The following is a 110,860-nucleotide window of genomic DNA, read 5'->3' on the forward strand; positions in this document are numbered from 1 at the left end:
CCTGGTATGACAATGAATGGGGTTACAGCTGTCGTATGGCAGACCTAACTTCTTATGTCGTGAATCTAGATAGCAAAGGTTAAAAGATAACCAAATGAAATTGTCGTCTCTGCAGCAATACGGGATCGTCACAGCCAACTATTGGGCGTTCACTCTTACTGATGGCGCTCTGCGTATGTTGGTGGTCTTTCATTTCCATCAGCTTGGATATACAGCTTTAGAAATTGCTTTTCTTTTTCTCTTTTATGAGTTCTTTGGCATCATTACCAATTTGTATGGCGGCTGGATTGGTGCTCGCTATGGCTTACGACTAACCCTATGGGCAGGAACTCTTCTGCAGATAGGTGCTCTACTGATGTTGGTTCCTGTTGCTGCTAGTTGGCCAAAGTTGTTAAGCGTTAGTTATGTCATGGTTGCGCAAGCAATCAGTGGCATCGCCAAAGACCTCAACAAAATGAGTGCAAAGAGTGCAATCAAAACAGTTGTTTCTGAAACGCCGGAAGAAGAACAGAAAGGTAAAAAGCAATTATTTAAATGGGTTGCGGTTCTAACAGGTTCCAAAAATGCTCTCAAGGGTGTGGGATTTTTTCTGGGTGGAGTTTTGCTGATTGGTTTTGGTTTCAATAAGGCCGTTGAGCTAATGGCATTTGGCCTGGCTCTGTCTTTTGTTTTGACTCTGGTCTTGCCTGGTGATATGGGGCGTATGAAGAAGAAGCCGATGTTTAAAGATCTATTTTCAAAATCCAAAGGGATCAACGCACTTTCTATGGCACGTTTTTTTCTCTTTGGAGCTAGAGATGTGTGGTTTGTCGTTGCATTACCTGTTTTTCTAGAGACATCTCTTAACTGGAACTTTTCAGAGATTGGAGCTTTTCTAGGACTATGGGTGATTGGTTACGGCTTTGTGCAGGCGTTAGCGCCTACTTTAAGGAATGTCTGGGGCAAAAAATCTAGCCCAGGAGTTTCCACAGTTAAGTTTTGGAGTGCTGTTCTTACTGCAATTCCTGGACTCATCGCTATTGCGTTGTGGAGGCAGAGTGATCCAGGCATTGCTATTACCGCTGGCTTAATTGCTTTTGGAGTGGTTTTTGCAATGAACTCATCTATCCATTCCTACATGGTGTTGGCTTATACCGATGCAGATAGCGTGAGCCTGAATGTTGGTTTCTATTACATGGCGAATGCAGCCGGCAGGCTTCTAGGAACATTACTTTCAGGAGCTTTATTTATGCTTGGAGAGAATGCAACTATAGGGATGCAACTTTGTTTATGGTGCTCCAGTGTACTCGTGCTCTTCTCATGGTTAAGTAGCTTACGTTTACCATCATTAATTAACCCTGTATCCCTTAAAGGAAGTTCGCTATAAGTCCATAATTAAATGATTCCAAATCTTTATATAGCCAATAAAAAGAGGGGTTAAAAAATACCCCTCTTAGAAATTTTGGAGTTGATCAAAGCTCCTATTAAATTGACCCTAAAGCTCAGTTTCCAATCCTATTTACGGCAGCGCGTGCCTTATTAAGGATGTCACCCTTCAGAGGAACAAAGCCAAGTGAAGGGGCTTTGTTTTGAGCCTTATCGCTTAATAGGTAGTTTAAAGCTTCTTTAATGGCTTCCGTCTTAGAGCCATTACCTGTCTCATAGGTTAAGACCCAGGTCAACGTAGCAATTGGATAAGCACCTTTTGCAGTTGGATTGGGATTTTGACCAGCCAAGTTTTGGTCTAGTCGAATGCCGTTGACTGTGCCAAACATAAAGTAGGAAGTTATTCCTGTTTTATGTAAGAGTTCTGCCATATATATCGACCATTGTGTCTCTCTGGCTCAACAGCAATGCAATTACAAGCAATATTCCAGAGCGCCTTATGGATTGGGACTGGATTGAAAAGATAGGTCTTAGGGAAAGATTTTTTAATTGCAATAGTTGCCTCTCTGGCATGGTAATGAGGAATTGTTGGAAAAATGTGGTGAACTACGTGAGTTGATCCAATTTGATGATGTAGAAAATTAAGAATTTTCCCATAAGGCCGATCAATTGAAAGGAAGGCACCTCTTATAAAAGAGAAGCCTGAGTCAGAAAGGTGGGGAACATCTGTATCCGTATGGTGAAGCCAGGTGTATATCACTAGCCAGCAGTTGACTACTAATAATGGACCTATATACATTGCTATTAAAGGTGCTATTCCATACTTAAGTCCTGATATGAAAAGTCCCGCTAATACCACAACTACCCCAAGATCTGAGATCCAAACCTTCTTTACCCAATTGGAAGACCAAAGTGTTTTAGAGAAGGGTTCTCTTGGCCAAAAGTGGTTCGAAGTCCCGTATTTAGGTCCCCCTGTGCTGCCAGCCAACAAATATGCAGGCCAACCAAAAATAAGGTGCAATATAAGTTGCATTAGCCCGTATCTATTTTTGCCTAGAGCAGTTGCGAGAGCTAATTCTTTTTCTCCTCCGATTTTTTCGTTAATTCCATTGCCACCTACCACTATTGGCACGTGAGTCTCGCCATCACTTATGTGATTAGTAAAACGATGATGAATGGAATGTGACCTTTGCCAAGAAAAATATGGAACGAGCAAGAACGAGTGCAATAGATAACCAACAACTGTTTGCAGTGTTTTGTTATCTGAGAAGGCTCCATGCCCACATTCGTGAGCGATCACCCAGAAGCCCATGGCTGTAGTCCCTGAAATAAAGGCATAAAGAATCCAAACCGGAATCATCGCTTGAGTGAAAGGAATTGCTAGTCCTATCGCGACAATTAATGCCTGGATAGCGACTGATTGAAAAAGGTAGGCCAAGGAAGTTGATGTCTTACGTGCGAAACAATGCTTAGGAATGACTTCCGCAATAGCTTTTATGCTTGGAATATCACTCATCTGTATGGCAAGAGCCTTTCCGTTGAGACCAGAAAACCGAAAATTCCGAATTATTTTTTGGTTTGTGATAGAACGTTGTGTTTTATTCAAGCTGATCAAAAGCTTTGTTAAACAAAAGGGTCTTCTCCCAAAGGAGGTAGAACACCCTTCTTTTAAAAATAAAATTATTCGTGGATGATGCACTTTGCCTACTATTTGTTTTGAGAGCAGGATCCAGAGAGCCGAAATGGCCTGCTATTTTTTGCTTGTATGGCTTTTAGCGATTCTTTGAGATTGATTGCTATCAAAGCTGTTAGCCATGGCTGGTGGCGAATGAACTGAAGCGGCTTACTGTGAAACCATTACTTCAATGCATCTTCTTTAGTCCATAGAGACAAAGGGCTTAAAGGGTCAAAGTGCTACTAGTTAGCTGAGAGGGAAAAGATTATGACTAGATCTCGAGTCTGCTTGATTTAATCAGCAAACATTCCATCTACTGATAGCTCTCTCCTTGTCTCTGGTGATGGATATTGCCTGTAATAGAAGGCCATTCCACCGCTCAGAGTTATTGCAATCAGTAGCCAACCAATCAACGATTTCTTTTTACTAGGAGTCTTTGGTTTCATTGTCCTTGGCCTGGCTTGCATTTCGGGGAAACAGCTAGTTACTTGTATTAGACCCCAGATCTCATTCCGGTCATATGAAGACAAGGTTTTCCCTGGGACTCCACTCCCCTCTTCTAATCCTTCGACTTTCATCTTTGCTCTTATTAATGCTTTCCTCTGAGCACTAGACATCGCCTTGAAGCGTTCTTTCCTTTTTTCATTGCTCTCTTGAATTGCCATATCGCCTTTCTATTCCGAATTTTTCAATAAATCTGGTTTCCACAAATACTTGCGTAGTTGAATTGTTAATTCATGATCTATAAAAATACCTTCGCTTTTCAATAAACCTAGTTGGACCCAGTCAGTTTCCTCTCGACCAATACTCATTGACATTTCCCCTTTGGCATTTATGACTCGATGCCAAGGGACTTTTGAAGGCAAGCGCAATCTCTTTGAGGACCATCTAATTTGCCGTGCACACCCATATGGACCAATTAATTCAGCTATTTGACCATAGGTAGCAACTTGACCAAATGGTATGTGTGAAACAGCTTCATATGCCCGCAAATCAAAAGACTCTTTCACGTTCATCTGATTAGTTCTCCCGATCGACACCATCGTCATCTGCGTCGGATTGATCATTCAGTCATCTGATGAAGGTTTGCTTTGTCGCTTTTGCTTCAGGGCACCTCGATGCTTCTTGGTGTTAATTCGACGTTTTTGTGATGCACGAGTTGGCTTAGTTCCTTTTCTGGCTTTTGGAGATGGCTTTAAACCCTCTTGCAAAAGGTCTGCCAAACGACTCAATGCTAATTGCCGGTTCTGATATTGCGAGCGTTCTTCTGATACCACGATGTTTAGGCAGCCATTTATACATCGCTTCTTAAGCCGTTCAAGCAATCTCTGTTTGTGAAAAGGGCCAATTACAGAGGAACGATTTATATCGAACATAAGCTCAACTCTGCTCTCAGTTTTATTGACGCTTTGCCCTCCAGGGCCTGAAGATCTAGAAAAGTGCCATTTCAGTTCACTAGATGGAATAACAAAATTAGAATTGATAGTTAAATCCATTGTGCTCAAAACACTTAACTCTTCGGCTTAAACCTTTTTAGGTAGACATGGTGATGAAGGAATTTAGGCTTTCGATTCACGAGTATTACTGCTACGAAGCAATAGAGAGATTCATAAGAGCAGTGAGGTCAATTTTGGCACCCCTTAGGTCAGACTTTTTGTAATCACTGCGTTTAGGAAAGCCTTGTTTAACTCTTCTAAAGGATCATTGGACCATTGCACTAAAGCAGTCCTCATTGCACACGAGCCATGTCTATATGCTTTTGTCATTTCTAAACCTGTTAATTTATGATTGCCTAATAGGATTTGGAATACTAGTTCAGGAGAGCTATAAGGGAGTTTCTCCAGATAATAAGCTAACTCATTCAAGCCATCTTCTATAGAAATCCCCTTCTTGCTAAGGTGCAGATCAAATAATTTCTTCGCAACTTGACCATACTTTTCTGCTCCGTGATCAGTGAAAATCTTTCCTATGCTTTCCTCTTGATTTGATGCATCGGTATCTATTTTAAGATGTCTTTCTATTCTTAGTAGCCTTTCTTCAAGTGGATTGTTCTCATCCAAAGTTTGGATAGAGGATAGCTTTTCAGTTACAAATGCTGTTAATGTTTTCCCTTCCTTAATTGCTTGAGACTTAAGCCTTATAAGCAACTCTGGATTAATATTGATATTTAACTGAGTCCTTTCAGGGTTCATCTCTCTCCTTTTTGTTGTATCAATATTAGCTTTTCAGCGCAACTCTGTTAACCCTCAACTGACTAGGTACCTAGATCGACTAGCTCAGGTTTGCGTTTTCGCCTTCCTCTGTGCCTTCATTTTGAGAACTTAGAATTATATAAGTGATTATTCCTGTCTAGGGTCCACTGATTAAGTGGTTTTCACGAAAGGTAGATCTTATTTAGTAGAGGGTGTATTTGCGATCTGAGCATTTAAGCCCTTTGGGCTTGCCTTTTCTCCAATGAATATATTGAGATCCTCTGGTGGTAGCCAGCTTCTATTGGCCCCATTTTTAAAAGCAAAGCGTAGAAATTCTGCTGCGTATTGGATTCGGAGTCGTCGACTTGCTGACCCAGGTTCTCCCCCATGACGTTCAATAAGAGCTTCTAAAACCTTGTAGCCACTGGATAAAGAAGGTTCGCTGGCGAGAATAAGCAATGTGCGGTTAATAGGAGTTCGGTAGTTTCGGTTCCAAACGCGTGTTCCTTTCTTGCTATTACTTATTTTACGTGACTTGAATTTTCTAGCTAGTTGTTCCCAGTCATTGGTCTCATTTAAACCAAACCCCTTTTTTTGCTTCACTTGCTCATATGCTTCAGCCAAACCCTTCTCTCGCGATTTCATTATGAGCGAAATCTCTGTGGAGGTTTTCAATATCCAAGCAGCACTTGTGCTGATCCAGGGAATAAAATCTGGGTCGCTCTTTGCCTTTGGCCCAAGAACAATGCTGGTTCGATTCCCATCCTTAAAACGAACTGTTAGCTGAACCTTTTGAACCAGACCTTTCCCTATGCCGCGAACCATCCATCCCTCGCCACATTCTTGTCGAATTTCTTCTCGGAGGGAGGTAATCCATTTCGAGGTCTTATTGGGCATTGTTCTTTATCAATAAAGAAAGTGGTAGTTGTATGTCTTTGACCAGTTATCCAACTTGTCTGCATAGTTGCTTAAAATTCCCATTCTTTTGTACGGTGATTTTTGTAAGTCTTTGATCTAAGTTGATTAGGCATTTTCAACCTTTTATTTCACTTGATATACCTTTGAACGTCCATTGCACTTTCTAACACCCCAGGAAATAGGAGCTTTAGATTTGGTTATTTCTTGTTCAACGCAGATATTCTGATTATTAGCCCATTGAGCCATTGGGCGCAAATTGACAGCAATAAAGGCGAGACACAATGCGCATAACAATAGAGCAACTCCATTGAGAATCTTTATCCAATCAAAGCTTCTTATGTCTGGGGTGTTAGTCATCTAGTGGAATGGGTGATTAATAATCAGACTATTTTCCCCAAAGTCGTTTTGCAACTTTCTTGAGTTGACTTTGAGCAAATACTGCTCCCACCTCCTATTGCCTCACTTATTTGGAGTGGCTTTATGGAACGAATCCTCAATTTGCGATCTTGATTATTCAACCCGTCAAGAGAGAGACTTGGATATGTCGCTTAAACCCTTTCAATGACTTCTTTGGTGACTTTATTGGTATACCTGCTTGGTGGAGCAGCCTTGGGTTCCCTAATGCTGATCAGTGGTATACCTGCGGCTCCTCTTTTAGGGGCCATGTTAGGTGCAGGCTTATTAAGCATTAGTGGTCAGTTTGATGTTGCGATTTGGCCTTTGGGTACAAAAACAGTGCTTGGGATAGGGATAGGGACAGTGATTGGGACTGGAATTAATCCAGAGACAATTGAGGAATTGCAATTGCTTTGGAAGCCAGCATTAGTTATCACCTTCAGCCTTTTGATTACAGGAATTTTTGTTGGATTATTGATTAATAGATTTTTTGGAGTAGACAAGATCGTAGCCCTATTAGGAGCAGCACCTGGAGGGACTATAGGAATGAGTCTAGTAGGAGCCGAGTTTGGGGTTGGTGCAGCTGTAGCAGCTTTGCATGCAGTCAGATTAATAACAGTTCTTTTCTTGATCCCCGCAATAGTCAATTTTCTTGCGCCTATTCAAGGTATTGATCTTCCAAAATAATAATCAGCCCCCACACTCCTTTATCTTAATAGGAGTAAATAGGAGCTGGAATACGTTTGAGTTAAATCCCTGGTACTAGACCAGAGTGGCTGGCAACACTAGACTCACATCTGATTGTGAGTAGTTAATTTAACTTATATAAAAAGGTTTTGCAAAAACGTATTGTTTGGATAGAGTTTAAATAGGCTTTCGGTATTAGGCATCTCCTGATTCGATTATTTCCATTTAATCGCGACAAGACACTTTATGTTTACAGAAACGATTTCAATTCAGACGAGCTCATCATTCTCTTGTCATGCAATCACCAATCAAATTCAGAGCATTATTGAGTGTGGGACTCAATTAGAAGGTGTTGTATGTGCTTCTGGCATGCATACGACTACTGCTTTAATTGTCAATGAGATGGAAGAGAGATTGATTTTGGACTTGGAGAAATGGTTGAAGGAAATGGCGCCTCCATTGCAGGGCTATAAACATGATGATTTACACCTACGGGTTAATATCCCGGAAGATGAACCTAAGAATGCCCATTCACATATGCAAGCTTTATTGCTTGGCAATGATGTGAGCGTGCCTTTTAAGGATGGGAAGCTACAACTAGGCCCTTATCAAGATGTCATCCTTGTAGAACTAGATGGCCCAAAAGAAAGAAAGGTTGTAATTAGCGTTCAATAGGAGGAAGCAAAAGTAACTTATTAAATTCTTTTTATTGAGCTCCTTGCATTACTGGAATCATCTTCCCGCCATCTTGATCATCGTCATCATCAATTTTTCTTGATAGAAATTCTAGTATAAGGAGAATACTCATTGGGTAAAAGCACCACAGTATTGCTTTCCATGCTGGAAAACTATCTACAGATAGTTGGAGTTCGCCTAAGGACATTGTAGTAAATAAAAATTTAGCAAAGTTTTGATGGCTAAAATAATGATAGCTAATTACTGGACTTTTTCCTGGAAAGATCTCTCCAAAAAAAAGCCCCGATGTAAAACAAAGCAGCGCCAGTAGTCAAAAAGATTATTGAGAAAAAGTTCACAATAAACCAACCGAGCCAGCAGCTAATCCGATGAAACAGAAGAAAGAAAATTCAGCCAACTCACGGAATGGAGAGTTTAGGACAATGGAAATTTGTTTAGCCATTTCAAATCTTTAATAGATGATTAATAATGAGGGCTAAAAGAATTGGACGCGATAATTCATTCTTAAATCCTGCATCCAAGTTGAAGCTCGCCTGAATCTATTAGTTGACCAAGCTTTATAGCCTTGGCTTGTTCACACCTAGAGAAATTTAATTGGTTTCTTGTTACCCATACCAGTTCATCCTGGGTGATAATTCCAGTAGATATGGAGGTGAGAAATAATTTTCCGAGTCCCATTGTGATGACCTTGATTGTAAAGATTTAGCGGGATCTCCTATAGATCCCTTTAAGAAATTGTTTGAAAGGTTTGAAAGGGTTTAATTCCATGGCTTAAAAAATCCCTGGAATGATCTGACCTGTGAATGCATAAGTTCCAAGAGCGGCAAACATACCGATCATTGCCCACCTGCCATTTTGGATTTCAGCATTTTCGTTCATTGGTTTTTAAAAATCTAGTGATTAAGTTAAACAAGGCCAGGAACAATTTGTCCTGTTGATACGTATGCACCGACTAAAGCCCAAAATCCCATCATTGCGGCCCAGCCATTAATACGCTCGGCGAGACGAGGGTTGGCAATAGCGTCAAGTTGTTCAGAGTTTTTCATTGGCTAAGGAGAGAGTCAAAGACCGCTTAGATGCGATACGTAAAGAACTATAACAGAAATATTACGGAGTGTGACGGTGCGGTTAGCGGAAGAGCGCAATTGGTTAGTAAAAAGCCTTTTAGACTGCTTTGAATACTGGATTTAATGGGCTCTGTAAAAAATAAATTTAATAGAGATCTCCCTATTAATGTATTTCCTGGATGCTCATAATTGAATTCTTGATATAGACAGCGTTTCTATTTGTCTTGTTAAATGATATTGGTAACCCTATTAACTTAGGACTGGGTGTTAATTATTTAGACTTTTTGATATCATCAAATCTTCGATCTGTAGACTAATCACTGTAGGGGGGGATTAAGTTTTGTCCTCGAGTGGGAGGACTGTTCTGTGTATTGGCAATGTTTGGTTTGTTGCCTCATTGATGAATAGCTGAAGAAGTTGAAACAGGTTTTTGTTGATTCTTTGAGTTGTCAGCAACAAAAGCCTTGAGCCTTTAATTAGTAAGTGGCTTATTGCGTCTACCTCTCGCAGTTGATCTTGGTGGCTCGGCCATTCGAAGACAGTGCTATTAATGGTTCTGGTGGCAAGCGCAACAATCCAGACAGGCGCAGGTCGACATGTTGATTTTAATTAGGAATTTTTTATTAGAGCCAATATTTGGTATCTGTTGCTACCGTTTTGATACGTTCGTCCCTTGAGTGGGATGCATGTTTTGGCAGCAGGGAACGGGGCTGCCATTTCGGAGGAACCTCATGAACACTCTTCCATTAATTCGCTCACACATTAAAAGGGCTGACCGCCTTCACAAGGCTCAGTTGATTGCAACTTCCCATGGGAGTCAATATCATGATCAGTCGACCCTAAATGCAAATTCTGCTTCAAGAAAGGCGAAGGCCAAGCGTCTGCATGATGCTCAATTAATGGCGTTTTAAAAGTTTGATGAGAGATTGAAATGGTTTAGGTCTACACTAGACTTTTCCTTCCAAATAGTTTAACAGGATAACTGACTACTTTTTGTTGAATAAATCAATTAGTTCCTTGCAAGCCCCATTGATTAATGGGGCTTGCAAGGTGTTTTGTTTAATATTTTAACCATTTGATTCTTGTTCATTGGATTTATCTTGCCTTCTAACATGATGCTACTTTGTTAACACATAAAAAAAGGGGCCTTTTCTGGCCCCTAAAGATTGCTTGGGAGACTCTGCATCACTCAGCCAGTGAAAGCCTTAGGCTTTATCAGTAGACGTTTGAGCTTTTTCAGCAGAGAGTTCAGTTTTTTTTTCTGCTTGTGCTAGCCCTTTAAGCTCTTCTTGAAGCTCATGCTCACGTTCATCAATGATTTTGATACGTGATTGATAGGTCTCTTCCAACCTCTTGCGCGAAGCTTCAAGATTCTCGAGCTCCTCTTGTCGCTGCTTACGCTTGATCTGCTCTAGTTGACTTTCAGAGACAACATAAACAGTCCTCATCGGCGGAAATAATGAGTCAGCAAGGACAGTGCTGAATAATGATGTGTACATGATGTTCTGTGCGGGAACATTCTTATTTTGCTCTAAGCCTTTAGAAGCAGTAATGCAGTAAACCGAAGTAATGTATACGGTAAATATCACCTTATTCGGTTAGTATCACTTTAGTTAGTAATAACCGAATAAGGCAAAATGCTTGCGTAATAACCCTATATAAAATCCACGGAAATAAGTTCAAATTGAATTAGTTGCGGAGGAGGAGCATGAAGTTAAGACCACCTGTCAGGACTATTCCCAATTCACTTAGAGATATTAATTGTATGCATCACGTCTCTTACAAGTTACCGAATAAAAGGCAAGATGACTCTTGGGAAGAGGAATGTAAGCTTAATCCCACGAAATCTCCCTGCAAGATCTACGAAGTGTAGACAAGATGATCCTGTGTCGCTATTTGTGAAACCTGCATGTAGAGGCTCAACACGAGCTTTCTGGTAAAAAGATTAGAACCGATGCACCTGTTGATCATGCAGGTAAAGGAGAGGATTTTGCTCCTACTGATTTATTGGCTGCCGCTGTAGGGACTTGTTCCCTGACAATGATGGGAATTACTGTTAAAGAAAAAGGGTGGAGATTAGAGGAGATAACAGTTGCAATTGATAAGAAGATAACACTTAAGGGCCCTCGAAAAATTGAATTTTTGTCTCTTCAAATTCAAATGCCTTTTAATTTGAAGGCTTATCAATTAAAGGTACTTAAAAAGGCCACCAATGATTGCCCTGTTTTGAGGAATTTAAATGACTCAATAAAAATCAAAGTTAAGTGGAATTGATTAAAAAAGAAAAATTGCCTAGATGCCACGAATAATTCTTCATCGCATTAGGCCTACATTTTCATTTTTTGGGGGGATAACGTTCCCATACGTAGAAACCTGCTAGGCAGAAACTGAGCCATAAATAACCGACCACCGCACCCGCCAAAATGTCGCTTGGCCAATGGGCTCTTACATAGATTGTGCTCAACCAGACTAAAGCAACCCAGAGGCTCGAGATCATAAATAACGGTCGGCGTAGTTGCGGGTAGTGGCCGGCCAGAAGGGTGCAACTCATGAAATAAAAGACTACCGAGCCTGCTGCATGCCCACTGGGGAAGCTGGGGCCACCTAGGGCTAGAAGTTTCTCGTCAGGACGATCGCGATCAAACCAGGGCTTCAAAATTCCATCGATAATTACCAAAATGCCAGCTGTTCCCAACATCAGGCAAATTAGATCTCGCCAGAACCGTTTCAAGGCTAAAAAACATAACACTGCCAGCACTAACACTGCAGTTACGTGCATACCACTTAATTGGTAAACGCTAAGTAGCAGAGATCCCAACCCGTCCGGAATGTGCTGCTGCAAGCTGTCTAGCAGATGACTTTCGAATGAATCGACATTGGCAGGGTTTTTGAAAAAGCTTGGACCAGCCAAAATCGACAGTAGAAATAGAACTGTCGAGAAGGCGAGTCGGGGCAGCCCTAAAGCCTGAAACCACTCACGAATCACACGAGTCATTGATATGAAGAGCCAAGTTGCACCTTATGGGAAAAGGTGGGATTTAATTTGATCAGTTTTTTATCCGTTCCTCTTATTTGTTTATATCGCATAGGTTAAGGACAGTCATGCATAGAAGTGTGTTCAATCTAAGGTGCCATGGTCTTAAGAAGGTATTCATCATTTAGTTAGAGAGAAAAGCTCCGAATAAACCTTGAAAGTCTGAATTCAAAACAATGCATCAGTTAGCAGAGATATGGCTGCTGTGGCTTTGTTTATTAACAGAATGTAGGGGGCAATAGCACATTGCATTTGCTTTTTTCGACAACACCAGCCTTTTCAATATGACCAGTATCACCTATTTGCCCTGTACTGATAAGGTTGTTAGAATTACTTTAATGGTTAGATGATGGAGAAATAGTGTAAAAAGATCAATGAATGTAGATTAAAGTTTTGATTGGTCTTTCGGCTATGGGCACAAGAACAAGTTTTGGGCCTGTACCTAATTCTCCTATGTGCAGTTTTGCCTTTAATAGCAATATAAATCATCGAAAATACTTTACTCCTAGACCAGTTAATTGGCTCTTAGGAATATAATTATTTTGTGTCTGTTGTTATTCATGGGTGATTAGTGCACTGCTTTGGAGCATTTTGCTAAGCTTTTCGTAGGAGAGGGATGGGTAGGAGGCCGGATTGCCTTGGTGGCGTCGTCTTTGATCTTGCTCTCGAACAGCTAAAAAATTCTTATATTCCTCTCCTTCGCCAATCAAATGACTTTTACTCCTGCTTTGGTTTCCCAAGCTTTATTGGAATGTGATAAATATGACACCCTTGTCTCTGACTGGTTTTATGTAGAAGACCCGGCACTCAATGTGCTATTGTGGCAAGGCTTTTATCATCTGATTACTTAATAGCTATTTCTTTCTGACTGATCTAAAGTTTATTATGACTAGCACAAACCCAACTAAAAGTATTAACGAAGGCGGCGAAGATAAGATTTCATGCAAGTTAGTTTCTGAAATAATTCGCTCAAGAATTCAAGCCGAAAATGCAAGATTTCATGCTAATGACAATATTTCTGACTTCATCTTCCCAGGTGAATTAGAAACTCTTGAAAAGGAGGTTGCTACACGGGTTAGGGACTTGTTAAAAACGCTTTTAATTGATATTGACAATGATCATAATACCCAAGAAACGGCAGAAAGAGTTTCTAGGATGTATATCAATGAGGTCTTTAAGGGTAGATATCATAAACAGCCAAAAGTTACTAGTTTCCCAAATGATAAAAACCTAGACGAGATTTACACTGTTGGACCAATAACTGTTCGCTCTGCTTGCTCGCACCATTTAGTTCCCATCCTTGGTGATTGTTGGATAGGCATTAAGCCTGGAGACAAAGTAATAGGCTTGTCTAAGTTTGCAAGAGTGGCAGACTGGGTTTTCTCTAGGCCTCATATTCAGGAAGAAGCAGTAATGATACTTGCTGATGAGATTGAGAGTCTATGCAACCCTAAGGGCTTGGGGATAATCATCAAGGCACAACATTATTGTATGAAATGGCGTGGAGTTAAAGAGCCAGATACCAGCATGATTAATTCAGTGGTGAGAGGGGATTTCCGCCATGACCCCAATCTTAAACAGGAATTTTTTGAGTTAGTAAGACAACAATCTACTGTTGGAAAGAATTATTAAAAGATTCTTCGCAGTAGGCCCCTTATTACTCTGGGTCTTTATATAGATTAAGCATATAAGTAGAACTTGAAGACTTGATTTTTTATATCTTATTAGCTTTCAGTAGAGCTACTTTAATTTAGATCAAGCTTTGCGCAATTTTTTCCATCAACAAAAAACTAGCATTTTCCCATTCAAGAAACTTCTATATATTGCTTGAACTATTGATTAAAAGGCAGGACAAGAAAACTTTGTTTTTTATTGAAAGCTATTGGTAAATCTGCTATATAAAGCGTTCTATTAATAAAGAGGTTTTAGGATTCTTTTTCGGCTGGCTTTACTTTTTCTTTTCGATGAATCGCTTGTTGGAACTTAAGTGCTGAATTTACTCCGCAACCTTATTGAAAAACATGTATATCGTAAATTCCTTTTTTGATCTTTTTGCTCGTCAATTTTATGGGATGAGAGCAACCCACGAGAATGCAAGACCTATCCCTATCCAAATACCAGCAAATATATTCCTTGTGTTTACATTAACCCTCTTGATTAGGCTTAGAGATGTTGTTGTAACTAGCAGCAGTAGTGAGCCTTGTGCAAGAAGAAGACCCACAAAATAACCTATTAGAGGTGAAGGCTCAGCGCCAACAATAGTGTTCCCTAGCAGGTAGCCGTGGAAAGCAAATAATGGTAAGAGCCATTTTGGATTAAGGAAATTCAGAATAATTAAGCCTTCTATTCCTAAAGATAAAGAGACAAGTGCTTCTGCCCAAGGGGCTAAAAGTTCCGGCAAGGGTTGAATTTGTACGAATGTACTGCCTGCTAAACCAGTTATCAAAAGAGGGATAACCCATTTCTTGGTTTTTTTTATACCTACGAGAGCGATCCCTAGCATGAAAAGTAGATGATCTGGCCCAAGTAATGGATGCCCAAGACCGCTAAGCAAAGCTTGCCAAGTTGAGAGCTCAGCACTCTCACCCATACCAAAAGGATGATGAGCTAAAACTGGATTTGAAAAAAGAGAGAATAAGAGGAACAATGGTGCCAAACTCCCAAGAAATTGCCTGGGCATGGTGAACGGAAACTTCATAGATCGATCCTCGTCGAGTAATTGATAAAAGGCGGGCATTCTGACTTGTATCGAGAATGTCGATACTTCACAGCTGCGGGACAGTAGTGGATTCTCACCACTTTTCCCCGTTACCTCCAATGGCTGATCTCCATTGGAACCTCATGTATTTAGTTTAGTTGTTGATTGAGTTGAGAGTGACCAGGAACAACACTTTTAACTCCAAGGCGATCAAATTGTGACTGGCAATATTCGCAACTTTAAATTAATGAGATCTCTTTAATGGTCTGGCAAGAAGTGGAAGAGGAGGCAAGTTCTCCAAAAGGATAGGCATTAAGACGGGTTCCAATTATGTAGCGGTTGCTACATAATTGGAACCCGTCTCCCCCTCCCGATTCTCTCGAAAGACAGCCCTACTGAGCAGGATTGATTCCAATAGTGGCCTAGTTTCTGCTGGTTTTGGCAAAGGTTTAATAGAGAAGAATATGTGCCGTATTCTTGAGGCGCTCGTCCGCAACTTCTTGCTTCCCTTCTCTAAGTGCGTGATTAGTTGTTGCTTGAGCTGTTCTTTTTTGTGAAAAAGCTAGAAGCTTTTTCGGAGATTTAGAATAACTGGACTTTTTTGGGAGATTAGTAAGGCTTATTTCGTTGGGCATTAAGCACATTAGCTAATAATTTTGCTGGTTATAAGTTTTTTTTGTAGAGAACATTACGATCCAATTTTTCTAGTAGTAATCACTTAGGTAGTTTATATTTTGTGATTTAACTGAAAGAATATGATATTTCATGTTAATTTATTTTCGATTCTAAGAGAGGTGCAAATTATGCCCGAAAGGAACTCCATCTCTATTCAAGAAATTGATGTTAACCATGATGCAATTGATGAGTACTTTGAATGTATTACTGCATGCTCTATAGGGGATGAAGGTATGCAATGTATAACCCAATGCATTGAGGTTCACCTTAAAGAGGAATCACAATGAATGGGCAAACCCCTTTTTTTATAAGTTCTAAAGGCGGATCAATTACTTGCTTTAGAGGTGATACTGGACGTGTTTTTCGTTCGTGCTCACGAACCTCTTGTGTTTACTCAAGTGATTTACATGCTGCTAAAGCATATTTAGATATTTTAGAGGGCAAGAAAAATTTACTTCTTGGAGAAAAGAACAAGTTTACGGCTCAACGGAAAACCACATTGAAGTGGAATGCTGATGGAGAGCTCTCTCAAATTGACATGGCAAGGATTCTTGACCGTCTTGCTAATCCACAGCTGACTTCATGTGACCTGGCCTGTGGTTTAAAGGATTAGTCTTCTGATAATCAAGGGAGGTCATATTGCATAATTTTTTCAAGCTTTCTTGGCAACTAATACACTCGAAATCTATAAATGAACAAATATGAGCTTTTAATAAAGACTCTAAGCGTAAATACTTTAGTAATTACACCATAGACATTTTTACCATTACCAGTTAAAACGTAATTAGAGCCTCGATGGGCCGCTATACAAGGTAAATGCTCTGATTGGCTCTAGGGCTTTTGGTCGGAAGCCCTAATCAAACCTTTTTGAAGAGGCCAACGATGAACCATCAAGAAGGATTGACTCTGTTTGAGTTGATTCTCCCAATCTGCGTAGGTCTAGCTCTTGGCAGCTTTGCGCTTATAGGCATGCAGGAGTTATTGCATGAATTCTCAGTTGCATTCAAAGGAGGTTTCGAATGAAACTCACTTCACCATTTAGTGCCCTGAGGGGTGCACTAAGCAAAACAATTGAATATAGCCCAACGTGTTTTATTGACGAAACTGAAGTGGCACTAAAAGAGTGTGGTGTCTCTACAGAAGAAAAAGCGGAAGACTCAAGGTTGGTTTTTTGGGATGAGGAATGTCAGAAGCATCCAACTAATTCACATTGCAGGGTTTTTGATAATTGAAGTGATCAAGGATTAACTTCTCTAGTTTGATGGCTCCTATTGGTAGCTCAGAGTTGTTTGCCTTATAGAGATTTGTAGGGAATTGGTTTTTCTAGATAGGGAAAACCATAGTTAGTGAAGGGCCAGTCCTATAAAACTTGTGAGTGTCCTTGATGGGATGCCAGTAATTTTCTAGTTGCCAAATTGATAGTGCTTGCGAACTGCTTCATGTACCTCCCAGCTGCAAGACATGCCTTGCGGAAAAACAACTAGATCTCCGGCACCAAAATTTACAGGCTTTCCCCCATGGGGAGTAACGGTGACATTCCCTTCCAAAATTAAACATGTTTCTTTTTCGCTATAAGTCCAGAGAAATTTACTTGGTTCACATGTCCAGGTTGGCCAATGCTTTATCCCTAGCTCATTGATTGTGCTTGCAGGACATGGGGAGGTGATTGAGATTGTCAAATGATTTCTACAGTTCAATCTCTTTTTAGCAGTTGATAGCCATATGATTACTATCCAAGCTTTTTGGAAAATGGATCTTTCTGGACCTGATGCAATTGATAAAGCTATTGAGGCAGGATTAGATCTTGACGGCAGCCCAATACCTTTAGAGATGCTCAAGCTTTATAGAGAAGTGATGGCTAAAGAAGGGGCAAGAAAAAGAAGTGGGGTCAAAAAATCCATGCGGAATCGAATTGTTCGTTCTGGAGCCAAGCATTTCGATCGAGAAATATTAAATAAGCGTCTTATAGATGCTGGTTGGGAAGGTTTAAATCCGCGTGAGATTGAATTCTTCTTTGGCTAATTGATACAAGCTTCCCCTGGGGAATAGGTATTGACCTATATATTTCTCTTGGCTTGGCTCACTATTTAATGAGTTAAGGACTAACAGTGTTAGAAAGGGTTTATTTCTTTTCCCATTATTGAAAGGTGTACCTTTGAACTTGATTGCTTGTTATCGCAACCCTGGACTTGATTCTGTTGCGGATGGGGTTATTTCATTTTTCGATAGGCGTCCTGATCTTCATCGTAGTGGAGTCGTATTCGGTAATGATTCATCTTTGGTAGAGGCGAAACCGGCGAAGGTTTCTACTGACATCAGTTTGGTTGCTATTGATCGCTCAGACCCTGAGGCATTTGCTCTTGCAGATGTAATTGTTCGAGGTGTTACCAGTGCACTCAACAAATATCTCAAAGACCGTCCTTTATTTAGAGAGTGTTCTCCAGAGCAGTCTATGTTTGTAATGCCGATTTTTAATATTCAGCATTATGGACATGGAGAAGGTTTCAAACGGTGGCATTGTGATTGGACTATAAGTGATGAGGCAACAGAACCTGTAAATAGAGTGCTTGCCTGGATTCTTTATTGCAATGATATTGATTCAGCTGGGACAGAGTTTTATTGGCAGGAACATCATGAATCTGCAGAAAGAGGTAAATTAGTTATTTTTCCTGCTGGTCCATCTCATATTCATCGTGGGCGAGTAAATGATCAAGGGACTAAAACGATAGCCACAGGTTGGATTAATGCAGGTAGTAGAGATGCTTATCTTTCTCGTTTAGCAGCCTCTTGAAGAATTCGATGACATGGTGGTTGTTTGACAAAAACGATCAGCTTTAGCTGAACTTGTTAAATGCTGATACTTCAACTATTTAGTCAATTGTTGCCATTACTTGCAGCTGGCTATTTGACCGCGCGCTTTAAGCCAGGCCTTTCATCTCACATAGCACCATTACTTATTAATTTTGGAATACCTATTAGCTTGATGGGGCTTCTCCTGAAGAGTGGATTTGATTGGATGCTTTTTCAGGCTTTGGCGATGGCTTGTCTTGCGATTGGATCGCTTATAGCAGTAATTAGAATTTCCCCCAATCTTAGAAGCCATATTGGTACTAGAAGCTTATTGTTAGGAAGTGCTTTTGGAAATACGGGTTATTTCGGCATACCTGTTTCAGTGGCTCTTTTGCCAAGTGAAGCATTAAATTTCAGTATTGGTTATGACCTTGGCGCAACGTTAATTGTATGGAGCTTAGGCCCAATACTCTTCACAAAATCCTCATCCGAATTGAAAGGAATTTCTGCTTGGAAATATCTTTTAGCTCTTTTGACTAGTAGCCCCGCTAGTAAGGGATTAATTGGTGCAGTGTTGATTCAGTTAACTCCTTGGAGCCATCAGATTACTGCAGCCCTTAGTTTTCCATCGCAAGTTGTGATTACTTTAGCTTTGATGATTGTTGGTATGCGTTTGGGCCAACTGGACTTTATAGGGAATCTATCTTGTATAAATTTTCGTACATTAGTTAAACCTAGTTTACTGCTAAAGCTAGTAATTTTTCCTGCCTTAATGTTAGCTCTTTCCATGGTCTTTAGCTTGCCTACGTTGATGTGTAAGGCACTTGTATTGCAGGCTGCTACACCTACTGCTATTTCAGTTTTTTTATTGGCTGAAGCAAGTGGACAAGAACAAGAAATTGCGGCTTCTTTAGTGGCTTTTAGTACTTTGATTGCTTTATTTACAGTTCCAATTTGGTTTTTTATCCTTTAGTAATTCACTTTGCATTAGATTTAATTTTTTAAGAAAGTTCATTGAAGCACTTTGAAAAACTTTTATTTATCTGGAAATCTGTTGTTCTGGTTAAGGAGACCTTTCATTAAACCTCAGGTTTTTTGATGTTTGATTTCAGTATTGTTATTAATTTCCTAGACAGCGTTTAGTTTGAAAGTGTTTTTGACCAGGAACCAGCTCAAAAAACCTCGTGTAAGAACTAACAGCATCGATAAAAAAGCGAGTGCAACACATAAAGGGCAGTGTGCTAATCCCATTTTATAAGCTCCAGAAGACTTTCCCCTTCATAACTGTTTTTGGCACCTTTTTTGCGAAAAGTTGCTTAGCTGTTTTGATACGAAACGGAAGAACTGAGCAGGGAATTTGAGGGGATTGAGATGAGACTTCAGTATTTAGAAGCAATGCTGCGATTTCAGATAGCAAAAAGCAAATGACCTTTTGCTATCTGCTTTCGATTTATTCAGGGTTATGTCAGCATTGACCTATCGCTTGAATTAGCAGAAATTGGCTTTGGAACTTGGTCTTAGGGGAACAAAGCTCTTTGGGGATACCAGTCTGAAAAAGACGATGATCTCTTAGAGCAAACATTCAATGATGCAGTTGATGAGGGACTGACCTTTATTGATACAGCAGATTCGTATGGAACTGGGCAGCTAAATGGACGCAGTGAGGAGCTTTTGGGCAAATATTTAAAAAGGCTGCCACCCTCAAAAAGAAGGGTTTGAAATTTCTACAAAACTCTGCAATATCACCAGGAGTAGTAAGACTCATTGCAATGACTGGCTTTATTTGCTTGTGGCTCAAGCCCACCTCCTCAGTCAGATAAGTCTTTGTCCCTTGAGGTAGCGACTCCCATAAGTTGACACCCCTAAGCCCGTTTGCTTCTCCTTATTCAGTTTTCAAGGCTGAAGACTGGATGGTTCAACCTGCTCCTATCGGAATAGGACAATGCGTAAGGGACAGGCCAAAAAGCGTTACCAGTCAAACGGTTCAATCAAGAAGAGGAATGGGACTGCCTTGAACACGGAGTCCTCAAGAAGTCACGTTCAGCTTGCGCTTGCATAACCTGCCAACACTTGAACTATTGCTGTGACAAAAACTGCAGAACTCTCCTTGCTTGTCACGTCCAACAACGATTAATTCCACACGGAGAACACCTCACTAGTAGATGTCTACTGTGGCAACGGCGATTAGAGAAGGAGGTTGGATGGGGTCCTGAAGCTGCATGAGGAGTTTCGGATCCCGGTATGGGGGTTAAAGAAATCCGCCTATAGCGGAATATGGCCTCGTACTTTCTTAGAAAAAGTATGATATTTACTTTGATTTTTCTCTTAAAAAAGCTAATGAAAGTAAGCAAAGAACTCCTATTAGAGGGCCAGGTGAAAGGTTGAAACCAATCGAAAGCAAAAAGCCTATAAATGTCAATAGAGTTCCATACTGAGCAGAACGCACCATTGCAGAATGCAAACTAGTGGCATGATTTAATCCAAAAATAGCTGGTGCTGAGAGCAAACCTATAACCAAAATGACACCTACAGCTGCCATAGAACTCACCACAACGAGAGCAGTTACAAGGCCAAGCGCTAAACGCAATGTAGAAATATTTAACCCACTAGCAGCGGCACCTTCAGCGTCTAGGCCAAGATATACCAATTTCTGATATGAAGTTCTTAATAGTAGGAGTAATGCAATTGCAGCGACTAAGGTTCTAATTAGATCATCTGTGCCCACTGCAAGGAGGTCGCCAAATAAAATAGATTCCAGATCAACTCTTATCTCTAAAAGAGGAATCAATAAAACTCCTAAGCCAAGTGTGCCTGCGAGAACAGTATTAATGACCCCTTCATTGTTTCCTTTACTTTTTGAGGTAAGTCTTTCTGCAACAAGAGCCCCGACTAATCCACTAAGCACCCCGCCTAATGAAGGATCAACTCCTATAGCCAGAGCTAAGACTATCCCTGGAACTACTGCATGCGAAATTAAATTTGCTTGGAGAAGACGATGATGCGTGATCAAGACAGCACCAGTTGCAGGACAAAGCATTCCGACTAAAAGTGCCATCAGGAATGGTAAAGCCCACCAATTGGTAAAAAATGCTTCTAACAATGCACTAAAAGATTAATCTTGGCAAAGGTATGAGAGTCACACCTCAGAGAATGGTCGAACAAAGCACTGGTTTGACGTCCCGTCAACAAAATATATTGGAGCAGTTGAATAATTGTTCCGATGAGATCAGCGGCCAACAAATTCATCGCAAATTGATCGATGCTTCTTACAATATTGGTTTGACTACTGTTTATCGACATCTTCGAGTTCTTCAGCAAAAAGGATTGGTGCGATGTCGAAACCTTCCAACAGGTGAAGCACTTTATAGCCCTGTGAATAGGGATCATCATCATTTGACTTGTGTTGACTGTGGTCAAACTCTTGTTTTGAAGTCCTGCCCAATTAAAAATATTGAATTGCCTAAGGCACAAACAAAAGACTTTGAGTTGTTGTTTCACACCCTTGAATTCTTTGGCCTTTGTAAGAGTTGTCACCAGCGTCAGAAAGTAGCTAAAACCTGAGTATTGATTAGCCATAACAGTGGTTACCCATACTGCTAATTGACTGAAGCTTGCTTCTCACTTCTTCTGGAGTTCCAAAGGCCAAAACAGTTCGATCAAGTGTGATTACTTTGTCGTATGCATTTAAAGCTTGACCCCAGTCATGGCTACTGACAAATATCGTTAACCCCGCTTCGGCAAGCTGACGAATAATGCTTAGAAACTGCTCCCTGGATGGAGGGTCAAGTGCCGCACAGGGTTCATCCAAAAGAAAAACAGATGCATTTTGTGCCAGCGTTTTTGCAAGTAAGGCTCTTTGTTGCTGCCCTCCAGAAAGTGAATCAAGTCGTTTCTTGGCTAAAGCAGCAAGACCAACCCGTTGAAGTGATGCTTCTGTCTTGCAACATGATTGATTGTCAGTATTCACTTGACCCAGTGCTACCAATCCTTCAGTAGTGATAGGGAAATTCCAATTGATAGAGCTCCTTTGAGGCATTAATGCAACTTGATTTCGGTTTGCTCCTAAAGGATGCTCATCTAAAAAGATTTTCCCTTCATGCGGCATGACTTGACCTTGCAATAGGCGCAGCAAGGTTGATTTTCCTGCTCCATTTGGACCAACAAGAGCTGTAAGAGTTCCTGTTTTTAGCTCTAGAGAAATGTCCTTTAGAACAGATTCTTTGCCATAGGAAAATGACAGGCCTTTTGCAAAGAGATTAGTCAATCAAGAATGCGTGAATAGCGTGAATAGCGTGAAAATCTCACCTTCTCATGCTAGCTCATGCTTAAAATGAAAATCGTTTTCATTTGAAGACAGTTTTCTCTCGAGTTGGGTCTAAATGCTTATGATCCGGTGACCTTCTTTTCATTATTGCGTGAGAGTTAGATCCGTTCTCGCTGGTTGTTCGGTCGTTTGTAGTCTTTTCTTTGGCTCAAGTCTTGCAAAAGCTTCTGAGGTTAAACCCGGTGTAGTTGCTTTTGATGGTGTCCTTTGTGATGTTGTGCGGACTATTGCTGCCAAATCTGCTGATGTTTACTGTGTGATTCCACCAACTGGAGATCCACACTTTTATCGTCTGAAGCCCAAAGACTTACAAGCTATAGCAAAGGCAGATATTGTTTTTCACAATGGTTTTTATTTAACCCCTTCTGCCCTAAAACTATCTACAAAAGCTTCTGTAATAGCAGTCGCAGAGAAAGCGATGCCTAGATATAAGGGCAAAGATCCACATGTTTGGCATGATCCAAACAATATCTCTGCAATGTCGACGATTATTGAACAAAGCCTCAAAAAGTTGTTGCCTCAATCTGAGGTTTCGGCACTAAAATCACGTACTAAAAGCGCCAAGGCTGTTTTAAAGGACTTAAGTAACTGGACTTCCGCTCAAGTTGGATCGATACCTACTAAAAATCGAATACTCGTGACTCAACATCGTGCTTTTAGTCATTTGACTAAAAGATTCAAACTACGTGAACTTCCTGTTATTGACTCCTTCGCTACGGGTGGAAGCCTCCGTCCTTCCAGCCTTGGAAAGATTGTGTCTGAGGTGCAAAAGTCTGGTAGCCGGGTGTTGTTCACCGAATCTCTTCCAGTAAACAAGACACTTAGGCGCATAAGTCGTGCTGCCGGTATTCCGGTAATGAATACTCCTCTATATCCTGATGGACTTGCACCTGGTGGCCTTTCAACAATTGAGACTGCAACCTCGAATATTTGTGTAATTACAAAAGGTCAGGGAAGCACTTGTGATCAAAAAACAGCAGATCAGATTGCTCAAAAATGGGCGGACATTCGTTAATTGCCCTATCACTTCATTTTCTAAATCAACTACCTAATCAATTTGATGTCTACCAATTTCATTAAAAGACTAAATCCTTTGAAAGCTTCATTGCTCTTAGGCGTTGCATTGACGAGCGTTGATGCTTCATTCTTACCTCGTATGGGGCATGCCCACGGGGGAGGAGGAACTGAGCCTTTAGAAGCAGGTGAATTTAGGTTGACGCCTCAAATAACCTTCGAAGCTCATGGTGGTTTTGAAAACAATATTGAAGGAAAACCAGAACATTATGGACTTGATGGACTCTTTGGAGGTTTGATGGAATGGGGGTTGAAGAACGGTGGGAAATTCTCTATTGAAGGTGCTTTTGGACCTGTCGGTGTATGGGGTGAAGCAGAACATTTTTATGGTGCCGTACATTCTGATCATGACGATCATGACGATCATGACGATCATGAAGAAGAGCATGCTGAGCACGACACTGATTACAAACGAGAAGATTTCCGTGGTTACTTAAAAGCTACATATGCTCCCAATGATCGACTTAGTGTGGCAGTAGATACCAAGCCTTACATAGTTACAAAAAATCAGGGAGAAGAAAAGAAAGGAACCAAAAATTCAATTGGCGCAAAAGTACTATATGCTTTGGGTGAAGGGGATGTTAATTTTGCACTCGGAGATAACTTTAAAGATCTCACTGATGGAGCTTATGTAAGTGTGGAGCACCGTCAAGGTTGGAATTCAGTTGGGGAATGGCAAGGCAATTACACAGACCCTAGAGTAGGAGTCGAATTTAATTACGATTTAATTGCTCTCAAAATAGAAGGTGGCCCTCGTTTCTTTGTCCCATCATCTGAGGCAAGTACAAGCGAACGTACAGATTTCGCTGGTGAAATAGAGATTGGTCGTCCTGTAGGAGAAAACTCATACGTATTTATTCATTGGCAACCTACCCGTAGTGATAAGGATGGTTCTGACTGGGGAGAGGGCTGGCAACATCATGTTGGAACAGGAGTAACATTTACTTTCTGAGAATTAAACATCTTAAAAACTAATTTAATCTAAATAGAAAACTGCCTCGTAGGAATTCCTATTCGGCAGTTTTCTATTTAGATTAAAGAGTAGATTATATTCTTATACTTTGTCGGTATTTATTGGCAGTTATTTATTTCACGACCATTGTGGCCTTTTGGGATGGATAGTGATTTTGAAAAAGTTTGAATATACTCATTACGTTAGAGTTAGCTGAAAAGAATCATTTTGACTCAAGCAATAAAGCTAACTTTGCTTTTTGATGGAGGTTGTCCTCTTTGCCAACGAGAGGTTTCTTTCCTTCGCGCGAGAGATAGTTTGAAATGCATTTCATTTGTAGATATTGATTCCCCTGATTACAACCCGAAACTATTTAAGGGAATTAGTTATCGAGAAGCAATGGGTAGAATTCATGCAATAAGCTCTTCTGGCGAGGTCTTAAAGGATGTTCGAGTGTTTCGAGAGGCATATAGATTGGTTGGCCTAGGTTGGGTCTATGAGCCAACTACTTGGCCATTAATAGGAACTTTTGTGGATGCGGCCTATCGATTCTGGTCTCGACGACGTCTTTCTTTTACCCGCAGACCATCAATAGACCAACTTTGCAAGTTACATGAGCAGATTGACCATTAATCCACCTAAGCCCGTAAGGTTGCATATACATTTTAATGAGGAACGCTTGCTAAAATAGTGCAATTGCCACACCTGAAAATGTTGTAATTGCAAGAATTATGCTAGTAAAATTTATATTATCCTCTTCTGCTTTGGAGAAAATTAGTGAGACTATTGGTGAAATACTTAATATGGTCCAGCCTAGCCCTATAGGGAGTGCCTGAAAAACTATTTGCTGCAAGAGAATACCTAAATTGGTTCCTAGTAATGTTGCAAATACCAACTTCAATTTATTTTCTGTAGAGATTTTAAAGAAGATACGCTTTAAGTTATGTCTTGCAATTGGCAGTAAAAATACTATTGCTCCTAAGAGTCTTATTTCTGTTGTTTGTAACGGCGATAAATCAGAGGTAGTTAATACTACCCTTGACAATATTCCAGCCATGACAGCAAATAAGACTGACAACAAGCCAAATATCAATCCAATACTTGTGGCATTAAAGGAATGTGGTTCTGTTTTTATTGTATTTGTTTTTTGCCTTATAATTCCAACTAAAGATACTGTTACTATGGTGCTACCCACCCAGGCTTTTGTTGGAAGGGTTTCATTGATTAGAAAAGTTCCTAAAATAGTAGCTAAGATTGGAGACAATGCTTCAATCGATAAAGTTCTTCTAGTCCCTAATCTTTTAAGAGCGTTGATATAAAGGCTATCACCTATCGCAATGCCAAGTAGGCCACTCGCAAAAAGGATTATGATTTCTCTTGGATATGAGGGCCAGTGAAATGTAAAAACGATAGGAGAGAAGATTAATAGGGCGATAAGATTTTTTATTAAATTAAGTTGTATCGCTGGAATGGTCTTGCTCTGCTCCCGCCATAGGAAACAGGCAAATGTCCATGCAAAAGCTGCACCTATACCGGCAAATACTACAAGCATTATTTAATCTATATAACGTAGATTGTTAGGATACACCTTCATTTAATTCATCAATGGGTAACTTACAATTATGTTCGATAATTTCTCCATTAGGTATTCGTTGAGCAAACCTTGGATTTTGTTCATGTAAACCTAGTTCATTGTCTTGATAGCTCCACAGCCATTTTTTATCTGTAAAGCTGATTTCTCCACGTTGGAATGAAATTGGCAGCATCAACTTAATATTCTTCCAGTCAAGAACTACAAAGGCCCCTTCATCAACTTTCTCTAAATCAGTTACAATCATGAAGTCACCATTCAAATTATTTCTGATAGTAGCGCCGAGCACTTCGCCATCGCAAATAAAGGTTGATGAAGGCGTAACTGTTATCAAAATACTAAATAATAAAGAAAAAATTCCCATGTTTTGTGACTAAAATCCTGCTAATTGTATGGTGTATTTTAGAAAGTGCTATTGATTCTAAACTTCCAGATCAATTTTAGCCTCCTTTTGGTAAGGTGAGCCAGGCTTTATCTAACTCTTCTCCGTAGATGTTTTGCATTATAGATGCATTAAGTAATTGAACAATAGGCTCAAGGTAGGTATTGAGTCCCCTGTGGACCATTGACAGCTGTGTTAAACATAAGAAAAAATTAAACTGAACTTTATGTATGAGTCTATAGATGGAAAAACCTTCCATACCAGCTGGCGTTCTAAGCTTCATAATCAAATGGTTAGACGCAATGGTCAGATTGCAATTCAAAAGAACATAAAGTTGCTTAAGGAAAACCCTGAGAAAGTTGGCGGTGACAAGGACACTGCCAAAGAATTAATTGAACTACTAGAAAATATTTCGGCCGATCAAGCATGGATTGCGGCTCATGCTATGGCGGGACTTTCTATTCAAAAAGCTTTAGAGACCTTAAACTCTATGCGATTATGAACTTATCTCCTTATGCTTCATAGGGGCCGTGACATAAAAATGGATTGTTCACTATAATTAAGTCTAATTGATTTAAAGTATTTAGTATTTTGAGAATGTAATGGCTACTGTTTTGGTCACAGGGTCCAACCGTGGAATCGGACTTGAGTATTGTAAACAATTGAAGCAAAGAGGCGATGATGTTATCGCTACATGTCGTACATCCTCTTCTGAGCTAGACGCTCTTGGGGTAAAGGTTGAGACCAACGTTGATGTCAGTTCAGGAGAATCGGTGCTAAACCTCAAGCAGAAGTTAGAGGGAACCAATATAGACGTGCTGATACAAAATGCTGGAATAGCAGAATACAATTCTCTATTAGGGCTTGATCCAGAAAGTGTTATTAGACAATTTCAGGTTAATGCATTAAGTCCTTTATGCTTTACGCAAGCGTTTCTTGGCCAAATGCGAAAAGGTTCGAAAATAGCTCTTATGACAAGCCGTATGGGCTCTATAGATGACAACACATCAGGGGGTTCCTATGGATATAGAATGTCTAAGGTGGCTCTATGTATGGCTGGAAAGTCTTTGTCAATTGACTTAAAAACTAATGAAATCTCTGTGGCTATTTTGCACCCTGGATTGGTGGCTACGCGGATGACTGGATTTACTTCGAGCGGGATTAGCCCTGAGGAATCTGTTAAAGGCTTGATTGCTCGAATTGACTCTTTGAACCTTACTAATTCAGGTACATTTTGGCATGCTAATGGAAATATTCTTCCTTGGTAATAGTTATTAGTTCTTCCAAGTAATTGTTATTAGCTTATTTGAATACATGTAATTCAATTAAAGTATCAAAATAACTTTAAGCTAATATTTTTTTCGCCTATTAGGGTGCTTTTTGAATCAGCGCCATATTCTTAAAAACTTAAAAAATTTAATGGTCCATGGATCCCAGCGAGTTTTGCCGGAACTATCTTTTTGGTATCGGAGATTGTTATCTCCCAAATTCACCAAAGCTTCTTTGTTTTTCCACCAAATCCAATCACGAATTGGTGGATTTTGGCTCAAGTCCTCACGAGTAAGCTCTAGTGCAAGATCGGATGAGGCTTCAAGAAGGATCTCTAACATTTCCTCAGAGCTCTTACAATTAGAGAGCCTCTCATTAGTTTTTTCAGCTCCGTCTAGTGAGTCAACAAGTAATTGCAGCCTCTCTTTGACAGCTAATTTTTTATTGTCCATTTAATCAGCTTAGGCAGATTTAGGCTGTTTAACAAAATAGGTTTAATTAGGTAAACAGATCAGACAGTTTCTGGTTAGGAGCTTCCTTAGGGATAGATTGTAGATCTTTTGTTAGGTCCAATCGTAAAACAATGTCTAATATAGTTCCGATTGTTGATGAACCACTGATATCTGTTGGTAAACTTGCTAAAGCTAGTTGCGGCAAGAAAGTACGCTTTAAACTGATTTACCCAATCCCGGGCATATCAAAAGGTAACTTGCCTTCAACTGCCACTAAGTATTTTTGAACTGCTGGAATACGTAATATTGCTAGCGGAATGAAAATGTTCAGGCCAATCCAAATTGATCCAATGATTACTCCCCATTCACCACTTTTTTTAAAAGGCTTTCGGTCTGTTTGTCTTCGGTCATTGGATAAATACTGATCAAGATGACTCTACTTCTATTAATTGGTTGTAGCAGAGTTTTTTAGAGCAAGTCAATTCCCTGAGAATTTAAATCTTATGTTGCTAGAAACCTTGTAGACTTTGGACAATAGTTTTAGCTAAACTGGTTATGCAGATTGGCAAGTCGTATTAGATGTTCCATCTTGCATGGAATTAGACTAACTATACTTATTTGGTTTAAAATAATCAATATTTGAATAACCATAATTGTTGAATGCATTTAATTAAAAATGTAAATAATGCAAGCTTGGCATCATTTGAGTCTGTGATAGCTAGAGTGAGATTTTTAGCCCCTAGCTCAGTAACAACAAGTATATTTCTTGCCAACCTTAGCGTTGCTCTGGCTTGATTGAAATTAGTTTTGAGGCCAAGTATCTTTTATTTCGCTTGAAGCCTCATTGCATTGAGGACTCCGATAGAAATTAAAAATAGTCCTATATATGCGCCTGAATATAGGCTAAATGGTGGCAGCATTCGCTAGGGAATTTAGAATTATGAATATTTTAAAAAAAATTTAGGTCAACTGTGGGTATTAGAAAGTTCTGAGAACTTCTTTATTTTTGAGCCTAAAAGAGATGTTTTGATCTCCAAGGTCAGCTACTGAGAAAATTTTTACCATTAATCTATTGGCATGGCCTAGAAGCTGCTTAGCTTGGAGTCTTTTCACCCTAGAGGTGAGTAATCACAAAAAACAACGGTGAGCTATAAGTTTGACCACCCTAAAAGTGAAACCGTTTTTGCTTAACTAGATCGACGCAGGGTTTACTGATTGGAGCCTTTTTATTAATGTATATTAAAAGGCTGCATATATGTGAGAAAGGTTACATCTTTTTGGAAGAAGTTTTCAAGACTGCAGTAACAATTAGTTCGTTAGGATGTAGGTAAATAGCCTTAGTCTCTAAAAAGTTTTCCAATAAGATGTCCCAATATATTGCTTGGAATTAGATGGGCAAAGCTTCTGTAGGGGGTAAAACCCTTTCTGGTGATATACAGCCTGATCAGGCGCTGGGACCTGTATTAAAAAGCTTAGAAGCAGATTCGATTCCTTTGAATCTTCCTTCAATCACTATTTCCACTGTCTATGGTTTGATCGTCGAGGCTTCTGTTAAATGCCCAAATCAGAGGTTTTTGAAGGTGTTCAATTTATTGCTGTTTGTTATTTGGTGGTTCCCAATTGTTGTTCTTGCCAGAACCTTCTTCTATGCAAGAAGTCAGGTTTCTTTTGTTGATAAGAAGAGTGTGACGTTTTTGGTTGTTGGTCCAGAAACTATATGGACTGCAGTACATAGGGCTTTTGAAGGGACTAGTCCTATGAGATTCTTTGGCATAAGGTTTTTGGCAGTTTGGGTGTTCCCTACGGCACTTACTGGATTTGTGATTGAGCTTTTATTGGTGAATCCATTAAATGGGCTAAAACCTTGGGGATAAACCTGGAGCCCAAATATTGATATACGAGTTTGTACTCGTATATCCCTGAAGGATTCAGAGTCGCTTTGATGCTCGGATTGGATATTTAGTTGACGACATTAGATGCCTTTGAAAGGTTGAACCCATTTATGCCACTAAAGAGTCAATAGATGCAGCCCCAGCGAGTCGAATGATTCTTGAGGGCTGAGACATCAGCACAGAGCACCTAAATAAGTACAGCTTTCTATTGGGAGGCTTTGGCTAGAGAGATTCAAGGCTGCATGCAGGCGGTATTCCTTAGGAGAAACTCAGCCTTTGACTGGAGCTTCCTAATACCCATTTGCAGATTGATTTGTCTTCCGAGGCTTATAGCTTTTGGAGGAAGTGCTTCCAAGAAGTATTTGGCAAATTTTCTTAAGCCAATTTGCTACTCAGACTCAATTTTAACTTTGTCCTAGCAGCCCAAAAGGAAAATATGGGACGAATCCTCCTTTCTGCTTTGCTTCATCTTTTTAAGTCCTTGGATGTCTTTTCAGGGGCGTTGAACTCTGATCATCCTCGCTTAATTAGCTTGTAGAGGGGCATTGAACACGGAAAAAGAAGGGTTATTCCTTTCCCTCCTCACGGAGAGTTCTTCTAGCTGACTATTTAAAGATCCATACACATTTAGCCGGATATGTGGACGGCTTCTAATATATAAGTTAATCTGAAATGTCGATAAATTATTTACCATGCTCACTGGTAAGGAACTATTAGCCAAGGTCAAAGACTTAGGCGATGTCTCCAAGTCTGATCTTGTCAAGGCATGTGGATATGTATCCACAAAGAAGGGAGGCGGGGAACGCCTTAACTTCACAGCTTTTTATGAGGCACTGCTTGAAGCGAAAGGAGTAAATCTTGCCGCTGAAAGCTCTGCTGGAATTGGCAAAGGTGGAAGAAAACTGAGCTACGTTGCTACTGTTCAAGGCAATGGCAACCTCTTGATTGGTAAGGCCTACACAGCTCTTCTGGACCTTAAGCCTGGAGATAATTTTGAAATCAAAATGGGCCGCAAAGGTTTCCGTTTGATTCCAGAAGGCGAAAGCTAGAGGTTTACTTCTCTCCAGCAACCCTTTAATTAGAAGCGGATTTACGGTCCATACAATATTGGCCAACAAGCATTTTTGCTTGTTGGCCTTTTTTATTAGTGGAACCGACTTTTTGTTTTGAATAGGGATGGGGAGTTCGGGTAATTTTTGCTTGTGAAGCATTCACCCCTTGTATTCAGCTTGTCGAGGTAGTTTGCGAATATGAACGGACCTTGAACATTTGCATCCCATCAATTAGTGCAAGCGTATCAATGCGACTGTCGAACAGAGAAAAAGCTGCTCTCTATCTCATCTGAAATCCGATTTTTCAATCCCAACGTTTAGATCTTGTTACGTGGTTCATATGCATGTGGTTAGGTATCACTCAATTTCGTGGATCAGAAAGGTTGTTTAGCAAAAACTATTTTGAAAACCTTTGACCAAGCTTTTCAAAAACTCTCTGTTCTGACATACATCGATATCAAGGGTGCTTGAATAAATTGATATTGGTTGTTCAAAAAGTGGCAGAGAAGAAAGCAGCGGCAGACCGGAAGCTAGCGGCTGATAAGAAAGCCGCGGCAGATAAGAAGGCTGCGGCAGACCGGAAGCTAGCGGCTGAGAAGAAGGCTGCGACTGAGAAGAAGGCTGCGGCTGAGAAGAAGGCTGCGGCTGAGAAGAAGGCAGCGGCAGATAAGAAGGCTGCGGCAGATAAGAAGGCAGCGGCAGATAAGAAGGCTGCGGCGGATAAGAAGGCTGCGGCAGATAAGAAGGCAGCGGCAGACCGGAAGCTAGCGGCTGAGAAGAAGGCTGCGACTGAGAAGAAGGCTGCGGCTGAGAAGAAGGCAGCGGCTGAGAAGAAGGCTGCGGCGGAGAAGAAGGCTGCGACTGAGAAGAAAGCAGCGGCGGAGAAGAAGGCTGCGGCGGAGAAGAAGGCTGCGACTGAGAAGAAAGCAGCGGCGGAGAAGAAGGCAGCGGCAGATAAGAAGGCTGCGGCAGATAAGAAGGCTGCGGCGGAGAAGAAAGCAGCGGCGGATAAGAAGGCTGCGACTGAGAAGAAAGCAGCGGCTGAGAAGAAGGCTGCGGCTGAGAAGAAGTCTGCGGCGGAGAAGAAAGCTGCGGCGGATAAGAAGGCTGCGACTGAGAAGAAAGCAGCGGCGGAGAAGAAGGCAGCGGCAGATAAGAAGGCTGCGGCAGATAAGAAAGCTGCGGCTGATCAGAAAGCAGCGGCGGAGAAGAAGGCAGTTGCAGACCGGAAGCTAGCGGCTGAGAAGAAAGCTGCGGCGGATAAGAAGGCTGCGACTGAGAAGAAAGCAGCGGCTGAGAAGAAGGCTGCGGCTGAGAAGAAGGCTGCGGCAGATAAGAAAGCTGCGGCTGATCAGAAAGCAGCGGCGGAGAAGAAGGCAGTTGCAGACCGGAAGCTAGCGGCTGAGAAGAAAGCAGTTGCAGACCGGAAGCTAGCGGCTGAGAAGAAAGCAGTGGGACAAAAAAATGTCAGAAGAAGTGCAGGCCAGTTAATGCAGAAGCCAAAAACAGTTTCTGAAAAGAAGAGAGAAGGAAGACAAGAGTTGTTAAAGGTTTCTGTTTATCTAGATACAGGCAAAATTTTAACTATTGCTTTGATGGGAGTGCTTGCTGCGATTTTATTGATCACGACCTCGGCTTTCCTCGTGAAGTAATTCTATGGCGGTCCCTCGGGGAATAATTTTTCTTGGCTAACTATTCTGGATTCAATTTCAAGTTACCTTTTGGTGCTTGAATAGAAAGAGTTTGTAAGGTGATGCAGTGCCCAGCGAAAGGATCCAAGAGATTGTAGATTTTGCTACTACTGAATCCCCATACCGCTCTGCAAATAAAGGGTGGCTTACTAATGACATATTTATAGATTGGAGTTCAGACTCTGATTTGTCCACGAATACATCTCGATCTGCACAGATTGCTAAAGTATCTTTATTTTGGAAGCCAATAACTGATTTGCTTACAGGCATAGTATTGATACTTTTTGTTAGTATAATTCTTGGCCTTGCTCCGTTATATATCATTCATGCAAAACACTTACCAATTATATCTTCTTCAAGCTTAAGCCCTGACGTCTCATCAACTCAAAAGGAAGTGGCGCCTGATGTTCTCTCAGAAGTGAGTGAAGTGAACGGCCCTGCCCCCATGTCGATTGACCAACAGAGTATCTCTAAAGATGCCCAGATGGGTAGATCTCTTGCAAGCAATAAAATTAAGTCATCTCCAGAAAATAAGAAAATTGATATCAGGCCTATTAACAGAACCACCTCTGAAGTCTCTTCGCCGAAAGCTTCTTCAAGGAGAAAGGTGGTTACTGCAACTGACCTTTTTCAAACAAAACGGGGCTAGCAAGCTTGAGCCTGATTCGTATTTTTGCTCATAAGCACTTATACTAAGTACAATTGCCTAGCGCTTGGGTTTCTTCGCTGAGGTTAGCCTTCGTTTTCACTAGTCCGTGAGTTTGAGAAAATGTTCGAGCCAATTAATTTAAAAATTGGAACTACGGTAAGAATCCTGCCTGAGGAAGTTGGAGATCGATTGCCTGCGAAGTTATTAAAACTGCTTTCTGACGATCCCTTGGGGATTTGCTTGAACTACAAGATTACTGATGGGCAAGGTATTGGATATGTTGTTCAGTTAGGTGATGGCTCTATTAGTTGGTTTTTTGCCCATGAATTGCAAAGCCTTGATTCCTTGGAGATAACCTTTCCCCCTAATGTTCAGAGATTAAAGCAAGAAGTCCCAAGCGGGCTGAGAATCACTAGTAACACAGTTATTGAACTGTTAAACCCATTAAATTTTTTGCGATGGCTAAATTATTCCCTTAAGGATATTTTCTAGTCTTTGCGAGTATGAATTGCGCTGAAAAGCTTCTCGAGGCGAAGTTGAATAGCATAAAGTCGAGTTTTGTTGAAGAAAAGTCTCTCGCCTCTGTTGTTTTTTATCATTGAGCTTAAGAAATATAATTGAAGCAAAATAATAAGAATAGTCGCTGGAACTAGTACTAGCACTGTTGAAAAGGGGATTTGATTAGTTTTAAGCGACAGGTTTAAAGCCTGGACAAATAATTTCTTTTCATCATCTTAACAGATAAAATGCTTGTTCTTTGGGCCAATTTGCCGCAAGTCACCTTGTGGCAATTCATTTATCTTTTTTTTTGCCTTGAGTAATTAGTAAAAGAGGTAAACCGATTGTGAATACCAGTCCAATCACAATTATGAATATTCCTAGTGGTGATGATGGGTCAACCCCACCCTTGGGTTCTGCAATGAAAGTAAGTAGTGTCATTTGCCTTGCTTTTGAGAAAGAATTGTAATCAAACCTTCATTGTGCTTACTATTAGTTGGTAATGATTCAGACAATTCAATGGTTAAGCAGGTTTGGCAAGCCAAGGACGGCGCGCTTTTTGAAACCGAAGAAGAGTGCCTAAGGCATGAAAGAGCAAGTTTCTTTTTTTCAGAGATGAACAATACAGAGCAATATAGAAGGAATGAGGAGCGTTGGTCGTTGCAAGCAAATTTCAGCAGATTTTTTCTTGATGGGTTTAAGGCTATAGAGGATTTTTGGTGTTATGCAGAAAGTTTTCGTACTTTGGGAGATATTTTGGATGGGAAGCGACCTGATCTCCCAAAGGAAATACCCTCTAATTCAAAAAAGAAGGCGAAATTGCTACCTGCTTCAAAAAGACGACTAGCTAACTAGTTGACAAAGCTCAATTTGGCTTGTCATTAGGATCGAATAAAAGGAAAAGCCAACAATTACTTTTTTATATTTCACTGTTTGCTATATCACTATTGTACTTGGGCCAAGACTTATGGCCAGAAAATTAAGCTCTCATGCCTCTAAGAGGTTCCTGAACACTTCCTATCGACGGCCTAAGAGGGAAGTTTTTGTTGAGGGAGACTGGGTAAATATTAAGGAAAACTTGAAATTAAGTGGTTGGGACTATAGCCAGCAAGAATTGATACATTTTTATTTGAGAAGTGGTATTCCACTGTCTTTTGCAATAAAACAGCTTACAAACAATATTGGCTTTTGCCCTATTCGCTCCAGGAGTTTTTTTAATTATTAGGTGAATTAGACTCCAATTACCTATGTAATTTTAATAACTTTTTATCTGAAAAGAATTATTTTCTCCAATTCAGATAAAAGTATACTTTTCATAGAATCTTAGCTAATGTCGCTTAACCTTCCTTTGCTTTCAATGGCTGTTGCTCCTATTACCTCTCCTAATTTAATTACAAGTGCAGGAGTTGCTTATATACATTATGTCAGCTTCATGCTTTGTTTTGGGGCTTTAGTCTTTGAGAGAATACGTCTAAAGGCCGCTCCTAACCGTGAGGAGGCTATTTCAATGGTTTTTGCTGATGTTATTTATGGCCTTGCTGGGATAGCGCTTTTGGTTAGTGGGATTTTGAGGGTAAAGTATTTTGGTCAAGGTGGAGATTTTTATACACATAATCCACTCTTTTGGTTTAAGGTCGGACTTTTCATTGTCGTTGGCTTGCTATCACTTTATCCAACTATCACTTATATACTTTGGGCACTCCCATTAAGCAAGGGCAAGTTACCTGAGGTTAGTGAAAAACTTGCTTCAAGACTAAGAATAATAATTAATATAGAGCTTGTAGGTTTTGCATCCATTCCCTTTTTGGCTACCTTAATGACTAGAGGAATTGGCCTATAGATTTGAGAGTAAGATAATCTGATGGATTGAAATTACTATTGATAATGGCCTTTCGGGTAGCTTTGATTTATTGACACAAAAAGGCCCCTCATACTTAGTATGAGGGGCCTTTTTGTGTCAATAACCTTGTTAGAAAATACCAGGAATGATTTGACCAGTGAAGGCGTAGGTTCCAATCGCGGCAAAAATGCCAATCATTGCCCAGCGGCCATTCTGAAGTTCAGCGTTTTCGTTCATTGATTTAGTGAGTGATGTGTTTGTTTAAAAGAAGCCCGGAATAATCCAACCAAAAAAACCATAATTTATGGTTAAAGCTACTAGGCCAATCATGGCTAGACGAGCATTAATTAGTTCAGCATTCTTCCAATAGTTGTTGTTCATTAGAAGATTCCAGGGACTATGTTCCCAGTGGTTACATAGGCTCCGATTAGTGCAATAAAACCAATCATTGCCCAGCGACCATTGGCGAGTTCTGCTTCTTTGGAATAGCCCTTGTAGTTTTCTACTGGCTGAAGTCTGACTTCAGAAGCAAACATGTTTTGACGGTTGCCGTCTTCCGTCGTTGTATAAGAAGAAGATGTCATAATTCAGATTTATACAACACCAGGAATGATTTGCCCTGTGGTCAAGTAGGCGCCAATAGCTGCAAAGAAGCCAAGCATTGCGGCCCATCCATTGATGCGTTCTGCTATGAGCTTTTCAGGCTCGACAACAGTTTTAGTTTTTTGAGGTTGCTTCATCAGAAGAGCCTTTAATAGAGACTGATAAATATGTGAGAAGCCGACTGGGCCGGCTTGTTAAGAAGTATAACGCAGATTGTTGCGAAGTGTGACGCCAGGCGGCTCTTTGCTATTTGGCTTCGGATAAACCTGATTGGTTTCCAATTGAGAATAGCTTTAGTACAAGTCTTTTAAGTCATATTTTCTAGATGAAACTGAATTTTGAAAAGGTAGTTGATCTTTATATGATCTCGAGGACTTGGCAAGATGCCCAGCAAGACTATTGGCTAATATTTTGTTTATTAATTACTAATCTAGTAATGGTTATTTTAAACAGTATAAGAATGCTAATAGTATATTCTACTTGTAAAAATAAAGCGTAGTTTATTGATTGCTATTAGGACGCTATTATTGGTTTAAGTACTTTTTGAGAGTTAGGTATAGTTTTATTTACTTGAGGTGGTATTAGGCTAACGTTACCCTCTAGCCATTGCTCTAGTGAGGTCATTCTTATGCCCAATTCTGTTGAAAGTGTCTTTATTTTAGCCATGTCTACTCCGTAACCTGTTCTCTCTATCCAATCTGCCATTATTGCTATATCATGTTCCAGTAAATTAATAAAAGGGCGTGGAATCATGAAGTAATTAACTGTTTTATCTTTTAACCTTAGTATGTTATCTAACAAGCTTGCCATTTGTTCACCTGTCATTTCTTCTCCAGCTATATTTAGTGATTTGCCCAATAACCTTTCAGGGTTTTTGATGGCAGCCAATGCCCAAAGTCCAATATCTTTTACTGCGATTGTCTGCCATGGAGTCTTGGCATTTAATATACCTGGAAAAATATTTTTGGAGATTTGAATACCAGGTAAATTAGTATTAAAGTTCTCAAAATAGCTTACTGGCCTAAGAATAGTAGTTATTCCTTGTAGCTCTTTAAGGCCAATATATTCTTCTATAGCCCACTTTGTTGCGAAATGCCCTGGAGCAGGATTGTTTTTTAATGGGTCTTTTGGTTTACATATAGAGCTAAAAATAAAGTGCTTGAGGAATCCATAAGATTCGATTTCTTTTATTGCATCAATTAAATTTCTTCCTTGAGCCAGTTCATAATTGCTAACCATGCTGCCGCGGCCAAGTATCCAGCCTTTAGTAGGAGTTGTGTTGCCAAAAATTCCGTATGCCCCATGAAAAGCTTCTAACAGACTTTTTTTATCCAGCAAATCTCCTTGAACAATTTCTACGTTTGGCAAAACAGACATTTCTAATGCAGTTTTGCTAAATGGGTTTCTTGTAATTGCTCGAATTTGGAATTCACCATTTTTAGAAAGATGTTGAACAACACCTTGACCTTGTCGACTTGTTGCCATCGTTACGGCAATAATCGGCTTGAAATGAGTTGGAGGGATTGATTTGAACTGCTGAAACCTTGTTTCTGGAATCACCTAAGGCCGCCCTGAAATGAATTCTGACAAAATGTAACGGGTGGGATGCCAAAGTGTGGGTTTGACGTAGTTGTGGCCCTTTAGGCGTCCTCCCTGGCTTCTATCCGCTGAGATTCTTGTTTTTTTGACCTTGCTTCTGGCCTGTGTTGAATAGCTGAAGGGGACAAAGTGTCTTGGCGGTTGCGTAGCTTTCCCACTTATAGATTTAATTGTTTTCGAATAGTTAGTAAATATCCAACAAAACCTATCGCAATAGAGGTGTTTAACCTCCTAATAGCATTCCCTGTTACTTGGTTAAACAGATGACTGCTTTTGCGATTTCCATTTAACGTAAATCCCCATCGCCTGGCCTCCTAATCTCTACCTAAACTCTATGCTTAGGATTTAAAACCATCTGGATAAGCACAAATTGATATTTTTTAACTTTATGCTTACATCAAGCTGCCTTTATTATTTTAAGATCTTTATAATCTGCTGTATCGATAGAAGTTGAAAAGAGCAAAATAGATTAATAATTAGGCCTTTCTCTTTAAATTGAAAACATGTTCTTTCTGAATTTCTTTCTTGTTTGACGAGCAAGTGTCTTTTAAAAATCCTATGAGATCAGTCCTTTGATGAACTCTTTGAAAATATTAGCGTGGCTCATGTCGATTGCTAAAATAGGTTAAATATTCATTAAATTTAACCTCGCAGATGGTTAGTATAGCTTGTATCAGGTTTCCTCTAAATAGGACTCGCAATTATTTTTTCCACTTTGGAGAAGAAGAAGTTAAATAGAGGCTAAAACGCAATATATATAAGCCTAGTCAGTTTTAACAAATCATTTACTCCAAGTTAAATTATACTCCTTGTTTCTTCTTTGCCTCGATTTGCTGCCTTCGTTCTACTCATGGCTAAAGTTCCTTTGAAAGTCCCTTTATACAATGAATAGTTCCATCCGATGCTTTATAGCTCTCTTCTATTATCTTCCCATCCATAACTATGATTTTTATCAATTGAGAATGTAATGGAACTATATTATCTGATAAATCCTTGTTGGAAATTAAAGGTTTTTTTTCTAGCTTCGTATTGTAAGGGTCCTCTGTAATCGCAATGATCTCAGGAGGGTTGGCGTATAGATCGCTGAACAGGCTTCTTTCTTCTATATCTTTTAGGATTGCCATATATTCTTCTTCTTCTTCTTGGCGAATAGCTATTTCATCTTTTAGATGATTATTTATGTTTTCATCTTCGCTACTTGCATCATTTCTTAGGTTGCTAATTTCATCAAACTTATTTTCTTTTTCGTTAGAGTATTCATCCTCAAGAGTTAAGAGTTCTGCTTGACTTACTTGCGGATCAGATTCTTTTTCTGGCTTGGGTTCAAGTGTTATTTCGGTGTTAGGGTTTTCAGCGAAAGAATTGCATATCTTCTTTTGAACTTCTTCTAAAACAGCATCTACCAGCTTGTAATTTTCAAGATACCTTTCCTTGAATGACCACTTAATGCCCATCAGTTGACATTTTAATTGTTTGAAAGATACCTAATTTTTTTTAGTCTCGCTCATCTAAGACGTCCAACAGCGGGTCGAGTCAGATTCGGATTTGATTCCGATGTGTCAATGGTTAATCGGCCTAAAGAGTCCTACAGGAGCTCGTGTTTGGACTAAACTGCAACACATAAGAGTCTCTAGTCGCTGGTTTGATTACTTTCTTTTTTCTTCTTCTACTCCTCCTCGGGATCCCCTTGGCTGGTTCAGCTTGGGTATTGATGACTAATAAAGGTGAGAAGGCTAATGCAATTAAATTGCTCTTAGGCGAAATCTGGAAAAATTTAAAGGAGTTATTTGCAAATCTTGCCAAGTTATATCTAGCGGCCGAGGAGTTTATTAAGGAATTAACAGGTAACACTGAGGGAGGTAAATCTTTATCGAACTCAACTCCCATAGCAGAGCCAACTCCTGTAGCAGAGCCAACTCCTGTGGCAGAGCCAACTCCTGTGGCAGAGCCAACTCCTGTGGCAGAGCCAACTCCTGTGGCAGAGCCAACTCCTGTAGCAGAGCCAACTCCTGTAGCAGAGCCAACTCCTGTAGCAGAGCCAACTCCTGTAGCAGAGCCAACTCCTGTAGCAGAGCCAACTCCTGTGGCAGAGCCAACTCCTGTGGCAGAGCCAACTCCTGTAGCAGAGCCAACTCCTGTGGCAGAGCCAACTCCTGTAGTCCAGCAGTTACAGGAAACAATTGGTCAACAAGAAACTCCAGCTGACAATGCTCCTGATCGGTTAAGCCAAGATCTCAATCAACCTAATTAGTCAACCTAATAATGGTTTAGAGCAAAATGGTGTTGGTACTTAACTAATTGAGTTGGTAAATAAGCCTTAAAGGAAAATCCACAGCTAGTTAAAAGAATATTCCTTAATTCCTTTTAGATTTTTTTTGAGGGATTCTGAAGACAATGATTAGAATCAATTCATATATGTCCAATCTAATTCTATGAATAGAGCTTCTTGGCCAGCTGTGATTACCCTTTTATCTTCGATAGGCCTTTTTGGTTGTCTTCTTCAGAAGCCATCTTCTGAAATGAAGAAACCTGTTGTAGAAACATTGGTGTCTGCTACTGCCTCGTGGAATGGTGATATCTATGCTTATCCCAAAGGTCAGGCTGAAATTACATTGCTAAGGATAATTGCTCCTAGTGGTTTTAGGACACCTGTGCACACTCATCCTCAACCTGGTATTGCTCATGTGATTAAGGGTGATCTTGAATGTGTCGTAAAGGCAGATAAAACACTAAGAGTTTCCTCAGGAGACAGCTTCCCAACTACAGCAGGAGATGTACCGCATTATTGCGAAAATATTGGTAAACAAGACGCTATTTTGCACATTTTTTATGCGGGGAGTCAGGGTCAACCTGTCACGATACCAGTGAAGTAAAGTAGGGGGGGGGTTGAATTAGTGCACAAATATTTATTATTCCCTCGGTAAACTTTTGGTGTTTTTTATAAGTTCAGATCTGATCTCATTGCCTTTTGCTTTGTAAAAAGCAAAGTAAAGAAGTTTAAGTTTCCTTTGTATCCTTTAAGTATTTATTCTTCCAGCATTTGTTTTATAAGGCTCTTAAAGTGATCTCCTCTTTCTTCGTAACTCTTGTATTGGTCAAAGCTAGAGCAAGCAGGAGATAAAATTAGACTTTTAGCATTTAATCTTTGAGTTAGTTCTCTTGCCTTGCGCACTGCTTCGGTTAATTCTAAGCAGCACAAGAGTTCTCCAGTAAACCCTGAATTAGCAAGTACATTTTTTAATTCATTTGCGGCTTCGCCGAAAAGCACTATTCCGCACGCCTTTTCCTGAATCTTTTTTGCCCAATCGCTGGGACTTATACCTTTCTTAACTCTGCCACCACATACAACTATTGCTGGTTCTTGAATAGCATCTATTCCCACAATTGATGCATCAAAATTAGTTGCCTTGCTGTCATTGAATATTAATAAGTTATGCATATTGCCTATATACTCTAGTCGATGTTTTACCCCGCTAAAGCTATTAAGGCTTTCCGCAATCTCCTCGGGTTTTATGCCTACTTGCAGGGCAGCGGCGGTAGCTAAAAGTAGATTTTGAAGGTTGTGTTGTCCAGGGAGAGAAAAATTTGAGGTGTGAAAAAGCTTTTCCCCCTTCGCAACGACTATATCGTTTTCATTGATCCAGATATCTGCAGGATATTTTTGTCTATCAGGTCCCTTTGTGCTAATCCAAATACATTTATTCCATGCCTGCGCTTGTTTAACTAGCTCCGGGTCATCTCCGTTTAGTATTCTTATTGTAGATCTCTCAAGAAGCCCCTTTTTGATGTCTCGATATCTTTGAAAGGTCTTATGTCTTTCAAGATGATCAGGGGTTATATTGGTCCAAATTCCAATTTGTGGATATATTTGAGGTGAAGCTTCGATTTGATAGCTACTTAGTTCCATTACAAGCCACTCAAGATCTTTTAACTCTTTAGTCTTTGAAGCTAACGATTTAAGTGCAATTTCGCAAGCAGGATTGCCCATATTTCCTCCCATAATTGCAGCTATACCATTTGCTTTTAAAATATGATTTAGTAAATGAGTTACAGTCGTTTTCCCATTTGTTCCTGTTATTCCTATCCAAGGATGATGATTTAGATGCTCCCATGCGAGAGTCACTTCACTTTTAATACACACTCCTTTCTCCCTAAGGCTAACAAGGGTAGGGTGATCCCAATGAACCCCTGGACTGATGATTATTGATTGAGTATTGTTTAACCAAGGAGTAGAATTTGGAATTGTAAGTTGCGTGCCAAGCCTCACCTCTATCCCTTCTAGAGATAGCTCTTCAGCGATAGCTTTTAGTGAGGTTTCTTTGGATTCCTCTAGTACTACAACTTTGTGACCTTGATGGTTAAGAAGCCTTGCGGCTCCAATCCCTGATCGGCCAAGGCCAATGATTAAAAAAGTTGATATCAAAGGCTTTTAATTTCTAATTTGTACGTTAACTCCTTATTAGGGAGAATAATCATTTTTCAAATTAACTTCAAGAGTTTGAATGTTTGCTCGGATTTGTCTTCAAAAGCAGTTTTTGAATAAATACTGACTTCCCCCTCGCAACTTTTCTGACTTTTTTGGTTTTTTCAAAGTCAGGCTAGAAACTTACTAGTCAGCACTGTCCGTTTGGAGCAACGAAGTGGTTTTCAATTTAAGGAAACTTGAGGACGAAATATGGGAATACAGCTTGATCGAATATTTGATTACTCGTAATGGTTTTAGTAGCTCAAAAAAACTGATGAGCTGCATTGCGCTCACTTTTTTGATTTGGTACTCGAAGGGGTTTTGCCCCCCCCCTCAGGAGGTTTTGTGCAGGCCCCCTGGCTTGGCGTTCTTGCTTGGCTTAATGGGCGATACTGGAATCGAACCAGTGACTCCTACCGTGTCAAGGTAGTGCTCTACCTCTGAGCTAATCGCCCTAAAAAGATCAATCGGTCCAGGTTATAAGACTGAATATCTGCAACTGAAATTAGCAGCTCGCCTCGAAGCGTTGTTTAGTTGCGTAGCAATTCAACTCGCCACCTTTGACGTTTGGTTGTTTCGAAACAGAGCACTTCGACTGTGCCGCGTCCATCAAGTTGTAGACGGTCACCGATTTCAACGTTTTGGCTAGGTTGCTTGATTGGGTTCCAGTTCAGTCTTAGGGACCCAGCCTTGATTTGGTTAACTATCTTTCCTCGGGAAAGTCCAAATCCTGCTGAGGCGATTGAGTCGACTCTTAAGGAAGCTTCTATAGTTGTTAGCTTTTTACTTAAACGTTTTGAAGGCAAACTTAATTGCTCCAACTCCACGCCTTCGAATGAAATTTGTACATCTCTGATCATTCCTATTTTTTGATGCAGCATTACTCCTGCCTCTGGAGTGCAAATAGCTTGAGCGCCTCTGTCACCAATGACCCAGATGTCGCCTAACTCACCAGGTGGGCATCCCATGTTTTCCAAGGAGGCTCTGAAGTCCTTTGAGGTTGGATTGTCGAAGAGAAAATTGCCTTTAATCAACAGACCTGCAATAGGTGCTTGTTTTTCTACTTCCTGGAAAATAGTTTTATTTTCCTCTCGACTACATAGCAATCTTTGACGTTCGGCTGCAGGATGCCCTCCATAAGCATGCCAATTAAGTTCGCAAAGGGTAGAGAATTTTCTCAGTGCTTCTTCTCTAAGAGGCGCAGGAATAAATTCGCTCCAGATAGGTTGCCAGGTATTTAGTACCTTTTCTGCCTGGGCAACAATCCCTTCCATTCCTTTTAAATCCTTGCAGCCCTTTAAAAGCTCCTTCTTGGGCAAGTTCACGTATCACTAAGGCCTACAACTTCGAGAGGCTCTGCCTCCTGAACAAGTCGCCAAGGGAGCTCAACTCCTACCGGAGTTTCTAAAAACAGCAGCCACTCGCCTCTTTCATTCCTTTGGCGAAGACTGCGCAAATCATCTTCATTGGCAGTATTGACGCTTATAGCTCCTGCGTAACTGCCCAGCCAGCCGGAGGCCATGCCTAGGAGGCTCCCAAAAATTGATTCTCCCCAGGAAGGAAGGCCAAGATTTGTGAATGTTTTTAGACCTGTCATTTGGCTGAAAATTAGCCCCGCCAAGAATCCAAAAGGCATAAGCCAAACAGCCATAGTCTTCTGGCGTTGCTTTCGAGACAACTTTGGATTTAGCAAGCTAATTGCATTTATTTCAACAACCTCAAGTTGTGTTGATGGATTGATCTCCTTGAGATCTGTTGATTCTTCCACCCTATCTTGTTGAGAAGGCCTAATTAATTTGCATTTGTTTAAAGGTGTTGTGGCTTCAAGGAGATTGTCAAACAGCTTCTGAGCTGTTGTCTGATTGGGTAGCACTACGACGCAAATTGGCAAGATTAATTCCTCAATTGTGTGAATTCAGCATCCTTACCGTTAGGAAAAAAGCTAAGGCTGAATAGCTCCCTACAGTTCCTTTGGCAAGTCTTGCGCCTTTGATGACGAAAGTTCTGGTTTCTGATCCCATTGACCAAACGGGAATCGATATTCTCAGTCAAGTTGCACAGGTCGATCAGCGTATTGGTCTCCCGGAAGATGAGCTTAAGTCCATCATTGGTGACTATGACGCTTTGATGATCCGTTCTGGGACTCAAGTCACTTCATCTGTAATAGAGGCTGCAGAAAAGCTTCGCATAATTGGTAGAGCAGGGGTTGGAGTTGACAATGTTGATGTGCCTGCGGCTACTCAGAGAGGTGTCCTTGTAGTTAATTCTCCTGGTGGAAATACAATCGCTGCCGCTGAACATGCTCTTGCATTACTTCTTGCATTGTCTAGGCATGTGCCCCAGGCCCATGCCAGCACAATGGCTGGAGGTTGGGATAGAAAGAAATATGTAGGTAATGAGCTTTATAAGAAGGTCCTTGGTGTGGTGGGTCTGGGAAAAATTGGTTCGCATGTTGCAAGAGTTGCTTCGGCAATGGGTATGGATGTAATTGCTTACGACCCTTTTATCTCCGCAGATCGTGCCCAACAGATGCAAGTGAAGCCAACTTCAATAGAAGTTCTTTTTAAGCAGGCTGATTACGTAACACTGCATCTCCCTCGCACTCCTGATACAGAGAATTTGGTTAATGCAGCTTTGTTGTCCACGATGAAGCCTTCTGCAAGATTGGTGAATTGTGCAAGAGGAGGCATTATTGATGAGTCTGCTTTGGCTGTTGCCTTGGAGTCAGGCGTTATAGCTGGTGCTGCGTTAGATGTTTACGCCAACGAACCTTTAAACCTTGAATCACCTTTAAGAACTCTCAGCGAGAGATTGATTCTTACACCTCATTTAGGTGCATCTACTGAGGAAGCACAGGTCAATGTTGCTGTTGATGTCGCTGAGCAAATCCGTGATGTGCTTTTGGGATTGCCAGCAAGAAGTGCAGTAAATATCCCGGGATTAAGTGCGGAAATCATGGAGCGCCTTAAGCCTCATTTGCAATTGGCTGAAACGCTGGGAATTCTTATAAGTCAACTTTGTGCTGGGCAGGTCCAAGAATTGGAAGTTCGTTTACAAGGAGAATTCGCTCAGCATCCTTCACAGCCACTTGTAGTTGCAACAATTAAGGGCTTGTTAACTTCTGCATTGGGTGACCGCATTAATTATGTAAATGCATCTTTGGAAGCCAAGGGTCGAGGTGTTCATGTCGTTGAGGTTAAAGATGATGCGAGTAGAGATTTTGCAGGTGGTTCAATGCAACTCACAGTTAGAGGTATTCAGGGAGGGCACAGTGTGACAGGTGCGGTTTTTGCTGATGGTGACTTGCGAATAACTACTATTGATGAGTTTCCAGTAAATGTTTCTCCAAGTAGACATATGTTGTTTACCAGGCATAGGGATATGCCTGGCATTATTGGTCAATTAGGGTCTTTATTGGGTCAGCACAATGTGAATATTGCTTCTATGCAGGTTGGACGACGAATTGTTAGAGGAGATGCCGTTATGGTTTTAAGTATTGACGATCCAATTCCCTCTGATTTGCTTGAGTTGATTCTTGCGATTAATGGAATTCAGGAAGCTCATCCTGTAACGCTTTGAATCTTATTTAATAGGTATTGATTTATGTCTCCTTCAGAGGATTTGACTTGGTGGCGTCTTGAATTTTCGTTTAGTCAGGAATTAGAGGAGTCTCTTTTTTGGAAGTTTGCTGATTTAGGTAATCAAAGACTGGCAGTGAAGTATTCGCCAGAAAATCCTACTGATGGAACTTTGATGGCATGGTTTCCAGCAGTTGAATGGGCTAAGGCAGATAGAGATGGTTTTTTCCTCTCTTTGAGACCATTAGCAGATACCTTCCAATTGTCTTTGGGTTCTCCGGTTTGGACAAATGTACAGGATGAGGATTGGTCGCAAGGTTGGAAAAAACATTGGCATCCTGATCCGGTTGGAGAAAAACTGCTTATCCTCCCAGCTTGGTTAGAAGTGCCTGAAGATCAAACTGAGCGTTTGGTTGTTCGATTAGATCCTGGAAGTGCATTTGGCACAGGTAGCCACCCAACAACAAGACTTTGCTTAGAGGCTTTGGAAAAAGCTCCTCCGGTTGGCTTGCAGGTTGCTGACGTTGGATGTGGAAGTGGAATACTGACGCTTGCTTCGCTTGGCTTGGGGGCAAGCAAGGTGTATGCAATGGATACTGATTCGCTGGCTGTTAGTTCGACAAAAGATAATGCATTATTGAATTCAATTTTGCCCAGTGCTCTGAATGTCTTTCTTGGCTCAGTGGAGACCTTGAAGCTAGAGATGAACGAGGATCGCATGGACTTAGTTGTTTGTAATATTCTTGCACCTGTAATTGAGCAATTAGCACCAAAGATTGATCAAGTAATGAAGCCAAAAAGTAGAGCTTTATTTAGTGGCTTGTTGGTAGAACAAGCCAGTCCTCTTCTGGAGGGTTTTGTATCCATGGGATGGGAATTAATAACTTTTACTGAAAAGGATCGTTGGGCCCTTTTAGAAATCGTCAAAACTTGACCAAGTAAGCCTTGACTCATAAGCCAAGCTTATGAGTCAAGGCTTTTTCATTGGGCTTAGGGCAATACCTTGCCCTTTAAGTGCAAAATTTGCTTTGCGCGGTGCAAGAATGATCGGTCCTGGGGTGATTTCTGTTACCTCTTGCTTTTGTGCGGTTCTTTTTCGTCTTCGTCCCATGGCTTCTTACAAGGTCACTCTTCAAAATCAGAGTGAAGGTTTGAATAAAACCATCGATGTTCCTGATGATCAGTACATCCTTGATGCTGCTGAAGAGCAGGGTATCGATCTTCCATATTCATGTAGAGCAGGTGCCTGTTCAACATGTGCTGGCAAGATCACTTCCGGTACTGTTGATCAATCTGATCAGAGTTTCTTGGACGATGATCAGCTTGAGGCGGGTTTCGTTTTAACTTGCGTTGCCTATCCAACCTCTGATTGCACTATCACCACCCATGCTGAGGAAGAGCTCTATTGAGATAAGGGACATTAAAGTCTCTTCCCTTAGTTAGTGCTTTATTCGACATGCTTCAAAAGCCACCCTTGAAGGGTGGCTTTTGTTTTTTAACCTGCTTATAGGCAACTTGTTTTGATTTTGTGGGCTCTCAGGTCTCTAACGGTTTAGTCGGGGTGGACTCTTTGTTGAACCATGGAAGCGTTCATGCGAGCCAAGGAGGTCAGTACAGCTTCCGTGTAATTGGTCCTTGTTGTCGTTTGTTTGATAGAGAGGAACTGCCTTGGCCGTGCTCTCGCTTGGCTTGGAGGAGTAAAGAGCCAAGTTGGCGTCGTGTTGGCCCTAGGTTTGTTCCTGATATCGCAGCAAGAAGGTGCCCTTCATATTCTGTTGAGCTTTTGCAGCCTGGGGCAAAGCCTGTCTCTACAGTTCTGACTTTGTTTTCAAGTCGTTTTACGCCTGTTCTTCAAGAGTGGTGGTATAGCCGGCACCCTCGTTCTAAGAGTGAGGACAATATTCTTCCTTTTAAGGAGGGTTAATTAAGTTGAATTTGCAGCAATAACTAACCACTAAGAAAAGCCCAGGGGACAACTAATTGGTCCCCTGGGCTTTTCCTTGCTGATCCGAACTTCAGTTTGTTATGTCCCGAAGTAGATCTTTCCGCCACCCCATCCAGTGCCTTGAACTTTTGGAGCAACAAGGATGTAGCCAGCGATTAGACGTAGATCGTCTTCGCTGAGATCTCTCATTTGAACGAAATCGTCGCTATTAGAGATGCTTGGGTGAATGTCGGCAATACTGAATTCGCCGTCATAGGAAGTTGGATCCTTCATGTAGTCCACGAGGGCATCCACGTTGTCCCTGCGGGGGGTTGCAAGAGACAAAGACTCAGGGTCTAAGCCAACGTTGTGATTGGTCTTAGTAATCCCACCAGCATGGCAAGTACCGCAAGTGTTATTGAAGACTTTGCGACCAGCAGTGATGTCTTCGTCGCTCAAAGTAACTTGTGAACCACTTGCATCACCTGCAATGGTGCGAGTCTGGGCATCCAGCTGTAGGGCCTGGGCAGGGGAACTTAAGCTGAGACCAACTAAAACGGGCAACAAGATAAAGAGTCTTGTAAGGGACCGTTGAAGGGAAGAAATAATTGAGGCCATTTAGAACGCCAGAATCTGACGGAAGCACCGCACCACATCATTCTTTCACGGTGTGGCTTCCCCTCTATAAAGGAATCACGAACTGTTGCAGCCAGGTTTTATCTCAAGTTGCAAGAAGTCTTTGGCCAGGAGGGTATTTGGGAATATTGCTTTGGCTTCATTAAGAAGATCATTGGGTGTTGTTGCATTCCCAGGCATATACCTAGGGCTCAGATGGGTCAAAATTAGTTGTCCTACATCTGCTTCTGCAGCTGTTTGCGCTGCCATGGTGCTTGTGGAGTGTTTACGTTGGTATGCCATTTCTGCGTCTTTGTGGGCATAGGTCGCTTCGTGAATTAGGAGGTCAGCCCCTTTTGATAGTTCGATAGCTGATTCTGAAAAGAGGGTGTCTGTGCAGTAAACAAAGCTTGCGCCAGGCCTGCTAGGACCGCAAAGTTTTTTCCCGTCTATCACTCTTCCGTCTTGAAGTTTGACCTTCTCTCCGCGTTTAAGGTCTGCATAAATGGGCCCAGGAGGAATATTGAGTGTTTTTGCTAGTTCAATGTCAAAGCGTCCTGGCCTTGGCTTTTGGTCTATTCGATAGGCATAAGCAGGCACTCTGTGATTTAGAGGAGTGCATCTCACTAGGAAATCATTGTCTTCGAACAAAACTTCATTGCGGTCTGCTGTTTCACGCACTCGATGAACTTCGATTGGATAACCAATTCGGCTAGATGTACTTCGTAGAACATCATCTAAGTAACCAGCGAGTTGATCAGGGCCATAAAGATCAACTCCAAAGCTGTTTCCTGCCAAACCAAGACTGGCCAAAAGCCCTGGAAGACCAAAAACATGGTCTCCGTGCATATGCGTAATAAAAACTCTTCTTAACTGAGAAAGCCTGAGCTCACTCTTTAAGAACTGATGCTGGGTTCCCTCCCCACAGTCAAACAGCCATAGCTCTGGCCGTTGCGGAAGCCGCACAGCTACGGCTGATACATTCCGAGTGCGGGTTGGAACGCCTGAACTTGTTCCTAGAAAAGTGACTTGCAAAGTATTGCTTTGTGAGTCTTTATGCTGCCATGAGGATGTTTAACCTGACTAAATACTTCTGGTGGTGCACACTAGAAATTAATAAGGAGTGGATTCCAGTGAGCTGGGCATTGCCGCCCTCTGTTGTTGGATTAGCAGCTGGGCTGGCTTTCACGATTATTTGTCCTCCTAGGGAGGTAAGGGCTCAAGAGCCAATAATGAGAGTACTTGTTGAAGAAGCTCCTCATGTCCGTCTTCGCGCCGATGGAGAAAAGCCTCTTCTTGTAAGGGGTTTACCTAATGGAGTACAGAGAGTCCGGTCACTAAATATCCGAGGTAAGAAAGGGAATCTTCATATAGCTATTGATGGCGGTTCAGGAGGAGTGCTCTCTTGGGATGGTAGAAAAGAGATACGTATTCGAACTAATGATTTACGGGGGATTTGGTTAGGTAAGCGTCGTTATAGAGGAGATCTTTTAATTAACTATCAAGGAAAAAAGTTGCAAGTGGTTAATCATTTAGGGATTGAGAAATATCTTGTAAGTGTTGTTGGTAGCGAGATGCCTAAAGACTGGCCTATGGCAGCTCTTAAGGCTCAGGCAGTTGCCGCTAGAACATATGCCTTAAAACAAAAAGGTAGTTCAGGCTTATTTGATGTTAAAGCTACTGAATTAAGTCAGGTTTACAAGGGCGTTGAGTCAGAGACAAAAACGACTAAGAAAGCAGTGAGAAGCACTCGATCATTAGTTCTTGTTCATAAAGGTCGTTTAATTCATGCTGTGTTTCATAGCAGTGCTGGAGGAATAACTGAAGCAAGTGAAGAGGTTTGGGGCAATCAGTTGCCTTATCTTGTAAGTGTCTTGGATCATGATCATGAAAGTCCTTATCATCAATGGGAAAAACCTTTCGAAGAGCGTCAGTTGAGATTGGCTTTTAAGGAAATAGGTGGGGTGAATCATATTGAAGTTATCAAGAAAAGTAATACTGGTCGTGTGCGTACTGCCAGAGTGCAAGGCCCTTATGGTGAACTTCTGGTTACCGGGAAAGATCTACGTCGCAGACTGGGATTAAATAGTACATTTGTTAGATTTGAAATGTCTAATTCTAAAGTTTTGGATAGGACTCCTCCTAAATTGCCACTTTTGCCAAATGATAATTTGATTAATACTCAAGAAAGGCATTTAGGCCCAAACTATCTTTCTTCTGTGGCAACTATTGCTCAACCTAAATCACAAGCACCTCCCAAAAATAGTTTAAAGAAAATTGTTGGTTTTGGTGAGTTGCCTGATGTCCCTAAAAGAAATAGGAAAAGAATCGCCATGGTAGCCAGAGGGTTTGGAAGAGGGCATGGGGTAGGCATGAGCCAATGGGGGGCTAATGCTCTTGCTCAAAGAGGCCAGAATTTTCGTGAGATTCTCAATCACTATTACACTGGGGCAAAGATTTACCCTTATGGCAGACTAAGAATTTCTTCTAGTAGGTCCTTGCAAAATATAGATTTGGCTTTTGCTAAGTGATGCGTTAGTGAAGGTTATTGATGGAAAAGAAAGCTACATTTAATTCTTGTATATTTCCTTATAAGGTTAATATTAGAAGGGATTTGATGGAAGTAGTTAGTTCATTTGTTGACTTTTTCGAAGCTCGTTTATATGAACGGTTGAATTTTCTTAATCCCAAGCCTATTGGATTGCCTACAGGAAGAACAATGGAGCCTATATATGAAGAATTAGTTGTTAGACTTCAGTGTTGGCCACAGTCAGATTTTGACCGGCTTAGGCTTGGGTGGAATAGCTTTAATTTGGATGAATATCTTGGCCTGGGAATCGATCATAGTCAAAGCTTTCATTCTTATATGGCTCACTATCTTGGGCAGCCTCTATCGTTGAAACAATCTCAGATGCATGTACCTAATGGTTTGAGTATTAACCCTGAAATAGAGGCTCAGTCTTATGTTAGGGCTTTAAATAAGGCGGGTGGTATTGGTATTCAGGTGCTTGGATTAGGCGCTAATGGACATGTTGGTTTTAATGAACCGCCTTGTGGGCCTTGGGAAACATGTAGGGTGGTTTCTTTGTCTAATTCGACCAGAAAACAAAATGCGTTTGCCTTTGAAAATGATTTAAAAAAAGTTCCTTCTAAGGCAATAACACTTGGCTTAAAGGATATACTCAGGGCGGATGAAATTCACTTGGTGGTTTTTGGTTCTGATAAGGCAGATATACTTTTTAAATTGCTTAATACTAGACCACAAGATTCACTCCCTGCAAGTTGGTTGAGAACTCATAATCGTGTTTTTCTATGGGCTGATGAGGATGCATTAAGTGCCGAGAATTTCTTGTAATTTAATTCAGTAAGCAATGTTCATCCGAATTTCTAAATTTATATTGGCTTAGGTCATCCTTTTGCATTGAAAACCACTTTTGGCTGAAGAGTGTCTTCGCCTATCTGAAGTCCGATTCCAGCAACATGGCCATTGCTGTCAATTACCAGAATGCATGGGTTATTTGTCTTCAATGATGACTTTATGGATACCTTGTATCTGTCGGAATTAGGGTAAAGACGACTACCTGTTTGCCATAATGCATCTTCTTTCTCAGTAAGTTCAAGTCGCTGTAGATGTTGAAGAGCCTCTTTTGGAGAGATTATTGGAGGAGCCTTTGTTAATACACTCTCTTCATTTAAGTTTAACTGGAATGCATGCTCCTCTAAGAAGCCAAGGGCTTGTGTTCTGCGAAGGGTTGCCAAACAAGCACCGCAACCAATTGCTTCTCCCAAATCTCTTGCAATTGATCTTATATATGTACCTTTTGAGCAATGAACACTTATTTTAAGTTGACCTAAATTGGCATTCCAGTAGAGTAACTTTAAGTCAAAGATAGTCACAGGCTTTGGAGGGATAGTAACTTTTTCTCCTCTTCTGGCTCGAATATAGGCTCTTTCCCCTTTTATGTGAACACTGGAAACTTGAGGTGGAGATTGTTCTATTTGCCCACGAAATGCTTCCAAATACTTTTCCAATGAAGATTCAGCTAGTTTCGGCCAGCTCTTGTTTAAGAGAACTTCTCCATTTAAATCATCAGTATTTGTACGAGTCCCTAGCTGTATTACACCCTGGTAATTTTTGTCGCTTTGTAGATAAGGAAGAAGTCTTGTGGCGTAGCCAATTGCTATAGGTAGGACACCGGTAACTGTTGGGTCGAGAGTGCCTCCGTGCCCTACGCGCCTAGTGCCAAAAATGCGTCGAATTTGATTTACGCAATCATGAGAGGTGATGCCTGATGGTTTGTCAATAACAATGAATCCAAATGGATTCTCCACGATTAGCAGCTCCCTTTAGATAGTTAATGTTGGACTAATAACGGGTTTAGCATGAGGATTTAGGTTGTATCTGTTTACGCTAGAGATCATGGATGACATTAAATGCGGGGTTGATATTGACCTTCAGGAGTTTCTGAATTCAGGATTCCATTTAAAAAATCATCTGGCTGACTATTTGCACCTAAACACTACCGAGTTGGATAAACGACTTTTAAGTGGCTCTAAAGATCTGGCGGCTCTGCACCCTGGCTCAGTAGATCCTGGCAAAGTCATTAGCTTCTACGAGTCTGAGGTTGGATGTGCGCATTTAATTGAGCTTGCGGCTTGGCATCTGGGTAGCGCTGATTACATAGCAGACACGCTTCGTCTCCAGAAGCTCTATTCCACAGGCAAGGTACTTGATTTTGGAGGTGGAATAGGAACCCATAGCCTTTTTGCGGCTGCATTGCCAGAAGTTGAAAAGGTTTGGTATGTGGATTTGAATCCCTCAAATAGAGAATTTGTTAGTTCTCGTGCGAATGCACTTGGCTTGAGTAAAAAGATCTCAATTCATAGAGATCTTGAGAGTACAGGTGAGGTTTTGTTTGACACGATAATTTGTTTGGATGTTTTGGAACATCTTTCGGACCCTTCTTCTCAATTGCTTGAGTTTGCAAATCGAATGACTTCAGAAGGTACTTCTTTAATGAATTGGTATTTTTTTAAGGGTCAAGATGGAGAGTATCCTTTTCATTTCGATGACCCTGCTTTAGTACAAAAATTCTTTATTACTTTACAGGCTAAGTTTATTGAAGTATTTCACCCATTGTTAATAACCACAAGGGCATACAAACATTTTCCTCAATAATCTTTTTCTCTCAAACAGACGCAACAGTTATACGTTTTCTATTCCTGAGGCCCCTACGGATACTTTCGAAGCTAACAACACCGTCGGTTAATGCAAACAATGTGTCATCTTTACCTCTGCCAACATTTACCCCAGGGAGCACAGATGTTCCACGTTGGCGAATAAGGATAGAACCAGCAGTTACGGTGGTGCCTCCATATGCTTTAACTCCAAGACGCTTGGAATTGGAATCCCGTCCGTTGCGAGTTGAGCCTGTACCTTTTTTATGTGCCATGAGTGATTAGAGCAGGAAATCAGTTTAGATGTTTTTGGGGTGATTTAAGTTCAGCCAGCAGAAATGGATTGAACCATAACTCTTGTGAGCTCTTGACGATGGCCGTTTTTACGGCGAGTCTTTTTCTTTGGCCGCATTTTATAGACAATAATTTTGGATCCGCGACGGTGTTCCATAACTTTGAGCTGGACTCTTGCTCCCTTTACGTAAGGTTTGCCTACAGTGGTTTTACCCCCTTCTTTGACTAGGAGAACTTTTTCCAGAGAGATCTCTTCATCAACATTTGCCTTTAAACGATCTATGTCGTAGTAACGATCAGGCTGTAGCCAGAACTGTTGGCCAGATGCCTCGACTATTGCGAAGGTGTCTTCTTTGCCTGAAGAGGATTTGGACGATGAAGTTGAAGAAGTCTTGGTCATTGGCTCAAAGACGCTGTCAGGCTCGAAAAAACCAGCTTTGCGTTAGCAGGCTTGTTGGCTTAAAACGATTAGGCCTGAACAGCAATCAAAACACAAACATCAATTTTCTCTTTTGAACACCCTTTTCGTCAAGAACTAATTATCAACCTTCAATCCTTCAATCAAGCGATGGAACAACTCTTATGAGTCCCCAAAAGACATATATCCTCAAGCTCTACGTGGCTGGCAACACGCCTAACTCCATGCGAGCACTTAAAACCTTGCGCAATATCTTGGAAACAGAATTTTCTGGTGTTTACGCTTTAAAGGTTATTGATGTACTTAAAAATCCACAGCTAGCAGAGGAGGACAAAATTCTGGCTACGCCAACTCTGGCAAAAATTCTTCCGCCACCAGTTAGGAGAATCATTGGGGATCTTTCAGATAGAGAAAGAGTCTTGATTGGCCTTGACTTGCTTTATGACGAATTGCATGAGGCGGATTTAGCTCAAGGCTTCCTCAATTCGTTGGGAGATGAAGACATCTCATCAGAAGATTCTTAAGGCAGGCAGTGCACTGATAGATCTTCAGCGCTTTCTCTCTAGGGTTTGATAAGGACTTGTCTGTTATGCAATCTTCTAGCGATTCTCACTCAAGCAATTTGCAGGTTCAGAAACTCCCGACAGGAATCGAGGGGTTTGATGACGTCTGTCAAGGTGGACTCCCTACTGGTAGAAGCACTTTGGTTAGTGGAACTTCCGGTACAGGTAAGACAGTTTTTTCTTTACATTTTTTGCACAATGGGATTTCTCATTTTGATGAAGCTGGAATATTCGTAACTTTTGAGGAGGCACCTTCCGACATCCTTCGGAATGCTGCAAGCTTTGGATGGGATTTACAGCAAATGGTTGATCAGGACAAGTTGTTTATTCTTGATGCATCGCCTGATCCTGATGGTCAGGATGTTGTAGGGAGCTTCGATCTTTCGGGGTTGATAGAAAGAATTACTTACGCAATACGCAAATACAAAGCTAAAAGGGTTGCGATTGATTCAATTACTGCTGTTTTTCAACAGTATGACGCTGTTTATGTTGTACGCAGGGAAATATTTAGGTTGATAGCTCGCTTGAAAGAAATTGGTGTTACGACAGTTATGACTACTGAGAGGATTGATGAATATGGACCTATAGCTCGTTATGGGGTTGAAGAATTTGTCTCTGATAACGTTGTTATTTTGAGAAATGTTCTTGAATCTGAGAAAAGAAGGCGAACAGTCGAAATCCTAAAACTTCGAGGCACAACTCATATGAAAGGAGAGTTCCCTTTCACTATGGGAGCAAATGGAATTAGTGTTTTTCCACTTGGTGCAATGCGATTGACTCAGCGTTCATCAAATATTCGTATTAGCTCTGGAGTAACTGATTTGGATGATATGTGTGGAGGTGGTTTCTTCCAGGACTCCATAATTCTTGCTACTGGTGCAACAGGGACAGGAAAAACCATGTTGGTATCTAAATTTATTGAAGATGCTTATAGAAACAAAGAAAGAGCAATCCTTTTTGCCTATGAAGAATCTCGTGCACAACTATTGAGGAATGCCACTAGTTGGGGAATTGACTTTGAACAGATGGAAGAAGACGGGCTTTTGAAAATAATTTGTGCTTATCCTGAATCCACTGGCTTGGAAGATCACCTCCAAATAATTAAGACTGAGATTGAACAGTTTAAACCTTCTAGGCTTGCTATTGACTCTTTATCTGCGTTGGCTAGAGGGGTTAGCTTGAACGCATTTAGACAGTTTGTGATTGGGGTGACTGGATATGCAAAACAAGAGGAAATAGCGGGTTTCTTTACAAATACAGCTGAAGAGTTTATGGGTAGTCATTCGATTACTGATTCGCATATATCAACTATTACAGATACGATTCTTTTGCTTCAATATGTAGAAATAAGAGGAGAGATGGCCAGAGCTGTCAATGTATTTAAGATGAGGGGTTCCTGGCATGACAAACGGATACGTGAGTTTATTATTACTGATCATGGGCCTCAAATTAAAGATTCTTTTACTAATTTTGAGCAGATTTTTAGTGGGGTACCGCACCGAATAAATATGGAAAGAGCTCAATAGCTCAAAAGCAACAATCCAGCATAGATTTAAAGATAAAACTATAAATCTTGCTCTAAGATTAATTCTCGATTTTTGCGTTCCGCAAGCAGCTGAAGTTCATCAGCATCTGCCTGTTCTAAGGGAAGGTCAAACCAAAATGTAGTGCCAACTCCTGGCTCGCTTGCCATGGCAATTTGGCCGCCATGCTTTTCAATTATCCCTCTAACGATTGAAAGTCCCAGGCCAGTACCTGCTTCAGTATGGACCGCATTTTCGACTCTATAGAATCGATCAAATATTCTTTGCTGGTCTGCATTTGTTATGCCACAGCCTGTATCTGCCACTTCAACTCTTAATCTGGGTAGTGGCGAGATCATTTCGCAGTGAGGGGCTAGAGAAATATTTTCTAGTGGTAAGGCATTGCATGTATCAGGCCATGTGTAAGCTTTAAGTGATAGTTTCCCTCCAGACTGATTAAATTTGAGACCATTGCCAACTAAATTATCTAGAACCTGAAGAATTAGATCCCAGTTGCCAAGAATCATGGGCAGTGTTTCATCAATATCCATATAAAGATCTACTTTTTTATCTACTGCATTTAACTTGTAGTTTCTAATAGTTTGTTCAATTCCTGGCTTTAGGTCCATTGGCTCAAACTGCATGGAATTCCCTGATTCCAATCTAGATAGATCTAAAACATCGTTTACTAGACGAGTGAGTCTGTCCGTTTCGGAATTAGCGACACCTAGAAATTCTTTTTTCTCTTCTTCTGTAAGTTGATCACCAAGATCGTGAAGAGTTTCTACATAGCTTTTTATATTGAAAAGAGGAGTTCTTAACTCATGGGATACATTGCTTATAAATCTACTTTGTGCCGCATTAAGTTCAACCTCTCTAGTTAAATCTTGTACCGTAACTGCAATTCCTTTAAGAGTCTCACCAGTTGAGTCTCTAACGGATTGAAGAACTATTTGAAGAGTTCTAGGAGGCTCGTCAAGACTACATCTTAAATCACTAGACTCAGAAAAGTTGTTGATTAATGAGTCGAGTGGCGAATGTAATTCATTTGCCAGAACTTCTGGGAGTTCGTTAATTAGGTTTTGCCCCTCAAGGTTTCTGCCTTCCCAGCGAAAAAGACGTCTTGCGGTTGGATTGGCTAAAACAATTTTACCTAAACTATCTAATAATATGGCTCCATCAGCCATTGTTGAAATTAGAGTTTGTTGTTTAACTTGAGCGGCAGTCAGTTCTTCAATATTTGCAGCATCATATTCTTGGAGTTGTGATGCCATTGCATTAAATCCGTTGAGAAGCTCTCCTATTTCACCGCTCATTGGTAATGAAACTCTTGCTTCAAATTTCCCTGATTCAATGTCCCTTACACCTCGAAGTAGCTCCTTTATTGGACGGGTTATGGTTAATGCATTGAAGACTGACCCAAGAATTACCAAAACCCAAATTGAAATAAAAACGGAGATTGTGACTTCTCTAGTCAGTGCTTTATTTGCAAGAGCTGTCTCGTTTGGATTGACTCCTATTGCGAGTGTGCCAAGGAATTCTCCTTTCCATAAGAGAGGAACAAACACATCTGTGACTTGGCCTTGAGGAGTTGAATGTTGCCTAACTAAAGGATTTCTTGGCCTTTTTTTGAGTTCTGTAGGGAGCTCAAGACGACGACTTAATTGAAGTTCATTTTCTCCTATTGCTGGAGTCGCACTTACAGGTATTCCTAGATAAATAACACCATCTGGATCAGCGAAAAAAATGTATCGGAGGCTTCGGCTGGATCGCCAGAATTCTTCCGCTACGTTGGCTAGTTCTCTATCTCTCCCTTTAGCCACTAGCTCATTTACATTGCCTGAAAGTAGAAGCCCTAAATCTCTTGCATAGCGAGTGTCATTGAGCCCCGCATCTCTTTGAATACCATTTAAAACAAAGAACGTTATTCCAGTCATCATTAAGCTCACTACAAGCGTTGCGATTGCAAGCAATTTGGTTTGAAGACTGAATTCAGACCACCAAGTAGTTATTCGACGCCACCAATTATTTGGTTCAGGTGAAGGACTCCCTCCACTCTGTTTTGCCCACTCTGCTATTGCTGGTGTGGTTGTATTGGCCATTAAGCCATTTCCCTTAAATACATTTTAGGATTCTCTTGTGAAGAATTGACGCACTTGGTGACCTATATCAGTTCGGTATACCATTCCTTTGAAATGAATTTGCTCTAGTCCTGAATAAGCCTTGGAAAAAGCCTTGTCGAAATCTTCGCCTTGAGCAACTACAGAAAGTACTCGCCCCCCAGAAGTGAAAAGGTTACTATTGGAATCTTTGGTTGTTCCTGCATGAAATATCTGAACAGAGGGAGATACATTTAGTTTTACCCTGATTTGGTCGTTTTTTCTTGGAGTATTTGGATAGCCAGAAGCTGCGGCGACAACGCAGGCACTACAGCAATCAGAAATCATAAGTTTGGGAGCTGAACTTAATTTCCCAAGTGCACAAGCATATAGAACTTTTGCCAATTGAGGCCCCATCATTGGCATGAGAGTTTGGCACTCTGGATCGCCAAACCTACAGTTGAATTCAATTACCTTTGGTCCATCTTTGGTAATCATTAACCCTGCATAAATCACTCCTCGATAATCGATTCCTTGCTTTTTTAATGCTTCTAGAGTTGGTTCCAGTACAGTTTTTTTTGCATGTTCTATGGCAGTGGAATTCAATAAAGGAGCAGGTGCATATGCTCCCATTCCACCTGTATTGGGACCTTCGTCACCTTCCGCTAGGCGTTTGTGATCTTGGGCAGGTGGTAATAAAACAAGGTCTTCACCATCAGTCAGAGCAAATAGAGATACTTCAGGGCCTTGTAGTTGTTCTTCTAGGACCAGCTTTCTGCCAGCGGAGCCAAATCGACCAGCGAAGGCTTCTTTGATTGCTTCTTCACTTTCTATTATTGTCTTGGCAACGGTTACTCCTTTGCCAGAAGCAAGGCCATCCACTTTTACGACTAGTGGTTCTCCGTAGTCATAAAGAATCTTGAGTGCTTCTGTTTCAGTGGTTACTGTCCAATGCTTCGCTGTTGGTATACCTGCTTCATTCATTAGGTTTTTTGCCCAATCTTTACTTGCTTCCAGTTGGGCTCCCTCTGCATCGGGACCAAATACAGCAAGCCCTAAAGCCCGAAGTTGATCAGCTACTCCTTTCGCAAGAGGAGCTTCGGGGCCAATGATTACAAAATTTATTTGATGTATCGAGCAGGCTTTTTGAATTCCTGCAATATCCTCTTCCTTGATTGTCAAACGCTTACAGCCTTTGATTTCTTCTGTGCCTCCATTGCCAGGCGTAACCCAGACCTCTTCAATTTCGGGGCATCGCTTTAAGGCCCAAGCAAGAGAGTTTTCACGGCCACCACTTCCTATGACAAGTATTTTTTTAAGAGATGGGAGATCATGACCAGTTGCTTTAGACATTGTCATTTCAGAAGGCGTTAATCGTTTGAGGGTTTAGCTTGCAAATCTTGTCTTTAGAGGTGAACTGTTCTGAAACTTGCTGCATGTAGTTTTCTTAGAGGGGCTTTGCATATTGCTAGTGCCCGCAAGAATAGTCGATGAGTGATAGAGGGCTTTGCTTTTAAAATGCTGTTTGTCTATCTATCAAGGCTTGGATAGGTGTCTCTATAAACGTATTCACTTGATTTTGATACCCAGAGGTTGTTTTTAGGCAGACTATGAGTGCTCTTGTTTGGGGTAACCCTGATAGGAGGTAATTGCACATTGCTTCTTTTCGCTAACTCTAATGACACCAGACCATGGACCACTTCTTTATGAGGGCAAAGCAAAACGTGTTTTTAGTTCTGATCAGGCCAACATGGTTTTTGTGGAATTCAAAAATGACACCACCGCTTTTAATTCACTCAAGCGTGCCGAGTTAGAAAACAAGGGAAGGCTGAATTGTCAGATATCCGCTTGTTTGTTTGAGTTATTGGAGAAAGAAGGTGTGCCGACTCACTATCAAGCTTTGGCAGCAGAAAACTGGATGATGGTCGAACTAGTTGAAGTTATACCTTTAGAGGTAGTTCTTAGAAACGTTGCCGCTGGCTCGCTATGCAAACAGACTCCCATTGCTGAAGGGACAGTACTTAGCCCTGCCTTGTTTGACTTGTATTTCAAAGATGACAACTTGGGTGACCCTTTGCTTACAGAAGATCGTCTTGAGAGGATGGGTTTGGTAACTGTTGAGCAGAGGAGACATATTGAAAAGCTTGCAAGACGCGTGAACACTGTATTGACTAGCTTTTTAGAACGACTTGACTTAACTCTTGTAGATTTCAAGTTGGAACTAGGCTTTAATCAGGCAGGAGCACTGGTTGTTGCAGATGAAATAAGCCCTGATACATGTAGGTTATGGGACATGCGAATTACTGACCCTCAAGACCGAATACTTGACAAAGATCGATTCCGTAAAGATCTTGGCGGTGTGGTTGAAGCATACGGTGAGATTCACAAAAGGGTCCAAGAAGCCTGCAGTAAACCTCGCAACTACAATTAAGGTCAGGACAAATTCATGGCCCAATAGCAGGATTATTTATTTTCATGGCCAGCTTCTTCTATATCAGAACCACTAAAGCATTTCGAAGAAGTGCTTATGGTCTAGCAATGGCAATTCCGCTTCTAGCGGTCTCAGCTCAAGCTCAACCATCTAATAAAGAAAATAAATTTGGTCTTGGTTATTATTATGAAGGCGATCTATTTGCTGAAGGAACCAGCTCTCAAACAAATAATGAGAACGACGCTCCTAAAATTGATAAACCTTCAAAGAAACAGGTAAAAGATAATTCATCAAAAGAAGCTGTTGATGAGCAAAGGGTGTTGGTTTCAGAAGTCATTATTCAAGGTCTTGAGGGGCATCCACAGCAAGAGAAATTAGAACTAGCTGCTTATGATGCGATGCGATTGAGGCCGCGTAGCAGAGTTACGAGAAAGGAGCTAAAGCTTGCGCTAGATTCTATTTATGCAACTGGCTGGTTTTCAGGAGTACGTATTGAACCTGTTAATGGGCCATTGGGAGTACAGTTAATAGTAAGAGTTCAGCCAAATCCTGTTTTAACCAAAGTTGAATTAGAACCTGCAGATTTAAAGTTATCTGCTGATGTTATCGCCAGGATTTTTAAGAATGATTATGGACGGACTTTGAATCTAAAAAATCTTCAGGTCCGAATGAAACAGCTTAGATCTTGGTACGTAAAAAATGGCTATTCGCTTGCACGCATAACTGGCCCTAATCGTGTTACATCTAATGGACTGGTGCAACTAAAGGTTATTGAAGGAATAGTTTCAGGGATAGAGGTTCAGTTCCTTAATAAAGAAGGCGATGATTTAGATGAGAAGGGAGAAAAGATAGTGGGTAAAACGAAAGAATGGGTAATCAGTAGAGAAATATCTATTAAGTCAGGAGATGTTTTTAATAGAAAGCAACTTGAAGAGGACATCAAAAGGATTTATGAGACATCTCTCTTCAGTGATGTAAAGGTAACTATTAAGCCTGTCACTGGTGAGCCTGGAAAAATAACCATTCTCTTAGGAATTACTGAACAATCAACTGGTTCCCTTTCCGGGGGGTTGGGTTATAGCCAAAGTCAGGGTGTATTCGGCCAGATTGGACTTCAGGATACAAACCTTTTGGGCCGATCATGGAGTTCCAGCCTAAACCTTACTTATGGAGAGTATGGAGGCCTCGCCAATTTCACCTTTTCAGATCCATGGATTAAGGGAGATGTCCATAGAACTTCATATAGAACATCACTATTCTTAAGTAGAGAAATACCTCAGGTATTTAGAAGTCGAAGTTCCGGATCTATCAGGGGTGTATCTGATTATTATGATGGTGGTTCATTGTATGCATATGACATTAAGTCTGATGCTCATTTGCAGGGCAAATTCGAATCAGTCATAGCAGCCAGTGGATCTAATCCTGAGATTAGTTGGTTTGAATACCAAGGTGATTCTGTTGCTCTTCAAAAAAAAGGCGGAAGTTTTGTTTTTTCTAGGCCCTTAAATGGGGGGGACCCTTATAAAAAAGTTCCTTGGAGTGCCTTCGCTGGAGTCAGCCTGCAGTCTGTTAAGCCGATTGATTATTCAGGTAATAGTAGGCCATATGGTGTGCCGACTAGTTCAATTAAAGATGGCAAGGCTTTAGATAAAGAAATTATATGTGTTGCTTTTGATTGTGCAAAGGAAAACAATCTTTTTGGGATTAGAACAGGTGCAACTTATAACAATTTAGATAATCCTAAAAACCCAACATCTGGAAATTTCTTGACCATTGCTACGGAGCAGTTTGTTTCAATTGGAGATAACTCACCTACTTTTAATCGTGCAAGAGCTAGTTATACACATTTTGTCCCTGTTAATTGGTTGAAACTAACTAAAGGGTGCAGGCCTAAGAAAGGTGAAAAATATGACTGTGCCCAAGCTATCGGTTTTCAAGTAAAAGCAGGTACAACCATAGGGCAACTCCCTCCTTATGAGGCCTTTTGTTTGGGAGGATCAAATTCAGTTAGAGGCTGGAATTCTTGTGATTTGGCAGTTGGTAGAAGCTTTGGAGAAGCTAGTGTGGAATATAGGTTTCCTATTTGGAACATAATTTCTGGAGAATTGTTTGTTGACGGAGGCAGTGATTTGGGGTCTCAGGCTAGTGTCCCTGGAAAACCTGGAAAACTTTTAGATAAGCCTGGCTCTGGTTTTTCACTAGGTACAGGTTTGATAGTTACAACTCCTGTAGGACCTTTACGATTAGAGGCTGCATCAAAGGATTTGGATGGGGATTGGCGTTTTAATCTTGGAGTTGGCTGGAAGTTCTAGTGACATTTTGGCCTGAAAATTATGAAGGGTCTTGGACTCTTGCTGAAGAGGCTTCGAGGAATGGCATTGGTTTACATAGTGGAAAATCTTCTGAAATTCGTTTACATCCTTCTGATAAAGCAGGGTTTCATCTTTCATGGATAGGTAGCCAAGAGTTTTCTATAACTTTGGCTCCGCATCAGGTAAGACATAGTGCACTCTGCACGACTATTGAAGTGGGCAATCGTCGACTTGCCACTGTTGAACATCTTTTGGCAGCACTTGCGGGTTGTGGCTTGACACATGTTGATATTGAGGTCTCTGGAGAGGAAGTTCCACTGTTAGATGGATCTTCGCTTGGATGGGTTGAGGCAATTGCAGAAGTTGGAATAGTGCCTGCCAATACTCCCCATAAGAGGCTTTTGCCTTTGAGGCAGCCATTGTCTTGTCATCGTGGAAACAGTGTGATAGTTGCAACCCCAGCAGAGCAGTTCTCTTTAGTTGGTGTGATTGACTTTTCTCAAGGTGCTATTGGCCAACAAATGTTTTCGGTTGAGTTAACCCCTAAAAGGTTTATTCAGGAAATTGCTTCTGCAAGAACCTTTGGTTTTCGTGACCAATTAGATGCATTAAAAGCCTCGGGTTTGATAAAGGGGGGATCCCTTCAGAATGCATTGGTTTGTGATGGGGACCAATGGGTTAATCCACCTCTAAGGTTTTCAGATGAACCAGTTCGACATAAGCTCCTTGATTTAATAGGAGACCTCGCACTTGTAGGTTTCCCAAAGGCCCAGGTATTGGTCTATAGAGGTTCTCATAGCCTTCATACAGACCTTGCTCTTGCACTTTTCAATAGCTGTTCTTAACACCGTCATTTTCTCTTGACTGATCCCACTCCAGACTCTGCCTTGCTCACAAGTGAGCAAATCATGGGCTTGCTTCCGCATCGTTATCCATTTGCTTTAGTTGACCGTGTTATTGAACATGTGCCTGGTCAAAGAGCCGTAGCAATTAAAAATGTGACATTAAATGAGCCTCAATTTCAAGGCCATTTCCCAGACAGACCTCTGATGCCAGGGGTATTAATTGTTGAGGCTATGGCTCAGGTTGGTGGATTGATAGTTGCTCAAATGCCTGACTTGCCTAAGGGCCTTTTTGTCTTTGCAGGTATAGATGGTGTACGTTTTCGAAGACCAGTTGTGCCTGGTGATCAGCTGATTATTTCTTGTGAGTTGACTAGTCTCAAACGGCAGCGTTTTGGGAAGGTTCGAGCCGAAGCCAAGGTAGATGGAAATCTAGTTTGTTCTGGTGAACTTTTGTTCTCTTTAATGGACTGATGAAGATGAGTGAGCTTCTCAATCCAGAACCAATAGCTACTGGGAGACCTCCCCAAGTTCATTCTGCTGCTTTTGTTGATCCTCGAGCGGAGCTAGGAGATGGGGTGGTCATAGGTCCTGGAGCGGTAGTTGGACCGGCCGTGAAGATTGGTTCTAATACCTGGATTGGCCCCAATGTTGTTCTTGATGGGCGGTTGACTTTGGGATCGCAAAATAAGGTTTTTGCTGGTGCTTGTCTTGGCCAAGAGCCTCAGGATTTGAAATATCAAGGAGCTTCAACCGAAGTCGTGATTGGCAATGAAAATACAATTAGAGAGTACGTGACAATAAATCGGGCGACCCAAGAAGGGGAAAAAACTAAGATTGGAGATAAGAATCTTTTGATGGCTTATTGTCACTTAGGACATAACTGTGAATTAGGTAATTCAATAGTTATGTCTAATGCAATTCAGGTCGCCGGACATGTTGTGATCGAAGATAGTGCTGTAATTGGTGGTTGTCTGGGCATTCATCAGTTTGTACATGTTGGCCGTCTTGCAATGGTTGGTGGAATGACTCGAGTAACTAGAGATGTACCACCTTTTTGTTTGGTTGAGGGTCATCCTGGCAGATTGCGTGGCTTGAATAAGGTAGGTCTTCGTCGTAGTGGTTTGCATAATCATGAAGGTAGTGAGATGCGACAGTTGCAAGAAATCTGGAATTTACTTTTTCGTTCTGAATATGTACTTACAGAGAGTCTTGAATTGGCGAAGCAAAAGGATTTGTTGCCTGCGGCAGCGCATCTATGCAATTTTCTTGAGGCTTCTATTCAAAAAGGTAGACGTGGTCCCATGCCATTAAATATTTCTACTAATTAAATGCTTAGGTTGTTAATTAGTACAGGTGAGGTTTCAGGTGATCTTCAGGGAAGCCTTTTGATTGAGGCATTAAAAGAGGAGGCTTTAAGACGAGATTTGTCCATAGAGATCTTAGCGCTTGGTGGTAATCGAATGGAAGCTGCCGGAGCTGAATTGATTGCAGATACTGCTCCTATGGGTGCTATTGGTCTTTTAGAAGCTCTGCCACTAGTTTTGCCTACATTGCTTATTCAGTCTAAAGTAAATCAGTTGTTAATAAGTCGACCGCCGGATGCAGTAGTTTTGATTGATTACATGGGTGCAAATATTCGTCTAGGTAACAGGTTGCGTAAACACTTCGCTAAAATCCCTATTATTTATTATATTGCGCCTCAGGAATGGGCTTGGCGCATAGGTGATGGTGGGACTACGGATTTGATCGCATTTACTGATAAAATACTTGCTATCTTTCAGGCAGAGGCGGATTTTTACCAAGAGAGGGGAGGGAATGTGGTTTGGGTTGGTCACCCAATGATTGATATACATGGAAAGCTGCCTGATTGCTCTTTCGCAAGGAGGGAGCTTGGGCTTTCACCCGAACAAAAGCTCTTATTACTTTTGCCAGCCTCACGTAAACAGGAGTTGCGTTATTTAATGCCCAATCTTGCTAAAGCAGCTGCAATGCTTCAAGCGGAAGATTCAAACCTAGAAGTAATTGTTCCTGCTGGGCAGGAAAGCTTTGAATTTCAACTAAGGGAAACCTTAAAAAGAGAGAAAGTTCGAGGTAGGGTTATTCCTGCTAATCAAGCTAATAATTTAAAGCCAATTCTCTTGTCAGCAGCGGATTTAGCACTTTCAAAATCAGGAACAGTGAATATGGAATTAGCATTACATGGTGTTCCACAAGTTGTAGGGTATAAAGTTAGCAGAACTACAGCATTTATTGCACGCAATATTTTAAAGTTTAAAGTAGAACATATTTCACCCGTTAATCTTCTATTAGAAGAAAGATTAGTTCCCGAGCTTGTTCAAGATGATTTTACGGCCGAAAAAATCTTCCAATTAGCAATGCCTTTGTTAAGTCAGAAGGAAGCTAGATTGTCAATGCTTGAAGGTTATAGGCGCCTTAGAGGAAAGCTTGGTTCTCCAGGGGTAACATCTAGGGCTGCTGGACAAATTCTTGATTTTATTAGCCAATGATTCGATTGCTGCGTTATCTGCGAGATGCATTGATATGTAGTCTTTTAGTTGTTTCTTTGTTTGGGAGCCCTCTCCAAGCAAATGCTTCCGAAGAACAAGCGATGTTTGCCGGAGGATGCTTCTGGTGCCTTGAGCATGATTTAGAGGCTATTAGTGGGGTCATTTCGGCTGATAGTGGTTATGCAGGAGGAACAATCTCATCTCCTACATATCGCAATCACGAGGGTCACCAAGAAGTCGTTCAGCTTAAGTTCGACCCTTCAATTCTTTCCTATGAAGAATTGCTTAGGAGTTATTGGAGGAATGTGGATCCTTTGGATTCCTCTGGACAGTTCTGCGATAGGGGGGATTCCTATAAACCGGTTATTTTTGTTGAAAATGACGAGCAAGAACTGGCTGCTCAAGAGAGCATTAACTTCGCCGCCTTGGAATTAGATCAGCCTATTAAGGAAATTAAGGTTGAGATTCTTTCTGGAAAGAGATTCTGGCTTGCTGAAAATTACCATCAAGATTTTGCAGAGAAAAATCCAATTAAATACAGTTTTTATAGAAATAGCTGTGGACGCGATAGGCGACTTGATCACCTATGGGGAGATAAGGCCAAAACAAACTCTGAATGGAAAAATCGGTGAGAACATTAAGCAAACCTTAAATCTTTAGGAAATATGCATCTCTTGGAAATCTTGGTGAAGATGTGGGTTTCCACCCATCCCTTCTTGCGAGAAATTTGATTAGCATCAGTCCGTGATTCGGGCCAGGAGATGTATGTATTTGCTGACTGTCAAAGATGGTTTGATTACTCGACATGTAGGCCCATATCTAACGCCAAAGAAAGCCTCTGATGATTTGGATAGAGTTTTAGCAGAATGTTCCGATAGGGCTCGATGGCAGATTCATGCACTTGAGAGCCCAAACTTGTGTTCTTTTTCAGAAAAGTTGCAACAAAGAAACCAGGCTCTCAGCGCGGCCTCTTAAATATTTCATACAAATTCCGCTTAATGCTTAAGAGGCTAGTGAAATGTTTGTGAACCTTCAGTAGCTAATTTTCTCTGATAATCCAGTTTACAAGAGTTCTTACTCCATAACCCGTTGCTCCTGCAGGATTAACTCCTGACCCTTTTTCTGACCAAACAGTTCCAGCAATATCTATGTGTGCCCAAGAGATTGATTGGTCGACAAATTCTCGGAGAAAAAGAGCAGCTGTAATTGAGCCTCCTGGACGTGGGCCTGTATTTTTAATATCAGCAAGCATGGATTTTAGTCCTTCTTTATAAGAGTTCTGTAGCGGCATACGCCAAAGTCCTTCTCCTGCTTTATGAGCTGCTTTGGTTAACTCATTGGATAGTTCGTCACTATCTGTCCATAGACCAGCGATTTCATCGCCCAATGCAATGACACACGCACCAGTAAGTGTTGCTAAATCAATGATTGAATCTGGTTCTAATTTGCTTGCATAAACTAGAGCGTCAGCAAGTGTAAGCCTCCCCTCTGCGTCGGTGTTATTGATTTCGATAGTAGTTCCATTTGACGCTTTGACTATATCTCCAGGATGAACTGCAGATCCGTTTACCATGTTTTCACAAGCAGCAACTATGAAATGAACCTCAACCCCTTGGGGACGTAACTCTGCTATGGCTCTTGCTGCACCAATTACCGCAGCACTTCCTCCCATGTCAAATTTCATTAGTTCTATTTGAGAAGCCCCTACTTTTAAGTTGTATCCTCCAGAATCAAAGGTCAGCCCTTTCCCCACTAGTGCCACTTTTCTCTGAATTGGACCATTTGATCGATATGAAAGATGGATGAATTTTGGATCTAAGTCTGAACCTTGGGCGACTGCAAGGTAGGCGCCCATTCCTTTTCTATTACATTCTTCTCTACTAAGTACCTTTAACTGCAATCCAAATTCTCTGGAAAGTTTTGTAGCTTCTTTAGCAATTGCATCGGGGGTAAGGCTGTTTGGAGGTGCTCCTACAAGTTCTCTCGCTAATTCCACCCCTGAACAGATTGGAGAAATATTTTTGAAATTATCAAAATCATTTGTGTCTACTCCAATGAATTCAATACGTTTAGGTGGTTGTTTTGTTTCTGGATTGCTCCTAAAGCGCAAGTCTTTGAAGAGTGATAGGCGTATTGCTTCGGCTACGACATTAATTAAGTCTTTTGAGTGAAGTTTCTTCCAAGGGAAGAATATCCCCAAAGGGCCTTCGCTACCTAGAGATTCTTTTGCACTTTTGGCAGCCGCATTACGAAATGTATTTACTGAGAGGTCTTCCAGTTTCCCTAAACCAACCACAATCAGTTTGAGTGGGGAATTTTGGAGGAGTTGGAAGCTAGTTATTTCTCCATTTTCAGCCTGAAAATTTTGCTTCTCAAGAATCTTTGTTAGAGGAGCATCGAAGCGGCTTTCCAATGGATGCAACTGAGTTTCAAAGTCCCCTTCATGAATGCCAACAATCAGCACAGCGCCGGGCCATTCCTGCAAGCTTGCAGGAGTTAGAGAGAATTCCATCTTTAAGTTATTGCACTCGTGAATTTTAGCGGTCGATTATTTGATGTTTGCCGTGAAAGGTGTAGCCCAATGCCCCCTTGTTTCTTTGTTGAAAGGTGGTAGCCAAAGTTGAATTAGATGTTGCTCTAATTTTCTTCTATGCTTGGTCTCTTCTGGGACATCTGTGTAGAAGCGAATGCTTAGTTGGCTTTCTAACCCTGCTTTGGATAGTGCTTCGGTATAAGCAGCTAAATAAGATTTACAGTCATGGTCACCTTTCCATCGACGATCGGCAGCAATTGTTTCACCTATATATAAGAGTAAATGTGTGTTGAAATTTGTAGGTCGATCCATGACTAGATAAAGAGCGGGTCCTTCATGCGGATTGCTTGGCCATCTCCAAAAACTGAGTGGTAAGGGTGTTAATTTGAGTGGATTTAAATAAATACTTGGATCTTTACGCTCGTTATTTTCTATTAGCGATTTTTGTACAGGAGAAGATGATTCTCTCTTAAATAGCTTTGACTGGTGGAACTGTACTCTCCTTTGCCATTTGATTAAGACTTCCTTGGTCAGTTTAATTTCTGTAGGTATATTATCCCCATCTGAAATACTATGCTCAGGGAAAAGTTGTCCTTGAGATGATTTCATTTCCATCCAGAAGGAAGTACTGGGCCTGATTTCTTTAAGCCAAATCTCACTTTGCCAATAAGATTCTCGATAATGCTTGCTGGCAATAAGAGACGCTCTTGAAAATCGGCTAAATTCTTAAAAGGCCGCCTTTGTCGTTCTTTTAAAAGAGTTTGAATGTCTTTCTCGTTGAACTTAAGACCATTTTTCAATTCAGTAGAAGTGGCATTATTTATATCTACTATAGGGGTATCAGCTTTGGGCACTGGGTCGCCATACCACCTGAAAATTAGATGAGGACTCCATTGTTCTTTTAGATGATTAGGTAGCTCTAGTAATTGGAATAACTCTTCTTCGCAACTTAGCTGAACTCCACCTTGTTGGAGCTTTATCATTAGCTCAGCCATGTTTTCTGAACATTTGGGAAGCTTTTGCCAATCTGAAAAATTAGCTCGGTTAACGTCTATTTGAAGGCTGGCAAGGTTTGAATTGCTCACTCCTTGTTTCTTTTTAAGTGCTATTAATTCTTTTTCGATTTCCTGAAGCTTTATCCGTCTAGAACGACCTGAGGCCTCTTGCTTCTTTGGCAGTTGGCCCGTTGCTTCCAAGATTTTCCGGGCCAGAGGATCCAGCCAGTGGCCCCTGGTCATGTAAATAAAAACTCTCTAATGAATAAGATACCTAACTTTGCAAGGGTTACTAACCCCGGGGGACGATTGGCAAGATACTGAAGCATGCCCAATGGATCACTTTAAAAGTCTGTAAGCATAAACTTAATATAGGAAAGAAAGATATGTCTCTTCCTCCTATTTTATAACAACAATATCTATTTGATACTCTTCAATCATATTATTGTAAATTGAGGTGTCACGCTCCACTATTTCTGGATCAGTGCACCCTCCTGGGTGGAGGCTATACCAATTTGGCGAAAAAGTGGTTTTAATTGATGTGATCTCTAGATTTACGCCAAGGTATAGTCCTAGAGGTGTATTAGAACCACCTCTTAGAATAACTTCTTTGTTGATTCTTTGTGAAAAAAGCCCTAAACTTGAAGGGGTTATTACTCTTACATGAGTGGGGTCGTTGAAGAAGTTGTCATGCCTAAAATGAGGAACCTTTATTAGAATAATTGCACCTGATTCGCATACCCTATACATTTCCTGGATTACTTTTAGATAAACATCTGTCTTATGACCTAGATGTTCAAGCACATGGATTAGTTTTATTTCCTCCACGGAATTATCTGCCCAAGGCCAAGGGAAAGTTTCGAGATCGTGTTTAACATCTGGGTTACCATATTTATCCACATTGATATATCCATTTAGGCGTTTTTCGCCACATCCCAGATTGAGCTTTAAACCTGACATTCCCTTTGACAACCTTTTAAGATTTTACGTGTGCATTTGATTTATTGAACTGAAGAGAAGATGTTGGCTCTTCAGTTCAAAGTGGTTTAAATCTCCTATAGCATTATGGCTTTTCATGGTGGTCTGGTTTTCCCCCTACACGATCTTGCGCATTTCGGGCAGAATTACTGTTTAATTGATAGGAATCCACTGGAGCTCGCAGTGAACACTTCGTATTGCATCTCAGAAGTTTTGCTAGTCGAGCGTTCCTTTGGGAAGAAGAGCATTCAAGCCAAAGGGAGGTAAGAATTATGGCATTTTTTGAATCCGAGATTGTTCAAGAAGAGGCTAAGAGGCTTTTTAATGACTATCAGCAGTTGATGCAGCTTGGTTCTGATTATGGAAAGTTTGATCGTGAAGGCAAGAAGAAGTTTATTGACACTATGGAGGATCTTATGAGCCGATATCGTGTTTTCATGAAGCGTTTTGAGCTTTCTGAAGACTTTCAAGCCAAGATGACTGTTGAGCAATTGAGAACTCAGCTCAGTCAATTCGGAATAACCCCTGAACAGATGTTTGATCAAATGAATTTGACCCTGGAAAGGATGAAAGCGCAGTTAGAACAGAGCTCAGAATGATATTTTGATAGACCTCCAATTACTTTCCGATCGGTTAATACTTTTATGACTGATAAGTTTTTATCACTTCCAGGCTGGCTAAATAGAGGAATTGTTGACATCTTCCCTGCTGGAAATACAAATGAGCCCAATGAATTTTTAGGCGCTCGACTAGAAGAAGCTGTGAAACATAATCGTCCTTTGCGAATAAAGTTGGGTATTGACCCTACAAGTACTTCGATTCATTTAGGGCACAGCATTCTCTTTCGCAAATTGAGATCTTTTCAAGATGCAGGCCATACGGCAGTTTTGATTATTGGAGATTTTACGGCTCAGATAGGTGATCCAACTGGTAAGAGCTCTACTCGCGTTCAATTGACATCTGAAGAGGTTGAGGCTAATTCAGTTAATTACCTAAAGCAGCTTGGAAAGGATGAGCCTCCTGAAAGGAGTTTGTTGGATTTCGCTACCCCAGGTCGTCTTGAGGTTTATCGCAATAGCGAGTGGCTCTCTGAGATTTCTTTGCCAAGAGTCATTGATCTGCTTAGTACTGCAACAGTAGGGCAGATGCTTGCTAAAGAAGATTTTGGGACTCGGTTTAGATCGGGCACTTCAATTTCTCTTCATGAGTTTCTTTATCCGTTGCTACAGGGCTATGACTCGGTGGCCGTTAAGGCAGATGTTGAACTAGGGGGTACAGATCAGAAGTTCAATGTCACCATTGGTAGAGATCTTCAGAGATATTTTGGTCAGAGGCCCCAATTTGGATTATTGCTACCAATATTAATCGGACTTGATGGTGTTCAAAAGATGAGCAAAAGCCTTGGCAATACTGTCACTCTTGATGAAGACCCTATTTCAATGTATTCTAAATTGGAGAAGGTCCCTGATGAACTTGTAGACAGCTACATTACTTTATTGACTGATTTAAATAAGAATAACTTGCCTTCAGAACCTAGGGAATTACAAAAGGCGATGGCATTAGCTGTAACTGCAAGTAGGCATGGAATAAAAGTAGCAAAAGAGGCTTGTAACAGTGCTGCAAGTTTAGTCTCTGGATCAGATCATGGGTTCGCAGATGTCCCTGAAGTGTCTTTGGGCGAGATTAATTTTCCTGCCAAAGTTTTTTATCTGCTAAGTGCAATAGGTATGTCTCCTAGTAGCAGTGAAGCTAGGCGTCAGATTCAAGGTGGTGCAGTTCGTTTGGATGGGGAGAAAATTGTTGATCCAAATCATGAATTTATAGACAGCAGCTATTTGTTAGGTAAAGTTATACAAATAGGCAAAAAGAAGTTTTTACGACTTTCAAGGTAATTACTCGCTTCGTTTTTTTTACTGGGAGTTTGTAAGTGGAAAACCCTGCCGATAAAATCATTTTGGCATTAGATGGTATGGAAAAAGCAGAGGCTTTCTCAATGGTCTCGAAGCTTTCTGGATTGAAATGGGTAAAAGTTGGGCTAGAGCTTTTTGTAAGTAGTGGACCTGAAATTATTTCCAACTTTCGTGAAGATGGTCTAAAAGTGTTTTTAGATCTCAAATTTCATGATATCCCTGTAACCATGTCAGCTGCTTGTAGAAAAGCTGCAGGTTTTGGTGCTGAATTAATTACTGTTCACGGATGTGCAGGCCGAAAGGCACTTGAACAGGCAAATCGAGCTGCTATTGAAGGTGCCTCCCTAGTAGGACTTCCTCCACCAAGGCTTTTAGTAGTGACTGTGCTTACTAGTTGGGAGGGCAAGGATATAAAGGATCAGTTGCTTATAAATCAATCTATTCAAAGTAGGGTTCAATTGTTTGCTAAATTGTCTTCCGAATTGGGCCTTGGTGGGTGTATTTGCTCTCCTAAAGAAGTTCGTGGTTTACGGTCGCTATGTCCATTGCCATTTGAACTGGTTACCCCAGGTGTGCGATTAGAAGGAGACCCACTTAATGATCAAGCAAGAGTAATGACTCCTTCCGAAGCAATTAATGAAGGAGCTTCAAAACTAGTAATAGGTAGATCTATAACTCAAGCATTGAACCCTGAAGATGCTTTTTCGAAATGTTGTAATCAGTTGGAAAGAGTTTAACGAAACTGGCTTATTCTTGGCTCAGTACCTGCAATTAATCTTTTTATATTACTTCTATGTCTCCAAAGAACCATAATTGTTGTTGCACATGCAACTATCAAATAAGCAGGCTTTGTTGTGCCATCTAAACTCCATGCCATCAACCAGGGCAAACAAATAGAAGTGAAGATGCTCGAAAGAGAAACGATTTTGGTGAAGCTGATAGTTGCCAAGAATATTCCTAAACAAGCAAGCCCAACTGGCAATGAAAGACCTAGCAACATGCCCAGGCTAGTTGCTACCGCTTTGCCACCTTTAAACTTAAGCCAAATGGGCCAAATATGACCTGATAAGGCAGCTAGACCAACTAATACTTCTGAGGTCTCGCTGAGATTAAAAGCTTTGGCAATTAGAACAGCTATTGCACCTTTAGCTATATCTACTATCAAAACCCCAATTGCAGCTGCTTTGCCTACTTCCCTAAGGACATTTGTTGCTCCAGTAGACCCCGAACCTTTAGCCCGAATATCAATACCTGCAAACCATTGGCCAGCAAGATATCCGCTGGGCATAGATCCAAGTAGGTACCCAATGCAAATGAAGTAGATCAATTGAAAATGCATTACAGGAATTCCTCGTATTCGTAAAGTTCATCAGGCTCAGCTGCAAATGCTAACCAAAGGGGGAATTGAAGGACTGGTATATCAATATTCCTTTCTGCCGAATCTATGAGAATAAATGGTACTTCTCCTCTTTCTTCAAGGCGGTCTGCTCTCTCAATTAAGCCATCAGTTCTTTCGAAAAGGACAATGCCGCTGGTGGGCCCGAAGTCTTCTCTGCCAAGTCCTAGTGCATCTTGAAGCCCCCTTCTCCATTCTCCAAGCCTCTCTGGTTGACCCGCTAAGACTAGAGTTTGAAATCGGTCACCATAAAGTTCACCCAGAATTGCGATTACTGCCGCACCAATAATGATATTGCTAGAGCGATTGCCTCGGCTGGGCTGTGCGCCACGGCCTCCTTGGTTAAGGAACCAGTCTGCTATAAGACCTATCCCCCTTTCGTCGAGACTCCGTCTTAACTTCCATGGGTCTGCGTAAAAGTCTGGTTGGGTTGAAAACTGTGCCAAGCATTCACGTATAAGAGACTCATCCGGTTTGAAGGTATCTGCTACCGCTGGGACATATTGTTCTTGATTCTTTGATTCTGCTTGTGTTTGATTTTCATCTAATGGTGAAGGTTTGACTACGAGAGGTTGGGCGATTAGCTCTAATTTCTCCGCTGATTGAGCAAGTTCCTGAAGGGCTCCCGTTAAATAATCTTGAAACCCTTTTACTCTTCGTGCAATAGCATCTGATTGCCCTGCAAAGGACCCTTTGATATCTTTTTCTAATTGAGATTTACGTTTATTGAGTTCATCAACTTCTTCTTGAAGTTCATTCCTTTGGGCGATTAATTTCCCCAATGTGAGTTTGACAAGAGAGTCCAAACTCGGTTCATTCCCATCGTCCTTCGAGTTGATTGCACTGGTATTTTGTGATTGATCTAATGGAAGAGGCTTGCTAATTTCTTCGGTATTAGATTGCTCCGAAAGTGGGGATTTAGCTTCAGACATAAACTATTTAGCAATGTTTTTTGATGAGCTTTTTTAGGAGTCTTGAATAGGTTTCACCTTTGGTTTCTCCAGAGAGCCAACTCTCAGCCTTAGTTGATTTTTTAGACTTTCGGGTTCGAAAAGTATTGGTAAAAGATGGGGGCTGGCTTTTTCGCGGAAATATAAAATTCCAGGTAGCCAAGGTAAAAAGATTCGCCAGGCTAGCCAGTCTCCAAATGGGAAGCGTCTTAATTCACGATTGAGTTGCCAAACCACTAAGGCCTCTGGAGTGAGCTCGACTCTGAGTATGAAAGTTTGCAAAAGAAGAAAGAGTCCAAAAATACCAGTTAATATTGATGGAAATGGGTGAAATGGTCCTGGCAGTATTAGAAGGCTTAAAACAATTATCAGAATTGCTAAGCGAGGAGAGGGTTTTAAGGTGACGTTCTGTTTTAAATCAGATTGGTTCATAAAAAACAATTGAAATCAACTGAAAAGAATTTGTGTTAGCAAAACATCCATTAATGCCACTGTCACTAGAGTCATTACAACAGCTCCTGTGGTACTTGTGCCGACTTCTTTTGGCCCCCCTCTAGTTGTTAGTCCCCAACCACAGGCTAGAACAGAAATCTGTAGACCGAAGACTAATGCCTTTATGAGCATGAAAGGAAGATCAGCTACGGATAACCAAGTCCTAACAGAAGTCCAGAAAACATCAGGAGCTATTTGATAAAGGTGGGTGCTACTGATTTGTCCACTCCACAGTGCAACAACAAAGAAAAAAAGACATTGCACTGGCGCCATGATTACCATTGCGATCATTCGTGGTACTACCAAATATTCAACGGGATCAGTTCTCATCATTGTTATCGCCTCAATTTGTTCGGTAACTTTCATCGTCCCGAGCTGAGCGGCATAAGCAGTAGCTACTTTCCCTGTAAGGAGAGTTGCGGTTAGTAAAGGGGCGATTTCTCTTGCCATACCAACCGCGAGGAGACCACCAACTTGGCTACCTAGATTCTGGTCGCTTAGCTCAGCAGCCACTTGGATGTTGAAAACTGTTCCTGCTGCTATGCCAGTAATAATTACGATGATGAAACTTCCTGGTCCTGCTTCTAATAGTTGCTCAAAGAGCTCTAACCAATTAATACGTCCTTTCACGGTTGCGGTTATCGCTTGCCCGCCAATTAACAGGCTGCTGCAAAGTCGTCGTAACCAGCGTGGATTAAACATCAGTTGATAAGCTGCGCGCTTGGTGTTTTATTTGGCCATTTACTCATCATTATTATTCCCAAACTTACAAGAATGGCTGGAATTAATCCCATGCAAATCCTTATAGCTATTTGGGCTGAGATTGTCTGTTCTAGGAAGGTAAGCGCTCCTGTGCATTCTCTAGGAGATTGATAACCGCTAATTTGTAGAAAGAATGTGACTATCCACATGCTCATTGCGACTAGAAATTTTTGAGAAAAGACCATCCATGCTGTATAAAAACCAGCTGGTTTATCAGGGTCAGAATCTATTGCATCTGGCAGCAATGACCATGGAATTAAATATGCAGTAGAAGCTCCAAAGCCTGCTATAAGAATGCTTATCAATAAGAGGATTATTTTTATTGTATCTGCACCATTTGTTAGTAGTGAACTTGTCAATGTTGACCCAGCAGAAACAGGTGGAAGCACCATTGCACAAAGGCATCCAATTATCCAAAGAGATCCTCCAGCACGGAGTGATTTTATTCGACCATGTTTGTTTGAATAAAGGCTCCAAACTTGAAGCCCAATTAGTGAACTCACCATAAATGGAAGTAATATCCATGTTGACATGCCAGGGGGTATACGCATTACCTGAACTAAGTAAAATAGGGCTACAGATTGCATGATTTGAAGCCCACACCAAAGTAAAAGGTATAAGGCTAAAACCCTTAGGAAACAGTTGTTATGAATTATTCGAGATAACTGCTTAGTAAATGGCTCAGATTGCTTTTTAGGTTTTTGTGCTTTTTTCGCAAAGGGTGCTAGCCCCCAGCAGCAGGCCAGGGTTGATAAGGCGGCAATTGCTCCGCTAATTCTGCCCATGCTGATATATCCAGATAGTCCATTGCTTGTGAGGAGAGAGGCGACCACAAGTCCTGTCAGGCTTGCCAATATCGAACCAGTAAAGCGAGCTGCATTAAGCCTTGTTCTGATTGAGGTTGTTTTAGTTAATTCTGTTGAGAGTGCTGCATAAGGGAGGTTCACGCTTGTATATGCAGTCATTAAAAGCAGAACCATAAAAATGTAGTAGGTGATTTTTGAAGCCAATCCACCTGGGGGCACCCACCAAATACCCGCGAGACTTATTCCTAGGGGGACAGCCGCTCCAAGCATCCATGGCAATCTCGGCCCCCAGCGACTTTGCGTATGGTCGCTAAGCCAGCCAATCAGTGGATCATTCAATCCATCCCATAATTTGGTGACCATGAGCAGGAGGCCTCCTATCCAGACAGGGAGGCCTGCGGCGCAAGTGAAAAATGGAAGTAAGTAAAAACCAAGTTGAGAGGCTGCCAGGCCAGTGCCTGCATCACCAAGCCCATAGGAGAGCATTAGCCTTCGCCTGGTTCTTTCGCTAGCGAATAAGGATGAATTCAAGTTTTTCTAAAGGCTTGATGGGAAGGCATAATGCAGTTGTACTTTTATACTGAATCGAGCTCTAGGGCTATGGTTCCTTCGTATTAGTGCGGGCGTAGTTTAGTGGTAAAACCTCAGCCTTCCAAGCTGATGATGCGGGTTCGATTCCCGCCGCCCGCTTAAATAACATTCCCATCAATCAAACTTCGAGGAGTATTCTTTAGAAAGGGCCAGGACAAGACTTCTGTTTTTTAGCTCAATAAAGGTTTCATCCCAGTTCATAGGTTCAACTTTGGTCTTGCTTTTAGTTCTCTTTGCTGTGTTTACGATTATTTCCCATCCAGAGTTAGTCTTAGGCAGCTCGAATTTCATATTTTGATTATAAGCATTTAGTCCCATCCACATGTGGGCAATGTCATCAGACTCTTTGTGAAGGCTATAGCTGATTGTGTGTGACCAGTCGCTCCAATCAGGTTTTTGGAGATTCACTCCATGCCATTGGATGGAAAAGCCATGTGAAAGTTTTTGTGTGTTTGATTCAATTTCAGTGTGAGGTGTGCTTGGGCTAAAAATTTCGGGTATTGTTTTTCTTATTTTCAACATTTTTGTCACAAAAAGCCTTAGCTCAAGGTCACATTTGTCTTTTGACCAGATCATCCAACTTAATGGACTGTTTTGACACCAAGAATTATTATTGCCGCCCTGGCTTCTGCTTACCTCGTCACCCATAAGTATCATTGGAACCCCTGGATTGAGCAGAAGAGTTGCTAAAAGATTCTTTTGCTGTCTCTTCCTTAGCGCTTGTAGGTTCTTGTCAGTACTAGGACCTTCAATACCATGATTCCAGCTGTTGTTGTGATTGTCGCCGTCCCTATTGTTTTCACCATTTGCAAGGTTATGCTTCGAGTTAAAAGTGACTAAATCGTTTAAGGTAAATCCATCATGGGAAGTGATAAAATTTATTAAAGGTTTATGAGATTTTTCATCGTCCTTTGGGTCAAAGTTATTGCTATTTATACTTTCTTTTATGTTCCATGTGGTATTTTGATCTCCTTTCCAAAACCTTCGTACATTATCTCTAAATTGTCCATTCCAAGCCCCTATTTTTTTGCTTGGGAAATCTTTAAGTTTATAAAGTCCTCCGCAGTCCCAGGGCTCACTAACTAGTTTTAAATCACTTAGCTCAGGGTCTGCTTCGATTTCCTCGAATAGAGGTGGATTATCCAATGGCTCTAGCTTTTCTCCTCGACTAAGTGCTATGCCTAAATCAAAACGGAAGCCGTCTACTCCTAGTTCGCACGCCCAGCAACGCATTGATTCAAGGATTAATTTTCTAACTAATGGTCTATTTGCCGCAATGCTGTTTCCGCAGCCACTTACATCCAAAAATTGATTGTCTTTATTCTTATAATAATAGAGGCTTTCACCACAACCTTTCCAGCTAATAATAGGTCCTTCTTCATTGCCCTCAGTTGTGTGATTATATACAACATCTACAATAACTTCTATGCCTTCATCGTGGCAGGCTGCTACAAAATTACGAATTTCTTGTCGACCTTTAAGAGGGTCTTTGCTTGTAATATATTCCTGATGTGGGGCAAACCAGCTAATTGGGCTATAACCCCAGTAATTGCAGTTCCCTGCTGGAGAGTCTGTTTGATCAAATGCATGTATAGGCATTAACTCAATAGTGGTTATGCCAAGTTCCTTTAAATAAGGAATTTTTCTTATTAATCCTTTGATCTTACCTTTTTCATTTCTTTGAATATCTTCTAATGAACAATGGGTAAAGCTGCTGACATGTAGCTCATAAATAACAGTTTTACTCCAAGGGTGCTTTGGTCTTGGATGGGATTTAAAGTCGAACTTATCTCTTTCGCATACCACCCCTTTCAAGCATGAGCCTTCGTTGGACGAATTCCCTGTAGCAGCTTTTCTTTGAAATACATCCCACCCACTGATTGCTCTTGCACAAGGGTCTATCAATAGTTTCTCTGAATAGCAGTGGTTTCTTTGTTCTTCTCCAGCATTTGATATTCGATAGCAATAACAACAGCCTTCTTTGATGCCTTCAATTTCTATATGCCAGTAATCTCCGGAACGATTGCTAGCGTTCAACTCAAATACGTTTTGAGGCTTAGTGTGGTTTGGGTCTGCAAAGAGTACTAGCTCTATGTGGCTAGCATCTGGTGCAGCTATAGAAAAATTTACGCCTCGGTCAGTGATGCTGCTACCAAGGGGCCAAGGCGTTCCTGGGTAAGCTTTGTTCAGTGACCCAGATTCCGGCGAGGCAGGCAGCATTTGGCGAAAGGTGGTTTTTAGGCACTTTTAAAGGTGTTGTTATGTCTATTAATTCTTTTTCAGTTATGGGTGTTGGCCCCTCTCAGGTAGAAAGTGGCCTTTGGGCTTTTCCTCCCAATCCAAATTCTAGAGGCGGGGTCTCTTGGTGGCTTGAGTGCGAGCCAGAGCCATTGTTGATTGATTGTCCAGAAATTAATGAGTTCACCATTCATTCGCTTAAGGAGCTTGCCGCAGGTAGAAAACCTCAAATTTTTTTAACTAGTAGAGATAGCCATCCAGGTGTTAGCAGGTTGCAGGATGTTCTTGGATGGCCTGTTTTAGTGCAGGAGCAAGAGGCCTATCTTTTGCCTGGGTTAAAAGACCTAGAAAGTTTTGCCGATGAATACAAAACAATTTCTGGAGTTAACTTTTTGTGGACGCCTGGACCTACTCCTGGGACCACTGTTGCTTATGCATCTCACCCTTTGAATGTGCTGTTCTGCGGACGTTTCTTAATTCCTTCAAGTTTGCATTCTTTCGCTCCTGTTCGAAATAAGAGGACTTTTCACTGGCCGCTTTATCAAAAAAGCTTGCGAAAGCTTCGAGATTGGATTCCTTCAGATGCCTGTCCTTTACTGGCATCTGCTGTTCTTACTCGAGGTGCCAAGGCGCAACGGTTAGCTCCTTGGGAGGCTTGGGCGGATCCTTACACCAAAAAAGGCTAATTGGACCATTTAAGGTATAAAGCATTGCGCCACAGCCTTTTTCGGTTGCCGCTAAGGCTTTATGTCCATACGATTAGCGCGCTTCGAGTTATTGCTGACGAATTCCATTTTTGGTTTCGTCATTTAAATCTCTCCGCTCCATCATCCCATTCCAATGAACAAAGCTGATCTGGTCAATCTGGTGGCAGCACGTACTGAACTCACCAAGACAGATGTCTCTCTGGTGGTGGATGCCGCCATCGACACCATCATCGACTCCGTAGTGGAGGGCAAAAAGGTCTCCATCCTTGGTTTCGGTTCTTTTGAGCCCCGTGAGCGTTCCGCTCGTCAGGGTTTAAACCCGAAAACCGGGGAGAAGATCAAGATCCCTGCAAAGCGTGTGCCTGCTTTTACAGCTGGCAAGATGTTTAAAGATCGAGTTCAGGGTTAGATTTAAAATCTTGCTCCAAAAAAAAAGCGGTCTTAAAGACCGCTTTTTTTTTGGTCAGGCTTTTCAATGCCTTTCATGCATCCCCCCTCCCAATTGCTACCAGAGCAATTTTTGAAGAAGTTTGCGAATGGGAGTCGATTAAAACTCAGTGGATATCGAGGGAGGTTCGCTCCATCACCCACTGGACCTTTACATTTCGGGAATTTACGCACAGCACTTCTTTCTTGGCTCAAAGCCAGAGTCTCTAAAGGTACTTGGTTATTACGAATTGATGACCTTGATTATTCAAGAAATCGCTTTGGTGCAAGTGAAGGCATTAAGGAAGATCTTTTATGGCTGGGACTTGAATGGGACGGACCAGTCGTCTATCAGAGTAAAAGAAGAGGGCTTTATTACACCGTCTTGTCTGCATTGAGAAAAGAGGGGCTTCTTTATGCTTGTCGTTGTTCTAGAAGGATGTTTCTTGAAAGAGCTATAAGGGAACATCAAAGCGGAATTGCTAACTGCCGTTGTAGGGAGATTACAAATTCTTGGGGGTGGCAAAATAATCGACTTCCTTCGTGGTGCTTAATGCCAAAAAATGAAGTTACTTCTAATTGTCGTGGTGTGGTATTAAGGCGTGCGGATGGAATCGTTGCTTATCATTTGGCTACTGTAATCGATGAAATATTGCTTGGTATAAATGAAGTCGTTCGTGGAGGAGATCTCTTGGAGGCCTGCTCCTCACAGCTTTCAGTCTTTGAAGTACTTTCTCAACCCCGTATTAAATATATTTATACCCCATTGATTTGCAATGAAGCAGGGGAAAAACTGTCTAAACGAAATAATGAAAATGGGCTAGATTACTATAAAAAAAAGGGTTTAGACCCTTCACAAGTTATAGGCTTGTTAGCGGAAAGCATTAAGCTTGTCCCGCCTAATACTCCAATCTCTTCAAATGAACTATTGGTTGAGATGAAGAAAGACCCAGCTATTCTTGATGCTGTTTTTATCCATTAATGAATTGATTCTTCCTGGCTTGGAATCTTATTCTTTGAATTGAATATGGCTAAAGTCACAGCTTCTGTTGGTTTTCTGTATAGGTAATTCCTTTTAGGTCTATACAAAAAAAGTGTCCTTACCTAATGAGGAGGACACTTTTGCTAATAAATTAGTCTTGTCTCTAGAACAAGACTTCAAAAGTTTTTTGGAGAACTTAGAAGAACTCTGCTTTTAATTAAAAGCTTTTAGCAGACTCAGTTCCTTCCCTTTCTTTGGCTAGAAACTGTAAGAGGGGTCTCCGCTTGTTAGATAGAAAAAGTAAGCAGCTGCAGCTCCTACAACAAACATAGGAAGACCTACTAGTAGATGGCCACTAGCGAAACCTACGCCCTTGGCTCGTGCCACAAAGTAACCGACACCTGCGGCACCAGCAGCTAGTGGAATTGCGGTGTGGAGAATGCCTGCAACAGCGTGGTAGTCGAAGTACATCTGTGTTAGTGGATTTTCTTGCCGAATAGAGTATCTCAGTAAACAGCTTTTAAGAATGCCTTTTTAGTCATTTGCATTGAATTTGCTTAAGGCCGCCTTCATGGAGAGGGCGCTTCTTAAAGTTTTTGCCTTCGGGTTCTAGGAGCTCATAAGGCTGTGGTACTGCCCTTTTGAGGAAAGCTCGATTGAGCTGTCAAAACATTTTTAATGGATTATGTCGCCCAAAAAGGTTCAAATGCGACTTTTCGAGAAGCAACATTTTGGGAGGTGTTTGCTTTGTTGCTTGCTCTCTCTGGCATGCCTCCAAGCTAAGAGTGAGCTGGCTCAAGCATCAGATCTTCCAAGCCTTAACAAGTTGGCTGTTAGTTGCTTTCGTTCAAACGAATCCGAATCTTGTCTGAAAGGCCTTGTAATGTCTGAATACTTGCAGAAGAAGGCTGAGAAGCGAAAACGATTCCCCTGTCAGACAAGACTCTTAGGTCTTGGTAGCGATTTGATTTTGAGTCAAATGCAGAAAGGGGATGTTGAGACTGGTATGAAAATGCTTGGAGAAGTAAACGAGAATTGTGTTGGATTCTGATCTTGGACAAATTTTTAATATTAAACTCAACCTTAAAAGTGACTTATTGCCCAAGAAACTGCTATTAGAGGTAAAGAGATATTTTTGTAATGGAAGAATCTAAAGAAACCTCTGGAATGGGTATCGGCGAAAGCACAGGGAATGCGAAGAAGGTCAATGCTAATTCACGTAAGTCAAGTAAGAAGAAGTTTGGGGTTGATGAAGGTGGAGACTCAGAACAAGGAGAAGTCCTTTTTAAAGTTGGACCTTTTAGGTATAGGTTGCCTGGTAAGCGGCAACGTACCATTCTTGGATTGGTTGTAGTTGGTTTAAACTTGTTGTTGCTTTTAGCCGTGGCTTTATACTTTTATAACCCAACCTTTCATGAATTTGTATTTACAGTAGGTAGAGATTAACCTTGGTAATTAATAAATAACTTTAACCTTGAAATGTTTTAAAGATTAACATCTAAATATAAGAGTTAACCTATTTAAGAATCTATAGATTTTGCTTCATCGTTCAATCCACTTATATTTTTTTAGAAGCTCTAACTCTACATATTGGATTTATTGATAAAAAGCACTGTTCCCTCTCTTATATTGCTTGGATCTCTTATATCGTTTAAGCTTATTAATCCTTTTAAGCTTACGTTGTACTTTCTTGCGAGGCCGCTAAGAGTCTCACCTCTTTTAATCGTATGTTTTATTGCTTTTTCTCGGATAATTTTTTCAATTTTGAGTTCTGATGTTAGCTCGTTGTCTTTATATTTCTCAGGGCTCTCGATTAGGTAGAGACCAGCACCTCCAATAGCCAGCAAAGCAACTGCTGCGATTTGCCAAGGGTTAAAACTACTTAAGAACGAAGGGAGCAACTCATTGGTTTCGCTTGAGTTATTTGTTTGGCTCGACTCCGCCTCGAGTCTCACTGTTTCTGCTTTTAGCCTCGTTTCTAATTCCGACTCAGCCTCAAGCCTATTGGCCTCCGCCTGTAGTTTGGCGGTGAAATCTTCTTCTTCTTCTTTTTCTATTCGTTTTTGGGCTTCAGCATTTGCTTTTTGACGCTTTAACTCCTCTTTGAGCTTTTCTTCGGCTTTACGTTTGTCATTGAGCAATTGGCTTTCTATTTCCTGGGCCTTGCGTCTTTCAGTAATTAGCTGTCTTTCTTTTTCTTCATCTTTAAGCCTTGCATTGAGGTCAATTATCTCTTTTGAGGTTTCAGAGGAAGTATCCTCTCCGCTATCAGTTTTTTTATCTTGTTTGTTTGATTTGTCTAAGCGACTCCGGATAGCACTATTAAAGAAAAGCAGAAGGCCCACAAGAACCGGAATGTGGGCTAATCCGCCTGCTAGAACCTCAGCTTCTGAATAAGCCATTCTGCCCTTTGTTTGTGTCTTGCTTAGTTAACCGCAAGAATCTCTTCAAATCCAGTTATTAGAAAGGTTTATTGGGAATTTCTGCTTGAAATTTGATGAACTTCTAAACGAAAGCGTTCCATACCATCATTTATTCAAATGGCAATGCAATTGCTTGGCGATTTCTTGCTAAGTATTTTCGCTAGGTAAATTATTTTCGCCGTGTTTACAGAATCTATATACAAATCCATTTTCTATTTGTCCTTTTCGAGTATTATCTAAGCATATTTTTGTTTTAGGAAGTTGGGATATAAGAGCGCATGAGTACTTTAAAACTGCAATATTCTATATTCCTATTATTTACTACCTTGTTGCTGCCATGTCAGGGTTGTGTACCTTCCCCAGTCCCTAAGATAGAGGGGCTTAGCTCATTCTTTATAGGGAATAAGAAAAAAGAATTCTTGAATCTTGGCATTAATATGGCGAATAAAGGTGATCATCTTCAAGCTATAGAAGCTTATGGTAAGGCTATTGAAATCGATCCTAATTATGGCCTTGCTTTCTTTAATCGCTCAATATCTTGGCTTGATCAGGGTGATATAAGAAAAGCATTGGCAGATTTAAATAGTGTTATTGAAATTGACCCTAAAAATTCATATGCTTATTATAATCGTGCTAATTTACAATTTAGGGATGGTAATAGGCAGGAGGCTTTATCGGATTACACTAAAGCTATAAACTATAATAAAAACTTAGTAGCTGCATTCGTCAATAGAGGCGCTACAAGATTTCTTTTAGGGGATGCTCAAGGGGCATTGATTGATTATAAAAATGTTATTCAAAAAGGTTCAAAAGATGCTTACTCGTACTTGAATAGGGGTGTGTTATTTTCAAAAGCTGGAAGACATAATGATGCAATTTTAGACTTCGACTCAGGGATTGAATTGGAACCAAATCAATCCCTAGCTTATTTCCAGAGAGCCAACTCTAAGGTTCATACTGGTAATATCATTGGGGCTATAGAAGATTATAGAGAGGCTATTAAGATTGATTCTTTAAACCCATTTTATTATTATAACCTGGCCGTTGTCTATTACAATAGAAGCAATTATTACCTTGCGATCCAAAATTTTAATAAAGTACTTGAAGTAGAGCCACTTTTAAATGAGGTTCATTTTTATAATGCTTATGCGAAAAGCAGGATAGGAAGATTAAAAGATTCAATTTCAGATTATACAAAAGCCATCTTGGCTAAACCCAACAATTCTAATGCTTTCAATAATCGAGCAATTGTTAAAAGCATGATTGGGGACAAGAAGGGTGCACTAAGTGACTTAGAGACCGCATTGACTTTGGCCCCTTCCTCGGCCAGTTTCTTTTCTAATCGAGGGAATCTATACCTTTCTTTTGGGAAATATCGTCAGGCTATAAAAAATTTTGATCGAGCTATTGAATTAGACCCAAAATATCTCAGTGCATATTATGGAAGTGCGATAGCTCTACAAAACCTAGAAGAACATCAGAAAGCTATTCAAATTTTGGATAGCTTACTTAGTTTAAAAAGCGAATTTGCCAAGGCTTATTTTAGTCGTGGTCTTTCTAAACAACGGATTGGTGATTACAAAGGTGCTATAAATGACTTAACTGAGTCGCTGAAAATTCAACCTTCACATGCAAATTCATATTTGAATAGAGCAAATGCGAAAGTTGACTTCGGAGATTACTTAGGGGCAATAGAAGATTTTGGTTATGCTCTGGATTTGGACTCATCGAATAAATCGATTTATCTAACACGAGGTCAGCTTAAGGTCCTTATTAATGACAATGAGGGAGCGATTAAGGATCTAACCACTTTCTTGAAAATTTCTCCTGAGTCTGCATCTGCGCTTAGGAGCAGGGGGTTGGTTCGAATAAGGTTGGGTGATTGGAGAAATGGCTGTAGAGACCTTCAAAGATCTGTAGCCTTAGGCGATTCAGAAGCATACAAATTTATAAAGTCAAAGTCTGCATCTTGCGGAGACTAAGCGTGCTTATTTAGAGGGGGGTAATGGCTAGTCGTTTTGCTGATCTCTTTTATTTATGGCTTGGCTCAATATTAACCAGGCGATACCGCTGGATAAGCCTGCTACCCATTCCTGCCTAAATAAATCAACTATGCATATTGTACTTGCAGCTATACAAAGAAAAGAAAGAGAAGTCTTTCTGAGATTGAATTTACTGATCACTTTCTTTAATCTTTTAACTTTAAGTTGGAAGCCAAAGTAAAGCCTAGTTCAATCAACTTTCTATAAATTTACATCAACTTAGGCTCCGCTTTTAAGCCATTAGCTCCCTGATTGTAATGGGAAGAAAATAATTCCTGGGCCTGCAAATATTACTGAGGTGGCAATTATGATTGTAAGTATTTGAACCCCAATAAACTGTTTCCAGCGATAGCTGAATAATGAGGCGTCGGAATCAAGGCCCCAGCCAGACTGAGGTTCGTTATCGGGAAGTCCGTAATAGAAGATTTGAAAGACTTGGAAAATGATTATTGCTCCAACAATTGCCGCTAGTGGGTTCAAACCACCAAAAGCTATGGTCGCAAAGAGTGGGGAGGAGTCAATCATCACTAAATTAACGGATAAAGCTGTAAGGCTTGTTATTTAAGCCCAACTACCCATTAAAGGAGGCTTCTCTTTACTTGGATCGTTACAAAATTGGTTGCTTCGTGTAATTGATCAGCAGCTTGCAATCAGCAAGAGCATTTGCCTTAAAGCTTTTTGTAACGCCCCCTGTTGGATTCGAACCAACGACCGGCTGCTTAGAAGGCAGCTGCTCTATCCAGCTGAGCTAAGGGAGCATTTGACCATTGTGGCAGTTTTTGGGTGCAGGCCGCTTAAGGTTGGGTCCTGCGCATATGAATCAGATGGCCGGTAGCAGGCTCACTGAAAGACAGAAGAAAGATCTTGTTGCTTGCTTTCGGGCTGGAGAGACGACAACAAGTCTGGCTTCCTTATACCGATGTAGTCCAAACACCGTAATAAGGCACGTTAAGTCCCTTTTGCCTGCTGAAGAATATAAATCGCTAAAAGCAGCAAGGTCTAGAGGTCAGTTAGTTAATGCGCTCAGAGGTTCTAGTGATTCAATTCTGGTGGGCTCTGATATTGCTTCGGGAGTGAATTCAATTGATATTGAAAATCAAGAGATTGATAACAATCAGTTTTTACGATCTTCTGCTAAGGAAGATGATCTCGATTTAAGTAATGCCCTTAAAAGTGGCCCCTTGGATCTTGATGATGCTGAGGATTTTGGGGTTAACACTGGTGAAGTCACAACATCGGATGATGAATTAGAAAATTATTCACAAGACAAACAAAGCTTTGAGGCCTTGCCAGAACTAATACCTCTTGTGGATGGAATTGACTTTGATGATCATCCAAAGGCACTTTGTGAGCCTCTCTCCCCAGGATTATTACCAGAAAGTGTTTATATGCTCGTCGATAAAACCGTTGAGCTTTTTGTGAAGCCTTTGAAGGAATTGCCTGAGTTGGGTTATTTGTCTGAGGATGATCAGGATTTAAAAGCTATTTTGCTTTATGCAAATCCGCGCTCAGCCAAAAGACAGTGTGGGCGGAGTCAGAGAGTTATAAAAGTACCTGATAGTTCAGTATTCGGTTTGTCAACTCCTTATCTTCTTTCAAAGGGTATTACCCGTTTAGTTTTGGATGGGTCGATTATTTCTCTTGACGAATAAGCTATTTAATTATGTTTTTATTTAGTCTTTTTCAATTGGCATCAATAAAGCTGCAGCAAATCCACCACTAATTAACCCTAGAACTATAGATCCTCCCAACCAATATCCTGACGGTAGAGAAACACTTTTATCAATGCCTAGATTCAGGACAAGGAAGTCTCTTGGCTTTTGGTTGTTTTGTGCTCCAAGACATAAAATAATTACTAATAAGATGCTGCTTGTTAAAGTCTTAGTTAGTAGCCTTAGTCTTATCATGGGTACTAAATTCTGATGTGTTTAGATTTTGGGTTTAATCATACCTGTTAGCATCCCTTTAAGCCTTGCGGTGAATAAGGTCATAAAGGTATCTTTTTGATTTTCTAGATTTCTCGGCAATAATTTTTGCTGCTTCAGTTGAGCTTACCCCTTTTTTGATTAATAGCTCAAGTTGGCTTTTTAAATCTTCATCTGATTCTTCCTGAGGAATTGTAGGAGTGTGACCACCTAGCACTAAAGTACATTCCCCTATTGGTTTATTTGTTGTGAAATGTTCAAGTGCAGCTGCAATATTTGGACCTATATGATGCTCATATTTTTTGGTTAGCTCTCTTGAAACTTGTAATGGTCTTTCTTCACCACAAAACTCAATAAGTTCTTCTAACAATTTCAGCAGCCTATGTGGTGCTTCATAGATAATTGTGGTTCGCTCTTCTTTTGCTAAGACGCCTAATCTCCTTCGCCTTTCACTGTTTTTAGTTGGTAGAAAACCTTCAAAACAGAATCTTGATGATGGGATTCCGCTGCTTACAAGTGCAGTTGTTGCTGCACAAGGTCCAGGGATGCAGATCACGTCATGACCTTCCATACGCGCTGAGGCAACCAAAGTTTCTCCAGGATCACTTATGCCTGGCAACCCAGCGTCGCTGATTAAAGCAAGACTTTTACCTTCACGAAGAAGTTGAAGGATTTTAGGGATTTGGCTTTGTGTATTGTGTTGATGGAAGCTGAAAAAAGGGCCTTGACGGCCGAGCTGATTTAATAGTCGTCCGCTTCGGCGCGTATCTTCACAAGCTACAGCCGAAACCTTGGCAAGGATTGATTTGGCTCTTGGCGACAAATCCCCAAGGTTCCCTATTGGAGTGCCTACTACGTAAAGCACTCCTTCCGCTGGTTCAGGTCTTTGATTCACAATGATTGCATTTCCAGCTTTTAATGATGTCGATAGAACCTTGTTTCCCGAAGGGCGTAGATCTAGAAGTTTTATTGACCAAACTTAGGTTTCTGAGTTGGGGGGCTTCAGCGATCTTAAGGGCTTACGCCAGAGGGCAGAAGCCACCATATGGCTTTCCTGAAGCGCTTGATATTCAAAATGGGGGGGAAGGACCTGTTTCTGCAGCAGATCTTGCAGTAAATAAATGGTTAATAGATGGCTTGCAAGAAAACTTTCCCCACGCAAATTGGACTCTACTGAGTGAGGAAACTGCAAAAGAGCAACTAAAAGAGGGGGAACCTATTGCAGCTGAATGGCTCTGGATTTTGGACCCTTTAGATGGAACCAGGGACTTTTTACAAGGGACGGGGCAATATGCGGTTCATCTAGGACTGGTGCATAACAATCAACCTCTATTAGGAGTAGTTTTGCTCCCAGAGCTAGAGGAATTATGGTTAGGAGTTGTTGGAGTTGGTGCATGGTGTGAGGACATAACAGGTAATCGCAGTTCTGTGATGTTTAGTCAAAGGCGAAAGTTAAGAGATTTGATTATTGTTTCTAGTCGGAATCATCGTGATTTTCGCCTGGAAAAATTGATTGAGAAGCTTGACTTGGGTGGTACTAAATCAATTGGAAGTGTTGGCTGTAAGATCGCTACTATTTTAAGAGGTGAGGCGGATTTATATTTATCTCTTTCTGGAAAGAGTGCCCCAAAAGATTGGGATATGGCTGCTCCTGAAGCACTCTTAAGGGCCGCCGGAGGGGCTTTTACACATGTTGATTTAGCACCTTTGGAATACAACACAGGGGATGTTCGACAATCTGGCTGCTTATTAGCAAGCCATGGATTAAATCACACTGAAATATGTCAATTAATTCTAAGAGAGATTCAACTTATAGATCCTGATTTTTCAGTTTAATCAATTTAAACCTAATTCAAAGGTGCTACTGGAGTTGGAGTTGGCTCTGGGTGTGAGTCTTCACCATGTTGTGGAACCCCTCTTAAAGTCAAATTGATACGACCACGGTTGTCGATCTCTCTAACACGAACGGTTACTTCATCCCCAACCTTTACAACGTCTTCAACTTTTTCTACACGGGCTTCAGAAAGTTGGGAGATATGAATCATTCCTTCTTTCCCTGGGAGAATTTCGACAAAAGCTCCTATTGGAATAATTCGGGTTATTGATCCAGTAAATACCTCTCCTTCATTAACTTTTCGAGTGAGACCTTCGATGATCCTTTGAGCTTCCTCTGCTGCCGCCCCATCATGAGAGGCGATAGTAACAATTCCTCCATCCTCAATATCTATCTTTGTATTGGTTCGTTCTGTAATGCCTTTGATGGTTCTGCCACCTGGACCAATTACTGTTCCAATAAGCTCCGGATCGATTCTGAAACTTAGAAGCCTTGGAGCGTGAGGGGAGAGTGTCTCGCGAGGAGTATCTATTGCCTCAAGCATTTTTTCAAGAATATGGAGTCGAGCAGGGCGGGCTTGATTAATTGAATCAGCAATTATTTCTACAGAAAGACCTGTGATCTTCATATCCATTTGTAGTGCAGTGATACCTTTCTCCGTTCCAGCGACCTTGAAATCCATGTCTCCAAGGAAGTCTTCAATACCTTGAATATCAGTGAGGATTTTAACTTCATCTCCTTCTTTTATTAAGCCCATTGCGGCTCCGCTTACTGGGGCTTTAAGAGGTACACCTGCATCCATAAGTGCAAGGGTGCTACCACATACGGATCCCATTGAGGTTGAGCCATTTGAACTGAGAACTTCACTGACAACTCTTAAGACATATGGGAAAGTGTCTTTTGCTGGAAGCACAGGAATAATTGCCCTCTCCGCTAGAGCTCCATGACCTATCTCTCGGCGCCCAGGAGATCTCATTGGACGAGTTTCCCCTACTGAAAATGGAGGGAAATTGTAATGATGTAGATAAGTCTTTTCCGTATTGGGGTTTAAATCATCCATTTCTTGCGCATCACTTGGGGTGCCCAAAGTGGCTGTTGATAGAACTTGGGTAAGACCACGTTGAAAAAGGCCGGAGCCATGTACTCGTCGAGGCAAGACCCCAGCTGCAGCATCGATTTTTCTAACTTCATCAAGTTGTCGTCCGTCTACTCTTTTACCCTCTTTGAGTATTTGTTCACGCATTAACTTTTTAGTCAAAGCTTTAAAACTATTCGCGAGGAGCTTTGAGTTTTTAGCAATTGCCTTCCTCACAGCATGATCTTCTTTCAAAGATTCAATTGTTTCTGTTATTTCGTTTTTAATTGCATCTAATTTTTCATCCCGCTCGGCTTTTGTTTGTTCAAATTGTTTTAAGACTTCTCCGATGGATTTACTGCAATTTTTCTCTAAGTAATTTGGGAGAGTTTCTTCTTCATTAGGCTCTTCTGGCTTTAATTGTTCGACACCTGAGGACTTAAGGATCGCCTGTTGAGCTTTTATAAGTTCGCAAACAGCTTCATAGCCAAAGTCAATTGCTTCAATCACGTCTTGTTCAGAAAGTTGGTTTGCACCAGCTTCAACCATGACTACACCGTCGGGAGTCCCCGCAACCACTAGGTCTAGATCACCTCTCTCAATTTCTCGGTAGCTGGGGTTTAGGACGAAATCATCTCCTAGTAAGCCGACTCGAACGGCTGCCATAGGGCCTTGGAAAGGTATGCCAGCTAAGAGGGTTGCCATAGATGCGCCAGTTACGGCGAGTACATCTGCTGGAACACGCTCGTCAAGTGAAAGGCATGTAGCGACTATTTGTATGTCGTCTCTCATCCAACTAGGGAAGAGAGGGCGCATAGGCCTATCAATTAGCCTTGCTGTAAGAGTCCCTCGCTCAGGTGGACGTCCTTCCCTACGCATGAAGCTGCCGGGAATACGACCAGCGGCATATAAACGCTCTTCGTAATCACAGATGAGAGGAAGGAAGTCGATACCCTCTCGCCCTCCTGATTGAGTTGCCGTCACGAGGACTGCGGTATCTCCGCATTCCACCATGACTGAACCTCCTGCTTGTGGCGCATATCGCCCAGTGGTCAGTCTTATCTCTCGTCCATCAAAGGAGATCGTCTCTGTCTGCCCTTGCACGTGCTTTTATGTCTTTATTGTCTTCGAACATTCTTGCACTTGATAGGTGCAATGGTGAAGAATCTTTCATTTCATACCCATTGGGTCACTGATCCAAGACTTTGCAGTTTTCTTTAGGTTTTCTTTCTTGACCTTAAAGATGTTTGCTAGTGCTGGCTTTGAATGATTCCTTTACCAGCTTGACTTGACCACACCAGGCAATTCCCCTTTGTGAGCTCTTTCGCGCAGTTGGTTACGGCAGAGGCCAAAATCTCTATAAACCCCTCTTGGCTTACCTGTGGCCCAGCAACGATTTCTAACTCGGCTGGGAGCACTGTTCCTTGGTAGCGCCTGAATTTTTCGATGAATTTCCAATCTTTCCATAGGGTCTCTCGCTGAATTAAAAGCATTCATGAGAGCACTGCGCTTTTGTGCGTAGCGCTCGACAAGCTTCTTTCGCTTCACATCGCGAGCGATCATTGACTTCTTGGCCATGCGCCGATTTTAAACTTAGATAACCCGTAGGGAATACTAACGCTTCACCTGTATGAAACTAATATTCTGTTTATGGGCAGTTTTTCGTATGCGCAAGGTGATTTTTAATGACCCATAAGCTGTTGAACCATTGAGAGTTGACTGGTGTCGCGAATGATTAGCACAACGCTTAGGCCTACAAGAAGAAGAAAACCCGATTGAGTAAATGCCATTTGAAGGTTTTCAGGAACTGGCTTACCTCTGATAGCTTCAGCTATAAGGAGAACTAACTGTCCACCATCAAGAAGAGGCAGAGGGAGTGCATTTAATACAGCCAAATTAATTGAAATCAAAGCTGCAAAAAGCACCAAGCCAGAACTGCCTTGTTCAGAAAGCTGGGCACCAATTTCTACGATTTTGACTGGTCCACTAAGTTGTTGGGCTGTTGAATTGAAGTCAGTTAAAAGGCCTTTATATCCTTGAACAGTCCTAAAAAGTAAATCTAAGAACTGAGTGTCAGAGTGGCTGATGATTTCTCCGATACCATTGGCCGCTCTCATTGTGCCGGTTACGTTCGGTTGTAATTGGGCCCCTATTTTCCCTTTCCCTTGGTTTTTGGTAGGGGTAATTCTGAGACGACTTTCCTCGCTCCCTCTGCTGCGCTGGAGCTCAAGAGTGATTCCCGGAGATTCTTTGATTTCTTTTACAAGCATTTGAACAGCGTCAGAACCCCTGCCAAGTTCTTTCCCTTCCACGCTCAAGATCCTGTCTCCAGCTGCTAGACCTGCCGCTGCTGCTGCTTGATCGCTTTGAACTGATACGACCAATACCCCAGGGTCGGGTTGGTTGGGCAATCCCATAAAGGTTGCTTGCCCAAAGAGGACTACCCAAGCAAGTAGAAGATTTGCAAGTACCCCAGCAGAAATAACAAGGGCTCTTTGCGGAATTGGACGGTTTTGAAGAAGGTCAGGGTCATCTAAAGAAATTAAATTGTCGCTAGATTCTTCCGGGAAAGATACGTATCCGCCAAGTGGGAGTGCCCTTATTGCGAAAGTAATTCCTTTTAATTCTTTTTTTATTAATGCTGGGCCAAACCCAATAGAAAACCCTTTCACTTTGATCCCTTGGAAAGTAGCCGCTAGAAAATGGCCTGCTTCATGGATCAGGATTAGTAATCCTAAAACTGCTAGTGATGACAGAACGTTCATTGGTGATTAGTGAATGGGTTCATATCGGATGAATTGCATTTGATCCAAAGTATGGAATTAGTGCACTTGGTAAGAGAACAGTCCCGTCGGGTTGCTGACCATTCTCTAGGAGTGCAGCCATTGTGCGGCCTACTGCAAGTCCACTGCCATTGAGGGTATGAACTAGCTGGGTGCTTTTGCCTTGTTTTGTGCGTATTGAAGAACGTCTTGCTTGAAAATCACCACAGATACTGCAACTGGAAATCTCTCTATAAGCCTTGGCTCCAGGTAGCCATACTTCGAGGTCAAAAGTCCTAGACGCTGCAAAGCCTAAATCTCCTGTGCATAGTTCTAAAACTCTGTAAGGAAGTTCTAGTGCCTGAAGAACTGATTCTGCATCAGCTGTGATTTGTTTGTGAGCTTCCTGGGAATTTTCAGCTGTAACAAACCAATAGAGCTCAACCTTGTTGAATTGATGAAGTCTTATAAGCCCTCTGGTATCTCTGCCATAGCTTCCTGCTTCTCTTCTAAAGCAAGGAGAGTATGCGACATATTTCAATGGCAGCTTATTGATGGGGATAATTTCATCCCTATGGAGAGAAGTAACAGGTACCTCTGCTGTAGGTGTTAGCCATAGGTCATCTTCAGCACATTTAAAGCTTTCCTCTGCAAATTTTGGGAGTTGGCCAGAACCTGTAAGACTTTTTGTATTGACTAATACAGGAGGGAGTACTTCTTTATATCCATTAGAACTATGTAGATCGAGCATGAAATTGATTAGTGCTCTTTCGAGGCGAGCCCCTTGATCAATCAGTGTTACAAAACGGCTTTGGGCAATTCGTACTGATCTTTCAGTGTCTAATAGACCGAGCTTTTCGGCTATGTCCCAATGCTGATATAGGTTTTCTTCAATTCGAGGGTCTCCCCATTTCTTGATTTCAATATTGTCACGCTCATCTTTCCCATCTGGGCATTCTGGCAATGGCAAATTGGGAAAGGTAAGAAGCTCATCACGAAGTATCGAAGAGACTTTCTTCTCTTCTTCTTCTATTAAGGCAACTTCTTGTTTGATTTTGTTCCCTTTTTGGCGGAGATCACTCACCGCTTTGGAGGTTGGTTCCGCTCCATTTTGAATTAGTTGGCCAACTTCTTTGCCAACACGGTTCCCATCAGCTTGAAGACTGCTTCTCTTTTCTTCGAGGTTTTTTTGTTTATTGGCGATTGACTGAAGGGGACCTAGGTCTACCTTGATTCCTCTTCTTCCAAGCTGTTCGGAAATCAGATTGGGATTGTCACGCACTAGGCGCTGGTCAAGCACGAGTGTTTTGAATTCAGCGCCGGCAGCCTAGTTGGTGGTGGCAAGATTCTCAATTAGCTGTTCTCGAATCTAGTAATTGTTAGCCACCTTTTGACTTTGCAGCAACTCTATTTGCCTAGGCCTGGCTTGTGATTAGCCATAAAAGGTTTGGTTTTTGGGTTTGTGTTTTTTAGTTTGGATTAGTTAGTTTGCTCAACATCACAGAGGCTGGCCTTGCTCGACCACCTGCAGCCCATTGTTTGAGTGAATCTAGTTGCTCTTTAGCTGTTCTTGACAGAGGAATTAACTGTGAAGCAGCAAGAATAAGGTCACTTTCTTCAAGTTCACGCCTTTCTGCGAAGGCAAAGTGCATCGCTTCTATAACAGCTTGTTCTAGTTCTGCACCAGAGAAACCTTCGGTGCGATCAACTACAGCATCAAGTGGAATGTTTAGGCCTGGTCGCCTTTGGTCTATATGCAGAGTCAAAATGCTGAACCTTTCTTCTTTGCGAGGAAGGTCAAGCATGAAAATCTCGTCAAATCGACCTTTGCGCAACAACTCAGCAGGGAGTCTTTCCACTCCATTAGCAGTTGCAACTACAAAGACTGCAGAGGTCTTTTCAGCCATCCAAGTAAGGACATTGGCGAGGACTCGTTGACTAGTCCCTCCATCACTTCGGGCATCGCCTCCAAAACCTTTGTCTATCTCGTCGATCCAAAGTACGCATGGCGCCATTGCTTCTGCACGTTGGATGGTCTCGCGTGTCCTGGCCTCACTCGCCCCCACAAGCCCAGCAAAAAGACGGCCTACATCGAGTCGAAGTAATGGCATTGACCAGCTGTGGGCAATTGCCTTGGCCGTAAGAGATTTCCCTGTCCCTTGGGGTCCGACTAATAAAACGCCTCTTGGCAGTGGTAGGCCAAAGATTCTTGCTTCATTTGAGAATGCCTGATGCCTTTGGTCTAGCCAGTTTTTAAGAGCATCTAGGCCTCCTATATCAGCAGGAGTTGCATTGGTTACGCAGTATTCGAGTACTTCACTTCGTGCAACAGTTTGTCTTTTTTCTTCAAGCACTTCAGCAAGGTCTTCCAGGCCTATTTGGCCTCTTTGTGCTAATGCACGAGCTGCTACTTGTCTAACTCGTATTTCACTCAGACCACTGCAGGCATGAGTTAACTCCTCTAAAACATCTTTTTCGATAGAGGAGTCAGTTTGTAGGGCAATATTTGAAAGAAGAGTTCTTATTTCTGGCTCTTGAGGTAGAGGCAGGTCAAGAATGGTCAGTGCTTCTTCAAGGTCTACAGGAGGATTCCAGTGCCCTGAACAGAGCACCACAGTATGAGGAAGTTTACGTAGATGTATCGATAAGTTCCTAAGCATTCTGGAAATCCCAGGATCTTCACAAAAACGGTGAAAATCTTTTACAAGTAAGATCGTTGGGTTTGTCGCTTCTAGGTTTTTTAACCATTCAAGTACCGCCATAGGTTGGCGAGATCCTGTGCCTTCAGAATTTAAAATTCCTTGTAATCCTTCAATGTAGTCCCAACTTGCTAGTCGTCTAGGCTGAAGCCTTTCAGCAGCTCTTTTTAATAAGACCTCAACTCTTTCTTCTTCACTACTGCGAATCCAGATTAGAGGAGTCCTTGCTCTGACTAAAAGGTCTAGATGGTCTTCCCAGACTTTCATGGTAAATAATTTTTCTGTAGTTTTTTTAATATTGCAAGGCGTGGATCTGCTGAGTCTTTGACATTGGTTTTTTGGGGCTGAGTTTTATTGGTAATTGTTGTCTTTGGAGTGAATTCAATATGGGAATGCATAGGACATTTTTCGCCACAATGTTTTGAGATAGGTAATTCTAAATTTACATGTTCAAAGATCCATCTTTCGGGATCGAAGTTTGATGAACTATCTAGCGATTCATTCAGTTCGGCAAGTTCATGAGAACTTTCCATCTGTGTGTAATGAGATTTTTTATTGTTTTTAGTTGATATGCGTATCAACTCTTCTGTGTTGCAAAATAGTTTATGTTCAAATTGTTGTGAGCATCTATCACAACAAAGTTCAATTAATGTTTGAAGTTCAGACTTAACTATTATTGATTCAGATAGGTGTTCCACACTAACCCATCCCGTGATAGGCCATAGGGAGTTGAAACTATGTAAAAAACATTCAACTTCCCAAACCTTTGGAGTGTTAAAAGATTCCAACTCCTTAATAGAAATTGGTTTTAGCTCTTTATCATTTTCCACTTTTTGGTTCAAATGGAAGTCTCTCAGAGGTGCCTAGTGTCGTTACTGGTAAAGGGTCTTTGCCTTGTTGGTTTAGTTGATCATTCAGGATCTTTTGAAGGTTCTCTGGAAGTTCTTCACGGCTGAGTAAAAACGTCTGAAGGGCTTGGAATATATTTGCTATCACCATATAAAGCAGAACCCCTGCAGGTAGTGGGAAGAAAAGAAACATCCCAGTAATCATTATTGGGGTAATTTTGTTAGCAGTTGACTGTTGTGGGTTGGCGGGCATCCCTTGTCCTGAAAGGGTTTGGGATATCAAAAGAGTTAATCCAAACCCCCCAACAAGTATCGCGATATCCCAGTTAATTGCACCGTCAACGTAGAAGCCAACCTGGCCAAGAGCTTTAATGAATAGGAATCCACTTCTTGCTGCTATCCCCGGAATTTTCCCTTCAACAGTTGCGTCCCCTGGAGATATTGCTTGAACGGTGCCATCAGAAGTAACGTTTACAATCCCTTCTCCCTTAGTAACTTTCCATTGGGCTGCAAATTTGGAGCCGTCTTCAAATCTGTTTAGAAGATTTCCGAATTTTTCCCCAGAAAGAGTTTGTAAGTTGATTTTTACCTTGTCTCCAGTACCTAGTTTTGTGCCGCCAGGTAGTGTTGCAACTACAGGGAAGTGATCTGTCTCTGTAACGAAAATGGAGTGCCTAGGACTGGTAAAGGGTTTTGGTTCAATAGCTGCAATTTGCTCTGAGGGAAGGATCTTTAGGTTTACGAGGTATGGAACGTCAGCAAAAGGTGATCCTCTTAGAGTCGCAAAAAGGGCAAACAATATTGGCATTTGCACCAGGAGGGGGAGGCATCCTGCAAGTGGACTGCCGAACTCCTTCATGAGGTTGCCTAGCTCCTCTTGCTGTTTTTGAGGATTGTTTGCATATCTGGTTTTTATCTCTGCTTGACGTTTTTGCATTACAGGTTGTGCAATGCGCATTCGGCGAGCACTTCTGATTGAGCCAGCGCTTAAAGGGAATAGGGCTAAGCGGATGACTATGGTGAGGGCAACAATGGCAAGACCATAGCTAGGAACTAATCCATAGAAGAAGTCTAGGATTGGTATCAATAGGTTGTCGGAGATGTATCCGATCACGATGATTCTCTCAAGAGGTTTGGTAGTTCATGCCAGTTTGCATCACCAACAGATCATCTGTGGTGAAAAATTTGCTTTCCTAGGCAGCAAAGCCTTGAACATCCTTGCTGGAAGGCACGGAACGCTTGTTTTCGGTTTGTTCGAGAATAAACTTCTCGGTTTCCCTGAAGTTAGGAACAGACCTCATTTCAATTTTTGCACCATCTTTCAGAATTAGCACCATGTCACCCCATGACCCGAGTCCTCTTGGTACAGACCGTACTTCTTTGATCTTGCTATAAACAACTTGTGTTTGGTTTCTGCCTAGCCAGCCACCTGTAACAGAAACCCTTCTATTGGTGATTCGGAATCGAAGCCACAATGCCCTGACTAAGGCTCCAAAGGTGAATGGGAGGCCTATAAGAGTGAGTCCAGCAAGGAGATTTAAATAGAGGTCCCCTTTGGCTGGACCTCCTTCATAAAAGACTTTTTCTGCAATCGTTGTCATGAAATTAGGCCAGCGTCACGAAGTAATTTGTCGCATTCTTCTAGCAAAGGTGCGATGTTTTTGGGCATATTACTGGGCTTTATCGTTAGGAGAGCCCAAGAGGAGATTTTTTGAGGAGTGCTTTCTAGCCTGAGCCTTAGGTGATTATGTATCAACCTCCTAAGGCGGTTTCGAATGACTGCTTTTTTGCTTACCTTCGCGCTTATTACTACAGCGCATCTGCAAGTCTTAGATTCCGAATCTCTGTAAGTTCCTTTCATTATTTTGGGTCTGGCTTTAGCAACCCTCAGAAGCATTGAGTGGCTATGGAACTTGACCCCAGTTCTATGAAGGTGCCCAAAACACCTATGCCCTTTAATTCGCATTGAGGATGGCAAGACCATCGAAAGAGCCCTGGATTAGGAGTTTGTTTCTTGGCTTTTTGAGTTAAAGGGCTTTGAAAATTAGACGGCTAATCGGCTCCTTCCACGCTTGCGTCTGGTACGTATAACTCTACGTCCAGTATGAGTTCGCATGCGTACACGGAAACCTGAGACACGCTTACGCTTTCTACTGGTTCCCCCTAGGGTTCTCTTTGTCATTGGACTTTAGGTAGCAGTCTGCTCATCTTTGATTATGTAATTTATCAGTTAATCGATATCGATACTCCAGCTACCTAGATAGCCCGCCATGGGGACATCGCCTGGGGCCTGTGCTAAGGCATTGAATTGGAACATCCCAGAATCCGTAGGGTTAAAGATCTTCATGACGACTGCATAGCTTCCATTAGATGGAATTGGTTTTTTAGGGAAGACATCTATTGCTGTTTGCGTTTTGTTTACCTCAAACGTTGCCGAAATATTTTTTATGCATTTAGTGCGAGAGGTCATGCCTCCAAGTTGTACTTCACATAGCTTTAGCTTTTTTGGTGTTATTTTCGCGTCAAAATAATCAGGGACAGTAATGCTTAGCTTAAGAATTGCGGTTCTACGATCTTGTGGCTTAAGAATTAAGTAATAGGTTGCACGGTCCCTTTGGCGCCTAGAACTCTGCCAGTAGTAAAGCTTGCGATAGTCTTTGTTTTGATCCCATCTGAACTCCAACAAAGATGGTATTGCTTTGACTTGGTTTGGTTTGGTTATATCAATTATTAAGCCAGTGCATGCAACCCCTGTTACGAGACCCAATGCTGCGATTTTGTTAGAGCAGAGTTTTGGAAAGTGTTTCAGCATTTGATGGGGGGAGTGGGTGTTGAGGACGTAGTCGTTAGCACTTAGAACAGATTGATTCTCGGTTGTTAGTTTCTTTAATCGATCCCTATTAGGCCGGCCATGGATTTGTCAGTTGTTTTTTGATCTATCTGGACGCAGAACGCTGGCTTCTTCAAGGTAGGGATGTTGAGGGTCTTGCTTAGAGGGAATCCACACATGCGCAAGTATGCGAATACAACGTGGAAGATCACCTTTGACCGCCATTTGTTGGCAATCAAGTAAGGCCACGTTATCCCATCCTTTTTGTCGACGGGCTATTGCAGCTGGGAAACATGCAGTGAGGTCTGATGTCGCTGAAAAGGTTATTGAAACAATTTGTTCAGGCTTTAGAAGGTTCCTTTGAACCAACTCATTTACTAGTTCAGTTACAGAGCTTTCAATTTCCTTGAATGAGTTTTCTTTGCAAGTAGTGGCCCCCCTAAGAGCTCTCAGTTGAAGAGTGGTTTGTTGTGCCTCCATGATCAAGGACGGAATAACCATAAAGGGGTTCCTGAAGCAGTGAGTTCAATGCTCAATAGATCAAAGATTGTTGAGACAAGCTTGCCGCCTGGTAAAAAATTAAGCAGCTTTTTTTTCTTGCCTCCAAGTTCAACCGGACGAATATTTTCTTCCTCTAGGCCTGCAATTTTGGCTGCAAGCTGCTTTGCATACTCTTCATCCCCTAGTTCATCAATTAATCCAAACTCTTGCCCCTGTGCGCCACTGAAAACCCTGCCATCAGCAAATTCCTTTACTTGCTCTGTGCTCAAGTCGCGACCTTCAGCGACAGCATTTACGAACTGGTTGTAACTGCTATCAATTAATGATTGCAGCAATTGCCGCTCTTCATTTGTTAGTGCACGGTCAGGAGAAAGAATGTCTTTGAATACGCCACTTTTGATTGTTTCAAAACGAACCCCTACTTTTTCCAATAATTTTGAGAGGTTGTTCCCACGGAGGATTACTCCAATTGAGCCTGTAATGGTTCCTGGATTTGCAACAATTTTTTCTGCGGCCACGCCTATGTAAACGCCACCTGAAGCTGAGATGTTTCCAAAGCTGGCCACAACATGGCAGCCCTTTTCTTTTAGCCTCACTATTGCCGAATGAATTTCCTGACTGTCACCAACAGTGCCACCAGGACTGTCAATTCGAAGCAAAAGCGCAGGAAACTCTCTTTCATCAACTTCCCGGAGAGATTTCAACACTGACTTCCTTGTAGACCCACTGATTGGACCTTCAATGCATATGCGCGCCATTCTCTTGCGAGACTTACGAGGCCAAGGCCAGATCATTTCAAGTTCCCAAACATGATTGAATCTTAAAAAGGAGCCTGCTTGCTGACCTCATGTCTTCAATTCGGCACTGGTTCCTAATGGTGTTGCCATTCGCTTTATGGGGCACCGCTATGACGGCAATGGCTCCTCTTGTTCATTCAGGTGGACCGGTGTTGGTGGCATTTTTGCGACTAATTCCAGCCGGCGCAACCCTTTTGATAGCAGTTGGTTTGACTGGGAGGAGTTGGAAAATTGCCCCTATTGATTTGGGATGGTTTTCTCTTTTTACACTTGTTGATGCAACTATTTTTCAAACGTGTTTAGCTAAAGGGCTTTCAGAAACCGGTGCCGGTTTGGGTTCTGTTCTTATTGATTCTCAACCTCTAATGGTGGCACTCCTTGCAAGAAGCCTGTTTGGTGAAGCTATAAACCCGATTGGTTGGGTTGGCTTAATGCTTGGTTTGGTAGGGATAGTTTTTCTAGGTTCTCCACCAGATTTACTTAGTCATTGGTGGCTAATGGGCAAAGAGGTCTCGGTTGGCAGTTTTTGGGACAGTGGAGAGGGATGGATGCTTCTTGCTGCCATCTCAATGGCTTTTGGGACTGTTCTTAGCCGTTATGCTTGCCAAAAAAGTGATCCAATAGCAGTCACTGGATGGCATATGTTGATAGGGGGGGGGCCTTTACTCGCTTGGCATTTTGTTGATCAAAGTTGGCCTTTGATCCCTCAGTGGTCTGGCTTCGATTGGATATCAATGGCATATGCAAGCTTTTTAGGGAGTGCAGTTGCATATGGTTTGTTCTTTTGGTTTGCAAATAATGAAGAGTTAACTGGTTTTACTACGCTGGCTTTTCTTACTCCTGTGTTTGCTTTGGCTACTGGAGGATTATGGCTTGATGAAAGACTATTGCCTTTGCAGTGGATAGGAGTTGTTTTTGTCCTTTTCTCAGTTTTATTGGTCAGTCAACGCCGTCGTATTTGGGAACCTCATGAATTTGAACCAAAACTGATTAAAAAATGAACTGGCTTTAAAATGCAAGGAGCAATGAAATTGGTCGTAGTAAGTACTCCAATAGGTTATTTGGGAAGTGGTCGTGGAGGAGGTGTTGAATTAACTCTTTGTTCGTTAATTCAGGGCCTTGTAAATCTAGGACATCAATTGACTCTAGTTGCGCCTAATGGTTCAGTTTTGCCCCCAAAATGCTCTAGCGTTGATCTTCATTGTGTGCCCGGAATAGACCAGCCAAGCTGGCAACATTGTGACAGTGAGTCTCCAGTAATAATCCCTTATCAGGCAGTTTTGCCAAGGCTTTGGGAAGAAGCTTTATTAGTGGGAAATTCAGCAGATGCAGTTATAAATATGAGTTACGATTGGTTGCCGATTTGGCTTACTCCCAGAGTGGAATCTAACTTGTTTCACTTGATAAGTATGGGAGCTGTCTCTTCGGTGATGAAATCTTTGATTCAAGAAGTGGCTAAGGATAACCACAACAGATTTGCTTTTCATACTCATATACAGGCCTCTGACTTTGAACTATTTAAAGAGCCTATTGTGATAGGAAATGGTTTTAAGCTTGAAAACTATAATTTTCAAAAAAATAACAATGGCCCTCTTGGTTGGGTTGGGAGGGTTGCTCCTGAAAAAGGATTAGAGGATGCAGCTGCAGTTGCTGCATCACTTAATGATCATTTATTGGTATGGGGATTAATAGAGGACTCTGACTATGCAGATTTTGTTGAGTCATCCTTTCCCCCAGGGACAATTGAATGGCGAGGTTTCGTGCCAACTTCAGAGTTGCAAAAACAACTTGGAACTTGTCGTGCAATGTTGAACACGCCCAAGTGGAATGAAGCGTATGGAAATGTTGTTGCTGAAGCCATGGCCTGCGGGGTGCCTGTTGTTGCCTATAACAGAGGCGGGCCAGGAGAATTAATTGAGTCAGGAGTTACTGGTTGGTTAGTTCCGCCGGATGACATTGAAGCTCTTACTTGTGCAACAACCCGTGTAAGAGAACTGGATCGGAGGAATTGTCGGGAATGGGCAAAAAGGGTTGCTTCTCAAGAGGGATTCGCAAAAAGGATTGTTGATTGGATTCAATTAGGAATTGATAATGATGATGGGGACCTCGCTTCAAGTCCCTGAAGGGTTTTATGCGCGATTCGGGACTAGATAGTTGCTTGTCACATCGTCAGCATCGCAATGGCCTTTTGCTGATTTTGGCTGTCGGAGCTGCCATATGTGTTTGGGACCTTGGCTCTACTGGATTGGTAGATGAAACGCCGCCTCTTTTCGCTGCCGCAGGCAGAGCTATGCGGGATACGGGGGATTGGCTTACTCCAAGAGTGAATGGTTTGCCTCGTTATGACAAACCTCCTTTGCTTTATTGGTTAATGGCTTTGTTTTATTCATTGCCTGGTCATTCTTTTTGGGATCCATTAGGGACTTGGGCTGCGCGTTTGCCTTCAGCTCTGTCATCCGTTCTGATGATGCTGGTTATGGCAGACACCTTGATGCGATGGCCACAGAACCATGACCCGTATCCCCGCAGAACAGCTATAGGGACAGCTCTCGCATTTGCGTTATCTCCAATTGTCTTGGTATGGACTCGGATCGCAGTAAGTGATGCACTTTTGTGTTGCACATTTGGGCTGAGTATGATTTTTCATTGGAGATGTTATGTAAATCCAAGCACTAATCAATGGTGGTTAGGATGGTTTTTCTTAGGATTAGCAGTTCTTACTAAAGGACCTGTTGCAATAGCTCTTGCAGCTATATCTTTAATTGCTTTTTCATTGCTACATGGTGACTCTGCCTCTTTTTGGAGGTGTATTAAGCCAAGGTTGGGTATATTCATCACTTGCTTAATAAGTTTGCCTTGGTATCTGCTAGAGCTGATTTTTGAAGGCAAACCTTTTTGGGATAGCTTTTTTGGTTACCATAACTTTCAGCGATTTGCATCTGTAGTTAATAGTCATTCTCAGCCTTGGTGGTTTTTCTTTCTCATGTTAATTGTTGCCTCTTTGCCATTCACGCCCTTTTTAATTCTTGGATTGATTAGGTCATTTGAGGACTTGATGAGTAATTTTTTTGTGGGCTATGCTCCTAGCCCCAAAAATTCAATGCCATTATTTGCGACTTGTTGGCTATTAACAATTCTTCTGTTTTTCACATTGGCTGCCACAAAATTACCAAGCTATTGGCTCCCCGCAACGCCAGCTGCAGCTTTTTTAATAGGACCTTCTGCTAGTTATTCTATTAGAAAAGATTTTCTGAAGCCTACCGCTTCTTTGTTGATGATTTTAATTCTATTTTTTGTGGCTTTGGTTTTGTGGGGGTCCCAAATTTGGATTTGGAATATTCATGATCCTGAGATGCCTACTTTGGTAAATGATTTATATGTAAGTGGACTTATAAATAGAGCAGCATTTTTCTTTGCGATTGCTGGATTAATTGGGTTTGTATACGTCTTATTTTTTAGGCCTTTATTGTTACTGGCTGTGCAGGTTCCATTAATCTTCTTTCAGTTGTTTTCTTTCTTGCCTTTATGGAGACTTGGCGATGACCTTAGACAGTTGCCTTTAAGACAGGTCTCCGAGTTGATTATTAATTTTAAAACAAAAAGTGAGCCTGTTTTAATGGTTGGTGCAATGAAGCCATCACTTCATTTTTATTCCAGACAAATTATCATTCAGGAAGGTCGTACAAAGGAAGCCTTAGTTAATCTTGAAGATCGACTTAGAAACGAAACCCGTCAAGGGTTTGAAGAAGGTTACCCTAAGGGCTTTAAAGGATTAAAAACAGCTATTGTGGTTATTGACCAGCAGACTATAAAGAGAAATCATTGGGCTCGTATAAGCTTTGACCTTTTAGGAAAGCGTGGGATATATTTCGTTGGAAGAATTAATTTAAAGGATTTAGAAAATCAGGCAAATAGGCTTAAAAAACAAAATATCGTGCCTAATTGGGATAATCCAAGGCCGGAAAGATTCTAAAAAATATTAATATTTTTATTCGCTAATGTTTGGAGCAAAGTCTTTTCTCCTGCACAATCCACATTTGCCCCAAAGAGCCATTTCTCCTGTTGGAGCAGGACTCCCGCAGGAATTGCAATCAGACATACCATGGATATCTATCCTGCTTGGGTGGCGAGCCCAAATATTTAGTTCACTTTCAGAAGGCTTTATTTTGTTTGGGTAGTATTGCTGAATTCTTAAGTCTTTGATTGGGTGGCCTGCAGCCTTAATCGCTGCAATCAATTGTGGTTTGTTGTATTGAAGTGCTTGTCGCCATTGAGGGTGATTGGCTCCGATGACAAGAATTCGGTTTTTAAAGCTTATTGGTTGGCAATGCTCAGCTAATTGTGATCCAGCTATGTCTGCCCATTCATGCAAAATTCCGCCAATACTCTTTTTCTTTTTCCATTCAAGCCTCAGAGAAGTTAGGCAATCTGACACCTTTGAGATTGGAAGGCCTGACTCTGACTCAAAGGAATCTCCTTCTCTATAGGGGTTATGTAGATTTTCCGATGCTAAAGCCATCTCATCATATTAATTGGAGGATTGGAGCAAAGTCGCTACTCTCAATAGGGTCTGATTCAATGCCTCAATGGGCTTTTTTGACCGGCTTAGTCGCTTATTGCGCGCCAACCTCAACGATCTTGTAAGTAAGGCTGAGGATCCTGTAAAGATCCTTGACCAGTCGGTTGCTGATATGCAATCTGATTTAGTCAAATTGAGGCAAGCGGTGGCTATGGCCATCGCTAGTCAAAAGAGACTTGCTAATCAAGCTTCGCAGGCAGAAACTCAAGTTGCGGTTTGGTATGAAAGAGCAGAGCTAGCTTTGAAGAAGAGTCAGGAAGATTTGGCGAGAGAAGCTTTGACTCGAAGAAAGAGTTTTCAAGAAACTGCTATTTCTCTGAAAAAACAACTTGATGGACAAGATGGTCAAGTTGAAACGCTGAAAAGGAGCCTTGTTGCACTTGAAGGGAAGATTGCTGAGGCGAAAACGAAAAAGGACATGCTTAAGGCTAGGGCTCAAGCAGCTCAAGCCCAGCAACAACTCCAGAGTGCTGTAGGTGGTTTGGGCACTAATTCTGCTATGGCTGCTTTTGAACGGATGGAGGATAAAGTGCAAGCCTTGGAGGCGACAAGTCAGGCAGCTGCAGAACTTGCTGGTGCTGATTTGGAGAGTCAGTTTGCAGCCTTAGAAGGAGGAAAGGATGATGTTGATGATGAATTGGCTGCTTTAAGAAAGAGTCTGAAAGCAGGATCTGAGGCGGTGGCTTTGCCTTCTTCAGCTAGTGAATCTAAAATCTCAAATAATCAAGAAGTTGTTGAGCAAGTTAAAGTTGAGGAAGTTGATGCTGATTTAGAAGAGTTAAAAAGGTCAATCGATAGTCTTTAAGAATTGGATTGATGTTCTTTATTTAGAAAAGTCGTTCTAGTAATTTAATTTCTTGAGAATCTTTAGATGATTAGATCTAATCGCCTTTCTTTGTTGGGAACTGGAGTTTTTGCTCGTAATGATCGACGAAAGAATGCTTATAGATCTTTTAGTGAAAAATCTGGAGCATTACCTTTGCTTGATTTGTCATTAGGGTCTTCGGATCTTGAACCTCCTAAGAAGGTGGTTCAATGTATTCAAAATGCAATGTTCGATTCTGCCAGTTTCGCCTATTGCTTGCACTCTGGCACTAGACCTTTTAGAGAAGCAGTTGCCTGTTGGGCTAAAAAGCGTTTCGACGTAAGAGTTGATCCTGATCGGGAGGTTTTGCTGTTAGTTGGTTCTCAGGAGGGGACGGCACATTTCCCTATGTCAGTTTTAAATCCAGGAGACCGAGGGTTAATCCTGGACCCCTCATATCCTTCTCATAGGGCAGGTTTGCTTTTAGCTGATGCGTTTATTCAGAGACTTTCTCTTCGAGCAGAAGATAATTGGAGGCCCAGCTTTCACACTTTAAGTAATGCTCAATTGGAACAGTTGAGCATTATGGTTTTTGGTTTTCCTCATAACCCTATAGCTCAAGTTGGAAAGCAAAGTTGGTTGGACGAAGCTATGGCAATAGGTGTTAGGAATGATGTAATTGTTGCTCATGACAATCCTTATGTAGATCTTGCCTTAGAAGGCGAGGCTCCTGCTTTATTGCGAACTGAAGGCTGGCGAGAATTGGGGATAGAATTTTTTTCTTTTTCAAAGGCTTGGTGCATGGGGGGGCTGCGCATTGCTTTTGCTATAGGGGGCGAGCCGTTGATTAGTGCGCTGAGAGACTTAAAGGGCGCAATTGATTTCAATCAATCAGTTGCACTTCAAGCTGGAGCAGTATCTGCAATTTCAGAGGCTGAGGATTGGCCTAACTACGTTCGAGCTATTTATAGAAAGAGGAGAGATAAGACTCTCGGAGCTTTGCAAACTCTTGGCTGGGATGTACCTACACCAACAATGTCGCTGTATCTCTGGATGCCTCTCCCTCTTTGGGCTAAGCAAAAGGGAATAGATGATGAGACATTGGCTTTTGAAGTTCTTCAAAACACTGGTGTAGCTTTGACACCAGGCTCTGGATTTGGACCTGGAGGGAAAGAATGGCTTCGGCTTGCTTTGGTTCGCCCTGTTGATGAGCTAGAGGCAGCGATAAGTCGTATGAAGCTTTGGTGGCATGAGCAAAGTTAATACATGGAAAGGAGCTGCTTCTGTGGCGAAATCTTTGCGAAATAATCCTTTGGCTAAAAATTATTGGCGACTTCGGTGGTACCCAGTCTGTGCGAGTACAGAAGTGTCATTATCAAATTGGTTAAATGAAGAACAATCTGCTTTTAAAGAGCAACAGCGAATAGCTATATTTGCTGCTCGTCAGAACCATGGTCGAGGTCAGTTAGGTAGGGCTTGGCAATCACCTTTTGGAGGGGTTTGGTTGAGTGCTGCTATGCCTTGGCCTGACCTTGATAATTCAAGTGGATTACTTGGCTTTGCAGTGGCGGTTGCCTTATGTGAAAGGCTGGAAAGAAAAGGTATAAATGTTAAAATAAAGTGGCCAAATGACTTGATGGTTGGAAATAAAAAGTTGGCAGGATTTTTGCCAAGGCTCATAAGTCGTGGAACTAAAATACGATTTGCTCGAATAGGACTTGGTCTAAATGTATGCAATCAAGTCCCTAAAGAAGGAATAAGTTTAGGTGAATTAATTAAAACTACTTATTGCCATATTGACTATTGGGCTTCGGAGTCACTTATAGCCCTTGATCATGCAATAGAACTTGCGAGTACGCCAGGTTGGGTGTGTTCTGAAACTCATAGAAGACTTTGGGCTAAATTTGTTGTTGATCCAAAGTCTGGCAAGTGTTGGGATATTGAAGGATTAAATTTTGACGGGAGTTTACGAATTCAAAGAAATGGTAAGGAGGTTAATTGGAGTAGATGGAATTAATTCTCTTGTGATAAGTGCATAATTTTTCCATCCTTAAAGTGAACAGTTCGCTTGGCTCTTGAGGCAACTTCATCCTCATGAGTAACCAGTACAAGCGTTATTCCTTGACTATGAAGCTCGTCAAACAGATTTAGTACACCTTCTGTTGTGCTCGAGTCTAAGGCCCCTGTTGGTTCATCTGCTAACAATAAAGCTGGTGTGTTGATAATTGCTCTTGCAATGGCAACCCTTTGTTGCTGGCCTCCAGATAGCTGGTTCGGCCGGTTATTAATTCTTTCACTTAAACCCACTCTAGTTAATGCTTCTTCAGCCCTGGTTTTGCGCTCTTTGTTGGGGATGCCTGCATAAATCATGGGAAGCATTACATTCTCCAATGCAGTTGCCTCAGGTAGTAAATGGAATTGTTGAAATACAAAGCCCAGCTCCTGATTGCGAAGGTCCGCTAGTTGGTCATCAGAAAGATCTTCAACAGCAACATTATTAAGCAAGTAGCTACCCTTAGAAGGACGATCAAGACAGCCAAGAATATTCATTGCAGTACTTTTGCCGGAGCCGCTGGCTCCCATAACTGCAAGATAATCACCTTTGTTAACTACCAAGTTGAGTTGATCTAGGGCTTTTATTTGTAATGAACCATCCCCATAAAACTTACTTACATTAGTAAGGCTTGCTACAGGCTTGTATGTGGTTTGTGTATTAAACAATTTCTTTTACTTGGGTGCTTAAAGAAATTGCTTCTTGAAGAAGTGGGGTTCCTGAAACGGTGTTATTTGCCCATTGGAATAATGGGTTGGAAAGTATTCCGCCTACAGCTGTAACTATTACACAGGTAATTAGTGCAACTCTCAAAGGAGGCATGCCTAGTTTCTGCCATTGAATAGATGGATATTTTTTAACAACATCTGAGGCTTCTTGTGGCTCCTTTACCACCATCATCTTTATGACAGAAATGTAGTAATAAATTGATATAACTGAGGTTACTAATCCAACAATTACTAATAGATACTGGTGATCGGCCCAACCTGCAAAGAATAAGTAAATCTTTCCAAAAAAACCTATCATTGGAGGGATACCCCCTAGAGAGAGTAAGCAAAGGCTTAATCCGAGAGTTATCAATGGATCCTTTTGATATAAACCTGCAAAG

Annotated in this window: 129 protein-coding genes, 3 tRNA genes, 3 pseudogenes and 1 riboswitch (2 of these 136 cut by a window edge); of the genes and pseudogenes, 66 read left to right on the forward strand and 69 right to left on the reverse strand. The window is 41.4% G+C overall.

Annotated features, from left to right (window positions below):
• On the forward strand, window positions 1-83 hold the 3' portion of the coding sequence (locus tag SOI83_RS08280; protein ID WP_320676201.1) for an ArsJ-associated glyceraldehyde-3-phosphate dehydrogenase. 946 nt of this gene lie to the left of the window's left edge; the window shows 83 of its 1,029 coding nt (coding positions 947-1,029); its start codon lies beyond the left edge, outside the window; its stop codon occupies window positions 81-83.
• Window positions 84-94: 11 nt separating this feature from the next.
• Window positions 95-1,366, forward strand: coding sequence for an organoarsenical effux MFS transporter ArsJ (gene arsJ, locus SOI83_RS08285; RefSeq protein ID WP_320676202.1), 1,272 nt, complete (start codon window positions 95-97; stop codon window positions 1,364-1,366).
• A gap of 115 nt (window positions 1,367-1,481) precedes the next feature.
• On the opposite strand, the pseudogene SOI83_RS08290 reads toward arsJ, so the two are convergent.
• The 8 genes and pseudogenes from SOI83_RS08290 to SOI83_RS08325 form a co-directional block, all read right to left on the reverse strand.
• Window positions 1,482-1,742: pseudogene (locus SOI83_RS08290) on the reverse strand (phosphate ABC transporter substrate-binding protein PstS); the annotation flags it as partial.
• Between the two features lie 23 nt (window positions 1,743-1,765).
• Complete coding sequence (locus SOI83_RS08295; protein WP_320676203.1) at window positions 1,766-2,881, reverse strand: fatty acid desaturase; 1,116 nt, start codon at window positions 2,879-2,881, stop codon at window positions 1,766-1,768.
• Window positions 2,882-3,333: 452 nt separating this feature from the next.
• Window positions 3,334-3,705 (reverse strand): hypothetical protein, encoded by a 372-nt coding sequence (locus SOI83_RS08300; protein WP_320676204.1) that lies wholly within the window; start codon window positions 3,703-3,705, stop codon window positions 3,334-3,336.
• A 9-nt stretch (window positions 3,706-3,714) separates the two neighbouring features.
• Complete coding sequence (locus tag SOI83_RS08305; RefSeq protein ID WP_320676205.1) at window positions 3,715-4,056, reverse strand: MGMT family protein; 342 nt, start codon at window positions 4,054-4,056, stop codon at window positions 3,715-3,717.
• A 51-nt stretch (window positions 4,057-4,107) separates the two neighbouring features.
• Window positions 4,108-4,536: an alternative ribosome rescue aminoacyl-tRNA hydrolase ArfB gene (gene arfB, locus SOI83_RS08310; RefSeq protein ID WP_320676206.1), complete on the reverse strand. Its 429-nt coding sequence runs from the start codon at window positions 4,534-4,536 to the stop codon at window positions 4,108-4,110.
• A gap of 144 nt (window positions 4,537-4,680) precedes the next feature.
• Window positions 4,681-5,232, reverse strand: a complete 552-nt coding sequence (locus SOI83_RS08315) for a hypothetical protein (protein WP_320676207.1) — start codon at window positions 5,230-5,232, stop codon at window positions 4,681-4,683.
• Window positions 5,233-5,430: 198 nt separating this feature from the next.
• Entirely contained in the window at window positions 5,431-6,129 is a 699-nt protein-coding gene (locus SOI83_RS08320; RefSeq protein WP_320676208.1) for a hypothetical protein, read from the reverse strand.
• 144 nt (window positions 6,130-6,273) lie between these two features.
• On the reverse strand, window positions 6,274-6,507 hold the full coding sequence (locus SOI83_RS08325) for a hypothetical protein (RefSeq protein ID WP_320676209.1): 234 nt from the start codon (window positions 6,505-6,507) through the stop codon (window positions 6,274-6,276).
• Window positions 6,508-6,711: 204 nt separating this feature from the next.
• Here SOI83_RS08325 and SOI83_RS08330 point away from each other — a divergent pair, with 204 nt between their 5' ends.
• Together SOI83_RS08330 and SOI83_RS08335 are read left to right on the forward strand one after the other, a co-directional pair.
• Window positions 6,712-7,233: an AbrB family transcriptional regulator gene (locus SOI83_RS08330; RefSeq protein ID WP_320676210.1), complete on the forward strand. Its 522-nt coding sequence runs from the start codon at window positions 6,712-6,714 to the stop codon at window positions 7,231-7,233.
• A gap of 246 nt (window positions 7,234-7,479) precedes the next feature.
• Window positions 7,480-7,908: a secondary thiamine-phosphate synthase enzyme YjbQ gene (locus SOI83_RS08335; RefSeq protein ID WP_320676211.1), complete on the forward strand. Its 429-nt coding sequence runs from the start codon at window positions 7,480-7,482 to the stop codon at window positions 7,906-7,908.
• A 525-nt stretch (window positions 7,909-8,433) separates the two neighbouring features.
• Here SOI83_RS08335 and SOI83_RS08340 read toward each other — a convergent pair.
• From SOI83_RS08340 to SOI83_RS08350, 3 genes and pseudogenes are all read right to left on the reverse strand, one after another.
• The gene (locus SOI83_RS08340) at window positions 8,434-8,607 is read right to left on the reverse strand and encodes a hypothetical protein (RefSeq protein ID WP_320676212.1); all 174 of its coding nucleotides are present in this window, start codon (window positions 8,605-8,607) and stop codon (window positions 8,434-8,436) included.
• A gap of 93 nt (window positions 8,608-8,700) precedes the next feature.
• A pseudogene (locus SOI83_RS08345) lies at window positions 8,701-8,802 on the reverse strand (chlorophyll a/b-binding protein); the annotation flags it as partial.
• A gap of 32 nt (window positions 8,803-8,834) precedes the next feature.
• Complete coding sequence (locus tag SOI83_RS08350) at window positions 8,835-8,948, reverse strand: high light inducible protein (protein ID WP_414153449.1); 114 nt, start codon at window positions 8,946-8,948, stop codon at window positions 8,835-8,837.
• A 779-nt stretch (window positions 8,949-9,727) separates the two neighbouring features.
• Between SOI83_RS08350 and SOI83_RS08355 the strand changes: the two genes are divergently transcribed.
• Window positions 9,728-9,907, forward strand: coding sequence for a hypothetical protein (locus SOI83_RS08355; protein WP_320676214.1), 180 nt, complete (start codon window positions 9,728-9,730; stop codon window positions 9,905-9,907).
• Window positions 9,908-10,201: 294 nt separating this feature from the next.
• On the opposite strand, the gene SOI83_RS08360 is transcribed toward SOI83_RS08355, so the two are convergent.
• On the reverse strand, window positions 10,202-10,585 hold the full coding sequence (locus SOI83_RS08360) for a hypothetical protein (protein ID WP_320676215.1): 384 nt from the start codon (window positions 10,583-10,585) through the stop codon (window positions 10,202-10,204).
• 355 nt (window positions 10,586-10,940) lie between these two features.
• Here SOI83_RS08360 and SOI83_RS08365 point away from each other — a divergent pair, with 355 nt between their 5' ends.
• Window positions 10,941-11,270 (forward strand): OsmC family protein, encoded by a 330-nt coding sequence (locus tag SOI83_RS08365; protein WP_320677729.1) that lies wholly within the window; start codon window positions 10,941-10,943, stop codon window positions 11,268-11,270.
• 61 nt (window positions 11,271-11,331) lie between these two features.
• Here SOI83_RS08365 and SOI83_RS08370 read toward each other — a convergent pair whose 3' ends face one another.
• Entirely contained in the window at window positions 11,332-11,727 is a 396-nt protein-coding gene (locus SOI83_RS08370; protein WP_320676216.1) for a phosphatase PAP2 family protein, read from the reverse strand.
• Window positions 11,728-12,740: 1,013 nt separating this feature from the next.
• Between SOI83_RS08370 and SOI83_RS08375 the strand changes: the two genes are divergently transcribed.
• Window positions 12,741-12,881, forward strand: a complete 141-nt coding sequence (locus SOI83_RS08375; protein WP_320676217.1) for a hypothetical protein — start codon at window positions 12,741-12,743, stop codon at window positions 12,879-12,881.
• A 34-nt stretch (window positions 12,882-12,915) separates the two neighbouring features.
• Window positions 12,916-13,662 carry a GTP cyclohydrolase I gene (folE, locus tag SOI83_RS08380; protein WP_320676218.1) on the forward strand — a complete coding sequence of 249 codons (747 nt, stop codon included), beginning with the start codon at window positions 12,916-12,918 and terminating at the stop codon, window positions 13,660-13,662.
• 433 nt (window positions 13,663-14,095) lie between these two features.
• Here the strand turns inward: folE and SOI83_RS08385 are convergent, their stop codons facing one another.
• Window positions 14,096-14,767, reverse strand: a complete 672-nt coding sequence (locus SOI83_RS08385) for a HupE/UreJ family protein (RefSeq protein ID WP_320676219.1) — start codon at window positions 14,765-14,767, stop codon at window positions 14,096-14,098.
• Window positions 14,741-14,887: riboswitch (cobalamin riboswitch) on the reverse strand. (Overlaps the previous gene by 27 nt.)
• A 644-nt stretch (window positions 14,888-15,531) precedes the next feature.
• On the opposite strand from SOI83_RS08385, the gene SOI83_RS08390 reads away from it, so the two are divergent.
• From SOI83_RS08390 to SOI83_RS08405, 4 genes are all read left to right on the forward strand, one after another.
• Window positions 15,532-15,690 carry a hypothetical protein gene (locus SOI83_RS08390; protein ID WP_320676220.1) on the forward strand — a complete coding sequence of 53 codons (159 nt, stop codon included), beginning with the start codon at window positions 15,532-15,534 and terminating at the stop codon, window positions 15,688-15,690.
• A complete protein-coding gene (locus SOI83_RS08395; protein ID WP_320676221.1) occupies window positions 15,687-16,016 on the forward strand; it encodes a hypothetical protein in 330 nt (109 codons plus the stop codon). The genes SOI83_RS08390 and SOI83_RS08395 overlap by 4 nt, the downstream gene beginning before the upstream one ends.
• 269 nt (window positions 16,017-16,285) lie before the next feature.
• A complete protein-coding gene (locus SOI83_RS08400; protein WP_320676222.1) occupies window positions 16,286-16,426 on the forward strand; it encodes a hypothetical protein in 141 nt (46 codons plus the stop codon).
• Complete coding sequence (locus SOI83_RS08405; RefSeq protein ID WP_320676223.1) at window positions 16,423-16,635, forward strand: hypothetical protein; 213 nt, start codon at window positions 16,423-16,425, stop codon at window positions 16,633-16,635. The genes SOI83_RS08400 and SOI83_RS08405 overlap by 4 nt, the downstream gene beginning before the upstream one ends.
• A 171-nt stretch (window positions 16,636-16,806) precedes the next feature.
• Here the strand turns inward: SOI83_RS08405 and SOI83_RS08410 are convergent, their stop codons facing one another.
• Window positions 16,807-17,082: a cupin domain-containing protein gene (locus SOI83_RS08410; RefSeq protein ID WP_320676224.1), complete on the reverse strand. Its 276-nt coding sequence runs from the start codon at window positions 17,080-17,082 to the stop codon at window positions 16,807-16,809.
• Between the two features lie 70 nt (window positions 17,083-17,152).
• Between SOI83_RS08410 and SOI83_RS08415 the strand changes: the two genes are divergently transcribed.
• The 4 genes and pseudogenes from SOI83_RS08415 to SOI83_RS08430 all read left to right on the forward strand — a co-directional run.
• Window positions 17,153-17,425 (forward strand): DUF4090 family protein, encoded by a 273-nt coding sequence (locus SOI83_RS08415; RefSeq protein ID WP_320676225.1) that lies wholly within the window; start codon window positions 17,153-17,155, stop codon window positions 17,423-17,425.
• Window positions 17,426-17,558: 133 nt separating this feature from the next.
• A complete protein-coding gene (locus SOI83_RS08420; protein ID WP_320676226.1) occupies window positions 17,559-18,194 on the forward strand; it encodes a 2OG-Fe(II) oxygenase in 636 nt (211 codons plus the stop codon).
• Between the two features lie 60 nt (window positions 18,195-18,254).
• Complete coding sequence (locus tag SOI83_RS08425; protein WP_320676227.1) at window positions 18,255-19,166, forward strand: AEC family transporter; 912 nt, start codon at window positions 18,255-18,257, stop codon at window positions 19,164-19,166.
• Between the two features lie 587 nt (window positions 19,167-19,753).
• Window positions 19,754-19,912 (forward strand): annotated as a pseudogene (locus SOI83_RS08430) (aldo/keto reductase); the annotation flags it as partial.
• A 589-nt stretch (window positions 19,913-20,501) separates the two neighbouring features.
• Here the strand turns inward: SOI83_RS08430 and SOI83_RS08435 are convergent.
• The gene (locus SOI83_RS08435; RefSeq protein ID WP_320676228.1) at window positions 20,502-21,248 is read right to left on the reverse strand and encodes a metal ABC transporter permease; all 747 of its coding nucleotides are present in this window, start codon (window positions 21,246-21,248) and stop codon (window positions 20,502-20,504) included.
• 74 nt (window positions 21,249-21,322) lie between these two features.
• On the opposite strand from SOI83_RS08435, the gene SOI83_RS08440 reads away from it, so the two are divergent.
• Complete coding sequence (locus tag SOI83_RS08440) at window positions 21,323-21,754, forward strand: transcriptional repressor (RefSeq protein WP_320676229.1); 432 nt, start codon at window positions 21,323-21,325, stop codon at window positions 21,752-21,754.
• A gap of 7 nt (window positions 21,755-21,761) precedes the next feature.
• Here the strand turns inward: SOI83_RS08440 and SOI83_RS08445 are convergent, their stop codons facing one another.
• Window positions 21,762-22,457, reverse strand: coding sequence for an ABC transporter ATP-binding protein (locus tag SOI83_RS08445; protein WP_320676230.1), 696 nt, complete (start codon window positions 22,455-22,457; stop codon window positions 21,762-21,764).
• A 151-nt stretch (window positions 22,458-22,608) separates the two neighbouring features.
• Here SOI83_RS08445 and SOI83_RS08450 point away from each other — a divergent pair, with 151 nt between their 5' ends.
• From SOI83_RS08450 to SOI83_RS08460, 3 genes are all read left to right on the forward strand, one after another.
• The gene (locus tag SOI83_RS08450; RefSeq protein WP_320676231.1) at window positions 22,609-23,532 is read left to right on the forward strand and encodes a metal ABC transporter substrate-binding protein; all 924 of its coding nucleotides are present in this window, start codon (window positions 22,609-22,611) and stop codon (window positions 23,530-23,532) included.
• 45 nt (window positions 23,533-23,577) lie between these two features.
• A complete protein-coding gene (locus SOI83_RS08455) occupies window positions 23,578-24,543 on the forward strand; it encodes a hypothetical protein (protein WP_320676232.1) in 966 nt (321 codons plus the stop codon).
• Between the two features lie 228 nt (window positions 24,544-24,771).
• Window positions 24,772-25,176: a DUF393 domain-containing protein gene (locus SOI83_RS08460; protein ID WP_320676233.1), complete on the forward strand. Its 405-nt coding sequence runs from the start codon at window positions 24,772-24,774 to the stop codon at window positions 25,174-25,176.
• 49 nt (window positions 25,177-25,225) lie between these two features.
• Here the strand turns inward: SOI83_RS08460 and SOI83_RS08465 are convergent, their stop codons facing one another.
• Together SOI83_RS08465 and SOI83_RS08470 are read right to left on the reverse strand one after the other, a co-directional pair.
• A complete protein-coding gene (locus SOI83_RS08465) occupies window positions 25,226-26,095 on the reverse strand; it encodes a DMT family transporter (RefSeq protein ID WP_320676234.1) in 870 nt (289 codons plus the stop codon).
• Between the two features lie 25 nt (window positions 26,096-26,120).
• A complete protein-coding gene (locus SOI83_RS08470; protein ID WP_320676235.1) occupies window positions 26,121-26,498 on the reverse strand; it encodes a hypothetical protein in 378 nt (125 codons plus the stop codon).
• Window positions 26,499-26,805: 307 nt separating this feature from the next.
• Between SOI83_RS08470 and SOI83_RS08475 the strand changes: the two genes are divergently transcribed.
• Window positions 26,806-27,018: a hypothetical protein gene (locus SOI83_RS08475; RefSeq protein ID WP_320676236.1), complete on the forward strand. Its 213-nt coding sequence runs from the start codon at window positions 26,806-26,808 to the stop codon at window positions 27,016-27,018.
• 100 nt (window positions 27,019-27,118) lie between these two features.
• Window positions 27,119-27,784: an SDR family oxidoreductase gene (locus tag SOI83_RS08480; protein WP_320676237.1), complete on the forward strand. Its 666-nt coding sequence runs from the start codon at window positions 27,119-27,121 to the stop codon at window positions 27,782-27,784.
• A gap of 117 nt (window positions 27,785-27,901) precedes the next feature.
• Here SOI83_RS08480 and SOI83_RS08485 read toward each other — a convergent pair whose 3' ends face one another.
• Window positions 27,902-28,237 carry a hypothetical protein gene (locus SOI83_RS08485; RefSeq protein ID WP_320676238.1) on the reverse strand — a complete coding sequence of 112 codons (336 nt, stop codon included), beginning with the start codon at window positions 28,235-28,237 and terminating at the stop codon, window positions 27,902-27,904.
• 1,391 nt (window positions 28,238-29,628) lie between these two features.
• Here SOI83_RS08485 and SOI83_RS08490 point away from each other — a divergent pair.
• The 5 genes from SOI83_RS08490 to SOI83_RS08510 all read left to right on the forward strand — a co-directional run bounded on the left by SOI83_RS08490 (window position 29,629) and on the right by SOI83_RS08510 (window position 34,013).
• Window positions 29,629-30,111, forward strand: a complete 483-nt coding sequence (locus SOI83_RS08490; RefSeq protein WP_320676239.1) for a hypothetical protein — start codon at window positions 29,629-29,631, stop codon at window positions 30,109-30,111.
• A 710-nt stretch (window positions 30,112-30,821) separates the two neighbouring features.
• Window positions 30,822-31,178: an AbrB family transcriptional regulator gene (locus SOI83_RS08495; protein WP_320676240.1), complete on the forward strand. Its 357-nt coding sequence runs from the start codon at window positions 30,822-30,824 to the stop codon at window positions 31,176-31,178.
• Between the two features lie 479 nt (window positions 31,179-31,657).
• Window positions 31,658-32,833, forward strand: coding sequence for a hypothetical protein (locus tag SOI83_RS08500; RefSeq protein ID WP_320676241.1), 1,176 nt, complete (start codon window positions 31,658-31,660; stop codon window positions 32,831-32,833).
• 106 nt (window positions 32,834-32,939) lie between these two features.
• A complete protein-coding gene (locus tag SOI83_RS08505; protein WP_320676242.1) occupies window positions 32,940-33,521 on the forward strand; it encodes a hypothetical protein in 582 nt (193 codons plus the stop codon).
• A gap of 120 nt (window positions 33,522-33,641) precedes the next feature.
• Complete coding sequence (locus SOI83_RS08510; RefSeq protein ID WP_320676243.1) at window positions 33,642-34,013, forward strand: DUF2862 domain-containing protein; 372 nt, start codon at window positions 33,642-33,644, stop codon at window positions 34,011-34,013.
• Between the two features lie 300 nt (window positions 34,014-34,313).
• On the opposite strand, the gene SOI83_RS08515 is transcribed toward SOI83_RS08510, so the two are convergent.
• A complete protein-coding gene (locus SOI83_RS08515; RefSeq protein WP_320676244.1) occupies window positions 34,314-34,460 on the reverse strand; it encodes a hypothetical protein in 147 nt (48 codons plus the stop codon).
• 78 nt (window positions 34,461-34,538) lie between these two features.
• Here SOI83_RS08515 and SOI83_RS08520 point away from each other — a divergent pair, with 78 nt between their 5' ends.
• The gene (locus tag SOI83_RS08520; RefSeq protein ID WP_320676245.1) at window positions 34,539-34,874 is read left to right on the forward strand and encodes a hypothetical protein; all 336 of its coding nucleotides are present in this window, start codon (window positions 34,539-34,541) and stop codon (window positions 34,872-34,874) included.
• A gap of 502 nt (window positions 34,875-35,376) precedes the next feature.
• On the forward strand, window positions 35,377-35,859 hold the full coding sequence (locus tag SOI83_RS08525) for a DUF2214 family protein (protein WP_320677730.1): 483 nt from the start codon (window positions 35,377-35,379) through the stop codon (window positions 35,857-35,859).
• Window positions 35,860-35,988: 129 nt separating this feature from the next.
• Here SOI83_RS08525 and SOI83_RS08530 read toward each other — a convergent pair whose 3' ends face one another.
• The 5 genes from SOI83_RS08530 to SOI83_RS08555 all read right to left on the reverse strand — a co-directional run bounded on the left by SOI83_RS08530 (window position 35,989) and on the right by SOI83_RS08555 (window position 39,515).
• Entirely contained in the window at window positions 35,989-36,096 is a 108-nt protein-coding gene (locus SOI83_RS08530) for a chlorophyll a/b-binding protein (protein ID WP_414153407.1), read from the reverse strand.
• 143 nt (window positions 36,097-36,239) lie between these two features.
• Complete coding sequence (locus SOI83_RS08540; protein WP_320676246.1) at window positions 36,240-36,443, reverse strand: chlorophyll a/b-binding protein; 204 nt, start codon at window positions 36,441-36,443, stop codon at window positions 36,240-36,242.
• Between the two features lie 9 nt (window positions 36,444-36,452).
• Window positions 36,453-36,599, reverse strand: coding sequence for a high light inducible protein (locus SOI83_RS08545; RefSeq protein ID WP_320676247.1), 147 nt, complete (start codon window positions 36,597-36,599; stop codon window positions 36,453-36,455).
• 376 nt (window positions 36,600-36,975) lie between these two features.
• Window positions 36,976-38,022 carry an NmrA/HSCARG family protein gene (locus SOI83_RS08550; protein WP_320676248.1) on the reverse strand — a complete coding sequence of 349 codons (1,047 nt, stop codon included), beginning with the start codon at window positions 38,020-38,022 and terminating at the stop codon, window positions 36,976-36,978.
• 893 nt (window positions 38,023-38,915) lie between these two features.
• Complete coding sequence (locus SOI83_RS08555) at window positions 38,916-39,515, reverse strand: hypothetical protein (RefSeq protein WP_320676249.1); 600 nt, start codon at window positions 39,513-39,515, stop codon at window positions 38,916-38,918.
• Between the two features lie 257 nt (window positions 39,516-39,772).
• On the opposite strand from SOI83_RS08555, the gene SOI83_RS08560 reads away from it, so the two are divergent.
• Window positions 39,773-40,312, forward strand: a complete 540-nt coding sequence (locus SOI83_RS08560) for a hypothetical protein (protein ID WP_320676250.1) — start codon at window positions 39,773-39,775, stop codon at window positions 40,310-40,312.
• Between the two features lie 181 nt (window positions 40,313-40,493).
• Window positions 40,494-40,934 carry a cupin domain-containing protein gene (locus SOI83_RS08565; RefSeq protein ID WP_320676251.1) on the forward strand — a complete coding sequence of 147 codons (441 nt, stop codon included), beginning with the start codon at window positions 40,494-40,496 and terminating at the stop codon, window positions 40,932-40,934.
• A gap of 152 nt (window positions 40,935-41,086) precedes the next feature.
• Here the strand turns inward: SOI83_RS08565 and murD are convergent, their stop codons facing one another.
• From murD to SOI83_RS08585, 4 genes are all read right to left on the reverse strand, one after another.
• Window positions 41,087-42,484 carry a UDP-N-acetylmuramoyl-L-alanine--D-glutamate ligase gene (murD, locus tag SOI83_RS08570; RefSeq protein ID WP_320676252.1) on the reverse strand — a complete coding sequence of 466 codons (1,398 nt, stop codon included), beginning with the start codon at window positions 42,482-42,484 and terminating at the stop codon, window positions 41,087-41,089.
• 425 nt (window positions 42,485-42,909) lie between these two features.
• A tRNA-Val gene (locus SOI83_RS08575) sits at window positions 42,910-42,981 on the reverse strand.
• A 75-nt stretch (window positions 42,982-43,056) separates the two neighbouring features.
• Window positions 43,057-43,851, reverse strand: a complete 795-nt coding sequence (locus SOI83_RS08580; protein ID WP_320676253.1) for a photosystem II S4 domain protein — start codon at window positions 43,849-43,851, stop codon at window positions 43,057-43,059.
• Complete coding sequence (locus SOI83_RS08585) at window positions 43,848-44,417, reverse strand: hypothetical protein (protein WP_320676255.1); 570 nt, start codon at window positions 44,415-44,417, stop codon at window positions 43,848-43,850. Before SOI83_RS08585 ends, SOI83_RS08580 begins: the two co-directional genes overlap by 4 nt.
• Window positions 44,418-44,518: 101 nt before the next feature.
• On the opposite strand from SOI83_RS08585, the gene serA reads away from it, so the two are divergent.
• From serA to SOI83_RS08605, 4 genes are all read left to right on the forward strand, one after another.
• On the forward strand, window positions 44,519-46,105 hold the full coding sequence (gene serA / locus SOI83_RS08590) for a phosphoglycerate dehydrogenase (RefSeq protein WP_320676256.1): 1,587 nt from the start codon (window positions 44,519-44,521) through the stop codon (window positions 46,103-46,105).
• Between the two features lie 24 nt (window positions 46,106-46,129).
• Window positions 46,130-47,038, forward strand: coding sequence for a 50S ribosomal protein L11 methyltransferase (gene prmA / locus SOI83_RS08595; RefSeq protein ID WP_320676257.1), 909 nt, complete (start codon window positions 46,130-46,132; stop codon window positions 47,036-47,038).
• 175 nt (window positions 47,039-47,213) lie between these two features.
• Entirely contained in the window at window positions 47,214-47,513 is a 300-nt protein-coding gene (locus tag SOI83_RS08600) for a ferredoxin (RefSeq protein ID WP_320677731.1), read from the forward strand.
• A 119-nt stretch (window positions 47,514-47,632) separates the two neighbouring features.
• Window positions 47,633-48,028, forward strand: a complete 396-nt coding sequence (locus SOI83_RS08605) for a hypothetical protein (protein WP_320676258.1) — start codon at window positions 47,633-47,635, stop codon at window positions 48,026-48,028.
• 99 nt (window positions 48,029-48,127) lie between these two features.
• Here SOI83_RS08605 and psbV read toward each other — a convergent pair whose 3' ends face one another.
• Both psbV and rnz read right to left on the reverse strand, forming a co-directional pair.
• Entirely contained in the window at window positions 48,128-48,646 is a 519-nt protein-coding gene (psbV, locus tag SOI83_RS08610) for a photosystem II cytochrome c-550 (protein WP_320676259.1), read from the reverse strand.
• A 75-nt stretch (window positions 48,647-48,721) separates the two neighbouring features.
• Window positions 48,722-49,678, reverse strand: coding sequence for a ribonuclease Z (gene rnz, locus SOI83_RS08615; RefSeq protein ID WP_320676261.1), 957 nt, complete (start codon window positions 49,676-49,678; stop codon window positions 48,722-48,724).
• A gap of 11 nt (window positions 49,679-49,689) precedes the next feature.
• Here rnz and SOI83_RS08620 point away from each other — a divergent pair, with 11 nt between their 5' ends.
• Together SOI83_RS08620 and SOI83_RS08625 are read left to right on the forward strand one after the other, a co-directional pair.
• Window positions 49,690-51,174, forward strand: a complete 1,485-nt coding sequence (locus SOI83_RS08620) for a SpoIID/LytB domain-containing protein (protein WP_320676262.1) — start codon at window positions 49,690-49,692, stop codon at window positions 51,172-51,174.
• Between the two features lie 86 nt (window positions 51,175-51,260).
• Window positions 51,261-51,998 carry a glucosamine-6-phosphate deaminase gene (locus SOI83_RS08625; RefSeq protein WP_320676263.1) on the forward strand — a complete coding sequence of 246 codons (738 nt, stop codon included), beginning with the start codon at window positions 51,261-51,263 and terminating at the stop codon, window positions 51,996-51,998.
• Window positions 51,999-52,051: 53 nt separating this feature from the next.
• Here SOI83_RS08625 and truB read toward each other — a convergent pair whose 3' ends face one another.
• Complete coding sequence (truB, locus tag SOI83_RS08630; RefSeq protein WP_320676264.1) at window positions 52,052-52,975, reverse strand: tRNA pseudouridine(55) synthase TruB; 924 nt, start codon at window positions 52,973-52,975, stop codon at window positions 52,052-52,054.
• Between the two features lie 88 nt (window positions 52,976-53,063).
• On the opposite strand from truB, the gene SOI83_RS08635 reads away from it, so the two are divergent.
• A complete protein-coding gene (locus tag SOI83_RS08635) occupies window positions 53,064-53,822 on the forward strand; it encodes a class I SAM-dependent methyltransferase (protein ID WP_320676266.1) in 759 nt (252 codons plus the stop codon).
• A 10-nt stretch (window positions 53,823-53,832) separates the two neighbouring features.
• On the opposite strand, the gene rpmA is transcribed toward SOI83_RS08635, so the two are convergent.
• Both rpmA and rplU read right to left on the reverse strand, forming a co-directional pair.
• Complete coding sequence (gene rpmA, locus SOI83_RS08640) at window positions 53,833-54,096, reverse strand: 50S ribosomal protein L27 (RefSeq protein WP_320676269.1); 264 nt, start codon at window positions 54,094-54,096, stop codon at window positions 53,833-53,835.
• 50 nt (window positions 54,097-54,146) lie between these two features.
• A complete protein-coding gene (gene rplU, locus SOI83_RS08645; RefSeq protein WP_320676271.1) occupies window positions 54,147-54,515 on the reverse strand; it encodes a 50S ribosomal protein L21 in 369 nt (122 codons plus the stop codon).
• A 182-nt stretch (window positions 54,516-54,697) separates the two neighbouring features.
• Between rplU and kaiB the strand changes: the two genes are divergently transcribed.
• Both kaiB and kaiC read left to right on the forward strand, forming a co-directional pair.
• Window positions 54,698-55,057 carry a circadian clock protein KaiB gene (kaiB, locus tag SOI83_RS08650; RefSeq protein WP_320676273.1) on the forward strand — a complete coding sequence of 120 codons (360 nt, stop codon included), beginning with the start codon at window positions 54,698-54,700 and terminating at the stop codon, window positions 55,055-55,057.
• Window positions 55,058-55,122: 65 nt separating this feature from the next.
• Window positions 55,123-56,622: a circadian clock protein KaiC gene (kaiC, locus tag SOI83_RS08655; RefSeq protein WP_320676275.1), complete on the forward strand. Its 1,500-nt coding sequence runs from the start codon at window positions 55,123-55,125 to the stop codon at window positions 56,620-56,622.
• 38 nt (window positions 56,623-56,660) lie between these two features.
• Here kaiC and SOI83_RS08660 read toward each other — a convergent pair whose 3' ends face one another.
• Both SOI83_RS08660 and purD read right to left on the reverse strand, forming a co-directional pair.
• A complete protein-coding gene (locus SOI83_RS08660) occupies window positions 56,661-58,721 on the reverse strand; it encodes an ATP-binding protein (protein WP_320676277.1) in 2,061 nt (686 codons plus the stop codon).
• A gap of 24 nt (window positions 58,722-58,745) precedes the next feature.
• On the reverse strand, window positions 58,746-60,077 hold the full coding sequence (purD, locus tag SOI83_RS08665; protein WP_320676278.1) for a phosphoribosylamine--glycine ligase: 1,332 nt from the start codon (window positions 60,075-60,077) through the stop codon (window positions 58,746-58,748).
• A gap of 319 nt (window positions 60,078-60,396) precedes the next feature.
• On the opposite strand from purD, the gene purC reads away from it, so the two are divergent.
• The 8 genes from purC (at window position 60,397) to SOI83_RS08705 (ending at window position 67,788) form a co-directional block, all read left to right on the forward strand.
• On the forward strand, window positions 60,397-61,149 hold the full coding sequence (gene purC, locus SOI83_RS08670) for a phosphoribosylaminoimidazolesuccinocarboxamide synthase (protein WP_320676281.1): 753 nt from the start codon (window positions 60,397-60,399) through the stop codon (window positions 61,147-61,149).
• 44 nt (window positions 61,150-61,193) lie between these two features.
• Window positions 61,194-63,461: a BamA/TamA family outer membrane protein gene (locus SOI83_RS08675; protein WP_320676283.1), complete on the forward strand. Its 2,268-nt coding sequence runs from the start codon at window positions 61,194-61,196 to the stop codon at window positions 63,459-63,461.
• Window positions 63,461-64,306 carry a UDP-3-O-acyl-N-acetylglucosamine deacetylase gene (gene lpxC, locus SOI83_RS08680; protein ID WP_320676285.1) on the forward strand — a complete coding sequence of 282 codons (846 nt, stop codon included), beginning with the start codon at window positions 63,461-63,463 and terminating at the stop codon, window positions 64,304-64,306. The genes SOI83_RS08675 and lpxC overlap by 1 nt, the downstream gene beginning before the upstream one ends.
• A gap of 15 nt (window positions 64,307-64,321) precedes the next feature.
• Window positions 64,322-64,777, forward strand: coding sequence for a 3-hydroxyacyl-ACP dehydratase FabZ (gene fabZ / locus SOI83_RS08685; RefSeq protein ID WP_320676286.1), 456 nt, complete (start codon window positions 64,322-64,324; stop codon window positions 64,775-64,777).
• A gap of 5 nt (window positions 64,778-64,782) precedes the next feature.
• Window positions 64,783-65,634: an acyl-ACP--UDP-N-acetylglucosamine O-acyltransferase gene (gene lpxA / locus SOI83_RS08690; RefSeq protein WP_320676287.1), complete on the forward strand. Its 852-nt coding sequence runs from the start codon at window positions 64,783-64,785 to the stop codon at window positions 65,632-65,634.
• On the forward strand, window positions 65,635-66,813 hold the full coding sequence (gene lpxB / locus SOI83_RS08695; protein ID WP_320676290.1) for a lipid-A-disaccharide synthase: 1,179 nt from the start codon (window positions 65,635-65,637) through the stop codon (window positions 66,811-66,813).
• A complete protein-coding gene (gene msrA / locus SOI83_RS08700; protein WP_320676292.1) occupies window positions 66,810-67,445 on the forward strand; it encodes a peptide-methionine (S)-S-oxide reductase MsrA in 636 nt (211 codons plus the stop codon). Before lpxB ends, msrA begins: the two co-directional genes overlap by 4 nt.
• 133 nt (window positions 67,446-67,578) lie before the next feature.
• Window positions 67,579-67,788 carry a hypothetical protein gene (locus SOI83_RS08705; protein WP_320676293.1) on the forward strand — a complete coding sequence of 70 codons (210 nt, stop codon included), beginning with the start codon at window positions 67,579-67,581 and terminating at the stop codon, window positions 67,786-67,788.
• 64 nt (window positions 67,789-67,852) lie between these two features.
• On the opposite strand, the gene SOI83_RS08710 is transcribed toward SOI83_RS08705, so the two are convergent.
• The 4 genes from SOI83_RS08710 to SOI83_RS08725 form a co-directional block, all read right to left on the reverse strand.
• Window positions 67,853-69,325: a leucyl aminopeptidase gene (locus SOI83_RS08710; protein ID WP_320676294.1), complete on the reverse strand. Its 1,473-nt coding sequence runs from the start codon at window positions 69,323-69,325 to the stop codon at window positions 67,853-67,855.
• 36 nt (window positions 69,326-69,361) lie between these two features.
• Window positions 69,362-69,955, reverse strand: a complete 594-nt coding sequence (locus tag SOI83_RS08715) for a GIY-YIG nuclease family protein (RefSeq protein ID WP_414153408.1) — start codon at window positions 69,953-69,955, stop codon at window positions 69,362-69,364.
• A complete protein-coding gene (locus SOI83_RS08720; protein WP_320676296.1) occupies window positions 69,952-70,542 on the reverse strand; it encodes a hypothetical protein in 591 nt (196 codons plus the stop codon). The genes SOI83_RS08715 and SOI83_RS08720 overlap by 4 nt, the downstream gene beginning before the upstream one ends.
• 198 nt (window positions 70,543-70,740) lie before the next feature.
• On the reverse strand, window positions 70,741-71,301 hold the full coding sequence (locus SOI83_RS08725; RefSeq protein WP_320676297.1) for a hypothetical protein: 561 nt from the start codon (window positions 71,299-71,301) through the stop codon (window positions 70,741-70,743).
• Between the two features lie 290 nt (window positions 71,302-71,591).
• Between SOI83_RS08725 and SOI83_RS08730 the strand changes: the two genes are divergently transcribed.
• The 3 genes from SOI83_RS08730 to pyrF are packed head-to-tail and all read left to right on the forward strand — an operon-like array spanning window position 71,592 to window position 73,966.
• Window positions 71,592-71,918 carry a DUF1825 family protein gene (locus SOI83_RS08730; protein ID WP_320676298.1) on the forward strand — a complete coding sequence of 109 codons (327 nt, stop codon included), beginning with the start codon at window positions 71,592-71,594 and terminating at the stop codon, window positions 71,916-71,918.
• Between the two features lie 45 nt (window positions 71,919-71,963).
• Window positions 71,964-73,211: a tyrosine--tRNA ligase gene (gene tyrS / locus SOI83_RS08735; protein WP_320676299.1), complete on the forward strand. Its 1,248-nt coding sequence runs from the start codon at window positions 71,964-71,966 to the stop codon at window positions 73,209-73,211.
• Between the two features lie 35 nt (window positions 73,212-73,246).
• Entirely contained in the window at window positions 73,247-73,966 is a 720-nt protein-coding gene (gene pyrF / locus SOI83_RS08740) for an orotidine-5'-phosphate decarboxylase (protein ID WP_320676300.1), read from the forward strand.
• On the opposite strand, the gene plsY is transcribed toward pyrF, so the two are convergent.
• The 5 genes from plsY to SOI83_RS08765 are packed head-to-tail and all read right to left on the reverse strand — an operon-like array spanning window position 73,963 to window position 78,121.
• Window positions 73,963-74,568: a glycerol-3-phosphate 1-O-acyltransferase PlsY gene (gene plsY, locus SOI83_RS08745; protein ID WP_414153409.1), complete on the reverse strand. Its 606-nt coding sequence runs from the start codon at window positions 74,566-74,568 to the stop codon at window positions 73,963-73,965. The two genes, pyrF and plsY, sit on opposite strands and share 4 nt — an antisense overlap.
• A complete protein-coding gene (locus SOI83_RS08750; protein WP_320676302.1) occupies window positions 74,568-75,557 on the reverse strand; it encodes a DUF3086 domain-containing protein in 990 nt (329 codons plus the stop codon). The genes plsY and SOI83_RS08750 overlap by 1 nt, the downstream gene beginning before the upstream one ends.
• Before the next feature lie 33 nt (window positions 75,558-75,590).
• Window positions 75,591-76,007, reverse strand: coding sequence for a DUF3119 family protein (locus SOI83_RS08755; protein WP_320676303.1), 417 nt, complete (start codon window positions 76,005-76,007; stop codon window positions 75,591-75,593).
• A gap of 15 nt (window positions 76,008-76,022) precedes the next feature.
• Window positions 76,023-76,769: an ABC transporter permease gene (locus SOI83_RS08760; RefSeq protein ID WP_320676304.1), complete on the reverse strand. Its 747-nt coding sequence runs from the start codon at window positions 76,767-76,769 to the stop codon at window positions 76,023-76,025.
• Window positions 76,769-78,121 (reverse strand): MFS transporter, encoded by a 1,353-nt coding sequence (locus SOI83_RS08765; RefSeq protein ID WP_320676305.1) that lies wholly within the window; start codon window positions 78,119-78,121, stop codon window positions 76,769-76,771. The genes SOI83_RS08760 and SOI83_RS08765 overlap by 1 nt, the downstream gene beginning before the upstream one ends.
• A gap of 133 nt (window positions 78,122-78,254) precedes the next feature.
• On the opposite strand from SOI83_RS08765, the gene SOI83_RS08770 reads away from it, so the two are divergent.
• A tRNA-Gly gene (locus SOI83_RS08770) sits at window positions 78,255-78,325 on the forward strand.
• Between the two features lie 15 nt (window positions 78,326-78,340).
• Here SOI83_RS08770 and SOI83_RS08775 read toward each other — a convergent pair.
• Window positions 78,341-80,446: an isoamylase gene (locus SOI83_RS08775; RefSeq protein WP_320676307.1), complete on the reverse strand. Its 2,106-nt coding sequence runs from the start codon at window positions 80,444-80,446 to the stop codon at window positions 78,341-78,343.
• Here SOI83_RS08775 and SOI83_RS08780 point away from each other — a divergent pair.
• From SOI83_RS08780 to SOI83_RS08790, 3 genes are all read left to right on the forward strand, one after another.
• A complete protein-coding gene (locus tag SOI83_RS08780) occupies window positions 80,416-81,150 on the forward strand; it encodes an MBL fold metallo-hydrolase (RefSeq protein WP_320676308.1) in 735 nt (244 codons plus the stop codon). The genes SOI83_RS08775 and SOI83_RS08780 overlap by 31 nt on opposite strands.
• Window positions 81,151-81,304: 154 nt before the next feature.
• On the forward strand, window positions 81,305-81,580 hold the full coding sequence (locus SOI83_RS08785; protein ID WP_011620102.1) for an HU family DNA-binding protein: 276 nt from the start codon (window positions 81,305-81,307) through the stop codon (window positions 81,578-81,580).
• Between the two features lie 75 nt (window positions 81,581-81,655).
• Entirely contained in the window at window positions 81,656-82,579 is a 924-nt protein-coding gene (locus tag SOI83_RS08790) for a glutamate--tRNA ligase family protein (RefSeq protein WP_320676309.1), read from the forward strand.
• A gap of 258 nt (window positions 82,580-82,837) precedes the next feature.
• On the opposite strand, the gene SOI83_RS08795 is transcribed toward SOI83_RS08790, so the two are convergent.
• The gene (locus SOI83_RS08795; protein WP_320676310.1) at window positions 82,838-83,050 is read right to left on the reverse strand and encodes a hypothetical protein; all 213 of its coding nucleotides are present in this window, start codon (window positions 83,048-83,050) and stop codon (window positions 82,838-82,840) included.
• 214 nt (window positions 83,051-83,264) lie between these two features.
• Here SOI83_RS08795 and SOI83_RS08800 point away from each other — a divergent pair, with 214 nt between their 5' ends.
• Entirely contained in the window at window positions 83,265-83,630 is a 366-nt protein-coding gene (locus tag SOI83_RS08800) for a hypothetical protein (protein ID WP_320676311.1), read from the forward strand.
• 89 nt (window positions 83,631-83,719) lie between these two features.
• Window positions 83,720-84,025: a hypothetical protein gene (locus SOI83_RS08805; RefSeq protein ID WP_320676312.1), complete on the forward strand. Its 306-nt coding sequence runs from the start codon at window positions 83,720-83,722 to the stop codon at window positions 84,023-84,025.
• 137 nt (window positions 84,026-84,162) lie between these two features.
• On the opposite strand, the gene SOI83_RS08810 is transcribed toward SOI83_RS08805, so the two are convergent.
• Window positions 84,163-84,981 carry a LysM peptidoglycan-binding domain-containing protein gene (locus tag SOI83_RS08810; protein WP_320676313.1) on the reverse strand — a complete coding sequence of 273 codons (819 nt, stop codon included), beginning with the start codon at window positions 84,979-84,981 and terminating at the stop codon, window positions 84,163-84,165.
• Window positions 84,982-85,280: 299 nt separating this feature from the next.
• Between SOI83_RS08810 and SOI83_RS08815 the strand changes: the two genes are divergently transcribed.
• Complete coding sequence (locus SOI83_RS08815; RefSeq protein WP_320676314.1) at window positions 85,281-86,984, forward strand: tetratricopeptide repeat protein; 1,704 nt, start codon at window positions 85,281-85,283, stop codon at window positions 86,982-86,984.
• 300 nt (window positions 86,985-87,284) lie between these two features.
• Here SOI83_RS08815 and SOI83_RS08820 read toward each other — a convergent pair whose 3' ends face one another.
• Both SOI83_RS08820 and SOI83_RS08825 read right to left on the reverse strand, forming a co-directional pair.
• Window positions 87,285-87,569, reverse strand: a complete 285-nt coding sequence (locus SOI83_RS08820; RefSeq protein WP_320676315.1) for a hypothetical protein — start codon at window positions 87,567-87,569, stop codon at window positions 87,285-87,287.
• Between the two features lie 159 nt (window positions 87,570-87,728).
• A tRNA-Arg gene (locus SOI83_RS08825) sits at window positions 87,729-87,802 on the reverse strand.
• 57 nt (window positions 87,803-87,859) lie between these two features.
• Between SOI83_RS08825 and SOI83_RS08830 the strand changes: the two genes are divergently transcribed.
• Window positions 87,860-88,696 carry a helix-turn-helix domain-containing protein gene (locus SOI83_RS08830; protein ID WP_320676317.1) on the forward strand — a complete coding sequence of 279 codons (837 nt, stop codon included), beginning with the start codon at window positions 87,860-87,862 and terminating at the stop codon, window positions 88,694-88,696.
• 21 nt (window positions 88,697-88,717) lie between these two features.
• Here the strand turns inward: SOI83_RS08830 and SOI83_RS08835 are convergent, their stop codons facing one another.
• Both SOI83_RS08835 and rsmI read right to left on the reverse strand, forming a co-directional pair.
• A complete protein-coding gene (locus tag SOI83_RS08835) occupies window positions 88,718-88,951 on the reverse strand; it encodes a hypothetical protein (RefSeq protein WP_320676319.1) in 234 nt (77 codons plus the stop codon).
• Window positions 88,952-89,009: 58 nt separating this feature from the next.
• Entirely contained in the window at window positions 89,010-89,864 is an 855-nt protein-coding gene (gene rsmI / locus SOI83_RS08840; protein WP_320676320.1) for a 16S rRNA (cytidine(1402)-2'-O)-methyltransferase, read from the reverse strand.
• A 23-nt stretch (window positions 89,865-89,887) separates the two neighbouring features.
• On the opposite strand from rsmI, the gene SOI83_RS08845 reads away from it, so the two are divergent.
• A complete protein-coding gene (locus SOI83_RS08845) occupies window positions 89,888-90,805 on the forward strand; it encodes a 3'(2'),5'-bisphosphate nucleotidase CysQ family protein (protein ID WP_414153450.1) in 918 nt (305 codons plus the stop codon).
• Window positions 90,806-90,816: 11 nt separating this feature from the next.
• Here SOI83_RS08845 and SOI83_RS08850 read toward each other — a convergent pair whose 3' ends face one another.
• The 13 genes from SOI83_RS08850 to sppA all read right to left on the reverse strand — a co-directional run bounded on the left by SOI83_RS08850 (window position 90,817) and on the right by sppA (window position 102,312).
• Window positions 90,817-92,982 (reverse strand): polyribonucleotide nucleotidyltransferase, encoded by a 2,166-nt coding sequence (locus SOI83_RS08850; protein WP_320676321.1) that lies wholly within the window; start codon window positions 92,980-92,982, stop codon window positions 90,817-90,819.
• Between the two features lie 171 nt (window positions 92,983-93,153).
• Window positions 93,154-93,456, reverse strand: a complete 303-nt coding sequence (gene rpsN / locus SOI83_RS08855) for a 30S ribosomal protein S14 (RefSeq protein ID WP_320676322.1) — start codon at window positions 93,454-93,456, stop codon at window positions 93,154-93,156.
• A 104-nt stretch (window positions 93,457-93,560) separates the two neighbouring features.
• The gene (gene rseP / locus SOI83_RS08860) at window positions 93,561-94,643 is read right to left on the reverse strand and encodes an RIP metalloprotease RseP (protein WP_320676324.1); all 1,083 of its coding nucleotides are present in this window, start codon (window positions 94,641-94,643) and stop codon (window positions 93,561-93,563) included.
• A gap of 19 nt (window positions 94,644-94,662) precedes the next feature.
• Window positions 94,663-95,940, reverse strand: a complete 1,278-nt coding sequence (serS, locus tag SOI83_RS08865; RefSeq protein WP_320676326.1) for a serine--tRNA ligase — start codon at window positions 95,938-95,940, stop codon at window positions 94,663-94,665.
• 169 nt (window positions 95,941-96,109) lie between these two features.
• Entirely contained in the window at window positions 96,110-97,606 is a 1,497-nt protein-coding gene (locus SOI83_RS08870) for an AAA family ATPase (protein WP_320676328.1), read from the reverse strand.
• Window positions 97,603-98,169, reverse strand: a complete 567-nt coding sequence (locus SOI83_RS08875) for a DUF177 domain-containing protein (RefSeq protein ID WP_320676329.1) — start codon at window positions 98,167-98,169, stop codon at window positions 97,603-97,605. The genes SOI83_RS08870 and SOI83_RS08875 overlap by 4 nt, the downstream gene beginning before the upstream one ends.
• Window positions 98,159-99,301, reverse strand: a complete 1,143-nt coding sequence (gene yidC / locus SOI83_RS08880) for a membrane protein insertase YidC (protein ID WP_320676330.1) — start codon at window positions 99,299-99,301, stop codon at window positions 98,159-98,161. The genes SOI83_RS08875 and yidC overlap by 11 nt, the downstream gene beginning before the upstream one ends.
• A gap of 79 nt (window positions 99,302-99,380) precedes the next feature.
• Window positions 99,381-99,788, reverse strand: a complete 408-nt coding sequence (locus tag SOI83_RS08885) for a PH domain-containing protein (protein WP_320676331.1) — start codon at window positions 99,786-99,788, stop codon at window positions 99,381-99,383.
• Entirely contained in the window at window positions 99,785-100,171 is a 387-nt protein-coding gene (locus SOI83_RS08890; protein ID WP_320676332.1) for a ribonuclease P protein component, read from the reverse strand. Before SOI83_RS08890 ends, SOI83_RS08885 begins: the two co-directional genes overlap by 4 nt.
• 60 nt (window positions 100,172-100,231) lie before the next feature.
• Complete coding sequence (rpmH, locus tag SOI83_RS08895; protein WP_115018477.1) at window positions 100,232-100,369, reverse strand: 50S ribosomal protein L34; 138 nt, start codon at window positions 100,367-100,369, stop codon at window positions 100,232-100,234.
• Between the two features lie 48 nt (window positions 100,370-100,417).
• Window positions 100,418-100,999 carry a DUF2808 domain-containing protein gene (locus tag SOI83_RS08900; protein ID WP_320676335.1) on the reverse strand — a complete coding sequence of 194 codons (582 nt, stop codon included), beginning with the start codon at window positions 100,997-100,999 and terminating at the stop codon, window positions 100,418-100,420.
• A 108-nt stretch (window positions 101,000-101,107) separates the two neighbouring features.
• Window positions 101,108-101,518 carry a chorismate mutase gene (gene aroH / locus SOI83_RS08905; RefSeq protein WP_320676336.1) on the reverse strand — a complete coding sequence of 137 codons (411 nt, stop codon included), beginning with the start codon at window positions 101,516-101,518 and terminating at the stop codon, window positions 101,108-101,110.
• The gene (gene sppA / locus SOI83_RS08910; protein WP_320676337.1) at window positions 101,500-102,312 is read right to left on the reverse strand and encodes a signal peptide peptidase SppA; all 813 of its coding nucleotides are present in this window, start codon (window positions 102,310-102,312) and stop codon (window positions 101,500-101,502) included. The genes aroH and sppA overlap by 19 nt, the downstream gene beginning before the upstream one ends.
• Before the next feature lie 53 nt (window positions 102,313-102,365).
• On the opposite strand from sppA, the gene SOI83_RS08915 reads away from it, so the two are divergent.
• The 3 genes from SOI83_RS08915 to SOI83_RS08925 are packed head-to-tail and all read left to right on the forward strand — an operon-like array spanning window position 102,366 to window position 106,288.
• Window positions 102,366-103,316 carry a DMT family transporter gene (locus SOI83_RS08915; RefSeq protein WP_320676338.1) on the forward strand — a complete coding sequence of 317 codons (951 nt, stop codon included), beginning with the start codon at window positions 102,366-102,368 and terminating at the stop codon, window positions 103,314-103,316.
• 24 nt (window positions 103,317-103,340) lie between these two features.
• Entirely contained in the window at window positions 103,341-104,438 is a 1,098-nt protein-coding gene (locus tag SOI83_RS08920; RefSeq protein WP_320676339.1) for a glycosyltransferase family 4 protein, read from the forward strand.
• Window positions 104,439-104,446: 8 nt separating this feature from the next.
• Window positions 104,447-106,288: a glycosyltransferase family 39 protein gene (locus SOI83_RS08925; RefSeq protein WP_320676341.1), complete on the forward strand. Its 1,842-nt coding sequence runs from the start codon at window positions 104,447-104,449 to the stop codon at window positions 106,286-106,288.
• 15 nt (window positions 106,289-106,303) lie between these two features.
• Here SOI83_RS08925 and SOI83_RS08930 read toward each other — a convergent pair whose 3' ends face one another.
• Window positions 106,304-106,834, reverse strand: a complete 531-nt coding sequence (locus tag SOI83_RS08930) for a DUF721 domain-containing protein (protein WP_320676342.1) — start codon at window positions 106,832-106,834, stop codon at window positions 106,304-106,306.
• A gap of 67 nt (window positions 106,835-106,901) precedes the next feature.
• Here SOI83_RS08930 and SOI83_RS08935 point away from each other — a divergent pair, with 67 nt between their 5' ends.
• The 3 genes from SOI83_RS08935 to SOI83_RS08945 all read left to right on the forward strand — a co-directional run bounded on the left by SOI83_RS08935 (window position 106,902) and on the right by SOI83_RS08945 (window position 109,716).
• The gene (locus SOI83_RS08935; RefSeq protein WP_320676343.1) at window positions 106,902-107,699 is read left to right on the forward strand and encodes a PspA/IM30 family protein; all 798 of its coding nucleotides are present in this window, start codon (window positions 106,902-106,904) and stop codon (window positions 107,697-107,699) included.
• Between the two features lie 66 nt (window positions 107,700-107,765).
• Window positions 107,766-108,962, forward strand: a complete 1,197-nt coding sequence (locus SOI83_RS08940; protein WP_320676344.1) for an aminotransferase class I/II-fold pyridoxal phosphate-dependent enzyme — start codon at window positions 107,766-107,768, stop codon at window positions 108,960-108,962.
• On the forward strand, window positions 108,949-109,716 hold the full coding sequence (locus SOI83_RS08945; protein ID WP_320676345.1) for a biotin--[acetyl-CoA-carboxylase] ligase: 768 nt from the start codon (window positions 108,949-108,951) through the stop codon (window positions 109,714-109,716). The genes SOI83_RS08940 and SOI83_RS08945 overlap by 14 nt, the downstream gene beginning before the upstream one ends.
• Here the strand turns inward: SOI83_RS08945 and SOI83_RS08950 are convergent.
• Together SOI83_RS08950 and SOI83_RS08955 are read right to left on the reverse strand one after the other, a co-directional pair.
• Entirely contained in the window at window positions 109,713-110,420 is a 708-nt protein-coding gene (locus SOI83_RS08950) for an ABC transporter ATP-binding protein (RefSeq protein WP_320676346.1), read from the reverse strand. The genes SOI83_RS08945 and SOI83_RS08950 overlap by 4 nt on opposite strands.
• Window positions 110,413-110,860, reverse strand: the 3' end of a protein-coding gene (locus SOI83_RS08955) for an NAD(P)H-quinone oxidoreductase subunit N (RefSeq protein WP_320676347.1). 1,127 nt of this gene lie beyond the right edge of the window; 448 of the gene's 1,575 nt are visible here — the last part of the coding sequence; its start codon lies off the right edge, out of view — the gene reads right to left on this strand; it ends in the stop codon at window positions 110,413-110,415. Before SOI83_RS08955 ends, SOI83_RS08950 begins: the two co-directional genes overlap by 8 nt.

Origin of the sequence: Prochlorococcus sp. MIT 1300 (assembly GCF_034092375.1) — a bacterium.
In the GTDB taxonomy this organism is placed as follows: Bacteria; Cyanobacteriota; Cyanobacteriia; order PCC-6307; family Cyanobiaceae; genus MIT-1300.

Coding starts and splice junctions, on each gene's coding strand:
- arsJ (WP_320676202.1), top strand. CDS start 95: ATGAAATTGTCGTCTCTGCAGCAATACGGGATCGTCACAGCCAACTAT.
- SOI83_RS08295 (WP_320676203.1), bottom strand. CDS start 2,881: ATGAGTGATATTCCAAGCATAAAAGCTATTGCGGAAGTCATTCCTAAG.
- SOI83_RS08300 (WP_320676204.1), bottom strand. CDS start 3,705: ATGGCAATTCAAGAGAGCAATGAAAAAAGGAAAGAACGCTTCAAGGCG.
- SOI83_RS08305 (WP_320676205.1), bottom strand. CDS start 4,056: ATGAACGTGAAAGAGTCTTTTGATTTGCGGGCATATGAAGCTGTTTCA.
- arfB (WP_320676206.1), bottom strand. CDS start 4,536: ATGGATTTAACTATCAATTCTAATTTTGTTATTCCATCTAGTGAACTG.
- SOI83_RS08315 (WP_320676207.1), bottom strand. CDS start 5,232: ATGAACCCTGAAAGGACTCAGTTAAATATCAATATTAATCCAGAGTTG.
- SOI83_RS08320 (WP_320676208.1), bottom strand. CDS start 6,129: ATGCCCAATAAGACCTCGAAATGGATTACCTCCCTCCGAGAAGAAATT.
- SOI83_RS08325 (WP_320676209.1), bottom strand. CDS start 6,507: ATGACTAACACCCCAGACATAAGAAGCTTTGATTGGATAAAGATTCTC.
- SOI83_RS08330 (WP_320676210.1), top strand. CDS start 6,712: ATGACTTCTTTGGTGACTTTATTGGTATACCTGCTTGGTGGAGCAGCC.
- SOI83_RS08335 (WP_320676211.1), top strand. CDS start 7,480: ATGTTTACAGAAACGATTTCAATTCAGACGAGCTCATCATTCTCTTGT.
- SOI83_RS08340 (WP_320676212.1), bottom strand. CDS start 8,607: ATGGGACTCGGAAAATTATTTCTCACCTCCATATCTACTGGAATTATC.
- SOI83_RS08355 (WP_320676214.1), top strand. CDS start 9,728: ATGAACACTCTTCCATTAATTCGCTCACACATTAAAAGGGCTGACCGC.
- SOI83_RS08375 (WP_320676217.1), top strand. CDS start 12,741: ATGACTTTTACTCCTGCTTTGGTTTCCCAAGCTTTATTGGAATGTGAT.
- folE (WP_320676218.1), top strand. CDS start 12,916: ATGACTAGCACAAACCCAACTAAAAGTATTAACGAAGGCGGCGAAGAT.
- SOI83_RS08385 (WP_320676219.1), bottom strand. CDS start 14,767: ATGCCCGCCTTTTATCAATTACTCGACGAGGATCGATCTATGAAGTTT.
- SOI83_RS08390 (WP_320676220.1), top strand. CDS start 15,532: ATGCCCGAAAGGAACTCCATCTCTATTCAAGAAATTGATGTTAACCAT.
- SOI83_RS08395 (WP_320676221.1), top strand. CDS start 15,687: ATGAATGGGCAAACCCCTTTTTTTATAAGTTCTAAAGGCGGATCAATT.
- SOI83_RS08400 (WP_320676222.1), top strand. CDS start 16,286: ATGAACCATCAAGAAGGATTGACTCTGTTTGAGTTGATTCTCCCAATC.
- SOI83_RS08405 (WP_320676223.1), top strand. CDS start 16,423: ATGAAACTCACTTCACCATTTAGTGCCCTGAGGGGTGCACTAAGCAAA.
- SOI83_RS08415 (WP_320676225.1), top strand. CDS start 17,153: ATGGATCTTTCTGGACCTGATGCAATTGATAAAGCTATTGAGGCAGGA.
- SOI83_RS08425 (WP_320676227.1), top strand. CDS start 18,255: ATGCTGATACTTCAACTATTTAGTCAATTGTTGCCATTACTTGCAGCT.
- SOI83_RS08435 (WP_320676228.1), bottom strand. CDS start 21,248: ATGGCACTTTTAGTCGGAATGCTTTGTCCTGCAACTGGTGCTGTCTTG.
- SOI83_RS08440 (WP_320676229.1), top strand. CDS start 21,323: ATGAGAGTCACACCTCAGAGAATGGTCGAACAAAGCACTGGTTTGACG.
- SOI83_RS08455 (WP_320676232.1), top strand. CDS start 23,578: ATGTCTACCAATTTCATTAAAAGACTAAATCCTTTGAAAGCTTCATTG.
- SOI83_RS08465 (WP_320676234.1), bottom strand. CDS start 26,095: ATGCTTGTAGTATTTGCCGGTATAGGTGCAGCTTTTGCATGGACATTT.
- SOI83_RS08470 (WP_320676235.1), bottom strand. CDS start 26,498: ATGGGAATTTTTTCTTTATTATTTAGTATTTTGATAACAGTTACGCCT.
- SOI83_RS08475 (WP_320676236.1), top strand. CDS start 26,806: ATGGTTAGACGCAATGGTCAGATTGCAATTCAAAAGAACATAAAGTTG.
- SOI83_RS08480 (WP_320676237.1), top strand. CDS start 27,119: ATGGCTACTGTTTTGGTCACAGGGTCCAACCGTGGAATCGGACTTGAG.
- SOI83_RS08485 (WP_320676238.1), bottom strand. CDS start 28,237: ATGGACAATAAAAAATTAGCTGTCAAAGAGAGGCTGCAATTACTTGTT.
- SOI83_RS08490 (WP_320676239.1), top strand. CDS start 29,629: ATGGGCAAAGCTTCTGTAGGGGGTAAAACCCTTTCTGGTGATATACAG.
- SOI83_RS08495 (WP_320676240.1), top strand. CDS start 30,822: ATGCTCACTGGTAAGGAACTATTAGCCAAGGTCAAAGACTTAGGCGAT.
- SOI83_RS08510 (WP_320676243.1), top strand. CDS start 33,642: ATGTTCGAGCCAATTAATTTAAAAATTGGAACTACGGTAAGAATCCTG.
- SOI83_RS08515 (WP_320676244.1), bottom strand. CDS start 34,460: ATGACACTACTTACTTTCATTGCAGAACCCAAGGGTGGGGTTGACCCA.
- SOI83_RS08520 (WP_320676245.1), top strand. CDS start 34,539: ATGGTTAAGCAGGTTTGGCAAGCCAAGGACGGCGCGCTTTTTGAAACC.
- SOI83_RS08525 (WP_320677730.1), top strand. CDS start 35,377: ATGGCTGTTGCTCCTATTACCTCTCCTAATTTAATTACAAGTGCAGGA.
- SOI83_RS08530 (WP_414153407.1), bottom strand. CDS start 36,096: ATGAACGAAAACGCTGAACTTCAGAATGGCCGCTGGGCAATGATTGGC.
- SOI83_RS08540 (WP_320676246.1), bottom strand. CDS start 36,443: ATGACATCTTCTTCTTATACAACGACGGAAGACGGCAACCGTCAAAAC.
- SOI83_RS08545 (WP_320676247.1), bottom strand. CDS start 36,599: ATGAAGCAACCTCAAAAAACTAAAACTGTTGTCGAGCCTGAAAAGCTC.
- SOI83_RS08555 (WP_320676249.1), bottom strand. CDS start 39,515: ATGGGCATTAAGTGGTCATTCAAGGAAAGGTATCTTGAAAATTACAAG.
- SOI83_RS08560 (WP_320676250.1), top strand. CDS start 39,773: ATGACTAATAAAGGTGAGAAGGCTAATGCAATTAAATTGCTCTTAGGC.
- SOI83_RS08565 (WP_320676251.1), top strand. CDS start 40,494: ATGAATAGAGCTTCTTGGCCAGCTGTGATTACCCTTTTATCTTCGATA.
- serA (WP_320676256.1), top strand. CDS start 44,519: ATGACGAAAGTTCTGGTTTCTGATCCCATTGACCAAACGGGAATCGAT.
- prmA (WP_320676257.1), top strand. CDS start 46,130: ATGTCTCCTTCAGAGGATTTGACTTGGTGGCGTCTTGAATTTTCGTTT.
- SOI83_RS08600 (WP_320677731.1), top strand. CDS start 47,214: ATGGCTTCTTACAAGGTCACTCTTCAAAATCAGAGTGAAGGTTTGAAT.
- psbV (WP_320676259.1), bottom strand. CDS start 48,646: ATGGCCTCAATTATTTCTTCCCTTCAACGGTCCCTTACAAGACTCTTT.
- SOI83_RS08625 (WP_320676263.1), top strand. CDS start 51,261: ATGGAAGTAGTTAGTTCATTTGTTGACTTTTTCGAAGCTCGTTTATAT.
- SOI83_RS08635 (WP_320676266.1), top strand. CDS start 53,064: ATGGATGACATTAAATGCGGGGTTGATATTGACCTTCAGGAGTTTCTG.
- rpmA (WP_320676269.1), bottom strand. CDS start 54,096: ATGGCACATAAAAAAGGTACAGGCTCAACTCGCAACGGACGGGATTCC.
- rplU (WP_320676271.1), bottom strand. CDS start 54,515: ATGACCAAGACTTCTTCAACTTCATCGTCCAAATCCTCTTCAGGCAAA.
- kaiB (WP_320676273.1), top strand. CDS start 54,698: ATGAGTCCCCAAAAGACATATATCCTCAAGCTCTACGTGGCTGGCAAC.
- kaiC (WP_320676275.1), top strand. CDS start 55,123: ATGCAATCTTCTAGCGATTCTCACTCAAGCAATTTGCAGGTTCAGAAA.
- SOI83_RS08660 (WP_320676277.1), bottom strand. CDS start 58,721: ATGGCCAATACAACCACACCAGCAATAGCAGAGTGGGCAAAACAGAGT.
- purD (WP_320676278.1), bottom strand. CDS start 60,077: ATGACAATGTCTAAAGCAACTGGTCATGATCTCCCATCTCTTAAAAAA.
- purC (WP_320676281.1), top strand. CDS start 60,397: ATGACACCAGACCATGGACCACTTCTTTATGAGGGCAAAGCAAAACGT.
- SOI83_RS08675 (WP_320676283.1), top strand. CDS start 61,194: ATGGCCAGCTTCTTCTATATCAGAACCACTAAAGCATTTCGAAGAAGT.
- lpxA (WP_320676287.1), top strand. CDS start 64,783: ATGAGTGAGCTTCTCAATCCAGAACCAATAGCTACTGGGAGACCTCCC.
- lpxB (WP_320676290.1), top strand. CDS start 65,635: ATGCTTAGGTTGTTAATTAGTACAGGTGAGGTTTCAGGTGATCTTCAG.
- msrA (WP_320676292.1), top strand. CDS start 66,810: ATGATTCGATTGCTGCGTTATCTGCGAGATGCATTGATATGTAGTCTT.
- SOI83_RS08705 (WP_320676293.1), top strand. CDS start 67,579: ATGTATTTGCTGACTGTCAAAGATGGTTTGATTACTCGACATGTAGGC.
- SOI83_RS08710 (WP_320676294.1), bottom strand. CDS start 69,325: ATGGAATTCTCTCTAACTCCTGCAAGCTTGCAGGAATGGCCCGGCGCT.
- SOI83_RS08715 (WP_414153408.1), bottom strand. CDS start 69,955: ATGAAATCATCTCAAGGACAACTTTTCCCTGAGCATAGTATTTCAGAT.
- SOI83_RS08725 (WP_320676297.1), bottom strand. CDS start 71,301: ATGTCAGGTTTAAAGCTCAATCTGGGATGTGGCGAAAAACGCCTAAAT.
- SOI83_RS08730 (WP_320676298.1), top strand. CDS start 71,592: ATGGCATTTTTTGAATCCGAGATTGTTCAAGAAGAGGCTAAGAGGCTT.
- tyrS (WP_320676299.1), top strand. CDS start 71,964: ATGACTGATAAGTTTTTATCACTTCCAGGCTGGCTAAATAGAGGAATT.
- plsY (WP_414153409.1), bottom strand. CDS start 74,568: ATGCATTTTCAATTGATCTACTTCATTTGCATTGGGTACCTACTTGGA.
- SOI83_RS08750 (WP_320676302.1), bottom strand. CDS start 75,557: ATGTCTGAAGCTAAATCCCCACTTTCGGAGCAATCTAATACCGAAGAA.
- SOI83_RS08755 (WP_320676303.1), bottom strand. CDS start 76,007: ATGAACCAATCTGATTTAAAACAGAACGTCACCTTAAAACCCTCTCCT.
- SOI83_RS08760 (WP_320676304.1), bottom strand. CDS start 76,769: ATGTTTAATCCACGCTGGTTACGACGACTTTGCAGCAGCCTGTTAATT.
- SOI83_RS08765 (WP_320676305.1), bottom strand. CDS start 78,121: ATGCTCTCCTATGGGCTTGGTGATGCAGGCACTGGCCTGGCAGCCTCT.
- SOI83_RS08775 (WP_320676307.1), bottom strand. CDS start 80,446: ATGCTGCCTGCCTCGCCGGAATCTGGGTCACTGAACAAAGCTTACCCA.
- SOI83_RS08785 (WP_011620102.1), top strand. CDS start 81,305: ATGAACAAAGCTGATCTGGTCAATCTGGTGGCAGCACGTACTGAACTC.
- SOI83_RS08790 (WP_320676309.1), top strand. CDS start 81,656: ATGCATCCCCCCTCCCAATTGCTACCAGAGCAATTTTTGAAGAAGTTT.
- SOI83_RS08795 (WP_320676310.1), bottom strand. CDS start 83,050: ATGTACTTCGACTACCACGCTGTTGCAGGCATTCTCCACACCGCAATT.
- SOI83_RS08800 (WP_320676311.1), top strand. CDS start 83,265: ATGTCGCCCAAAAAGGTTCAAATGCGACTTTTCGAGAAGCAACATTTT.
- SOI83_RS08805 (WP_320676312.1), top strand. CDS start 83,720: ATGGAAGAATCTAAAGAAACCTCTGGAATGGGTATCGGCGAAAGCACA.
- SOI83_RS08810 (WP_320676313.1), bottom strand. CDS start 84,981: ATGGCTTATTCAGAAGCTGAGGTTCTAGCAGGCGGATTAGCCCACATT.
- SOI83_RS08815 (WP_320676314.1), top strand. CDS start 85,281: ATGAGTACTTTAAAACTGCAATATTCTATATTCCTATTATTTACTACC.
- SOI83_RS08820 (WP_320676315.1), bottom strand. CDS start 87,569: ATGATTGACTCCTCCCCACTCTTTGCGACCATAGCTTTTGGTGGTTTG.
- SOI83_RS08830 (WP_320676317.1), top strand. CDS start 87,860: ATGAATCAGATGGCCGGTAGCAGGCTCACTGAAAGACAGAAGAAAGAT.
- SOI83_RS08835 (WP_320676319.1), bottom strand. CDS start 88,951: ATGATAAGACTAAGGCTACTAACTAAGACTTTAACAAGCAGCATCTTA.
- SOI83_RS08845 (WP_414153450.1), top strand. CDS start 89,888: ATGATGTCGATAGAACCTTGTTTCCCGAAGGGCGTAGATCTAGAAGTT.
- rpsN (WP_320676322.1), bottom strand. CDS start 93,456: ATGGCCAAGAAGTCAATGATCGCTCGCGATGTGAAGCGAAAGAAGCTT.
- rseP (WP_320676324.1), bottom strand. CDS start 94,643: ATGAACGTTCTGTCATCACTAGCAGTTTTAGGATTACTAATCCTGATC.
- SOI83_RS08870 (WP_320676328.1), bottom strand. CDS start 97,606: ATGAAAGTCTGGGAAGACCATCTAGACCTTTTAGTCAGAGCAAGGACT.
- SOI83_RS08885 (WP_320676331.1), bottom strand. CDS start 99,788: ATGACAACGATTGCAGAAAAAGTCTTTTATGAAGGAGGTCCAGCCAAA.
- SOI83_RS08890 (WP_320676332.1), bottom strand. CDS start 100,171: ATGGTCTTGCCATCCTCAATGCGAATTAAAGGGCATAGGTGTTTTGGG.
- rpmH (WP_115018477.1), bottom strand. CDS start 100,369: ATGACAAAGAGAACCCTAGGGGGAACCAGTAGAAAGCGTAAGCGTGTC.
- SOI83_RS08900 (WP_320676335.1), bottom strand. CDS start 100,999: ATGCTGAAACACTTTCCAAAACTCTGCTCTAACAAAATCGCAGCATTG.
- aroH (WP_320676336.1), bottom strand. CDS start 101,518: ATGGTTATTCCGTCCTTGATCATGGAGGCACAACAAACCACTCTTCAA.
- sppA (WP_320676337.1), bottom strand. CDS start 102,312: ATGATCTGGCCTTGGCCTCGTAAGTCTCGCAAGAGAATGGCGCGCATA.
- SOI83_RS08915 (WP_320676338.1), top strand. CDS start 102,366: ATGTCTTCAATTCGGCACTGGTTCCTAATGGTGTTGCCATTCGCTTTA.
- SOI83_RS08920 (WP_320676339.1), top strand. CDS start 103,341: ATGAAATTGGTCGTAGTAAGTACTCCAATAGGTTATTTGGGAAGTGGT.
- SOI83_RS08925 (WP_320676341.1), top strand. CDS start 104,447: ATGCGCGATTCGGGACTAGATAGTTGCTTGTCACATCGTCAGCATCGC.
- SOI83_RS08930 (WP_320676342.1), bottom strand. CDS start 106,834: ATGGCTTTAGCATCGGAAAATCTACATAACCCCTATAGAGAAGGAGAT.
- SOI83_RS08935 (WP_320676343.1), top strand. CDS start 106,902: ATGGGCTTTTTTGACCGGCTTAGTCGCTTATTGCGCGCCAACCTCAAC.
- SOI83_RS08940 (WP_320676344.1), top strand. CDS start 107,766: ATGATTAGATCTAATCGCCTTTCTTTGTTGGGAACTGGAGTTTTTGCT.
- SOI83_RS08945 (WP_320676345.1), top strand. CDS start 108,949: ATGAGCAAAGTTAATACATGGAAAGGAGCTGCTTCTGTGGCGAAATCT.